This window comes from Kordiimonas pumila, from assembly GCF_015240255.1.
Classification (GTDB): domain Bacteria; phylum Pseudomonadota; class Alphaproteobacteria; order Sphingomonadales; family Kordiimonadaceae; genus Kordiimonas; species Kordiimonas pumila.
In genome coordinates this window covers 230,687-346,029 of sequence record NZ_CP061205.1, presented here as the reverse complement: position 1 = coordinate 346,029, position 115,343 = coordinate 230,687, and the positions used below count along the sequence as shown (strand labels likewise).

98 protein-coding genes, 2 tRNA genes and 2 pseudogenes (2 of these 102 running past the window's edge) are annotated in these 115,343 nt (G+C 48.8%); 70 read left to right on the top strand and 32 right to left on the bottom strand.

The genetic code is table 11. The features are described 5' to 3' along the window. The 3 genes from ICL80_RS01405 to ICL80_RS01395 all read left to right on the top strand — a co-directional run. A protein-coding gene (locus ICL80_RS01405; protein ID WP_194214356.1) for a glutathione S-transferase family protein crosses the window boundary here: on the top strand, nucleotides 1-12 show its 3' end. Its footprint begins 657 nt before the window's first position; 12 of the gene's 669 nt are visible here — the last part of the coding sequence; the start codon falls outside the window, past its left edge; its stop codon occupies nucleotides 10-12. Between the two features lies 1 nt (nucleotide 13). Continuing rightward, on the top strand, nucleotides 14-1,051 hold the full coding sequence (gene queG, locus ICL80_RS01400) for a tRNA epoxyqueuosine(34) reductase QueG (protein ID WP_194214355.1): 1,038 nt from the start codon (nucleotides 14-16) through the stop codon (nucleotides 1,049-1,051). An 85-nt stretch (nucleotides 1,052-1,136) separates the two neighbouring features. After that, nucleotides 1,137-1,853: a TorF family putative porin gene (locus ICL80_RS01395; protein WP_194214354.1), complete on the top strand. Its 717-nt coding sequence runs from the start codon at nucleotides 1,137-1,139 to the stop codon at nucleotides 1,851-1,853. A 60-nt stretch (nucleotides 1,854-1,913) separates the two neighbouring features. On the opposite strand, the gene ICL80_RS01390 is transcribed toward ICL80_RS01395, so the two are convergent. From ICL80_RS01390 to acnA, 3 genes are all read right to left on the bottom strand, one after another. Beyond that, nucleotides 1,914-3,797 (bottom strand): DEAD/DEAH box helicase, encoded by a 1,884-nt coding sequence (locus ICL80_RS01390; protein WP_194214353.1) that lies wholly within the window; start codon nucleotides 3,795-3,797, stop codon nucleotides 1,914-1,916. Nucleotides 3,798-4,014: 217 nt separating this feature from the next. Continuing rightward, nucleotides 4,015-4,749, bottom strand: coding sequence for a DUF1223 domain-containing protein (locus ICL80_RS01385; protein WP_194214352.1), 735 nt, complete (start codon nucleotides 4,747-4,749; stop codon nucleotides 4,015-4,017). 148 nt (nucleotides 4,750-4,897) lie between these two features. Beyond that, on the bottom strand, nucleotides 4,898-7,579 hold the full coding sequence (gene acnA, locus ICL80_RS01380) for an aconitate hydratase AcnA (RefSeq protein ID WP_194214351.1): 2,682 nt from the start codon (nucleotides 7,577-7,579) through the stop codon (nucleotides 4,898-4,900). Between the two features lie 239 nt (nucleotides 7,580-7,818). On the opposite strand from acnA, the gene ICL80_RS01375 reads away from it, so the two are divergent. From ICL80_RS01375 to ICL80_RS01365, 3 genes are all read left to right on the top strand, one after another. Further along, nucleotides 7,819-10,602 carry a bifunctional aconitate hydratase 2/2-methylisocitrate dehydratase gene (locus tag ICL80_RS01375; RefSeq protein ID WP_194214350.1) on the top strand — a complete coding sequence of 928 codons (2,784 nt, stop codon included), beginning with the start codon at nucleotides 7,819-7,821 and terminating at the stop codon, nucleotides 10,600-10,602. Nucleotides 10,603-10,790: 188 nt separating this feature from the next. Then, nucleotides 10,791-12,482 carry a hypothetical protein gene (locus tag ICL80_RS01370; RefSeq protein ID WP_194214349.1) on the top strand — a complete coding sequence of 564 codons (1,692 nt, stop codon included), beginning with the start codon at nucleotides 10,791-10,793 and terminating at the stop codon, nucleotides 12,480-12,482. A gap of 341 nt (nucleotides 12,483-12,823) precedes the next feature. After that, nucleotides 12,824-14,740 carry an ATP-binding response regulator gene (locus ICL80_RS01365; protein ID WP_194214348.1) on the top strand — a complete coding sequence of 639 codons (1,917 nt, stop codon included), beginning with the start codon at nucleotides 12,824-12,826 and terminating at the stop codon, nucleotides 14,738-14,740. 7 nt (nucleotides 14,741-14,747) lie between these two features. On the opposite strand, the gene ICL80_RS01360 is transcribed toward ICL80_RS01365, so the two are convergent. Beyond that, nucleotides 14,748-15,014 (bottom strand): BolA family protein, encoded by a 267-nt coding sequence (locus ICL80_RS01360; protein ID WP_194214347.1) that lies wholly within the window; start codon nucleotides 15,012-15,014, stop codon nucleotides 14,748-14,750. A gap of 151 nt (nucleotides 15,015-15,165) precedes the next feature. On the opposite strand from ICL80_RS01360, the gene cobS reads away from it, so the two are divergent. From cobS to ICL80_RS01345, 3 genes are read left to right on the top strand one after another with little or no spacing between them, the layout of a single operon-like run. Next, complete coding sequence (gene cobS / locus ICL80_RS01355; protein WP_194214346.1) at nucleotides 15,166-16,164, top strand: cobaltochelatase subunit CobS; 999 nt, start codon at nucleotides 15,166-15,168, stop codon at nucleotides 16,162-16,164. A gap of 25 nt (nucleotides 16,165-16,189) precedes the next feature. Further along, a complete protein-coding gene (cobT, locus tag ICL80_RS01350; RefSeq protein ID WP_194214345.1) occupies nucleotides 16,190-18,055 on the top strand; it encodes a cobaltochelatase subunit CobT in 1,866 nt (621 codons plus the stop codon). Nucleotides 18,056-18,061: 6 nt separating this feature from the next. Then, nucleotides 18,062-19,087, top strand: a complete 1,026-nt coding sequence (locus ICL80_RS01345; protein WP_194214344.1) for an esterase-like activity of phytase family protein — start codon at nucleotides 18,062-18,064, stop codon at nucleotides 19,085-19,087. A 57-nt stretch (nucleotides 19,088-19,144) separates the two neighbouring features. On the opposite strand, the gene rpmB is transcribed toward ICL80_RS01345, so the two are convergent. Next, nucleotides 19,145-19,438, bottom strand: a complete 294-nt coding sequence (gene rpmB / locus ICL80_RS01340) for a 50S ribosomal protein L28 (RefSeq protein WP_194214343.1) — start codon at nucleotides 19,436-19,438, stop codon at nucleotides 19,145-19,147. 126 nt (nucleotides 19,439-19,564) lie between these two features. After that, a complete protein-coding gene (locus ICL80_RS01335; protein ID WP_228073736.1) occupies nucleotides 19,565-21,319 on the bottom strand; it encodes an amidase in 1,755 nt (584 codons plus the stop codon). 121 nt (nucleotides 21,320-21,440) lie between these two features. On the opposite strand from ICL80_RS01335, the gene ICL80_RS01330 reads away from it, so the two are divergent. The 5 genes from ICL80_RS01330 (at nucleotide 21,441) to ICL80_RS01310 (ending at nucleotide 27,260) form a co-directional block, all read left to right on the top strand. Next, on the top strand, nucleotides 21,441-24,392 hold the full coding sequence (locus ICL80_RS01330; RefSeq protein WP_194214342.1) for a helicase-related protein: 2,952 nt from the start codon (nucleotides 21,441-21,443) through the stop codon (nucleotides 24,390-24,392). Nucleotides 24,393-24,407: 15 nt separating this feature from the next. After that, nucleotides 24,408-24,803 carry an RNA-binding S4 domain-containing protein gene (locus tag ICL80_RS01325; protein WP_228073734.1) on the top strand — a complete coding sequence of 132 codons (396 nt, stop codon included), beginning with the start codon at nucleotides 24,408-24,410 and terminating at the stop codon, nucleotides 24,801-24,803. Nucleotides 24,804-24,905: 102 nt separating this feature from the next. Next, nucleotides 24,906-25,241 (top strand): ferredoxin FdxA, encoded by a 336-nt coding sequence (gene fdxA / locus ICL80_RS01320; RefSeq protein ID WP_194214341.1) that lies wholly within the window; start codon nucleotides 24,906-24,908, stop codon nucleotides 25,239-25,241. 365 nt (nucleotides 25,242-25,606) lie between these two features. Next, nucleotides 25,607-26,107, top strand: coding sequence for a CarD family transcriptional regulator (locus ICL80_RS01315; protein WP_194214340.1), 501 nt, complete (start codon nucleotides 25,607-25,609; stop codon nucleotides 26,105-26,107). Between the two features lie 271 nt (nucleotides 26,108-26,378). Continuing rightward, nucleotides 26,379-27,260 carry an RNA polymerase factor sigma-32 gene (locus ICL80_RS01310; RefSeq protein WP_228073732.1) on the top strand — a complete coding sequence of 294 codons (882 nt, stop codon included), beginning with the start codon at nucleotides 26,379-26,381 and terminating at the stop codon, nucleotides 27,258-27,260. Nucleotides 27,261-27,275: 15 nt separating this feature from the next. Here the strand turns inward: ICL80_RS01310 and ICL80_RS01305 are convergent, their stop codons facing one another. After that, on the bottom strand, nucleotides 27,276-28,109 hold the full coding sequence (locus ICL80_RS01305; RefSeq protein ID WP_194214339.1) for a thermonuclease family protein: 834 nt from the start codon (nucleotides 28,107-28,109) through the stop codon (nucleotides 27,276-27,278). Beyond that, nucleotides 28,084-29,625, bottom strand: coding sequence for a sensor histidine kinase (locus ICL80_RS01300; protein WP_194214338.1), 1,542 nt, complete (start codon nucleotides 29,623-29,625; stop codon nucleotides 28,084-28,086). The genes ICL80_RS01305 and ICL80_RS01300 overlap by 26 nt, the downstream gene beginning before the upstream one ends. Nucleotides 29,626-29,785: 160 nt before the next feature. On the opposite strand from ICL80_RS01300, the gene ICL80_RS01295 reads away from it, so the two are divergent. Next, nucleotides 29,786-29,862: transfer RNA gene (locus ICL80_RS01295), tRNA-Arg, on the top strand. Nucleotides 29,863-29,875: 13 nt separating this feature from the next. Here ICL80_RS01295 and mdoH read toward each other — a convergent pair. Together mdoH and ICL80_RS01285 are read right to left on the bottom strand one after the other, a co-directional pair. Then, nucleotides 29,876-31,993: a glucans biosynthesis glucosyltransferase MdoH gene (gene mdoH / locus ICL80_RS01290; protein WP_194214337.1), complete on the bottom strand. Its 2,118-nt coding sequence runs from the start codon at nucleotides 31,991-31,993 to the stop codon at nucleotides 29,876-29,878. Between the two features lie 4 nt (nucleotides 31,994-31,997). Continuing rightward, entirely contained in the window at nucleotides 31,998-33,521 is a 1,524-nt protein-coding gene (locus ICL80_RS01285; RefSeq protein WP_194214336.1) for a glucan biosynthesis protein G, read from the bottom strand. Between the two features lie 435 nt (nucleotides 33,522-33,956). On the opposite strand from ICL80_RS01285, the gene ICL80_RS18080 reads away from it, so the two are divergent. The 8 genes from ICL80_RS18080 (at nucleotide 33,957) to ICL80_RS01245 (ending at nucleotide 39,864) form a co-directional block, all read left to right on the top strand. Then, nucleotides 33,957-34,868, top strand: coding sequence for a Dps family protein (locus ICL80_RS18080; protein ID WP_228073730.1), 912 nt, complete (start codon nucleotides 33,957-33,959; stop codon nucleotides 34,866-34,868). Nucleotides 34,869-34,909: 41 nt separating this feature from the next. Beyond that, complete coding sequence (locus tag ICL80_RS01275) at nucleotides 34,910-35,056, top strand: hypothetical protein (RefSeq protein WP_194214335.1); 147 nt, start codon at nucleotides 34,910-34,912, stop codon at nucleotides 35,054-35,056. Between the two features lie 127 nt (nucleotides 35,057-35,183). Further along, entirely contained in the window at nucleotides 35,184-37,193 is a 2,010-nt protein-coding gene (locus ICL80_RS01270; RefSeq protein WP_194214334.1) for an ATP-binding protein, read from the top strand. Next, entirely contained in the window at nucleotides 37,193-37,567 is a 375-nt protein-coding gene (locus ICL80_RS01265; protein WP_194214333.1) for a response regulator, read from the top strand. Before ICL80_RS01270 ends, ICL80_RS01265 begins: the two co-directional genes overlap by 1 nt. Nucleotides 37,568-37,741: 174 nt before the next feature. Then, nucleotides 37,742-38,053, top strand: a complete 312-nt coding sequence (locus ICL80_RS01260) for a hypothetical protein (protein ID WP_194214332.1) — start codon at nucleotides 37,742-37,744, stop codon at nucleotides 38,051-38,053. A gap of 22 nt (nucleotides 38,054-38,075) precedes the next feature. Continuing rightward, nucleotides 38,076-38,612 (top strand): hypothetical protein, encoded by a 537-nt coding sequence (locus tag ICL80_RS01255; protein WP_228073729.1) that lies wholly within the window; start codon nucleotides 38,076-38,078, stop codon nucleotides 38,610-38,612. Nucleotides 38,613-38,819: 207 nt separating this feature from the next. Then, complete coding sequence (locus ICL80_RS01250) at nucleotides 38,820-38,951, top strand: entericidin A/B family lipoprotein (protein WP_194214330.1); 132 nt, start codon at nucleotides 38,820-38,822, stop codon at nucleotides 38,949-38,951. A gap of 49 nt (nucleotides 38,952-39,000) precedes the next feature. After that, on the top strand, nucleotides 39,001-39,864 hold the full coding sequence (locus ICL80_RS01245) for a hypothetical protein (protein WP_194214329.1): 864 nt from the start codon (nucleotides 39,001-39,003) through the stop codon (nucleotides 39,862-39,864). Nucleotides 39,865-39,972: 108 nt separating this feature from the next. Here the strand turns inward: ICL80_RS01245 and ICL80_RS01240 are convergent, their stop codons facing one another. Next, nucleotides 39,973-40,671 (bottom strand): TVP38/TMEM64 family protein, encoded by a 699-nt coding sequence (locus ICL80_RS01240; protein ID WP_194214328.1) that lies wholly within the window; start codon nucleotides 40,669-40,671, stop codon nucleotides 39,973-39,975. A gap of 250 nt (nucleotides 40,672-40,921) precedes the next feature. On the opposite strand from ICL80_RS01240, the gene ICL80_RS01235 reads away from it, so the two are divergent. The 3 genes from ICL80_RS01235 (at nucleotide 40,922) to ICL80_RS01225 (ending at nucleotide 43,509) form a co-directional block, all read left to right on the top strand. Further along, entirely contained in the window at nucleotides 40,922-41,938 is a 1,017-nt protein-coding gene (locus ICL80_RS01235) for an amidoligase family protein (protein WP_194214327.1), read from the top strand. Further along, on the top strand, nucleotides 41,931-42,710 hold the full coding sequence (locus ICL80_RS01230) for a gamma-glutamyl-gamma-aminobutyrate hydrolase family protein (protein WP_194214326.1): 780 nt from the start codon (nucleotides 41,931-41,933) through the stop codon (nucleotides 42,708-42,710). Before ICL80_RS01235 ends, ICL80_RS01230 begins: the two co-directional genes overlap by 8 nt. A gap of 97 nt (nucleotides 42,711-42,807) precedes the next feature. Continuing rightward, entirely contained in the window at nucleotides 42,808-43,509 is a 702-nt protein-coding gene (locus tag ICL80_RS01225; protein ID WP_194214325.1) for a response regulator transcription factor, read from the top strand. A gap of 42 nt (nucleotides 43,510-43,551) precedes the next feature. Here ICL80_RS01225 and ICL80_RS01220 read toward each other — a convergent pair whose 3' ends face one another. Beyond that, nucleotides 43,552-44,943, bottom strand: coding sequence for a mechanosensitive ion channel family protein (locus ICL80_RS01220; RefSeq protein WP_228073728.1), 1,392 nt, complete (start codon nucleotides 44,941-44,943; stop codon nucleotides 43,552-43,554). A 279-nt stretch (nucleotides 44,944-45,222) separates the two neighbouring features. Here ICL80_RS01220 and ICL80_RS01215 point away from each other — a divergent pair, with 279 nt between their 5' ends. Beyond that, nucleotides 45,223-45,753 carry a CC0125/CC1285 family lipoprotein gene (locus tag ICL80_RS01215; protein ID WP_194214324.1) on the top strand — a complete coding sequence of 177 codons (531 nt, stop codon included), beginning with the start codon at nucleotides 45,223-45,225 and terminating at the stop codon, nucleotides 45,751-45,753. A gap of 89 nt (nucleotides 45,754-45,842) precedes the next feature. Here ICL80_RS01215 and ICL80_RS01210 read toward each other — a convergent pair whose 3' ends face one another. The 3 genes from ICL80_RS01210 to ICL80_RS01200 form a co-directional block, all read right to left on the bottom strand. Beyond that, nucleotides 45,843-46,544, bottom strand: coding sequence for a DUF502 domain-containing protein (locus ICL80_RS01210; RefSeq protein ID WP_194214323.1), 702 nt, complete (start codon nucleotides 46,542-46,544; stop codon nucleotides 45,843-45,845). Nucleotides 46,545-46,625: 81 nt separating this feature from the next. After that, the gene (locus ICL80_RS01205; protein ID WP_194214322.1) at nucleotides 46,626-47,489 is read right to left on the bottom strand and encodes a crotonase/enoyl-CoA hydratase family protein; all 864 of its coding nucleotides are present in this window, start codon (nucleotides 47,487-47,489) and stop codon (nucleotides 46,626-46,628) included. A gap of 82 nt (nucleotides 47,490-47,571) precedes the next feature. Then, complete coding sequence (locus ICL80_RS01200; RefSeq protein ID WP_194214321.1) at nucleotides 47,572-49,029, bottom strand: phospholipase D-like domain-containing protein; 1,458 nt, start codon at nucleotides 49,027-49,029, stop codon at nucleotides 47,572-47,574. Between the two features lie 133 nt (nucleotides 49,030-49,162). Here ICL80_RS01200 and ccmA point away from each other — a divergent pair, with 133 nt between their 5' ends. The 12 genes from ccmA to ICL80_RS01140 all read left to right on the top strand — a co-directional run bounded on the left by ccmA (nucleotide 49,163) and on the right by ICL80_RS01140 (nucleotide 57,953). Further along, entirely contained in the window at nucleotides 49,163-49,846 is a 684-nt protein-coding gene (gene ccmA, locus ICL80_RS01195; RefSeq protein WP_194214320.1) for a heme ABC exporter ATP-binding protein CcmA, read from the top strand. Then, on the top strand, nucleotides 49,843-50,538 hold the full coding sequence (ccmB, locus tag ICL80_RS01190) for a heme exporter protein CcmB (RefSeq protein WP_228073727.1): 696 nt from the start codon (nucleotides 49,843-49,845) through the stop codon (nucleotides 50,536-50,538). The genes ccmA and ccmB overlap by 4 nt, the downstream gene beginning before the upstream one ends. Before the next feature lie 64 nt (nucleotides 50,539-50,602). After that, nucleotides 50,603-51,328, top strand: a complete 726-nt coding sequence (locus ICL80_RS01185; protein WP_194214319.1) for a heme ABC transporter permease — start codon at nucleotides 50,603-50,605, stop codon at nucleotides 51,326-51,328. A 1-nt stretch (nucleotide 51,329) separates the two neighbouring features. After that, entirely contained in the window at nucleotides 51,330-51,485 is a 156-nt protein-coding gene (locus ICL80_RS01180) for a hypothetical protein (RefSeq protein ID WP_194214318.1), read from the top strand. After that, nucleotides 51,485-51,964, top strand: coding sequence for a cytochrome c maturation protein CcmE (gene ccmE / locus ICL80_RS01175; RefSeq protein WP_228073726.1), 480 nt, complete (start codon nucleotides 51,485-51,487; stop codon nucleotides 51,962-51,964). Before ICL80_RS01180 ends, ccmE begins: the two co-directional genes overlap by 1 nt. Further along, the gene (locus ICL80_RS01170) at nucleotides 51,961-53,928 is read left to right on the top strand and encodes a heme lyase CcmF/NrfE family subunit (RefSeq protein ID WP_194214317.1); all 1,968 of its coding nucleotides are present in this window, start codon (nucleotides 51,961-51,963) and stop codon (nucleotides 53,926-53,928) included. The genes ccmE and ICL80_RS01170 overlap by 4 nt, the downstream gene beginning before the upstream one ends. Continuing rightward, the gene (locus tag ICL80_RS01165; RefSeq protein ID WP_194214316.1) at nucleotides 53,925-54,461 is read left to right on the top strand and encodes a DsbE family thiol:disulfide interchange protein; all 537 of its coding nucleotides are present in this window, start codon (nucleotides 53,925-53,927) and stop codon (nucleotides 54,459-54,461) included. The genes ICL80_RS01170 and ICL80_RS01165 overlap by 4 nt, the downstream gene beginning before the upstream one ends. Further along, entirely contained in the window at nucleotides 54,458-54,925 is a 468-nt protein-coding gene (locus tag ICL80_RS01160; RefSeq protein ID WP_194214315.1) for a cytochrome c-type biogenesis protein, read from the top strand. The genes ICL80_RS01165 and ICL80_RS01160 overlap by 4 nt, the downstream gene beginning before the upstream one ends. Continuing rightward, nucleotides 54,922-56,037 carry a c-type cytochrome biogenesis protein CcmI gene (gene ccmI / locus ICL80_RS01155; protein WP_194214314.1) on the top strand — a complete coding sequence of 372 codons (1,116 nt, stop codon included), beginning with the start codon at nucleotides 54,922-54,924 and terminating at the stop codon, nucleotides 56,035-56,037. Before ICL80_RS01160 ends, ccmI begins: the two co-directional genes overlap by 4 nt. Before the next feature lie 127 nt (nucleotides 56,038-56,164). Continuing rightward, the gene (locus ICL80_RS01150) at nucleotides 56,165-56,527 is read left to right on the top strand and encodes a hypothetical protein (RefSeq protein ID WP_194214313.1); all 363 of its coding nucleotides are present in this window, start codon (nucleotides 56,165-56,167) and stop codon (nucleotides 56,525-56,527) included. Between the two features lie 44 nt (nucleotides 56,528-56,571). After that, a complete protein-coding gene (locus ICL80_RS01145; RefSeq protein WP_194214312.1) occupies nucleotides 56,572-57,105 on the top strand; it encodes an NUDIX hydrolase in 534 nt (177 codons plus the stop codon). A gap of 65 nt (nucleotides 57,106-57,170) precedes the next feature. After that, nucleotides 57,171-57,953, top strand: coding sequence for a class I SAM-dependent methyltransferase (locus ICL80_RS01140; protein ID WP_194214311.1), 783 nt, complete (start codon nucleotides 57,171-57,173; stop codon nucleotides 57,951-57,953). Here the strand turns inward: ICL80_RS01140 and ispZ are convergent. Beyond that, nucleotides 57,950-58,528 carry a septation protein IspZ gene (gene ispZ, locus ICL80_RS01135; RefSeq protein WP_194214310.1) on the bottom strand — a complete coding sequence of 193 codons (579 nt, stop codon included), beginning with the start codon at nucleotides 58,526-58,528 and terminating at the stop codon, nucleotides 57,950-57,952. The two genes, ICL80_RS01140 and ispZ, sit on opposite strands and share 4 nt — an antisense overlap. Before the next feature lie 102 nt (nucleotides 58,529-58,630). Between ispZ and ICL80_RS01130 the strand changes: the two genes are divergently transcribed. Genes ICL80_RS01130 through ICL80_RS01120 form a run of 3 tightly spaced genes read left to right on the top strand, consistent with a single transcriptional unit; the run spans nucleotide 58,631 to nucleotide 61,136 of the window. Further along, a complete protein-coding gene (locus tag ICL80_RS01130) occupies nucleotides 58,631-59,959 on the top strand; it encodes an MFS transporter (protein WP_194214309.1) in 1,329 nt (442 codons plus the stop codon). Nucleotide 59,960: 1 nt separating this feature from the next. Further along, entirely contained in the window at nucleotides 59,961-60,551 is a 591-nt protein-coding gene (locus ICL80_RS01125; RefSeq protein ID WP_194214308.1) for an RNA methyltransferase, read from the top strand. Between the two features lie 51 nt (nucleotides 60,552-60,602). Beyond that, nucleotides 60,603-61,136, top strand: coding sequence for an invasion associated locus B family protein (locus ICL80_RS01120; protein WP_194214307.1), 534 nt, complete (start codon nucleotides 60,603-60,605; stop codon nucleotides 61,134-61,136). On the opposite strand, the gene ICL80_RS01115 is transcribed toward ICL80_RS01120, so the two are convergent. Then, a complete protein-coding gene (locus ICL80_RS01115; protein ID WP_194214306.1) occupies nucleotides 61,137-61,703 on the bottom strand; it encodes a cytochrome b in 567 nt (188 codons plus the stop codon). Between the two features lie 245 nt (nucleotides 61,704-61,948). On the opposite strand from ICL80_RS01115, the gene rlmN reads away from it, so the two are divergent. The 5 genes from rlmN to ICL80_RS01090 all read left to right on the top strand — a co-directional run bounded on the left by rlmN (nucleotide 61,949) and on the right by ICL80_RS01090 (nucleotide 66,631). Continuing rightward, nucleotides 61,949-63,175, top strand: a complete 1,227-nt coding sequence (gene rlmN, locus ICL80_RS01110; protein ID WP_194214305.1) for a 23S rRNA (adenine(2503)-C(2))-methyltransferase RlmN — start codon at nucleotides 61,949-61,951, stop codon at nucleotides 63,173-63,175. Beyond that, entirely contained in the window at nucleotides 63,175-63,600 is a 426-nt protein-coding gene (locus ICL80_RS01105; protein ID WP_194214304.1) for a hypothetical protein, read from the top strand. Before rlmN ends, ICL80_RS01105 begins: the two co-directional genes overlap by 1 nt. A gap of 181 nt (nucleotides 63,601-63,781) precedes the next feature. Next, nucleotides 63,782-64,996 carry an argininosuccinate synthase gene (locus ICL80_RS01100; RefSeq protein ID WP_194214303.1) on the top strand — a complete coding sequence of 405 codons (1,215 nt, stop codon included), beginning with the start codon at nucleotides 63,782-63,784 and terminating at the stop codon, nucleotides 64,994-64,996. Nucleotides 64,997-65,068: 72 nt separating this feature from the next. Then, a complete protein-coding gene (locus tag ICL80_RS01095; protein WP_194214302.1) occupies nucleotides 65,069-66,022 on the top strand; it encodes an AEC family transporter in 954 nt (317 codons plus the stop codon). 12 nt (nucleotides 66,023-66,034) lie between these two features. Continuing rightward, nucleotides 66,035-66,631: a glutathione S-transferase N-terminal domain-containing protein gene (locus ICL80_RS01090; protein ID WP_194214301.1), complete on the top strand. Its 597-nt coding sequence runs from the start codon at nucleotides 66,035-66,037 to the stop codon at nucleotides 66,629-66,631. Nucleotides 66,632-66,644: 13 nt separating this feature from the next. Here the strand turns inward: ICL80_RS01090 and ICL80_RS01085 are convergent, their stop codons facing one another. The 5 genes from ICL80_RS01085 to ICL80_RS01065 all read right to left on the bottom strand — a co-directional run bounded on the left by ICL80_RS01085 (nucleotide 66,645) and on the right by ICL80_RS01065 (nucleotide 69,424). Continuing rightward, nucleotides 66,645-67,271, bottom strand: coding sequence for a MarC family protein (locus ICL80_RS01085; protein WP_194214300.1), 627 nt, complete (start codon nucleotides 67,269-67,271; stop codon nucleotides 66,645-66,647). Nucleotides 67,272-67,322: 51 nt separating this feature from the next. Beyond that, nucleotides 67,323-68,210: a bifunctional methylenetetrahydrofolate dehydrogenase/methenyltetrahydrofolate cyclohydrolase FolD gene (gene folD / locus ICL80_RS01080; protein ID WP_194214299.1), complete on the bottom strand. Its 888-nt coding sequence runs from the start codon at nucleotides 68,208-68,210 to the stop codon at nucleotides 67,323-67,325. A gap of 100 nt (nucleotides 68,211-68,310) precedes the next feature. After that, complete coding sequence (locus ICL80_RS01075) at nucleotides 68,311-68,727, bottom strand: MAPEG family protein (protein ID WP_194214298.1); 417 nt, start codon at nucleotides 68,725-68,727, stop codon at nucleotides 68,311-68,313. Between the two features lie 65 nt (nucleotides 68,728-68,792). Next, a complete protein-coding gene (locus ICL80_RS01070; RefSeq protein WP_194214297.1) occupies nucleotides 68,793-69,116 on the bottom strand; it encodes a DUF167 domain-containing protein in 324 nt (107 codons plus the stop codon). 17 nt (nucleotides 69,117-69,133) lie between these two features. Next, nucleotides 69,134-69,424 carry a YggT family protein gene (locus ICL80_RS01065; protein WP_194214296.1) on the bottom strand — a complete coding sequence of 97 codons (291 nt, stop codon included), beginning with the start codon at nucleotides 69,422-69,424 and terminating at the stop codon, nucleotides 69,134-69,136. Between the two features lie 205 nt (nucleotides 69,425-69,629). On the opposite strand from ICL80_RS01065, the gene ICL80_RS01060 reads away from it, so the two are divergent. From ICL80_RS01060 to arsB, 7 genes are all read left to right on the top strand, one after another. After that, the gene (locus tag ICL80_RS01060; protein WP_194214295.1) at nucleotides 69,630-72,632 is read left to right on the top strand and encodes an NHL repeat-containing protein; all 3,003 of its coding nucleotides are present in this window, start codon (nucleotides 69,630-69,632) and stop codon (nucleotides 72,630-72,632) included. Nucleotides 72,633-73,115: 483 nt separating this feature from the next. Next, nucleotides 73,116-73,532, top strand: a complete 417-nt coding sequence (locus tag ICL80_RS01055; protein WP_194214294.1) for a hypothetical protein — start codon at nucleotides 73,116-73,118, stop codon at nucleotides 73,530-73,532. A gap of 207 nt (nucleotides 73,533-73,739) precedes the next feature. Continuing rightward, nucleotides 73,740-75,908, top strand: a complete 2,169-nt coding sequence (locus ICL80_RS01050; RefSeq protein ID WP_228073719.1) for a TonB-dependent receptor — start codon at nucleotides 73,740-73,742, stop codon at nucleotides 75,906-75,908. A gap of 270 nt (nucleotides 75,909-76,178) precedes the next feature. Then, a complete protein-coding gene (locus tag ICL80_RS01045) occupies nucleotides 76,179-78,722 on the top strand; it encodes a TonB-dependent receptor (RefSeq protein ID WP_194214293.1) in 2,544 nt (847 codons plus the stop codon). Nucleotides 78,723-78,893: 171 nt separating this feature from the next. After that, nucleotides 78,894-80,354, top strand: a complete 1,461-nt coding sequence (locus tag ICL80_RS01040; protein ID WP_194214292.1) for an inorganic phosphate transporter — start codon at nucleotides 78,894-78,896, stop codon at nucleotides 80,352-80,354. 127 nt (nucleotides 80,355-80,481) lie between these two features. Then, nucleotides 80,482-80,862: an ArsR/SmtB family transcription factor gene (locus tag ICL80_RS01035; RefSeq protein ID WP_194214291.1), complete on the top strand. Its 381-nt coding sequence runs from the start codon at nucleotides 80,482-80,484 to the stop codon at nucleotides 80,860-80,862. Between the two features lie 172 nt (nucleotides 80,863-81,034). Next, nucleotides 81,035-82,081 (top strand): ACR3 family arsenite efflux transporter, encoded by a 1,047-nt coding sequence (gene arsB, locus ICL80_RS01030; protein WP_194214290.1) that lies wholly within the window; start codon nucleotides 81,035-81,037, stop codon nucleotides 82,079-82,081. A gap of 59 nt (nucleotides 82,082-82,140) precedes the next feature. On the opposite strand, the gene polA is transcribed toward arsB, so the two are convergent. Beyond that, the gene (gene polA, locus ICL80_RS01025; RefSeq protein WP_194214289.1) at nucleotides 82,141-84,924 is read right to left on the bottom strand and encodes a DNA polymerase I; all 2,784 of its coding nucleotides are present in this window, start codon (nucleotides 84,922-84,924) and stop codon (nucleotides 82,141-82,143) included. A 56-nt stretch (nucleotides 84,925-84,980) separates the two neighbouring features. After that, nucleotides 84,981-85,160, bottom strand: a complete 180-nt coding sequence (locus ICL80_RS01020; protein WP_194214288.1) for a zinc-finger domain-containing protein — start codon at nucleotides 85,158-85,160, stop codon at nucleotides 84,981-84,983. A 138-nt stretch (nucleotides 85,161-85,298) separates the two neighbouring features. Between ICL80_RS01020 and ICL80_RS01015 the strand changes: the two genes are divergently transcribed. Both ICL80_RS01015 and nadB read left to right on the top strand, forming a co-directional pair. Further along, entirely contained in the window at nucleotides 85,299-86,237 is a 939-nt protein-coding gene (locus tag ICL80_RS01015) for an ABC transporter ATP-binding protein (protein WP_228073717.1), read from the top strand. Beyond that, a complete protein-coding gene (gene nadB, locus ICL80_RS01010) occupies nucleotides 86,234-87,862 on the top strand; it encodes an L-aspartate oxidase (RefSeq protein ID WP_194214287.1) in 1,629 nt (542 codons plus the stop codon). Before ICL80_RS01015 ends, nadB begins: the two co-directional genes overlap by 4 nt. 81 nt (nucleotides 87,863-87,943) lie before the next feature. On the opposite strand, the gene ICL80_RS01005 is transcribed toward nadB, so the two are convergent. The 3 genes from ICL80_RS01005 to ICL80_RS00995 form a co-directional block, all read right to left on the bottom strand. Beyond that, nucleotides 87,944-88,309: an energy transducer TonB gene (locus ICL80_RS01005; RefSeq protein ID WP_194214286.1), complete on the bottom strand. Its 366-nt coding sequence runs from the start codon at nucleotides 88,307-88,309 to the stop codon at nucleotides 87,944-87,946. 340 nt (nucleotides 88,310-88,649) lie between these two features. Then, nucleotides 88,650-89,714: an efflux RND transporter periplasmic adaptor subunit gene (locus tag ICL80_RS01000; RefSeq protein WP_194214285.1), complete on the bottom strand. Its 1,065-nt coding sequence runs from the start codon at nucleotides 89,712-89,714 to the stop codon at nucleotides 88,650-88,652. 19 nt (nucleotides 89,715-89,733) lie between these two features. After that, nucleotides 89,734-92,862 carry an efflux RND transporter permease subunit gene (locus ICL80_RS00995; protein ID WP_194214284.1) on the bottom strand — a complete coding sequence of 1,043 codons (3,129 nt, stop codon included), beginning with the start codon at nucleotides 92,860-92,862 and terminating at the stop codon, nucleotides 89,734-89,736. 438 nt (nucleotides 92,863-93,300) lie between these two features. On the opposite strand from ICL80_RS00995, the gene ICL80_RS00990 reads away from it, so the two are divergent. Beyond that, nucleotides 93,301-93,377 (top strand) — tRNA-Arg (locus tag ICL80_RS00990). Nucleotides 93,378-93,503: 126 nt separating this feature from the next. Here ICL80_RS00990 and ICL80_RS18255 read toward each other — a convergent pair. Next, nucleotides 93,504-93,707 (bottom strand): helix-turn-helix domain-containing protein, encoded by a 204-nt coding sequence (locus ICL80_RS18255; protein ID WP_194214283.1) that lies wholly within the window; start codon nucleotides 93,705-93,707, stop codon nucleotides 93,504-93,506. Between the two features lie 168 nt (nucleotides 93,708-93,875). Between ICL80_RS18255 and ICL80_RS00980 the strand changes: the two genes are divergently transcribed. Together ICL80_RS00980 and ICL80_RS00975 are read left to right on the top strand one after the other, a co-directional pair. Further along, nucleotides 93,876-95,087 carry a tyrosine-type recombinase/integrase gene (locus ICL80_RS00980; RefSeq protein ID WP_194214282.1) on the top strand — a complete coding sequence of 404 codons (1,212 nt, stop codon included), beginning with the start codon at nucleotides 93,876-93,878 and terminating at the stop codon, nucleotides 95,085-95,087. Beyond that, nucleotides 95,080-95,691, top strand: a complete 612-nt coding sequence (locus ICL80_RS00975) for a hypothetical protein (RefSeq protein WP_194214281.1) — start codon at nucleotides 95,080-95,082, stop codon at nucleotides 95,689-95,691. The genes ICL80_RS00980 and ICL80_RS00975 overlap by 8 nt, the downstream gene beginning before the upstream one ends. Nucleotides 95,692-95,868: 177 nt before the next feature. Here the strand turns inward: ICL80_RS00975 and ICL80_RS00970 are convergent. Beyond that, nucleotides 95,869-96,147 (bottom strand): annotated as a pseudogene (locus tag ICL80_RS00970) (transposase); the annotation flags it as partial. A gap of 78 nt (nucleotides 96,148-96,225) precedes the next feature. After that, a pseudogene (locus tag ICL80_RS00965) lies at nucleotides 96,226-96,681 on the bottom strand (helix-turn-helix domain-containing protein); the annotation flags it as partial. A gap of 514 nt (nucleotides 96,682-97,195) precedes the next feature. Between ICL80_RS00965 and ICL80_RS00960 the strand changes: the two are divergent. The 9 genes from ICL80_RS00960 to ICL80_RS00920 all read left to right on the top strand — a co-directional run bounded on the left by ICL80_RS00960 (nucleotide 97,196) and on the right by ICL80_RS00920 (nucleotide 109,254). Continuing rightward, nucleotides 97,196-97,420, top strand: a complete 225-nt coding sequence (locus ICL80_RS00960) for a hypothetical protein (protein ID WP_194214278.1) — start codon at nucleotides 97,196-97,198, stop codon at nucleotides 97,418-97,420. 462 nt (nucleotides 97,421-97,882) lie between these two features. Further along, the gene (locus tag ICL80_RS00955; protein WP_194214277.1) at nucleotides 97,883-98,377 is read left to right on the top strand and encodes an Lrp/AsnC family transcriptional regulator; all 495 of its coding nucleotides are present in this window, start codon (nucleotides 97,883-97,885) and stop codon (nucleotides 98,375-98,377) included. A gap of 207 nt (nucleotides 98,378-98,584) precedes the next feature. Further along, on the top strand, nucleotides 98,585-99,541 hold the full coding sequence (locus ICL80_RS00950; RefSeq protein WP_194214276.1) for an ornithine cyclodeaminase family protein: 957 nt from the start codon (nucleotides 98,585-98,587) through the stop codon (nucleotides 99,539-99,541). A 12-nt stretch (nucleotides 99,542-99,553) separates the two neighbouring features. Next, nucleotides 99,554-101,599 (top strand): amidohydrolase family protein, encoded by a 2,046-nt coding sequence (locus tag ICL80_RS00945; RefSeq protein WP_228073713.1) that lies wholly within the window; start codon nucleotides 99,554-99,556, stop codon nucleotides 101,597-101,599. Then, nucleotides 101,596-102,933: an APC family permease gene (locus ICL80_RS00940; protein ID WP_194214275.1), complete on the top strand. Its 1,338-nt coding sequence runs from the start codon at nucleotides 101,596-101,598 to the stop codon at nucleotides 102,931-102,933. Before ICL80_RS00945 ends, ICL80_RS00940 begins: the two co-directional genes overlap by 4 nt. Before the next feature lie 41 nt (nucleotides 102,934-102,974). Beyond that, nucleotides 102,975-104,153, top strand: a complete 1,179-nt coding sequence (locus tag ICL80_RS00935; protein ID WP_194214274.1) for a pyridoxal phosphate-dependent aminotransferase — start codon at nucleotides 102,975-102,977, stop codon at nucleotides 104,151-104,153. Between the two features lie 251 nt (nucleotides 104,154-104,404). Then, complete coding sequence (locus ICL80_RS00930; RefSeq protein WP_194214273.1) at nucleotides 104,405-106,075, top strand: S41 family peptidase; 1,671 nt, start codon at nucleotides 104,405-104,407, stop codon at nucleotides 106,073-106,075. Nucleotides 106,076-106,079: 4 nt separating this feature from the next. Continuing rightward, nucleotides 106,080-107,627 carry a S10 family serine carboxypeptidase-like protein gene (locus ICL80_RS00925; RefSeq protein WP_194214272.1) on the top strand — a complete coding sequence of 516 codons (1,548 nt, stop codon included), beginning with the start codon at nucleotides 106,080-106,082 and terminating at the stop codon, nucleotides 107,625-107,627. 34 nt (nucleotides 107,628-107,661) lie between these two features. Then, the gene (locus tag ICL80_RS00920; RefSeq protein ID WP_194214271.1) at nucleotides 107,662-109,254 is read left to right on the top strand and encodes a S10 family serine carboxypeptidase-like protein; all 1,593 of its coding nucleotides are present in this window, start codon (nucleotides 107,662-107,664) and stop codon (nucleotides 109,252-109,254) included. A gap of 471 nt (nucleotides 109,255-109,725) precedes the next feature. Here ICL80_RS00920 and ICL80_RS00915 read toward each other — a convergent pair whose 3' ends face one another. Further along, nucleotides 109,726-111,975 carry a TonB-dependent receptor gene (locus ICL80_RS00915; protein ID WP_194214270.1) on the bottom strand — a complete coding sequence of 750 codons (2,250 nt, stop codon included), beginning with the start codon at nucleotides 111,973-111,975 and terminating at the stop codon, nucleotides 109,726-109,728. 332 nt (nucleotides 111,976-112,307) lie between these two features. Here ICL80_RS00915 and ICL80_RS00910 point away from each other — a divergent pair, with 332 nt between their 5' ends. After that, nucleotides 112,308-113,588, top strand: coding sequence for an APC family permease (locus ICL80_RS00910; protein WP_194214269.1), 1,281 nt, complete (start codon nucleotides 112,308-112,310; stop codon nucleotides 113,586-113,588). A 17-nt stretch (nucleotides 113,589-113,605) separates the two neighbouring features. On the opposite strand, the gene ICL80_RS00905 is transcribed toward ICL80_RS00910, so the two are convergent. Beyond that, complete coding sequence (locus tag ICL80_RS00905; protein WP_194214268.1) at nucleotides 113,606-114,112, bottom strand: Lrp/AsnC family transcriptional regulator; 507 nt, start codon at nucleotides 114,110-114,112, stop codon at nucleotides 113,606-113,608. A 338-nt stretch (nucleotides 114,113-114,450) separates the two neighbouring features. Here ICL80_RS00905 and ICL80_RS00900 point away from each other — a divergent pair, with 338 nt between their 5' ends. Next, nucleotides 114,451-115,343, top strand: partial view of an aminotransferase class V-fold PLP-dependent enzyme gene (locus ICL80_RS00900; RefSeq protein ID WP_194214267.1) — the 5' portion only. It continues 310 nt past the right edge of the window; the window shows 893 of its 1,203 coding nt (coding positions 1-893); it begins with the start codon at nucleotides 114,451-114,453; the stop codon falls past the right edge of the window.

Sequence of the window (115,343 nt, the reverse complement as noted above, 5' to 3'; positions counted from 1 at the left end):
CTGGATTTCTGATATGACGGCGGATACCTCCATCCGCGCGCAGATCGAAGCCACAGCCCGCAGCCTTGGTTTCGATGATTTTGGCATTACTCAGGCAACCACAAGCGACGCTGTTATGGAGGGTTTTCGCCAGTTTATTGCCCTAAAACGTCATGCCACAATGGACTGGCTAGCAGACAGGCTGCACTACCGGGAAAACCCGCAAAACCTGTGGCCAGAGGCACGTTCTGTCATTATGCTGGGGGTCAATTACGGCCCAAAAGATGATCCGCGTTTGTTATTGAACACACCGTCTGTCGGCAACATTTCTGTTTATGCACGCGGTAAAGATTATCACGATATTATTAAAAAGCGCCTGAAAGCACTAGCACGCTGGATGGTGGATGAATTCGGCTGCCAGTTGAAGGTTTTTGTAGATACAGCGCCGGTGCCAGAAAAACCGCTGGCGGTATCTGCGGGCCTTGGTTGGCAGGGTAAGCACACAAATATGGTATCCACATCTTATGGTAGCTGGCTTTTTTTGGGGGCTATTTATACCGATATGGAGCTGGCGGCCGATACCCCGCACCGTGACCAGTGCGGCAGTTGCAGCGCTTGTCTTGATGCCTGCCCAACAAATGCTTTTCCTGCAGCGTATGAAATTGATGCCGGGCGCTGTATTTCTTATCTGACGATTGAACATAAGGGCCCGATCCCGCATGAATTCAGAAAGGCTATGGGTAATCGAATTTATGGCTGCGATGATTGCCTTGCCGCCTGCCCGTGGAACAAGTTTGCCCAAGTTGCGTCAGAGGCTGCGTTTCATGCCCGTGCAGAACTGGGCGCGCCTGCGCTTGCAGATCTTGCCGCTCTTGATGATGCTTCGTTCAGGCAAGTGTTTTCAGGTAGCCCTATCAAGCGCATTGGCCGCGATAGGTTTGTGCGCAATGTTTTGATTGCAATAGGGAATTCTGGTGATAAATCCCTGTTACCGATTGTTAAAACCCTGTGTGCGGACGCATCTGACGTTGTGCAAGAAGCAGCAGAATGGGCAGCGCATGAGCTTCTATAGACCATGTTGTATGGTCGTGCATTCAATGTGTGAAGAAAATACGCATGGTTAGCCGTACAAGTATGGCTTTGGCTAGGAGATGCGGATGAAACATATAATAGTGGCGGTTGCGGCCATTGTTTGTGCAGCACAAACGGCGTTTGCCGCCGATGATACAGGCGGCACATGGGCGTTTAGCGGGGCCGTAGCAACTGACCGTATCTGGCGCGGTGTGTCACAGACCCGTGGCAATGCGGCTTTTATGGCAGAGGCGAAATACATTCATTCAAAGGGCCCGTTTGCGGGCGTATGGGTTTCTAACCTTGATTACGGTGTTGGCACTGATACCTCTCTACAGGCTGATATTTTTGCGGGAATTGATACGCCTGTTTGGGGCCGTGTAAATCTTGAGGCAGCTGTGTTACACCAGATAAGGCCGTCAGAACAAAGCCTTGATGTAACAGAGTTTAAAACATCGCTTACCTATGGTTTTAAACAGGGTGGTTGGGCAGCAGCAGGGGTTTTTTATTCCCCCAATTATCATTTAGGGGGTGAAAGTTTTTATAAATACCTAAGTGCTAGCGTGCCTCTTGCACAGTTTAGGGGGGTTACGGTTTCTGCCTCGCCTCATATCGGGTTTTATGGTTTCTCAGGCTCTGATCTTGAAGGGTACAGGGACTGGAAGCTGGGTATAACGGCGGCTAAAAATGGCTGGTATGGATCGGTAAATTATACCGAAACCAACTTGAATGCACAGTCAGTCCATACAAATAGTGGCTTTGCGGGTGCGCGCTTTGCCGCGACACTTACGAAAGTATTTTAACAAAAACGGCGAGCTTTTGGCCCGCCGTATTGTGTACCTGTTAAGGCCTTGTTTTTGTAACTAGCGTGCTTTGCGCTTTAGCGGCTGGCCACCACCGACAGCGGGTTTACCAGAAAAAGCTTTGCCGCTTTTGCGGGCAGCAACCGCTGGGCGCTTGCCTTTTACTTTTGCTTTACGCGCAGAAGGTGCTGCTGGTTTGCCGCCCGGTTTTTCACTGCGACGTGCGCCAGCTGCTGGTTTAGCGTCTGTTTTTTCCCACCGACGTGCACCAGCTGCAGCATCTTTTGAATGTTCGCTGCGGCGCGGTGTTGCGTCAAACTGTTCTTTGCGGCGCGTACCTGTTGCTGGTTTCGCATCTGTTTTTTCCCACCGGCGAGCGCCGCCTGGTGCTTCGCTTGAGCGTTCTCTGCGGCGCGGCGCTGCTGCATCAGCCTCATTACGGCGACGTGCACCTGCTGCTGGGGCCTGCTCTGACCTCTCGAAACGACGACCACCGGCTGCGGGCGCTTGTTCTGACCGTTCAAAGCGGCGCGGCCCTGCGGAATGTGCTTTCTCGAAACGACGGCCCGATGGAGCATCACTATCGCGGTCCTGACGGCGTGGTTTTGCGTCAAAATCTCTGTCACGGCGTGGCCCTGTGCTTTGTGCTGTTGGGTCCCACTCGCGGCGACGGTTATTATCGCGCTCACCGCCAAAGGCTGGTTTCTCGCGCCGACGCGCTGCGCCTGCCGGGGTGCGGTCTTTGCGGGTTTTCCGGTGCTTTTCCGGCCCTGCGGCTCTGAAGCCAGCGCTTTTTTGCTTTTGGAAGCTCAGCGGGAACGGGTGGTCTTCTGTTACCGGAATGGACATACCGATAAGCGATTCGATTGCCCGCAGAAGCCGCATGTCGCTTTTACCGCAGAATGTAAAGGCTTTACCGTGGGCAGAGCCACGCGCCGTGCGGCCAATACGGTGCACATAGCTTTCTGATTCAACAGGCACGTCCATGTTAAACACGTGGCTAATATCTTTTACGTCAATACCGCGTGCGGCAACATCAGTTGCGACCAGAAAATCAAACTGGCCTGCAGTGAAGGCACGAATGGTGCGCTGGCGCGCTTTTTGTTGCTTGTCGCCGTGAATGGCATCTGTTTTGAAGCCAAGGCCGTCCAAGTAAGCTGAAAGATCATCAGCATCGCGGCGTGTGCGCACAAATATCAGGCCTTTGCCGGGCTTTTCTTCTTCAATCATGTGCAAGAGCAGGTCGCGCTTCTGGTGACCGGGCACAAACATCACGCTGTGTGCAAGGTTATCCGTAATGGTTGACTGACGCGCCATTTCAATGCTGACAGGCTCATGCAGAAGCGTTTCAGCCAGTGTTCTGATCTGGTTGTTCATGGTCGCAGAGAACATAACCGACTGGTGCCCTTTAGGCAGTTTGCGGGCAAGGTCGCGCACTTCATCAATAAAACCCAGATCAAGCATACGGTCTGCTTCGTCGAGTACAAAATACTCAACTTCATCAAGGTAAATGTTACCCTGTTTCATATGGTCTTGCAGGCGGCCCGGGGTGGCGACCAGAATGTCAACACCGCGGCGCAGGATATGTGTTTGTGTGCGGTAGGGTGCGCCGCCATATATGGTGCAGCAGCTTGTGCGCATGAAACGGCCAAGTTCCTTGATTTTATCGGTAATCTGAATGGCCAGTTCGCGGGTTGGTGCAAGAATAAGGGCACGCGGCATGCCGGGCTTGGCATGTTCGGTATATTCTGCCATGCTTTCAAGCGCCGGGATAACAAAAGCAGCTGTTTTACCACTCCCTGTTTGCGCCACACCGATCACATCCTGGTGGTCGCGAATAGCAGGGATAGTTGCAGCTTGAATATCAGTTGGTGTTGTGAAATCCATTTCGGCAAGCGCACGCAGGATAGGCGCGCTAATAGCGAGCTCTTCAAAAGTAGTCATTTCTGTTCCAGTCTTTGGGTCAAGGGCCAGCCATTAGTGTCTGGCGCATTACATCTAGCGGGAACGCCTTTTCCTCAACCCTTAATCAGAACAGTACTTCTGTTGGTCTGCGTGACATCACGCGGAAACGTCGTTCAACCATGCCTCTATTTGAAGCAGGTAGCTTTTCGCCGCGGCCTCTTTGCCTGTAATGAAGTAGAAAGTCAAGCAGTAAGGTTTAGGTGGCAGGTGTTAATTTTAGCGATGCAGCCCCTATAATGGGTCCGTGCCCATAGCCCCTTTGCAGTAAAATGGCGATATGGTCTGCGCCAGATGCCAGAGCATCAGTGCTGTCAATATCAAGGGTTTGGGCGCTGCCATCCCAGTCTTCAAGAATATCTGTGCCGCGCACAATGTTGGTATAGTGCAGGGTGCGACCATTGTTTTCGCCGCTCATAATTTCAACAGTGGCATCGCCCAAATACCAGACAACCCGGACGGCTACAGTGTCATCAAGCGCGGTGCCGGGCAGGGCAAGGTGCAGGCCAGCATTATCAGATGTTAAAGCGGGGGATACGGCCATACGGTCAAGCATGCGAGCTTTTTCAAGGGCGTTCTTCACTTGCTCTGGCTTTGAGCCAACACAGGAAACCTGCCCGTCAAGAATGATTTGCGGTGTAAAAACGCCGCCTCGGCCAAGGCGTTTGTTATAGGCGGTTTGGCGCATGCTGTTGTAGGGCGCGCCGAACGTGTCGCGCCAGCCAAGCCTGTCCCAGTAATCAACCGCCCAAGAGAGTGTTAGCACACCCGGCCTGTCGCGCATGGTTTTGAGAAGCGCATCAGCAGGGGGGCAACTCGAGCAGCCTTGGCTTGTAAACAGTTCAATAACAGTAAGGCGTGGCTCTTCTTCGGCGCGGAGGGGAAGCACACTACACAAGGCTAACAAAATCAGAACAAAGAGGCTTTTCATCATGAAGTCACTATACGCATCTTTTCCATCACCCGCCAATCACCAGTGTGTGATTTTGATGTTTTCTGCCGGATATACCGATGAAATGCAAGGTTTTGTATTAAAAAGGGCGGCCAATTGACCGCCCTTCTGTATCTCTATAATCGCTTTTTTATGCAGCGAGGCGGCGCAGCACATAGTGCAGGATGCCGCCGTTTTTATAGTATTCAACTTCGTTTTCAGTATCGATCCGGCACAGAACCGTGATGTCTTTTTTGGTGCCATCAGCATGGTGAATTGTAACACTTACATCCTGAAGCGGCTTGATGTTACCCGCTACACCCGTGATGTCGAATGTTTCTGTCCCCACAAGGCTAAGGCTTTCGCGTGTATCACCGTCTTTGAACTGAAGCGGTAGAACACCCATGCCAACGAGGTTAGACCGGTGAATACGCTCAAAGCTTTCAACCAGCACAGCTTTTACGCCGAGAAGGTTGGTGCCTTTGGCTGCCCAGTCGCGGCTTGAACCTGTACCGTATTCTTTGCCGCCGACAACAACAAGCGGTATGCCCGCTTCCTGATACTTCATGGAAGCATGATAGATGCTCATCACTTCGCCCGATGGTTGGTGTGTTGTCCAGCCGCCCTCAGTGCCCGGTGCCATAAGGTTCCTGAGGCGCACATTCGCGAACGTGCCGCGCATCATCACTTCATGGTTGCCGCGGCGTGAGCCGTAGGAGTTGAAGTCAGCTTTAGTAACCCCTTTGGATTGCAGGTATTCGCCAGCCGGGCTATCAGCCTTAATGGAACCAGCAGGAGAGATATGATCAGTTGTGATACTGTCACCGAGCAGCGCCAGTGGGCGTGCGCCAATAACATCCGTTGTTGGCGCAATCTCTGGACCCATGCCTTTAAAGTATGGTGGGTGCTGGATATAGGTAGATTTATCGTTCCATTTGTATGTTTCGCCCTCAGACACAGGAACGGCTTGCCATTCTGGTGTGCCATCAAACACGTTTGCGTATCGTTCGATAAACATGTCACGTGTCAGGCTGGCTGTCATCGCTTCGTGAATTTCTTGGTTTGACGGCCAAAGATCTTTCAGGAACACGTCATTGCCATTTTTGTCTTGGCCAAGCGGCTCTGTCGTGATGTCAATTTTCATGGAGCCAGCAATTGCATAGGCCACAACAAGGGGGGGTGATGCAAGATAAGACGCTTTGAGGTCTGGGCTTACGCGGCCCTCAAAGTTGCGGTTGCCGGAAAGTACGCTTGCGCACACAAGGCCGTTGTCGTTGATTGTTTTGGAAATAGGCGTCGCCAGCGGGCCAGAATTACCAATACAGGTGGTGCAACCATAACCAACAAGGTTAAAGCCAAGCGCGTTAAGGTGCTCGGTGAGACCAGCTTTATCAAGATAGTCTGTTACCACTTGCGAACCGGGCGCGAGCGAGGTTTTTACCCACGGCTGGCTTTTCAGACCCAGTTCATTTGCTTTTTTGGCAACCAGACCAGCCGCAATAAGAACGCCCGGGTTAGAGGTATTGGTGCAGCTTGTGATCGCTGCAATGCCCACATCGCCGTGTGTAAGCGTAAATTTTTCACCTTCAACGCTGTATTCAGCCAGATCATCTTTTTTACCGGCTTTCGCGAGCACTTCATTGATGAAGGTATTTTTGGCGTTGTCGAGGTCAACCCGGTCCTGCGGGCGGCTTGGGCCAGCAAGCGAAGGTTTCACAGTGGAAATATCAAGCTCAAGTGTTTTTGTATAAACCGGCTCTGGCGAATTAGCGTCGCGCCACATGCCTTGCTCTTGTGCATAGGCTTTTACAAGGGCAACAGTTTCTGTGTCCCGCCCTGTGAAGGTTAGGTAATCAAGTGTTTGCTGTGACACAGGGAAGAAACCACATGTGGCGCCGTATTCCGGGCCCATGTTTGCAATTGTTGCCTGATCAGCAATGGTAAGCTCATCAAGGCCGTTGCCGTAAAATTCAACAAATTTGCCAACAACGCCGAGCTGGCGCAGCATTTCCACAACACGCAGGACAAGGTCAGTTGCTGTGATGCCTTCTTTCAGTTTGCCGGTAAGCTTGAAACCAACAACTTCAGGGATAAGCATGGAAACAGGCTGGCCGAGCATCGCTGCCTCGGCTTCAATACCGCCCACACCCCAGCCGAGAACCGCAAGGCCGTTGATCATGGTTGTGTGGCTGTCTGTACCAACGCAGGTATCAGGGAAGGCAATTGTTTTACCGTCGATTTCTGATGTCCATACGGTTTTGGCGATATACTCAAGGTTTACTTGGTGACAAATGCCTGTTCCAGGGGGAACGGCGTTAAAATCATCAAGGCTTGACTGGCCCCATTTGAGGAACTCATAACGCTCGGCATTGCGTTCCATCTCAAGGTCAACGTTTTGCTTGAAGCTTTGTGCGGTACCGAACTTGTCCACCATTACGGAGTGGTCGATTACAAGATCGCACTGGGCAAGAGGGTTGATCAGCGTTGGGTTGCCGCCCATAGCAGACATGGCATCGCGCATGGCGGCCAAATCAACTACCGCGGGCACGCCTGTAAAGTCCTGCATCAAAACACGGGCTGGACGGTATTGAATCTCATGATCGGAACGTTGGGTTTTCTGCCAGTCAGCAAGCGCTTTGATATCTTCTGTTTTTACAGTGACACCATCTTCATGGCGCAGAAGGTTTTCGAGCAGAACTTTCAGAGTGTAAGGCAGGCGGGAAACATCGCCAATTTGGCTTTCAGCCGCTTTCAGGCTGTAAAAGTCGTAGCTTTTACCATCAACGCTAAGGGTGCGACGGGTTTTCAGTGTGTCTTGTCCAACAGGTGCCATAAGACCGGGACCTCCATATCAAGGGTTTTAAAAATTCAAGCATATGCTAGCGCCTGCAAAGGCGCAAAAAATGACCATAAACTAATGTTATCCGAACCAAACTATCTTGCAAGCAAGAGTTTGTTGCAATAATATGCCCACCAGCCCGCTTTTCCCTTGCCTGCAAGATTATTCTCTAGCCAGACTATTCTGCAGCCTGGGTTTCAAGCTTCATCTAACATTCTTTCGTCAGGACAGTCATGAGTTTGTATACAGAATATTTAAATGAGATCGAAACCCGAAAACAGCAGGGATTGAATCCAAAGCCCATTGAAGATGGCGCGCTTGTAAAAGAGATCGTCTCACAGATCAAAGATACTAACAGCGACCATAGAAAATCTTCACTTGAATTTTTTATCTATAATACCTTGCCAGGTACAACGAGTGCTGCTGGTGAAAAAGCTAAATTCTTAAAAGACATTATCCTTGGCGGCACTGTTGTGGACGAAATCTCGGCAGATTTTGCCCTTGAGCTGCTCTCTCACATGAAGGGTGGCCCGTCTGTCGAGGTTCTTCTTGATTTGGCCCTTGGTGATGATGTGTCAGTTGCGGAGAAAGCTTCTGCCGTTCTTAAAACGCAAGTTTTCCTCTACGAGATGGATACGGACCGCCTTGCCGCTGCTTATGCCGCCGGGAACGCGGTTGCTAAAGGTGTGCTGGAAAGTTATGCACAGGCTGAGTTTTTTACAAAACTTCCGGATATCGAGGAAGAAATAAAGATTGTAACCTATATTACTGCTGAAGGTGATGTGTCTACTGACCTGCTTTCGCCCGGCAACCAAGCCCATTCCAGATCCGACCGTGAACTGCACGGCAAGTGTATGATTTCTGAAGAAGCGCAAGCTGAAATACAAGAACTGCAAAAACAGCATCCTGATAAACGCGTTATGTTGATCGCTGAAAAAGGTACAATGGGCGTAGGCTCATCGAGAATGTCTGGCGTAAATAATGTTGCCCTGTGGACGGGCAAGCAAGCTAGCCCTTATGTACCCTTTGTGAACATCGCCCCTGTTGTTGGTGGGACAAATGGTATCTCCCCTATCTTTTTGACAACTGTAGGTGTGACTGGCGGGATTGGCCTTGATCTGAAAAACTGGGTTAAAAAGCTAGATTCAGAAGGGCAGCCCATTTTGGACGAAAACGGCGACCCGGCCCTTGAGCAAGCTTACTCTGTTGAGACAGGGACCGTGCTTACAATCAACACAAAGAAGAAGAAGTTATATAACGCGGACGGAGATAAAGAGCTGGTTGATATTTCTTCGGCATTCACGCCGCAGAAGGTGGAATTCATTAAAGCTGGCGGTTCTTACGCGATTGTATTTGGCAAAAAGCTTCAAACCTTTGCGGCCGCAACACTCGGCATTGAGGTGCCATCTGTCTTTGCTGCTTCTAAGGAAATCTCACACGCGGGGCAAGGCCTGACGGCTGTAGAGAAAATCTTCAATAAAAATGCTGTTGGTGTGACACCTGGTAAAGTTTTGCATGCAGGTTCAGATGTGCGCGTGAAGGTGAATATTGTGGGGTCGCAGGATACCACAGGTTTGATGACAGCTCAGGAACTGGAAGCGATGGCAGCTACAGTTATCTCTCCAACGGTGGACGGCGCTTACCAATCAGGCTGTCACACAGCGTCTGTATGGGACAAGAAGGCGCAGGCAAACATTCCAAAGCTGATGAGCTTTATGAATAAGTTTGGCCTTATCACTGCGCGGGACCCAAAGGGTGTTTACCATGCCATGACAGATGTTATTCACAAGGTATTGAATGATATTACTGTTGATGACTGGGCGGTTATCATTGGCGGCGATAGCCATACCCGCATGTCTAAGGGCGTGGCTTTTGGTGCTGATTCTGGTACTGTTGCGCTTGCCTTGGCAACAGGGGAAGCCACCATGCCAATCCCTGAATCTGTAAAGGTTACCTTCAAGGGCAAGCTTCAAGATTATATGGATTTCCGCGATGTGGTGCACGCAACGCAAGCGCAGATGCTAAAAGAATTTGGGGATAATGTTTTCCAAGGCCGCGTGATTGAAGTGCACATTGGCACGCTTATCGCTGACCAAGCCTTTACCTTCACTGACTGGACAGCGGAAATGAAGGCAAAAGCGTCGATCTGTATTTCACAAGATGAAACACTGATTGAATCGCTTGAAATCGCCAAAAGCAGAATTCAGATCATGATTGATAAAGGCATGGAAAACGGCGCGGGAACGCTGCAAGGCCTTATTGCTATAGCGAACAACAGGATTGAAGAAATCAAGTCAGGTAAAAATCCGGCACTCGCGCCTGATGACAATGCCAAGTATTTTGCTGAGTTTGTTGTAGATTTGGACCAAATTATTGAGCCGATGATCGCGGATCCAGATGTAAACAATGCAGATGTGTCCAAGCGCTATACCCACGATACAATCAGACCAGTTTCATTCTACAAGGGTGAAAAACAAGTAGATTTGGGCTTTGTTGGTTCCTGTATGGTTCACAAAGGCGATTTGAAAATTGTTGCTCAAATGTTGAAGAATATGGAAAAGAACGGCGATGCTATCAAGTTTCATGCGCCGCTCGTGATTGCGCCGCCAACTTACAACATTGTTGACGAACTAAAAGCAGAAGGTGATTGGGCAGTTTTGCAAAAGTATGCAGGCTTCGAATTTGATGATGATGCGCCGAAAAATTCTGCCCGCGTTGCCTATGAAAATATCCTGTATTTGGAGCGGCCCGGCTGTAACCTTTGCATGGGTAACCAGGAAAAAGCTGCCAAAGGTGACACTGTTTTAGCGACCTCTACCCGGCTGTTTAAGGGCAGGGTTGTTGAAGACACTGACGAGAAAAAAGGCGAATCGTTGTTGGCCTCAACGCCGGTTGTTGTGCTTTCAACCATTCTTGGCCGCACGCCGAGTATAGAGGAATATAAATCCGCAGTCGCTGGCATTAACTTGACTGCATTTGCGCCGCCACTTGGAAAGCCGCCGGTTACCCATCACTAACTTCGTTAGGATGGAGGACGCATTGGCTTTCCTCGGATTGCTGTATTCGTAAACTTTTTAGCAGGGCGTTTAATGCGCGCTGCTTGAATGTTTCTGCCTTTACATAATACACGTTATAGGGGTTCTTGACCCCAGCGGACCAGTTATGCAAATCTTTGCATAACTGGTCTTTTGCCGTTGGGGGTATTATGAAGGTGCTTTTTGTTGCGCTCGTTGCAGCCTTTACCGTGTGTTTTCAGGTTCAGGCTGTCAGTGCATCTGCCATTCCCGTTCAGGTTGCCTTAGAGGCGCAGTCAGACGGTGTTGTGGCGACATATCGATTCCAAAAGCCGGTTACGGAATTTCAATTTGAAAATACGGAAGCCTACGATGGCTTTGAAGATGCAGTGCCGCTTCGGCGTGCGACATGGCATGTGACCGATGAAGGCTTTGTTTTTGATGGTCTTTTGGTCCAGAGGGCGGACGGTCAGCCTTTCAGCAGTTTTTCGCTGCTCGCAGAGCCGGACATACAAAGCTATGACCGGGTTTACCCGGCTATTTACCGGATGGGGGCAAGTGCTTACACTTTTTTTACCCGCTACTTTTATGGGAACCAGGACCAGTTCGAAACGTATGCCTGCCTTCAAACACACACAGGCTGTGTAAACTGGGAACATGAAGCAGAGAGCAGCTTTATAGAAGAGGGCATGTATCTTTCGCTTGGTGACATAGTTGTCCGGCAAATCGATGGCTTTAGTTTTTATGCCGCTGATAGTGTTCCCGTGTTTTTGGCCGACCATGTGGCTGCTTTTTTGGCGGAAAGCGCCATAAATTATACCGCCATTTTCGGATTTGATGCCCCAAAAGCAAGCAGCGTGTATGTAACATACGCTGCAAACGATGATATGGAGACTAACTTCACGGGCAGTGTGGCAGAAGGCCCGACAATGGTTTTGTTCATTGCCCGTAAAATTGACCCTTCCATAAAGCGCGCGGACCTTGGCTGGTTAAGGGCTTTTATTGCGCATGAAGTTGTTCATTACTGGAATGGCGGCCTGTTTGTAACCGATGATGAGGAACAACAGCCTTGGTTGCATGAAGGGTCAGCAACATATTTTGCTGAAGTGCAGGCACCCGACACCCGCGTCCCCGTTGAAACGGCACAGGCATGGATGAATGGCTGTGCAGCTACCGTTAGTGAAAAGTCTTTGGATGGCCGCGTGGGTCCTCTTGTTGGTAAGGCACCCTATGACTGCGGCGCCCTCATTCACTGGTTGCTTGATGCCGGTTTAAGGCAGGCCTCAGAGAATAAGATAACGGCGGCGACTGTCTGGCGGCAGATGTTTGCAGGAGTGGCAGGTTCTGACAGGCGTCAGTATTCAGCCGCACTTTTCAAAACGCTTGTACTTCAACAACCCGGCGGTGCGAAGCTTTGGCCTGCTATCGATACGATTCTAGGCAGTGTGGGCGACAGGCGCTGGGACAGGCTGGTGGCACAAGCGGCTGATTTTGGCATTGAACTGCGCCCCAGTGCGCTGGAGGAATATGATCCTGCTGATATGTTTATGCCGATTCTGTTTACGTTTCTAGACGAAGAATGCAGCGCCGGTAATCGTGGTTTTTACTATTTTGATGATTATGTAAAACTTGATACCGGTGATAGGTGTGGCCCTATGTCTGGGGATCCGGCTATCAGAACAATAGACGGTTTCTCGCTCTACCATGACACCGCGGCGCTTTACCGCCACCTTGTAAGCGCGTGCAAGGCACATGCGTTGGTAACTTTTAGCAGTAGGGAAAAGGGTTCGCCAGATTTCAGCGTTGAATGCAAGGCAATGCCTGAGGTGCTGCCACAGGCATATCAGATTACCCGATTGCCAGAGATGGAAATGGCCCATTAAGGTGAATTGTGTCCATCAAACCCTAATTTTATCATGGTTTTGCCTTAAACCGCGCAGAATATAGCCAAATCAGACCCACGTCAGACAAGGAAATTGGTCGATGGCAAATTTATCAGGCGCAGAAATTATGATTTTATCAATTTTAACAGGAATAGTGGTTGCTGGTTTTTGGCATTGCTGGCATGCGTCAAGAAAACAGCACTATTAGGCTGGTAAAACTGATGAAATATCAAGTACTCAGTATGTAATACTTTAATATTAATCGATACCATTATTAAAGGCTTGGTAACTATTTCGACTCTATTCTGGTCGATGAAACTGAAATTTACACCGGAATAGTTATGAGCAAAAAGCTTGCTGCATCAAAAATGGCCATGCTGCTGGTCACGCTAATGATCGCCAGCATTGATGCGTTATATGCAGGGCCTTTTCCGGTTGCGCTTCTGCATGTTTTTACAGCTATTTATTTTAGGTATACATTTCAAAGGCTTAAAGCTCTTTATTATTGGGTCTTTTTTGGCTTTTTTGTGTTTTTGCCGTGGGCTGCAGGCCTTTCTTCTTCTTTCTCTTCCCTGAAAATCGTGGATGTTTTTGAGGTTGGTTTTTTTGCTCGTTTAATAATATTGCTGCTTTTAGGGGTTTTGCACTTTACCGCGAATCGCCTTGCAACCCCTGATGTACGCAGCCATGCACAGCTCAATGCTTTATGGGATTCGATTGTTGATGGCCTTATTGTGATAACGGACAAGGGCATTATCCAATCGGTAAACCCGGCGGTGACCAATATCTTTGGCTATTTGCCTGATGAACTTGTTCGTAAAAATGTAAAAACGCTTATGCCGGGGGAGTATGCTGATAATCATGATCAATATGTATCAAACTATAACCGCACCGGTGAGGCCAAAATCATTGGCATAGGCCGTGAAGTATCGGGTAAGCGTAAAAATGGTGAGATATTCCCGCTTTATCTTGCGGTTAACAGGTTTGAAGTAAATGGCAGGGTTTATTACGGCGGTATTGTCCGCGATCAAACGGCTGAAAAGAAAGCAGAGGCTGACCTTGTCGCTGCAAAAGAGGATGCGGAAGCTGCAAGCAGTGCTAAAAGTGCCTTCCTGAACAGTATGAGCCATGAGGTTAGAACCCCCTTGAATGCCATACTGGGTTTTGCACAGTTAATAGACCTGGATGTAGACGAAAAGGCCCAGCCAGAAATCCATGCCAACTTGGCTCATATCAAAAAAAGCGGTGAGCATCTGCTTTCTCTTCTGAATGATATTTTGGATCTGGCAACCATTGAAACGGGTCAGCTAAAACTGGATATGGTTGATGCAGACCTGAAGCAGATAATTCAGAATTGCATCGATATGGTAATGCCGATGGCGCTAAAGCACAAAGTGCGGATCATTCTGCGCGAGCCGCAGGCATCTTTTTATGTGGTTGCTGACAAAATACGATTATCACAGGCCGTGATGAACCTTCTCACAAATGCGATAAAATACAACAAAGTAGATGGAACAGTTGTTGTGAGTTTAACAAGCCAGCCCACTGGCCGTATTCGGGTTGCAGTCAAGGATGACGGTGTAGGTATTCCAGAAGCACACTGGCCTAAAATGTTTGAGCCGTTTAACCGGCTGGGCCGTGAAGCCATGAGCATTGAAGGTTCAGGTATTGGCTTGTCGGTCACAAAATCCATTATGGATACAATGAACGGAGAAATTGGTTTTACCAGCAAGATTGGTAAAGGCAGCGAGTTCTGGCTTGATTTACCGCTGGCAGGTGCTGGCCATAAGGTCGCGGTGGCTGCGAGCTTAGAAAAAAAAGAAGCCTTTTGCAATGCTGTACCAGCACCATCTGAAACTGTGAATGGCACTTCTGTAAAACCGCAATACGGCAAGGTTTGGGTGCTATATATAGAAGATAATAAATCGAATATTGAGCTTATGGAAAGTCTGATTAGACATATTGATAACGTGGAACTTGTTACCCGGTCAAAAGCGGAAGAAGGCGTTGCTTATGCCATTGTTAACACCCCAGACCTGATTTTACTCGACCTCAATATGCCAGAGATGGATGGCTTTGAAGCCTTTAATCTGCTTAAAGAGGATGAAAATACCCACCAGATACCGGTTTACGCGGTTAGTGCCGATGTACGCGGCTCCGTGGTGCAGCGTACAGAGGAATTGGGCTTCAGTGGTTTTGTTTCAAAGCCGTTTGATGTTCAGGAAATCAAGAAAATTATCAACCTGTCCCGAACCTGATGCCCAGTTAGGCAGGTACACTTGCCTTAATAGCGAGTGCGTGCACAGGGCCTGCTAATTCTTCTTTTAAGGCCGTCATCACCATGCGCTGCATGGCAACACGGCTTTGGCCCTCGAAGGATCGGGACTGAATAATCACTGTGAAATGGCTTTCCCCGCCTTCTCTGTGGCCACTGTGCCCCCTATGGCTTTCACTGTCGTCAATCACCTCAAGCCGGGTGGGGTTTAGGGCTTCGGTGAGTTTTTTTTCAATTTGTTTGGTGACTTCACCCATAATTGTCTTACTTTCTACTAGCTGGCTCTTAATTTCTTGGGTTCGCAGTTGCCCCTGTCTCTGGTAAACAGGCATTTCATTCTTTAGAATGGGTATTTGTTGCGCTAAGACAAGAGCCAATTTCTGGTGTGTAAGATAAAAAGGATATTCCATGACCGCAGTAGCGGCCGAAAAATTGCCCGGTTTAAACCTGCCAGACACTAGCGTGTCGGTTAGGGATGTTTTTGGTATTGATGTTGATATGCAGGTGCCTGCTTTTTCTGAGCGCACAGAGCATGTTCCAGACATCGATAGTACCTATGTGTTCGATAAAAACACAACGCTTGCCATTCTTGCGGGCTTTGCCCACAACCGGCGTGTGATGATACAGGGCTATCACGGCACGGGTAAGTCTACACACATTGAACAGGTGGCGGCGCGGCTGAACTGGCCCACCATTAGGGTAAACCTTGATAGCCATATCAGCCGTATAGATCTGGTGGGTAAAGATGCGATTGTCCTAAAAGATGGTAAACAGATAACTGAATTTCAGGAAGGTATATTGCCGTGGGCACTGCAAAGCCCAACAGCGATTGTGTTTGACGAGTATGATGCTGGCCGCCCTGATGTTATGTTTGTGATCCAGCGTGTGCTTGAGGTTGAGGGCAAGCTTACGCTGCTTGACCAGAACAGGGTGATTCGCCCTCATCCGGCCTTTCGAATTTTTGCGACAGCCAACACTGTTGGCCTCGGCGATACAACCGGCCTTTATCACGGTACACAGCAGATAAACCAAGGCCAGATGGACCGCTGGAATATTGTGGCAACCCTGAACTATTTGCCGCACGATACGGAAACCGAAATTATTCTCGCCAAGGTGCCGGAGTTCCAAACCGAGGACGGTAAGAAAACTGTGTCTAGCATGGTTCATGTGGCCGATATGTCGCGTGTTGGTTTTATGGCGGGTGATATTTCAACGGTTATGAGCCCGCGCACGGTGCTAACATGGGCGCAGAACACCCAGATTTTTGGTGATGTCGGCTTTGCCTTTCAGGTGAGCTTTCTCAATAAATGTGATGAAGCAGAAAGGCCGGTTGTAGCTGAATATTATCAGCGCGCTTTTGGCACAGACTTGCAGGAAAGCGCTGCCAACCTGATGACAGGGGCCTGATTCTTTCTGGTGAAAAGTAAAACCTATGGCCGACGGTAGTAGAAAAAACAGGGATATTTTTGAGCAGGCCCTTACCGCAACAACACGCGCTGTTGCGGCAGATAAGGATCTGGAAGTCCGCTTTTCTGCTGATCAGCCGGGCATAGTGGCAGACGGTATCCGTGTGCAGCATATGCCGGTTCATGTCAGGCAAAAAGATATTGCGGAAGCACGCGGGCAAGCGGATGCGTTGGCCCTTAGGCGGCGGTATCACGATGATAGGCTTCATCGCTCACTCGCGCCGTCTGGTACTGTTTCACGTGAAATTTTTGATGCTGTTGAAACCGCCCGGATTGAAGCAATTGGTGCGCGGCAAATGGCCGGCATGAAAGAAAATCTTGCGGCTAACGAATCGAAGCGTGCTCTTGAAAGCGGCCTTGCGCGGCCAAGCGATGATGAATTTGGCAAGCTTGCACAGGTAATGGGGCTTTTGGTGCGCGAGCGCTTAACCGGCAGCCCGCCGCCAGAGGAAGCGGTTTTAGCGGTTGAAGGCCAGCGTAAATGGCTCGAAGAATCGGTGGGGCACTTACTGGACCAGTTAGAAGGCAAATATCAGGACCAGCGAGCGCTGTCTGTTCTCAGCCGGTCTATGATCGCGGAGCTGGTGGGTGACGGTGAGGGGGATCAGGCTGACAAAGACAACAGCGATCAAGAGCCAGACGATACCGCAGGGGATGACCCAGAAGGCACAGAAGATACATCAAGCGAAGAAGAAGGCGCTGATGCTGACGGGGCCGATGGCTCAGAAGAAGGTGAAGGCGAGCCAGGTGACGATGAAGCATCGTCTGAGGCGGGCCTCGATGATATGGACGATTCGGACGCAGACTCTGGTGATGGCCAGCAAGAAGGCGCGGTGCCGTGGCGGCCAAACAGGCCGCTAGACCAAGTGTCGGATGCCCCGTTTTACAAGGTATTCACAGACGAATTTGACGAAACGATCAAGGCAGAAGATCTATGCGAGGCGGAAGAGCTTGACCGCCTGAGAAAGTATCTGGACCAGCAAATGCTGCATTTGTCGGGTGTCGTGTCAAAGCTTGCCAACCGTTTGCAGCGTAGGCTTTTGGCCCAGCAGCGCCGCCACTGGAACTTTGATCTGGAAGAAGGTGTGCTTGATGCAGGCAGGCTGGCGCGGATCATTCTCGACCCAATGAAGCCTTTGTCTTACAAGCTGGAATCAGAAACTGAATTTAAGGATACGGTGGTTACGCTATTGCTTGATAATTCAGGCTCCATGCGGGGTAGGCCTATCTCTATTGCGGCGATCTCGGCCGATATTTTAGCCCGTACTTTGGAACGCTGTGGCGTTAAGGTAGAAATTCTGGGCTTTACCACAAAAGCCTGGAAAGGGGGGCTATCGCGCGAGAAGTGGCTAAAGGCCGAGCGCCCACAAAAACCCGGCAGGCTTAATGACCTGCGCCATATTATTTATAAAACAGCAGATAGCCCGTGGCGCCGCGCCCGCCGGAATTTGGGCCTCATGATGCGCGAAGGCCTATTGAAGGAAAATATAGACGGTGAAGCGTTGCTGTGGGCGCATAACCGCCTGATGGCACGGCCTGAAGAACGCCGCATTTTGATGGTTATCTCTGACGGTGCGCCGGTTGATGACAGTACACTTTCGGTCAATTCCGGCACGTATCTGGAAAACCATCTTCGGCAAGTGATCAAATGGATTGAAGGTAAATCACCGGTTGAACTGATCGCTATTGGTATTGGTCATGATGTCACAAGATATTATCAAAAGGCGGTTACCATTCTCGATGCCGAGCAGCTTGGCGGTGCCATGACAGAGCAGCTCGCCAGTTTGTTTGCAGAGGTTGCCCCTACCCCGCGGGGCTATAAATCAAGGTAGTTACGAATGCGTAACAAGTTGTTTTTTCTAATACCCATGTGTGTTGCAGCGCTGGCTTTTGCCCCGTTTGGGGATGGCACAGAAATGGCACAAACTACGGCACATGTGCCTGACCCAGATGCCGCAGAAATGACGGTGAAACTATCTGCGGATGCCATGCCGCTTTATACTAAAAGGCCAGACACTAAAGCAGCCGGGGATCTTAGCTATATCGCAGGCTGGGAGCTAACCGGTAATAATTGGAATTTTGGCGGTTTTTCTGGGCTTTTGGTGTCAAACGATGAAAAAAAACTAATCGCCCTTAGCGATAAAGGCTACTGGCTTACGGCTTCGCTGAATATAACCAGTTATGTTCAGCCGCTTTATGCGGGGGTTATTCGGCATGCGGGGACCGCGAACAAGGAAAACAAAGAAACATTTTATGATGCTGAAAGCCTGACCGAATATAACGGCGGCTTTTTGATTGGCGCTGAGAACAATAACAGGCTGTTATTCACACCGTCAGTGAGCGAGCCACTTGTTTTGTCGCCGCTTAATGATCTGGTTGATTTATCAGGGCTTTCCAACAATAACGGCATTGAAGCAATGACAACAACGCCGCAGGGTGAAATTTGGATGTTTGCGGAAAACAGCCGTAATGCCCAAGGTAATCAGCCTGCATGGAAAATAGTAAACGGCAAAGCGGATAAACTACTATTCCATGCACCTAAAAACTTTTCGCCCACTGATGCGGCCGCCCTTGCTGATGGTAGCCTTTTAATTCTGATGCGGAAATACTCTGCCCTTGAAGGGGTGGCGATGAAACTGCTGCATATACCGCGCGCTAACCTTGAAAAGCCTATACTTGAAGGCATCGAGCTGGCGCATTTAACTGGCAGCGAAGCAAATATTGATAATATGGAAGGGCTGGATATCGTTTTGCGGCCTGATGGCAGCTATCATATTTACATGATGTCAGATGATAACTTTAATATTTTTCAGCGTACTATTTTATTGCTGTTTAGTTGGCAGCCACCACAGCTTAGCCAATAAAAATGCCGCGGCTTGTGAGCCGCAGCATTTGAAATTCGTATCAGTCTTTAAAAAAGCTTAAGCTGTTGCTTCTGCTTTAATTTTCTTGATTTGTTTCTTAATTTTCTGTGCGTTCGCGGACAGGTTTTCATCGCGAGATTTCAGCAGGAAATTATCAAGACCATCGTTATGCTCAACAGACCGAAGCGCATGCGTTGAGATACGCAGGCTAACAGAGCGGCCAAGAGCTTCAGAGATCAGAGTTGCTTTAGTCAGGTTTGGCAGAAAGCGACGACGCGTTTTATTGTGTGCGTGCGATACGTTGTTGCCAGACATTACTTTTTTACCAGTTAGTTCACATACGCGAGCCATGATCGTTATCCTTGTTTTTCTACGGGGGCATATTCCCACCGGAATCTTTATTGATCGGTTCAATTTAAGGCCACAAAACAGTGTGGACTGGCGGCATATATGCGATTCGGCCCTGCTGGTCAAGGGTTAAGGTGTGGTTTCTGTGTTCAGCACTGGCCGGTTTTGCTCAAAAAACCGGTATTTTTCCTCCAACAGGCGGCCAACGGCGATCAGTTGATCTTCTCTGAACATAGTACCCCATAAGGTAATGGCCTGCGGGTACGGTTTTTTGCGGCGGTCCGGGTCGGGTGCTGGCTGGTTCAGAAGCGGCGTGCTTTGCCGCATTTCCATGCCGATAGGCAGGGTAAGGCTCGGTGTGCCAGTAAAATTGGTGATAACCACCATATCGGCGGCAAAGCTTGGGCATACAATCAGGTCTACATGCCTGTAAACGTCGGCCATTGCCTCCATCACTTTGCGCCGGAAACGGTCAACCTGCAGGGCCTCAACCGCCGAGATAAAATAGGCACTGCGGAAAGTATTGGGCCACGCTTGCGGCTCTTGCCATTTTAGGGTGTCGTCCCTGTTTGTCAGAACCAGCTCTTCAAAAGCTGCGGCTGATTCCACATCAAGGGTTGTGAGAAGCGCATCGTAGGGCATATCAGGCAGGTCAATTTTTTGCAGGGTAAAGCCCATGTCGCGGAGATCAGTTAACACTTTAACTTCGCTCACGGTCGCGTCTTCAAACCATACGGGGTTATAGCCAATGACCATGTCTTCAGCGGCTGCTGTTTTTCCGTCATAGGCAAAACCCCAGTCAAAAGAGCTAGGGTCGCCTGTGCCCGCGCCGTTAAGGGCAGAGAGAACAAGGGCGGTATCTTCTGCATAGCGGCAAATTGGCCCTAACTTGTCGAGTGACCAGCAGAGCGCCATGGCACCGGTGCGCGGTACACGCCCAAAAGTGGGCCTAAGGCCGGTTGCGCCGCAGCGCCCCGAGGGTGAAATAATGGAACCAAGCGTTTCAGAACCAATGGCAAAACTGCATAAGCCAGCAGCAGTTGATGCGGCAGATCCTGCGCTTGACCCTGAAGACCCTTCGCCCAAGTCCCACGGGTTGCGGGTCAGGCCGCCAAACCACAAGTCGCCGTATGCAAGGGCGCCGAGCGTTGTCTTGCCCAGCAAAACCGCGCCAGCTGCTCGCAAGCGCTCAACAATAACGGCATCTGTTGTAGGGACCCTGTCTTTATAGGGTGTTGCTCCCCAGCTTGTAGTAACGCCTGCTGTATCGGCCAGATCTTTCAGGCCGTAGGGAATGCCGTGCAAAGGGCCTCGGTCTTTGCCATTTTGTAGTTCGATATCAGCTTGATATGCTTCTTTGCGCGCTGATTCTTTCATTACGGTTACGAAACATTCTAGGTTTGCAGCGTATTTCTGAATGCGCTGCAGGTAAATGTCAGTGAGCCGAATAGCTGTTATTTTGCCGGCGCGCAGCCATGCGGCCTGTTTCCAGACGGGTGCATAGGCAATGTTTTCATCGTTTGGCAAGGGGCCTGCATCTGCACTATATACACGGACACGGTTTTCCTGCTGGTAATAGACTTCCCCCGGCAGGCGTGGGTCGAATGTTTGTGCTGGTGTGTCTGCATTACTGAGCGGCGCTTTTTCACGCCGTGTTCGCATGCGGTTAACCAGCGCTTCCACGTTATCATAGACGAGCGCCCGCTCTGTATCGGTATAATTAAGGCCGAAAATTTGCTCTGTAAAGCGCAGGTCATTTGGCTGGCTAAGAGCTTTTGAACGCCCTAAGCCTTCCTCTGCATAGAGAGTGGCCGTTACAGCAATACCACTGATTGCACCACCAGATGAGCGTAGAAAACTGCGCCTGCTGAACATGGGTTTCATTTCATTCTCTGCCTATTGGTCGTCGGAAGTATCTTTTTAAACCATATAGAAAAGCGGGGACAGGCCAAATTTTAAAAAGCATTAGGCGTTTTGCTATTTGAATGTAGGCACTAATGCTTATATGAACGATCAAGAGCCAAAAAGTTTCGAGGGGTTTGTGGCAGGTATTATCAAAGCAGTTTTAGGCCCAACCAACACCGGCAAAACTCACTATGCTGTTGAACGTATGCTGGCGTATGCGTCCGGTATGATGGGCTTTCCGCTTAGGTTGCTTGCACGGGAAGTATATGACCGGGTGGTTGCCGTAAAAGGCAAGAACCAAGTTGCCTTGTTGACAGGGGAAGAGCGTATTGTGCCAAAAGGGGCGCGCTATTTTCTCTGTACAGCCGAGGCAATGCCGCGCATAAAAACGGTCGATTTTGTGGCGATTGACGAAATCCAGATGGCGGCTGACCCGCAGCGCGGCCACGTTTTTACCGAACATCTGCTCCATAGCAGAGGCACGTTTGAAACCCTGTTTCTGGGGGCCTCAACGATGCGCCCCTTGATTAGCAGGCTTATTCCGGGGGTCGAGATTGTCAGCCGCGAGCGGTTTTCAACCTTAAAACATATTAAGCCTGCAAAGCTTTCGCGCCTACCAAGACGTAGCGCGATTGTTGCTTTCTCTGCCAGCGATGTGTACGGGATGGCAGAATTGATGCGGCGGCAAAAAGGCGGTGCTGCCCTTGTTATGGGTGCGCTTAGCCCCAGAACACGCAACGCCCAGGTGGAAATGTACCAATCTGGCGAGGTAGATCATTTGATCGCGACAGATGCCATAGGTATGGGGCTTAACCTTGATGTTACCCATGTTTCGTTCGCGTCACTTAGAAAATTTGATGGCCGCACTTTCCGTGACCTGACGGCGGCAGAAGCAGCGCAGATTGCAGGCCGGGCTGGCCGGTACCAAACCGATGGTACCTTTTCAACACTGGGCGGCGGTGACGGCGATGCAATGGACCCCTTGATGATTTCCCAGATTGAAGAGCATCAATTTGACCCGGTTAAAACAATTTTCTGGCGGAATCACCGGCTCGATTTTTCGTCAATTGGAGCACTTATTCGGTCTTTAGAGCTACCAGCGCAGCAAAATGGACTGCACCGGGTGCGAGATAGTCTTGATCAGCTTGTTTTAGGCACTTTCGCAAGTGACACCCAGATAAGAGACATGGCGACTACAAAAGAAGATGTACTAAGGCTTTGGGATATATGCCAAATTCCTGATTTTAGGAAATTATCCTACGAAGATCATGTTGGGCTTTTAAAAAGAATTTATCATGATTTAAGTGGCCCATCCGGCACAATTTCGCATGACTTTATCGTTAGACAGGTTAAGCACCTTGACAATGTCCACGGCGATATAGATACCTTGGCCGGTCGAATTGCCAGTATTCGCATGTGGACGTATGTTTCACATAGGAAAGGCTGGCTATCTGACGGGGCTCATTGGGCCCATGTGACTCGCAGTGTTGAAGACAGACTTTCTGACGCACTGCATGAAAGATTAATCCAGCGATTTGTGGACAGGCGTACAGCCGTCCTCATGCGCTCGCTCAGGCAAAGGGACGCACTCAGCGTGAGCATAGACAGTGATACAAACCAGGTTTCAGTCGAAGGACATGAAATCGGTGAGCTTAATGGTTTTTCCTTTCGTGTAGATGCCTCTGGGGCACCTGACGAACAAAAGACGCTTCAGGCAGCAGCTGAATCAGCTCTGCAAATTGAGCTTACACGCCGCGCCAAGCTTTTTGCCAATGTTGGCTATAAAACGCTGGAATTCAGTTTCTCCGAAGGTCTCGCACATCCTAAACTGATGTGGGAAGGGGCTGCGATTGCCACCGTGCATGATAGTGGCGCTTTGTTTGCGCCTCGTATCAAGCTGGTGCAAAACAGCCTGCTACAAGGCGAGAGCGCAGATCTGGTACGCGAAAAAGCACAGGAATGGCTTGATAGCCGGATCGCTGAGAAGCTTGAGCCGCTTATTAAGTTGGCACAGGAACTGAACGGCGAAATTGAAGTGCCAGAGGGTACTGCAGCGCTTTCAGGGCTGGTACGGGGTGTGGCCTACAGGCTTTTGGAACATTACGGTGTAATGCCGCGTAGCCTTGTTGATAGTGATCTACGGCAGATTGATCAGGATTCCAGAAAAGGCTTGCGCCGGTTTGGAATTCGGATTGGTGCATCCAGCCTTTATATCCCTATTGTTATGAAGCCGCACGCGACTGAACTGCGCTTAATGATGTGGGCTATGGCAGGCAAGAAAACGGCGCTGCCTGCAATCCCGACACCAGGGATGGTATGGGTAGAAACAGATACGAGCGCCCCTCAGGAATTTTACGAGCTGGCTGGTTTTCAGGTTACAGGCAAAAAAGCTGTTCGCATGGATATGCTGGAGCGTTTGTCCGATGCTGTTCGTCCCTTGGGGCAGGCCGGTGGCTGGTTTGAAGTGACACCGGAAATAATGGGCCTTGTAGGCTTGTCGGGTGAAGACTTTGCCGAAGTAATGACGTCTGCAGGCTATAAGCATGAAATTCGCAAAGTTTCAGCGACGCCGGTTGTGGTAGTAGCTGAACCTGTTGCTGAAGCTGCAGAAGATGCGGCCCAAGATGACACGTCTTCGAACGAGGCTCCTGCGGAAGAGGCTGTAGCACCTACGGCTGAAATTACAGCGGATACTGTGCCAGATGCTGTTGTAGAGATTGCGGCAGTCACGGAAACGGAAGAAGCTGAAGCGCCTGCAGAGATGGAAGCGTCTGCACCAACAGAAGAAACGTCTTCAGACGAAGAGCTTGTTGAACGCTATTTCTTTACGTGGGCACCAAAACGCAAGCAACCTAATCGCCCTCAACCGGCTAATCGGGGCGCCAAGCGGCCTGAGAAGGCCAACAGGCGTCCAGCTAAAAAAGTCGGGGCACGGCCAAACGCAGAACGTGTGCATTCAGCGCGGCCACCTAAAAAAGAAAAACCAGTGGATCCTGATTCTCCTTTTGCGGCACTTGCGGGCTTGAAGGACGCTTTGTCTAAAAAGAAGTAAGCGGGTAACGGCGCAGTGATAGATGAGCACGGCGTAAAAATTCGGCTTGATAAATGGCTTTGGCAGGCGCGGTTTTTTAAAACCAGATCGCTTGCTTCTACTGTGTGCCGGTCAGGCAAGATACGTCTGAACGGCCAGCACACTTCAAAAGCCAGTGTTATGGTGCAGCCGGGAGATGTGTTAACCTTCCCGAAAGAGGCGGTTATTCTGGTTGTAAAAATACTGGCGTGCGGCGCGCGGCGCGGGCCAGCGATTGAAGCCCAAACCCTGTATGAAGATTTAACGCCGCCAGAAAATAAGCCGGGTGGAAACAAGCTGGCGCACGATGTTCTACTGCGCGATAAGGGTGCAGGAAGGCCAACAAAAGCCGAGAGGCGGGCGCTTGATAAGCTGATGGGACGGGATAATTAATATTTCTCGCGGAAAAGGCATTGCTCGATGGGCTGCTTTTGGGCATAAAGCGGTAAAACCGCTGTAACCCTTGAATGGTTTTAGGAATTAAAGGAGACGTCGATGACGTATATTGTCACCGAGGCCTGCATTAAATGCAAATATATGGACTGTGTAGAAGTGTGCCCTGTAGATTGTTTCTACGAGGGTGAAAACATGCTGGTGATCAATCCCAACGAATGTATTGATTGCGGCGTATGTGAGCCTGAATGCCCGGCAGAAGCTATTTTACCAGATACAGAAGACGGTCTTGAGGAACTTCTTGAACTGAATACAAAATATTCAGAAGAATGGCCAAATATAACGATTAAACGCGATGCGCCAGCAGACGCTGACGACTGGAAAGATAAAGACGGCAAGATGGAGCATTTTTCACCTAATCCGGGTCAGGGTGATTAAGGTAAACGGCTTCCTCTGCGTTTGTTGATTAGCTAAGCTATTGACGTATGCATACTGCTCATGGCTGTTTGTGTGCTTTCGCACTACTATTTATGTTAAAAATGTGTTATATAGGGCTCTGCGCAATAAGTGCAGGGCCTTTTTGTCCTGTAGTTGTTGAGGTGAATTTCACCTTTGAAAATTGTTGTGCTGTTTACAGCCTGTGACGTTGTCTGATTTTTCAGGCCAGCATAGGCTGTTTTAGCCTTAGGGCAAAGAGCACTGGATTTTAATTTTTGATTTTGCACATGTGCCTGCACACTGTGCCAAATCTTTCAGCTAGTTAGCTGACTTGGTTGGCATACTAGGAAGGACTATTGATTGGTATGGCTAAGACATCCACAAATAAATATGCTGTTGGCGACTATATTGTATATCCTAAACATGGTGTTGGACGCATCATCGAGCTGGAAAGTCAGGAAATTTCTGGTTTGAAGCTTGAGCTTTATGTTATCCGCTTTGAAAAAGAGCGTATGACACTGCGTGTACCAACAAACAAAGCTGCGGGAAGTGGTATGCGTCGTCTGTCTTCTGATGCAACCCTCAAAGAAGCTTTCACCACCCTTAAAGGTAAAGCGCGTATCAAACGCACCATGTGGAGCCGTCGTGCTCAGGAATATGAAGCAAAGATCAACAGCGGTGATCTTGTTTCTATTGCTGAAGTTGTGCGCGATCTGCACCGCGGTGCTGATCAGCCTGAGCAATCATACAGTGAACGCCAAATTTACGAATCAGCGCTTGGGCGTTTGGCACGTGAACTGGCAGCGGTTGAAGAAATTGACGAAGCAACTGCTATGGTAAAGCTTGAAAAGGAATTGGCTGCATAAGCCCCTTCTTTTGGTGAACAGTTAAAAAGCCGTCCGAATTTCGGGCGGCTTTTTATTTAAAAACAACCATTTATAAAATATTTCATCAGGGGATAACTCTGCTTTTTTTTGCAGGCGCTACCCGTTTTTTCCTACTCGGTTCACGTGTAATGTGCGCTCTTATAAAAATAATAGCTGCATTTTCTTTTTAAATACGCATAATACGCAATAATTAATTGATTGCATTAATTTCTGCACATTATGCTGACACCTAGAATCCGGGGAGAGAATCTTGGCGCGCGGTAATTGGGCTACGCTTGAAGACAGGCGACTCATCAGGTTTGCAATGAAAGCACGAATGCTTGATCGTGCGGAAGAGCTGGAACTTGCCATTTCATGGCAACAGGAGCGCGACGAGCATGCCTTAAAAGTTTTAACAGAATCACACCTGCGCCTTGCTGTGGCGACGGCGAGCAAATACCGGCATTATGGCTTGCTGGTTAGCGACCTGATACAGGAGGGTACTGTTGGCCTTATGGAGGCGGCTTACAGGTTTGAAATTTCCAAAGAAGTGCGCTTTTCCACCTATGCTAGCTGGTGGGTAAGAGCGGCTGTGCAAGATTATGTGCTCAGAAACTGGTCTATTGTGCGAACTGGTACAACCTCGGCGCACAAAGCCTTGTTTTTTAATCTCAAACGCTTGAAAGCCCGGATGGGCGTAGACCCTGACAGGCCGCTTTCTTTTGTTGCCCGCAGCCAGATTGCAGATGAAATGGGTGTTAAAATCCGGGATGTCGAGGCTATGGAAGGCCGCCTTACGGCATCTGACCGGTCCTTGAATGCACCGCTTGCAGACGAATCTGCCCAAGAATGGCAGGATTTACTCGTGTCAGAGAGCATGCAGCCAGATGAGGCGTATATAGAGACTCATGACGGTAATACAAAAACAGCCCTTATCGAAGATGCAATGACCCACCTGACCGAGCGGGAAACCTATATTATCAGGGAACGGCAACTGAAGGAAAACGGGGTTACGCTTGCTGTTCTTGGCCAACAGTTGGGCATCTCCAAGGAGCGTGTCCGGCAGCTGGAGGCACAGGCGCTTGATAAGCTGAAGCAGGCTTTGGTGCGCCGTGTGGGCGACCCTGTTATTGCAGGCCTTGCAGAAGGTTAAGCGCGGTTAATAGCCTTAGCAGTTTTCTGTATCGCAGGAAGCGAGCTGTATCTGGTTGTAACCGCTCAGGATAATCTGGGGGCCGCCCGCCCATTCAACCCAGCCACGCGCTTCAATATGCTGTCCGGTTAATGCCATAACAGGAATGCCGCGCTGCTGGTACCCATCCAGCAAGCTTACTGGCATTTGCACTGTATAATCTGTGCGCCAGTCTTTACCAAAATTGATGAATATTTTTTTGCCGCGTTTAGTAACGGATAGAACGGTTGCCCTAATGATCTGAAATTGGCCAGGCGTTGCGGTTTCTGCGCTTGCCAGCAGTGATAAGCGTGCGTTCTGTGCCCAAATGCCTGCCTCGTTACGTCGGGCCTTTTGCTCTGCCTGATACAGGAGCGCAAAAACATCAGGGTCAGCAATGCGGGCATAATGCCAAGCGTGACCACCCAGAAGCAAAGCATGTTGGAGCCATATAGTGTTGTCTATAACAACATGGGCAATCTTTTGGCCCAAGTGGTTTGGTGATGGTTTCTCGCAGTAAAGATCAATTTTTTTACCCGCTATGAAGGCTGCGGTCGCTTTCTGTGCAGTTTCAGCCATGGGCCATTTTTTGTAGGCTGTGCTTTTATCGGCCATTTCCGGCGTTTTTATGCCAGCGAGTACAACGATCTCCCCAGCATCAAGCTGGAGTTTATCCCCGCTTAAGGCGGCTGCGTTTTGATACGTGCCGCATTCTTGTAGTTTGGTAAAATCAGGCAGCACAATGTGGACGGCCTGTGCCGAATGTAGGGTGCCCATAAAAAAATAAAGGGTAATGACGACCGTGCTAAAGATCTTTACGCTTGCCGTCATAAGGGAACCTGAGCGTTACTGTTGTTCCTACATTGGGGGTGGATTTAATGAACATTTTACCCTCAAGTAGCGCCATAAAGCGGTCTACCAGCGGCAGGCCCAATCCTGTGCCGGTGTGACTGCGTTCATAGTGGCCTTCAATCTGGCCAAAGGGTGACATCGCAACCTGCACCTGCTCATCGGTCATGCCGATGCCCGTATCTTCAATGGTGACACGATAAAATTTATCCTCCCGAACACCGACAATTTTAATAGTACCGCCAGAACCGGTAAATTTGAGCGCGTTTGATAGGATATTCAGTAAAACCTGACGAATAATACGTTCATCGCTGTTTACTGTGGCAGCATCGCAGATACAGTTGATCGTGATATTTTTTTCAATGGCGCCGGGCTCATTTAGCTGAACACAGTTGTTAATGGTGCTATGCAGATCTATTTTTTCAGCATACACAACAAATTTGCCAGCCTCCAGTTTTGAAAGGTCTAGGATATCATTGATAATAGCGAGCAGATGGTGGCCGCTGCTCTTGATCAGTTCCAGATATTCCTTGTTTTTCTCCCCCTCTACTTTGCCAAAAATTTCCATGCCCACAAGCTCGCTAAAGCCTAAGATTGAGTTGAGAGGTGTACGTATTTCATGGCTCATGGAGGCAAGAAAAGATGTTTTTGCCTTATTTGCGGCATCCATTTGGCTAATGGTTCTAATGGCTTGGCGCATAAAATATGCTAGAGAAACACCAACAATTAACAGTAATAAAATCGAAGGCAATATAACATTTTTTATCAGCCGTTTACCTGGCTGGTCTGGGTGCCAGTTAAAGCTGGTGGCTATATTGCCTTCATAATCATAGAGCGTATCAACGGCGTGGGGATGCTTGCCTACAATCTTGTCTATGGTTAAGCTATCAATACCGCTTTCATCGCCGATGGCGGTAATGCGATCCTGTGTTACAAGGCCAAAAAAGATATAGGTAGGTAATCTGTCAGGCAAGGCTTGATTAAAAACCATCCGGCCATTGGGGCGCACCATGCTGGCACCGTACGCAACGATCTGTCCGTCTACATTGATGTAACCAGATTTATCTGCCTCTGCTGCATCGTTTGTCAGGTTCATGGCATTTGTAAGGTTTGCCAGTTTGCTGGTAATTGCTTCTATGGATATATCGCCTTCTGTCAGGCAGCTATACATAACAGAACCATCAGGTCGAATAATAATAACCCCGTCTATAAAGCTAAAGCTGGTTGTGCTGTCACAAAGCGCTGTGGCGGCCCACGCTAAATCTTCTTGAAGGTGAACTTTTTCAACCGAAAAGTCCCAAAAGGCATTATCATTGGTAATAGACAGAATGTTTTGGCTGATCGAGTTAAACTCGTTTTGAAGGATGCTTTTTTCACTGTTAAGAGTAGTTTTGTCTTGTTCGTGAACGGCAAAGATCACAATAGCAATAAAAGCTAAAATACAGGCGATTGTCGATATGAATACCGGCATCACAAGGGCTTTAAACTTCAATGTCACTCTCCCGCATATCCTCTAGAAGTCTATACCGTATTTCTTATCAAATGCCTAACTTGTTGTTGTGCTTATTCTCTAACCTTGGGTTAATTAGTCTCCATTCTCTCCGGAATGTTGACGCGGCGTTTTAATAAGGCTACAGAAACTTGCTGTCATTAGAATGGGTCCCGTAGCTCAGCAGGATAGAGCACCAGATTCCTAATCTGGGGGCCACTGGTTCGAATCCAGTCGGGATCACCACTTGTTTTGCTTGTTAGCCGGTATGTGCCTTTGCCCATTTTGGAAGCTTGGCAACAAGGGTATAATCATTCAGCAGGGCCATGGCCTCGCGGTTACTAAGCCACCGTTCCAGTTCTGGGATAGTTTTTGCCCGGGCCATTTTCGCCTCTGCTAGCACAAGGTCTGTATTAAAATCGGCAAGGCTGTTTTTGGGGTTCAACTGTGCTAAATGCCACGCATGAAAATCGCTGCTTTCAGCAAGGGTTAAAAGCGGTGACGTAAAGGGTTTGAGCGTACCTGTTTCAAGTTTATCTTGAACAGCCTTTAGAATAGCAGGTGGATTTTTTTCTTCCGGTGTGCGTAGCAGGCCCAGCATGCGCAGCAAACGACCAATGTCGCGCCGCCCGCTTAGCCATGAAAGCAGAGGGGCCAGCATTAAGCCGCCTGTTACCGGCAGCATCCATAGAAACAGATCTTTATGTAAGAATAGGGTAATGGTGGCAGCACCAAGCCCGATCAGCATATGCCAGCGGTGGGCGTGCAGCGCCGCCATGAAACCTATAGAACCATCGCCCCGGCGCTGTGGTTGCCAGCCACTGTCGCCGCCAGTCATGATTTCCCAGACAATTCTACTTTGCGCAATCATCATGATGGGTGCGTATAGGGCTGATAGTATAATTTCAGTTAGGACACCAAGGGTTACAAACACAGGCCCGCCGTAGCGAAAGCATCTGAACGGGTTAATTATGGCAACGGTCCATGACAGAATTTTGGGGGCAAGAACAATGCCCATCGACAAGATAAAAAGTTTAACAGCACGGACAGAATCAAACACGGGCCATGTGGGGAAAAGCGATGGCCGCGCAAAATATTCAGGTCGGGTAAAGCTGGCCTGAATGGCAAGGGTTAGCCCAACGACCAGCAGCAAACACCAGAACAGGGCACTCATATAGGCCATAATGCCGGATAGAATGTGCAGGCGGCTTGTAAAGGCCAGGCCGTCAGCAAACAGGAACCGAATATGTTGTAGGTTGCCCTGACACCAACGGCGATCGCGGGTAATAACATCGCTTACAGAAGGGGGTGCTTCTTCGTATGTTTCTTGCAAGTCGGTGTCGAAACGCACACTCCACCCTGCACGGCGCAGCAGCGCGGCTTCTATAAAGTCATGGCTGATAACATGGCCACCAAAAGGCGGGTTGCCTTTTAGAATGGGCAGGCGTGCTGATTCCGCAAAGGCTTTGGTGCGGATAATGGCATTATGGCCCCAAAAATTGCTGCTGTTACCATGCCATGCCGATAAACCATTACCAAAAATAAGGCCGTAGCGGCGATTGGCAAACTGTTGCAGGCGGGCATAAAGGCTGTCAGCCAGAACAATAGATGGCAGGGATTGCAACAGCCCAAGGCCGTCATCATCTTCCATGCGGCGCGCCATTTCAACCATTGTCTCCGGGCTCATGATGCTATCTGCATCAAGAATGAGCATGGCTTCATAGGCGCCGCCCCAGCGGGTTACCCAATCTGAAATATTGCCTGCCTTGCGCTCAGCGTTATCTGTGCGGTGCCTATAATATATGGGGCAGTTAGCGTCCGCACTTTCCATAAGCTGGTGGAAAACATGTTCTTCCCGCAGCCATGCTTTAGGCTGGTTGCTGTCGCTCAGGATAAAAAAGCAAAAACGACCGGGTGCATTTTTAACCAGTCCATCTGCCATGGCGCTTATTGCGGCCCCTACTCTGACAGGGTCTTCATTATAGACCGGCACCAGAACAGCAGTTTGAAGGCCCGGTATGCGGTCGTGGATGAAATGGCGGCCAAAAAGATCGCGTTTAAGAATTAGAAAAAACCCTAAAACAGCCTGACAGCCAGCGAAGCTGACCCACGCGAAGTTGACCGAGAAAAGAACAAGGAAAAGCCACTGGAGGGGTGTAATCTTTCCCGTTGTCATAACCGCATACATTTCGCTAACGCCGTATGCGGTTAAAGCACCTGTGCCCCCAATAAGGGCTGTACGCGCAAAAATGGTGCCGAGCCAGCGCAAGGTTTTCAGGCGACCCCGTACGGGGCGTCTGTCGGCGTGCACTGTTTGCCGTGGCATGCTCAGATGGGCCTCAGGTGGCAATGCCGGTTTAGCTATAGTATCCGTCATTTTTTCAACCAATCCAGCGGTAAAGCCATGTTTCGCCAATGGGAGCCCCTTGATACTTGGGCTGAATACGAATCTCGATAGGATCGGTATTTTTAGGTTCAAAGGCCATAAAAATCCGCATCTTTCCATCTGGTTGTGGGTGCGCAATAAGTTCGATCAACTTCCCGCTGCTTAGGCTTGCCTCCACTTTAATGTCCTCTTCAGTAAGACCTGTTGGCAAGCCCACGTAATCAATAACCATTTGAGGGTAGCTGGTGTCGAGCTTCAGGCCGTAGGCACTGCGTCGCACATAGCCAAACTTTGCTGGCAACGGGTTATTATCTGGCCATGAAAGCCGATAAGAGAACTGAAATGGTTTACCGGGTTGCAGCGGTGCTTTGGGGCGCCAGTATGCAACAATATTGTCGTTCGTTTCAGATGAGGTTGGAATTTCAACCAGTTGAACATGGCCTTTGCCCCAGTCGCCCAAGGGGGTTATCCATGCGGAAGGGCGGGTATGATAGCCCGCTTCCTGATCCTCAAACGCGGCGGGTGTGCGATCGCGCAAAACAAGGCCAAAGCCTTTGGGGTTGGTGTCTATAAAAGCGCTGACCTGTAAATCAACAGGGTTGTTAAGCGGGCGCCATAACCGCTCGCCGTTCCCTGTTTGCATGGCAAGGCCGGTGGAATCATAAACAGCTTCGCGGTAGTCTGGAACGTCAGCGCGGTCAATACTGCCAAAGAAATACATGGATGTAAGCGGGCCAAGACCAACATGGTTAAGCGGTACGCGCGGGAAAAGGGTGGCGTCAACATCAAGCCTTGTGGGTGCATTTGGGTAAATACCAAAACGGTAAGCCCCTGTAACACGGGGGCTATCCAGAAGGGCATGCACAACAATGCTATCTGCTTTTGATGACGGGCGTTCTATCCAGAATTTTCTGAAAATGGGAAACTCTTCCCCGGTTGGTTCTGCAACATCAATGGCAAGGCCGCGCGCGGAAAGCCCGTATGTTTGCCCGCGCGACACTGCCCGAAAGTAACTCGCGCCCTGAAAAACGATAAATTCGTCCTGATAATCCTCGCGGTTCAAGGGGTAGTGAAGCCGGAAGCCTGCGAGCTGGCCAACTTTTGCCAGGAGTTCGGCGATCTGCTTGGTGGGTGCATCAAAGGAGTTTTCAGTCACCGGTGCTGGTAAGGATGTGCCATTTTCCACAACAGAAATATCAACGCCGTTTGCATAAAGGTTGCCGGGCGCAAACATTTCAATAGAAAATCGGGTTGGTGTACCGCCCCAAATTGCGGCTTTCTTGCGGTAGGCAATCTGGCGGTATTTATCATAGCTTAGCTGGCCAAGCGCATCAGGTACCTTCGCCGGTTCTTTAAAAGGAGTTTTAGCCAAGGCGGCAGCGGCATCCAGAACAATTTGGTGTGAAAAGGCCGGCGCTGTTTCTGTTTCAGCAAAAGCCGGGGCCGTTACCGTTAATGCTGTAGCACATATATTAATCACGCAGGCCCGAAAACCGGCAAGCGACAAGATTTTACTCATAGTAGTTCATTAGCCCCAACACATTGTACTAAAAAGGTTTTTAGATAAATGCCGTTAAAAAATGGCAAAAAGTGGGCGAGACCATAAAGACATGACAGGCAGAGCACATATAAACAGAGCTTAAGCCACAGGATATGTGTTGTTAGGCCCTGCGATTATTTTTCTGGTCATGGTCTGATGACTGACGCTTCACTCCCTTAACACAACCACCGTATGATTTTTTTAAAAGCTTATCAACTGGGCAAAGCATGACGCTGCATTTTGATGTGGTTAAATCGCAAGTGTATACAAGAACAGCGACCTGTAGCTTGTAAAGCTAGCTAGGCCATCCTCTTTATTGGGCCATTTTTACGGGTTTTTTATATTGCGGGCTTCTGTCCGTATCGAAAATTCACGTTCGATCAAGCACATTGGCTGTGTTGAAGGAGATTGAACATGACAACTTTGGGGATGGATACACAGTACGGTAAAAGTTCAGATTTTGATGCTTTTGCAGTGAGCTTAAACAGATGTTTAAAGCGCCATGCGCACGCTTTTGAAGATGAAGGCATCGCCTGTGACTTTAAAGCAATCGTCAAATGGACTGATGCTGTTTATGCCGGGTCCGTTGGTGCTTTAGAGGCTCTTGAAGAGTATGGCCCGGAGAACCTGTCGAATCTGAAAGATCGGATCTTTCTGGCTTTTGAAGAGCAACAGCGCGCTTCTGCCGAGTTCCCTGGCGCTAATAAAAGCGAGGATCGCCAGCAAGATAGATATGCCGTCGCTTACCGCGATGTATCAAATGCGCTTGATCAGTTGATCAAGGCAGTTATCCCTCTAACGCAAGCCCCCACTATAGGAGAAGTTCAAATGAAACTTGTAGCCCCAAAAGACGACGGCCAGAAAATTGACGTTGGCATTAAAAAAGAAAGCCGCAGCAATGTAGCACAGGCGCTTGGTGCCATGCTGGCATCAACCTATACCCTGTATGTAAAGTCGCTATTTTATCACTGGAATGTGACCGGACCACAGTTTCACGGCCTGCATGTGCTTTTTGAAGATCATTATCAGAACCTGCACGAAGCAGGGGACGAGCTAGCAGAACGTATCCGTGCCCTTGGCCATTTTACACCAGGTACACTAGAATCTTTCGCGGCTCTGTCTGTAGTCAAAGATGATGAAAAGCTGCCAAAAGACGCCAAAGGTATGCTTCTGAATTTGAAAGAAGCCCATGAGCTGTGTGCCGGTGAAGCCCGCCGTGTTCTTGAGGTGGCTGAAGAAGCTGGTGACGAAGTGACGGCCGATATGATGGTGGACCGTATGCGATTCCATGACGAGTCGATCTGGATGCTGAGTGCATCTCTTTAAGATAACCTGAATCTGATACAAAGCATGAAGTGGATAAGCAGATGAATAACTATTTAAAAATATTTCTGGTCGCAATCGTAGCAGCCCTGATTGTTGTGATGGTGGTAGACCGCGGTGATGATCTGGGTAGTCAGGTAGAAGAAGCGGCAAATGATGCTGGCCGTGAAATTGAAGACGCTACTGATTAAAATACGATATGTATAAAGTGGTGAAGAGGCGGGCGAAAGCCCGCTTTTTGCTATTTTTGCCTAATCATAATGGAAAATTTATATCAGGCCTCGTAAGGTGGGTGTGGGCTAATGTAACGAGGCGTGTATGTCGGTTGATGTTCTGGTTTGTATTGATGGCCACCCACGGAGTTATCATATTGTTGAAGCGGCGCTTCGGGAAGTGCCAAAGGTGGGTGGTAAATGGCGTGTGCTGTATTTAGCAACGCCTGACGACACGCTAGGTGTTAGTGTTCGGCGCGAACAAACAATGCGCCTTTTGAAACGCGCTGAAGAGATGGGCGCAGATATTGTGCGGCTCGAGCATGAGCGCAGTTCGCGCGAAATTGAACATTATATCCAGTCTTGTTTTGAAGAAGGTAAACAAATTGGCTATATTTTCATTGGCCAAAAAGCCGAAAAAGGCTTTTTATCTTCCTTTAAGGCCAGCCTTGCCGAAAGGGTGGCCAAGCGTTTTGGGAAATATTCTGAAATACGGGTAATTCCACTAGAAGGCCATTTTGCCAAACCAACTCTTTGGGACAGGTTTCAAGGTACCACGCTCAGCTGGGTTCAGCTTATAGCCCCTCTCACGGCTGTAACATGTGCTTTTTTGGTATCAGAAGCTCTTCTTGCTGTCCTGCCCAATATTATGCACCGTATTAATACACATAATATTGCGCTTATTTTTCTTTTGGCCTCCACAATTGTTGCGCTACGGTACGGCCTGATTTCTGCGCTTATTGCTTCAATTGGCAGTTTTCTGGTTATTAACTATTTTTATGTTATTCCCATTGGGCAGTTTCATATGGGAACGCTAACGGATGTTATTAATGTCTGTATATATCTAGCCGCCTCTTTTATTGTTGCGCTTCTGGGCAGCCATACCAGAGCCAGTATTGAACGCACAGTGCAACGAGAGCAACGCCACAAGGCGCTTTATGAAATTCATGAGCTAACAGCCGATGCCGAAAGCTCGCATCAGGTGCTTGAAATTCTTGACCGCGAATTACACCGGCTCTTTAAAATGGAAGTGGCTTTTTTTAACCCTTCCAGCAATGTGCTTGAGAATACGCGCCTCAAACGCAAGCTTGATAAAGCAAACTTTAAACCGTATCCGCAGGAGACAGAGTTGGCCGATAAAGATTGGGCCGCTCTCCATAAGTGCTGGAACGAAGAACGCTCGGCAGGTTTTGGTACTATGCTGGGTATAGGGTCATCCTGGCGGTTTGAAATTATATGCACGCAAAGTGGCAAGTACGGTGTATTTGCGGTGAAAATTCCGTTCAAAATGCGGATTGATGCGTCCTTTAGCCAGCTTCTATCAGCGCTTGCTGACCAAATTGCAACAACCCTTGAGCGCATCGAGCTGACAAGAGATATGACGGAAAGCCGGTTTAGAGAAGAAAGAGAAAAGCTTAGGTCGCTGCTGCTTTCCAGTGTTTCGCATGATCTTAAAACCCCGCTGGCTTCTATTATCGGCAGCATGAGCGTGCTGCGTAGCTTGAAGGCAAGCGGCAGGGTAACAGAGGAGCATGTTGATACGCTCACAGAAACGGCGCTCGATGAAGCCCAGCGTTTGGATAGCTTTATTACGAACATATTGTCGATGACTAAAATTGAAAGTGGCGACATTGAGTTTGATACGGCATTTCATGACCCGATGGAGCCGCTTGGCCGGGTCTTGAAAACCCTTAAACCCAAACTCAAAGAACGCTCTCTTAATATTGAAAATACGGTGCAAGGTATGGAAATTATGATGGATGCCATGATGACCGTGCAGGTTTTACAAAATATTATAGATAATGCGATAAAATATTCTCCAGATGGCACAGATATAGATGTGCTTTTGGAATGCACTGACGATTACTTTCATTACAAAATCCGGGACCGTGGTCCTGGCATTCCTGAACACATGCTAGAGCGTGTTTTTGACAAGTATGAAAGGCTTAACAAATCGGACAGTCAAATTGCAGGGACAGGCCTTGGGCTGGCTATTACCAAGGCTGTTATGTCTGCTCAGGGCGGTACAGTTGCGGTTTCAAATCACGCCGAAGGTGGAGCCCAGTTTATCCTGAGTTATCCCATTGTTGAATCAAAGGAGACGGGAGTAGTATAGTGAGTATTCTGGAGAACAAAAAGATACTGGCGATTGATGATACCAAGGCAATTCGTACCTTTCTGCGCATTTCATTAATGGACAAGGGTGTTGACTTTTACGAGGCAGCAACGGCGGCGGAAGGTGCAGCTTTGTGCCAGCAAAAGAATCCCCATGTTGTAATGCTGGACTTAGGGTTGCCTGACAGAGATGGCCTTGATCTTTTGCCTGAACTAAAAGCAGGCATAAGCAAGACATCGCCAGTCATTATTGTTTTGACAGTGCGTAATGATCGCAGAGTACGGGATCTGGCATTTGCCAGAGGCGCTGATGCCTATGTCACCAAGCCGTTTGTAATGGAAGATCTGGTTGATACTATAGAGCAGGCTTTATAATATCGCATAATCCCACCCTTACAGGATAACTTCAGGCTCATCTTTATCGCTTTTTTATGTTTCCCATAGCGAGCTCACATTGTTCCTTAAGTTGGAAACGTCCATCTTTAGTTCATCAGCGCACAACAAAACCAAATGGGTGCGCGTTAACAGATGAAGTAAAGGAGATATATTATGACGACCGCTCAGCAGGAAATTAAAAGCCTTAAAAAAGATCTGGCACAGATTAAAGATATCTTGGCTGACCATGCCGAAAATGTTGTGTCAAATGGCGCCAGCAAATCGAAATTTTTTGATGTTGATGAAGTAAAAGATCAGGCGCGACGTGCAGGTGTTGCAGCCCGCAAGTATCTTCACGACAAACAGGACCAGGTTATTGTTGCCCGCGATAAAGCTGAGGCAACGATCCAGAAGCGCCCGTTTACAACAACGGTTGCGGCCTTTGCAGGTGGTGCCCTTATTGCAGCGCTTTTAAGTCGCAAATAACAGAGTATTTTTGATGTTGGAAATGATCATAAAAATGCTTACAGAGCAGGTCTTTAATCAGAGACCTGCTCTCGAGCGGCCCATTGCCCACATGAAATATGGGCTCCTTGGCGCTTTGGCAGCGGGATTGATAACTGCTGTTGCTATGGTCGTTTTGGGTGGGGCTTTATATTTCTGGTTGCTATCGGTCGGCACCGGTAATGCGGGCGCGCTTTTAACCGTTGGTGCGGCCCTTATTTTGGTCGCAGCAGGTGTTTGGGTTTTTTGCAATATGTTACTGCAAAAAGAAATTCTCGCACAGGAACGTGCGGCCCTTGAGCAGGAAAGACGTTCACAAGTACCACAAGGCGACTTGACGGGGTTACTCATGCAGATGGCTCAAGGTGCGGCGGCTGGCTTTTTTGATGGTTTAACGGAAAAGCTGGACCATAGTGAAAGGCCACAAGCCGCTGATACCAAACGCAAGACCAGCCATGTGAACGGTGAGGAGCAAGATGCTCTTGATCCCTATCCTTCTGTGGAAGAATATGAAGGACCTGGTCGCTATAAACCACACTAAATAAAGAATATAGATATGCAGATATGGTCGTTTGGCGTTCTCTCCTTAAAGGGTGAGGGCGCCAAACTGTATTGGTATGTTTCTATAAATATACGCTGTCTTTATCATCCCTTTATTTTCCTGTCCCACACCCCTAATCGACCCCTGACACAGAGAAGCCTACTGTATTTTTATTGTATGGATATAACAGTGTTTATGGAGGTAATTATGCCTAAACTAACCAAGATTTCTATTTTGCTTACCGCGCTTTTAATGCTCGGTGCTTGTAATACTATCCACGGTATTGGCCGAGATGTTGAATCTGTCGGTGATACAGTAGCGGATGAGGCTAAAGACTAAATAGTCGCCGCCTCTGGGCGGCAACTATATTTCCCTTAAGGAGTATAAGATGAGACCATCAACTTTTGCCTTAATCGCAGCACTTTCAGCTTCGATTGCAGTGCCCCCAGTTGCGATAGCAGCAGTGGGTGAAAAGCCTGTCGCTAATACGCCAGTGTATAGTGAAGATACCTTCCTAGAAGAAAAGCAGGATTTACTGAATCTTTTATTTCAGGCGCAAATGAGTGTTCAGCGCGGCGCTAAGGAAGAGACGGAACGGCATATTAATAAAGCATTCGAGAAGCTCGAAATGGCTGTTAAAGCGGGCGCATCTTCAGAAGACTTTACCAAAACGCAGGTTTCGAGGGTTGTAGAATTGAAATTTGGTAGCTCTCTCATGCCGAAAGTTGTTTATGTGCCGATTGGCGATGATGATCTGGATATGTCGACTTTATCAAAAGCCCTGACCCTTAAAGGGATTGATAGGGGTGATGTTGAAGGCGCTGAGATACATTATGTACGCCTTAGGGTTATTGAATCTAAATTAATTCATGATCTGAATGAGGCGCGTGAAGAGCTTACAGATGATGATTTTGGCGGTACACGAGATCAAATTATTGATGCCCAAAAATCTATGATTTACGAAGCATCGTCGGCACAAAAGCCTGAAGAGGTGGCAAAGGATCATGTAACCCTCACGCGCTACATGCTGAAAGTCGCAGAGTATGAAGGTGCCCGTAAAGCCCTTGATGTGGCAGAGACAGCGCTGGTGGCAATTCGCCTTAACGCAGACGCTGCTGGTCATAACACAGCGGAAGTTGATAAAATTCGAGTTCAAGCTGACGAGCTTGATGAAATGATCTCCCGACGTGACCCAACGCTTTTTGAGCAGATTGACCATAAGCTGGAAAGCTGGTGGGAAAAGCTCGGTTAAAAGTGGGTCACATCCTTCAACTAGGAGCCGGTTTCGGCTCCTTTTTTTTGGTTGGTGCTAAGTTTGTTGTGTAAAGCGCTTAGGTGGTGGATGCCGGTATCTGCCTATTTAAAGGCAAGTACGCTGCTTTTGCATGGTACGGCGTGCAACATATTTTCTTGTAAGCATTTGGCCACCCGCTAAAAACACAATCAGGCATAGTGCCAGCATGGTAGTTTCGGTGCTTATTATATCATCTACAGACTTAATAGAGGCTATCTCTACACCGGCTATCACATAAAAGGCTGTCCAGGGGATTGTGCCAAGCAGTGTTGCAAAACCAAAAGTGATAAGGTGAATACTGGTTACGCCTAAGAGAATATTTGTAAGGCCAATAGGCAAGCCCGGCACCAACCTTAGTAAAAAAACATAATAACCGCCCATATCGCGAAACGCCTGATCGACACTGTCTGCCTGTTTGGGGAAGCGCGCGAAAGCCCATTCTTGAAAAACGTAGCGCGATAATAGAAAGGCTACAATGGATCCGGCGGTTGCAGCCAGAACGGCAGTGGACGTACCGATAAAAGGCCCAAAAATTGCCCCTGCAACCAGATTCATAATAAATAGGCCAGGTAAAAAAAACGCGACCATCACTGTATAAACAAAAGCATACATCAAAATGAAGGCCGTAGGGGACTGGTCAAACCGTGCCGTCAGGTTTTCCAAATTCGATTGCAAAAAAGAAATTTCCAGCCAGCCCTTTTGTCCAAACCAAATGGCTATCGCTGTAAGGGCCAAGGCAAACGTGAGGAGTATGCTTTTTTTCATGATGAGTAAGCCTCTGTTGGTCAGTGTTTCTGCGAACTATTGTAGTTTTATCATTTCACAGGGGGTGTCAGGCTTTAATCGGGAAGAGCAGCGTGCTTATAAAGTTTGTATAAAAATACCGTATTTGGGTTGGATTGGATATTCTGCAGTAAACTGCCTTTATGCCACCTTTATATTATCTGTTGGAAGTCGGTATCTCAATTTTAGATACATTTTCTTATTGTTACGTCAGGTAATGAAGGATTGTGTAATGTTAACGGCTCAAACAAAAACCAGAGGTGGAAAGTCACGCTATGTCGGTTTTGAAATCGAATATGCGGGTGTGCCTCTGTGGCGTACGGCTAAAATAATTCAGGCGCTCTACGGCGGTGATATTATTGAGCATACAAAGGCTGAATGGTCTGTGGAAGAAACGCTTCTAGGCACCTTCAGATTGGAAATAGACGCAGCTCCTATCAAGAGAATTATAGCGGGTATTCATGAAAACGACACGCTTGATGACGGTGTATTAAATCAATTATTTCATAAAACAGCGAACAGCGCAGAAGATGCTGTTACGTTTCTTGGCTCTAAAATTGCCCCGATGGAAATAATAGCGCCGCCCGTGTTAATTGATGAAATTCCCGAGCTGGATAAGCTGCGTGCGGCCCTGTTTTATGAAAACGCGGAAGATACACAATCTTCTCTTCACCATGCTTTTGGTTTGCATATCAACCCTGATGCGATTGCTTTTGATGCGGCTAGCATCTTGCGCCATATACAGGCGTTTGCCTTGCTTTATCCGTGGCTGAAAGAAGCCCATAATGTAGATATAACGCGTCGTTTAACACCGTTTATTGCACCCTATTCGCAAGAATATATGAAGTGTATTTTGGCAGAAGAGTATCAGCCTGACCTAGAAGAGCTTATTCGCGATTATCACCACTATAATACATCACGAAACAAAGCGCTGGATCTACTGCCTTTGTTTGCTTTCCTGAAAGAAAAGCTGGTGCGCAGCCTTTATGGTTCCGAGGAAAAAATACATGCGCGCCCAACCTACCATTACCGGTTGCCAAATTCTGAAATATCACGCGGTGACTGGTCTTTAATGGTTGAATGGGGGCGCTGGCTGGCTGTTGAACAATTGGCGTCCAATGAAGACCAGCTTAATAAGCTACAGCAGGCCTGGAGAGAGACAGACCCAAACTGGTTTACTGAACTGATGGAGGAAGATGCATCTTGGAGCCAGTTGATCAATAAAATTATGAGGAGGAAATATGCCTAGGCTAACACCAAGGACAAAACGGCCTCTTATCGGTATTACCACCGGCAACGTCTTAAACAGCGTGGCGCTTTGGTCCCTGCGGTGGAGTATTACAATGGCTGGTGGTCGGCCTATTAGAATAAGCCCTTCTCATAATGTAGATATGGTGCGCGAGCTAAACGGCCTTGTGGTTTCTGGCGGTAACGATATTAACCCGGCGCTTTACGGCCATCCGAATACGGCGAGCCATGACATTGACCCACACCGTGACAGGTTGGAGCGAGAATGTGTTGAAATGGCCTATCTGGAACAGTTGCCCATTCTTGGTGTTTGTCGAGGTGCGCAAATGATTAACATTGTTTTAGGAGGCACTCTGCATCAGGATGCGCCTTCAATTTTTGACGGTTTTTTACCAACGCAGAGCACCTTTGCAAAAATATTTGCCCGCCGTAAAGTTTTCATCGATAAAAACAGCAGGCTAATCAACATTTTGGAAAATAACCCGGAACTATGGGTGAATAGCTTGCATCATCAGGCTATGGATACGCTGGGTAAGGGCTTAAGAAAAGTGGCGGCTGATGATCAGGGTATTGTTCAGGCGATTGAAGACGTCACCCCGGATCATTTTGTCCTTGGCGTACAGTGGCATCCTGAATTTATGCTATACTCTTCCCCGCAGCGCAAAATTTTTAAAACATTTGTCCGCGCGAGTTCGACAGGATGCCGTGTACCGGATACGCAAGGCGCCCCTGTAATGAAAGGTGTGCTGACAAATGCGCATCGAGGTGCATAACGTTTGCTCCCCGACTTCTTGACGTGTTATCTGATAGTAGCCATGTAGTAAGCACCTGTCCCTTGGGGGCGGGTTATTAGTAGGGGGACCCTGTTCCATGAAGCAGAAAAAAAGCACCATCCTTATTGTTGATGATGAACCGCAAATTCGCAAGTTGCTTAAAATTTCGCTAGAGGCAAATGGCTTAAAGCCTGAAACCGCAGAAAAAGGCCGCGAAGCCTTGCGGTTGGTAGCTTCCTTAAAGCCGGATTTGGTTCTTCTGGATTTGGGCCTGCCTGATATGGACGGCAAGGATGTAATATCCGAAATTCGGGAATGGTCGCAGGTGCCGATCATTATATGCTCCGTACGTGATGCAGATCAGGAAATGCTGAAAGCCTTTGCTTTGGGTGCGGATGATTATGTTACCAAGCCGTTTAACCCGGATGTTTTGTTGGCGCGTATCACGGCAAACCTTCGTAAAGCAGCAACGGCGGAAGCCGGTGAGCCAGAGCTGGTGAACGGCCGCGTGAAAATGGACCTTGTTCGCCATGAAGTGAAGGTGGACGGTGTGAAGGTTGATTTCACGCCCAAAGAATATGATTTACTGCGCTATTTTCTGGTGCACCGCGGCAAAATGTTAACCCACAGGCAGATTTTGCATGAAGTGTGGGGGCCAGCACACGGCGATGACATGCAATACCTACGGGTTTATGTTAGCCAAGTGCGTGAGAAAATGGAGCCAGACCCGAATAAGCCCGATTACATTATCACGGAACCGGGTATTGGCTACCGCATGGAAGTGGTTGAGCCAGTATAGGTGTTTCGGGGGAGACGATACCCCCGAAATATACAGTAACCATCAAGCGGCCTCGGTTTCGGGGTCGCTTTTGTTTTCTGTTTTACGCGCAGGCTTTTCTTCCTTGTGCTCTGTAAGCTCCGGTACCCCGCTTTTTATGTGCAAATCGCGCTGCGGGAACGGAATTTCAATGCCGCCGTCGCGGAGATTGCTCCATACAGTGAGCATAACGTCACTTTGCGCTTTCCAACGGCCTTCGCGTACATCATCTATCCAGAAAACCAGCAGGAAATCTATGGAGCTATCATTAAAGCAACGCAGGAAGCAATCGGGCTTGTAATTTTCATTTTTTGAGGTGCGGGTATAGGTTTCTGCGGCACGTAAAATCAGCTTTTGGGCCGCCTCGAGATCAGATCCGTAAGCAACACCGACCGGGACTTCAATACGCCCGACATTTGATGAATGGGTAAGGTTTGCAACGCGTGATGTGATGAAATCTTCGTTGGGGACCATTACTTCCTTGCCATCAAAAGTTTCAATAACACTGGCGCGGGCGCCTAATTTGCGCATATAGCCAAACGTGCCATTATCCATTTCCACAAGGTTGCCAATGGTAACAGATTTTTCTGTTAGCAAAATAATGCCACTGATAAAGTTGGAGGCAATTTTTTGTAGGCCAAAACCAAGCCCAACACCCAAGGCACCGCTAAAAACAGTGAGGGCTGTGAGGTCAATCCCAATAAGGTCTAGCGCCACAATAAACAGCAGTATGTATAGGCCAATATCAAACAGCTTGATCAGCAGCTCTTTTGTGGAAATGGTCAGGGATCTTGTGCGTCTAATATAGTCTGTGCCCAGATTGCTCATTAACTGGCCTGCCCACATAACAATACTGAAGAACACCACCGCTTTTACAATTGTGTAAGCGGTGATTTCTACTTTACCGAGGTTAAAGCTAACCGTTTCCAAAATGGCTATGGCTGTATCAAGCTCGTTAAAAATATGCAGGAATGTTGCAGGTAATAAAACCCATATACTGAGTATTTTAAGAAGGGCGCTATCCACAAGGGCCCATAGTGCCGCCCATATAAGCCAGATCGTAGCGAGCCGTGCAGCGGCGGCCATTACCTCCGTACTGCCATAAAGTGCTGCTGATAAAGCAGTGGCGGGTATGAGGAGCACCAGCGTGGCAACGGGGGCGGTTAAACTCACAATTTTGGGCATAAGCTGCCGGAAAGATTTTAGTATTTTTCTGTTAGATTTAAGGCGTTTCACAAAACGGTTGTGGATAAAGATTTGCGCGATAAGGCTGCAGGTAATGATTATGACCAGCACTGCCAGATAAAAATAGGTATCCGTGTGCGTTAGGCGGTCAAGCATATGAACTGCCATAGCTTCCGCCTGGTCTTTAGCAGTGTTTATATAGTCTGCTGCAGTGATGGGTTGGTCTGTCATTGTGTGTTTCCGAACATGTTGCTGGCATCTGTTTGCAGCCTAAGCAATTTGTGTTCAGAAGTTCAGATGAAGTCTGGGCTGGTTTTATAAAGAAGGCATAAATATTGGCGTAGGCGTGAACTAGGACATTTTCGAAATGCTGTGTTATTTGCAGCAAAGAATGCCGCTGTTTTTATAAGGTCTTTATATCCTTCTGGTCAAAGACGTATCGAGAATTCACATCAGCCCTCATACGGTGAGAACGTGAAAACAGCGATACAGATCCTGTAGGAGGAACAAATGAATAAATTAATTCTCACACTTCCCGTGGCCCTTATGATGACAGCGTGTGCCTCGTCTGGCCCTAAATATATGGCAGCCGATGATGCTGGTGATTACGGTTATTATGAAAGCGTGCTTGAGAAAAACAGGTACCGGGTAGCTTATAAGGCCCGGGGGCAGAACCTTGAAACCTCCAGAGATTACGCGCTACTGCGTTCAGCAGAGCTGACACTGGAGAAAGGCTATGACTGGTTCCAGATTGTTGACCGGAACACGAATACAGAAGAGAGAGATAGTCATAGCTATGCTGTGGCGAATATGCGGGTTGCTGCGGCCACATACCGTGAATGTGGGGTTCTGACCTGTCGTACAGTAACACGCCCGGTTTATGTTGATGAAGCGTATGTAGATTCAATGCGTCGCCCTGATCCCCAGTCAACGGTTACCTTTATGGAAATCATTATGGGTGAAGGCGCAAGGCCAAGTGGTGGTGATTTTTATGATGCTGCCACCCTTGCCAAAACCATTCGGGCACGTATCAACACTTAATATATTTCCTTCCCCCTGCCTCCCCGGCATAAATAACCATCCTCATTTTTGAGGGTGGTTATTTTGTTATGGAGTAAGGTTTATGAAGTCTAAAGGGTTTCAGGTGGTTCAGGCTTTTTGATAGGCGGCCTGTCATAGACAAAATTTGGCGGAATATCGGTGCCACCGGAAATAATGAAAGACATGGCTTCATCCATTTTCCAATTGGTGGGAACAAGTTTATCAACCGGTACAATTTCAAGATAGCCAGAGGTTGGGTTTGGCGTTGTTGGTACATAAACGGCGGCGAGTTCGCGGCCTGTATTACTATCTTTAAACGTGCGGGTTACAAGGCCGATTGTTTTCATGTCGGGTGATGGAAACTCAATCATCACGACACGTTCTGCCTCGCTTGGCTTGGTTTGTACGGCATCTGTCAGGCCCTTAATGGCTTTGTAAATAGATTTTACAAAAGGGATACGGTTCATAACCTTGTCAACATAGCCCAGTACTTTGCGGCCAAGATATACAGAGGCGAGCCAGCCAACACCGTATAGCACTAAAAATACCAAAATGAGCGCCATAGCAGTTTGTAGCCATGTGTTTTTCACAATCGGATACCAAAGCGAATCTGCTGGGTGGATGCCCGCTGTTATCCACACCAGAAAAGGCTGTGCAAGGCCCAAAATGAAGGACAGCAAAAGATCAATCAGGGCAAATGTAAGCCAGAGCGGAATAAGGGTGAAAATGCCAAGCAGAATATATTTCTGCGTTGTCTGCATTGTTGTAGGCTTATTGTCCGTACCGTTCATACCAATTGCTCCAAAGGGTGGCTGAATTGTCGCCACAATGCCCTAGTGTTGGTGGGCAAGCAAGCATCGATAGCGTGGTTTTTATTCAAAAGGTGGTTCTGCATCCCAATTCAGGCAGTCTGGTGTGCCAGCGCTAATTTTATCTGCAAACGCTGGCGGGCGCTTTTCCAGAAAGCTCAGGACACCTTCCTTGCCGTCACGGGTGCTGGTATGCAGCATGGTGCGACTTTCCAGTTTGTGCGCGTCCATGGGATGGCTTGCCCCCATCATGCGCCACAATAGTTGTCTATTAAGGGCTATCGACATGGGGCTTGTTGTTTCCGTAAAGCCTTTTGCAATCTCAAGTGCTCTGTCCAGCAAGCTGTCTGGTTCAACGATTTCGCTGATCAGGCCCGCTTGCAGTGCTTCCTCCGCGCCAAAGACATTTCCTTTAAAAGACCATTCAAGCGCTTTTGGTACGCCCACAAGGCGCGGCAAGAACCAGCTTGCACAGCTTTCAAGTGTTATCCCGCGCTGGGAAAAAACAAACCCAAATTTTGCGAAGGGCGATGCGATACGCACATCCATAGGCAGCTGCATGGTTGAGCCGACACCCACAGAGGCACCGTTAACAGCTGCTATCAAGGGCTTTTTCATGCGGAACATGCGCAGCATAACTTTCCCGCCGGTATCGCGGTTTCTTTCCATATCAGGCGAATCGACAGAAATGGATTCGTCGAGTCCAAAAACATTTCCTTCTGTCGACAGGTCCATCCCGGCACAGAATGCACGACCGTTTCCAGTAAAAATTACTGCCCGAACATCATCATTGTCATCAGCATCATCGAGAACACCTAGAAGCTCTTCAGACATGGCTACCGTAAAAGCATTCATGGCCTCTGGGCGGTTGAGGCGCACAATCATTGTCTGGTCTTTTTGGTCTATTTGAAGTGTTGAATAGGTCATTTTTTATCTTTCTGGCGGGAGCACTGAACCATGATTTAGCGTATTTTGGGGGAAGACAAGGCCCGGCAGAAACAAGTATATTTTACAGATAGGGGCTGGCTAGCCATAAGATCCTGCCTACTATGCGTTTGTAAAGCGGTATCGCTTTAAGGTCATCGAGCATTATTTGCCTGCTATCTTCCAGTTTTTTATCGGCCCATTTTTCCATCTTTTTCGCAAATGCAACATCATAGGCTTCAATGTTGAATTCAAAGTTCAGCTTCAGCGAGCGGGCATCCCAATTTGATGATCCAAAAAGTGCCCAACAACCATCCACTGTCATTAGCTTGGTATGGTCAAAGGGCGGGTTGGAAAGATATAGATTACACCCAGCTTTAACGAGTGGATAAATATTGGTAAGAATGACAATATTAAACAGCCGTATATTGCTGGTTCCCGGTATTAATATATCTATTTTCACCCCCCGCAGGGCGGCCATTTTTAAGGCTGCAAGAAGCGATTCACCGGGTAAAAAATAGGGCGATACAATACGCACATGGCTGCGGGCAGAAGCCAATGCACTTTCCATCATGGTCGATATTTTTCTGTTTGGTTCATCAGGTCCGTCAGCGACCGCACGAGCAGTAATACCTGTTTCAGCGGGCGGCACTTTAGGCAGCCATAGTTTTTCGGGTAATTCTTCGCCCATAGCAAAAAGCCAGTCATCAGCAAACGCTTCTGCCATGCGGGTTACAATTGGCCCTTTTAGGCCAAAGTGTGTGTCGCGCACACTGGGCTTGCCGTCTGTTCCTTCTAGGTGTTGTCGTCTGATATTCATGCCACCGGTAAAGCCGGTTTTTCCGTCAACAATCAGTATTTTTCTATGCGTGCGAAGGTTGAAAAAGGCCAGCCGCCATGAAAAGCGTGCAGGGTTAAAAAGCGCAAACGGAATGCCAAGTCGGCGCAGCAAGTGCGACACCGGCTTCATATCATAGAGGTTGCCTACTGCATCAACCAGTACCCGTATTTCCACCCCGCGCTCATGGGCACGGGTCAGGGCGGCTACAAATCTGCGTCCGGCTTGATCGGCCTGAAAGATATATGATGTCAGGGCAATGGTTTTGGTGGCGGCGTCAATGGCAGCGATCATTGCGTCATATGCATCGCGTCCGCCTTGCATGGGACTTATGCTATTGCCTTCGGTAAGCGGAGACCCGCTAACCTTGCCCGCAAGCCGTGCATGTGCCCGAAGGCCTTCGCTGGAATCAGGCACACTGTGTGCCAAGGTGGGGCCTTTTGGTTCCTGTGCCGTACCTGTACGGGGCGCTAGTCCGCGTTTTTGTCGGGATAGCCTTGCTCGGCGCTGAATACGGCTGATACCAAAAAGCAGATACGCTAAAAGCCCAAAGATCGGGGCCAGCCAAACAAGGCCAATCCACGAAATAGCAGACCTGACATCATCTTTGCTGCGCAGGATATGGGTGCTTGCTGCGATCTGGATCAGGAAAATAAACCCGGCAAGTAAAATGCTGCCATGCCATGACCATGAAACCGTATTCATACGTACCTATATGTTTTTCTTGTTACTTAATAAGACTGGAATATTGGCATTTGTAATGCTGTTTGTCACGGTTCTCGTATACGTGGATATTTCTTATCTTGTTTGAATCTTTCCCTTTCGCTAGCGTGCAGGCATGAAAACACAGAAGACAGCAAGAACGGCGGCTATATATTTAGCTGTAAACGGCCTGCAATGCAGGCGCGGTGGCCGTACGGTTTTTTCTGGCGTCTCGTGTGAGGCACGGGCCGGTGATTTGGTGCATCTTGTGGGCCCAAACGGTAGCGGCAAAACCACATTGCTGCGCGTTCTTGCCGGGCTGTTACCTTTTCAGGCAGGCTCAATAGCGGTTGATGCCGTGCCGCTTCGTGCACAGGATATTCCCATGACAGCGGCTTTTTTGCACGCAGGCCACCAGAATGGGTTAAAAAAAATCCTCACCCTTAGGGATAACTGTGCCCTATTTTATAAGCTGATGACAGGTGAAACGCTCGATGAAGAGCGCCTTTATAAGGCCGCTGACCATTTTAACCTGAGCCTGTTAATAGACCAGCCGGTAAAGTTTTTCTCAAGCGGACAGGCACACCGTGCCAGCCTTATGCGGTTTATGCTGGTTGACCGCCCTATCTGGTTAATGGACGAGCCAACAGTTGGGCTTGATAAGGCTAACCGCGACCAATTGAAATCCATGATGCAGCAGCATCTGGCCGGTGGTGGCTGTATCATCGCGGCTTCTCATGATCCCCTTGGGCTGCCCTCAATCGAGCTTGATATGACGCGTTTTGAGCCGGCCCACCCTGCCGAAGGATACTGGTCATGAACCAACCAGTTCTAACACCCAGCATGTTCAAGGTGCTCACAACAGTGATGGCACGCGATATCAGACTTGCATGGTCGCAAGGCGGCACAGGCACCATGGTGCTGTCCTTCTTCCTGATTGCCGTGTGCCTTTTCCCTTTTGGTGTTGGGCCGGAGCCGCAAATTCTTGCCCGTATCGCCCCCGGTATTTTGTGGGTTATGGCTTTGCTGGCCTGCCTGCTTAGCCTCGACCGGTTGTTTCAGGCGGATTATGAAGATGGTAGCCTTGATGATCTGGTAACGGCACCAACATCGTTTGGTACAATTGTTATGGCAAAAACAGTGGCACACTGGGTTTCGGCAGTTTTACCGCTTGTCATTGCATCGCCCGTTTTGGGGCTTGTGCTGCACCTGCCACCCGAAGGTTATGGCGTTATGATTATATCGCTGCTGCTGGGTACGCCGGCGCTAAGCTTTTTGGGAAGTGTTGGTGCGGCCCTTACCGTTTCTGTTCGTCGCGGCGGTGTTTTAATGGGCTTGCTGGTTTTGCCGCTTTACATTCCGACCCTTATTTTTGGTGTGGGCGCGGTTGATGCAGCTATTTTTAGCGGTGACCCGTTGCCGCACTTGGCGCTTCTGCTTGCGGTTAGCCTTATTGCTGTGGTGATAGCACCAATTGCCGCCGCCGCAGCCCTCAGGCTTTCACTGGAATAAGGAACATGGGCATGAGACACCAAGTCGCACTTGCTGATAGCCATTTAAACCGGTAGGAAAAGGCATGCATAGATTCGCTAACCCAGTCGCGTTTAACCGCCTCGCAGACAGGATTCTTCCCTGGGCAATTCTGCTTGGAATTTTTACATTTGCGACAGGGCTTTATTATGCTTTTTTCGATAGCCCTGTTGACTACCAGCAGGGCGAAAGTGTGCGCATCATGTATGTCCATGTGCCCGCGGCCTGGATGTCTATGGCGGTTTATGCTTTCATTGCAGTTGCCAGCTTTACCGCCCTTGTGTGGCGTCACCCGCTTGCTTTAATTGCGGGCCGTGCGGCGGCCCCCATAGGCGCAACCTTTACAGCGCTAGCGCTTATTACCGGGTCTCTGTGGGGCAAGCCAATGTGGGGCACATACTGGTCATGGGATGGCCGGATGACATCCGTGCTTATTCTATTTTTCCTGTATCTGGGTTATATGGCCTTGTGGGAAGCGCTTGATGACGACGAAAAAGCCGGGCGGGCAGCTTCTATTTTGGCGCTTGTGGGTGTTGTTAACTTGCCGATTATTAAATTTTCGGTCGAATGGTGGAATACCCTGCACCAGCCCGCCAGTGTTATACGCATGGGGGGGCCAACAATCCACATAGATATGCTGATACCCCTGCTTATTATGGGGGCGGCTTATAAACTCTATTTCATTGTTGTTGTGTTATGGCGCATGAAGCTGGAAATGAACCGCCGTAAAATTGATATTATGCGCCGTAATGTGGCCGGGCAGGAAAGCTGATATGGCATCTGATTACAGCTTGTTCATTGGTATTTCATATGGGCTTTCTGCTCTTGGCCTTGTGTGGCTTGGGGCTAAAAGCTTTATGGACATGAAAAAAACTGACCTTGAAGCACAAACCCTGAAGCGCGCTCGGCGCAGCAAAGGGGAAAGCTAATGGCCCGGGGTATGCGGTCTCGCAAAAAGCAGCGGTTTATTATTCTGACAACAGCGCTTGTTGTTTTAACAGCAGCGGTGCTTTTGATCTTAAAGGCGTTTGGCGGCGATAGCCTTAGCCATTATATGCAGCCAACAGAGGCGGTTGCTAAAAACTTGCCAGAGGGCAAACGTTTCAGGCTGGGTGGCTTGGTGCAGACCGGTAGTTTTAAGCGCCTTGAAGATGGGCTTACATACAGCTTTGTGGTTACGGACTGTGTAACAGATTTGCACGTTGAATATCACGGTATCCTGCCCGACCTGTTTCGTGAGGGCCAAGGTGTTGTAACGGAGGGCGCGCTTGCTGCCGAAGGCCTTTTTAAAGCAGATACGGTTCTTGCAAAGCATGATGAAAACTATATGCCGCCAGGCAGTGCGCCTAAAAACGAAGCGGCGTGTGAACACCCTGATGGCGGGTACGATAAGGCAGGTTACCAGTGATCCCAGAACTTGGCCATTTTGCGCTTATTCTGGCGCTTATGCTAGCGCTTGTGGCCGCTACGGTGCCGCATATTGGCAACCATAAAAACAGCGCGCCCCTTATGGCGCTGGCCGACAGGCTTGCGTACGGCCAATTCTTTTTAGTGGTTCTGGCGTTTTTAGCGCTTGGTTATGCCTATATCACATCTGATTTTTCTGTGGTGAATGTGGCCACAAATTCACACACCCAAAAGCCGCTTTTGTATAAAATTTCAGGTGTTTGGGGTAACCATGAGGGTAGTTTGCTGCTGTGGGTGCTTATGCTCACGCTTTTTGCGGCGGCTGTGGCGCGGCGCGGCAGGGCATTACCGCTTCGATTCCGGTCGCGGGTACTAGCGGTTCAAAGCGCCCTTGTGGTTGGGTTTTTGTTGTTCATTCTTTTAACAAGTAACCCGTTCTTGCGGCTTGACCCAGCGCCGCTTGAAGGCAACGGCCTTAATCCCTTGCTGCAGGACCCTGGCCTCGCCTTTCACCCCCCTATGTTATATTTGGGCTATGTAGGGCTGAGTGTGGCGTTTTCATTTGCGGTGGCAGCGCTTATTGAAGGGGAAGTAACACCGCTTTGGGCACGCTGGGTCCGCCCGTGGACACTAACGGCATGGATGTTCCTAACAGGGGGCATCGCGCTTGGCTCATGGTGGGCATACTACGAGCTTGGCTGGGGGGGCTGGTGGTTTTGGGACCCGGTCGAGAATGCCAGCTTTATGCCGTGGCTTGCGGCGGCGGCGCTTCTGCATTCGTCGATTGTGGTTGAAAAACGCGATGCCTTGAAAAGCTGGACAATTCTGCTTGCAATTGTGGCCTTTTCTTTCAGTTTGCTCGGTACCTTTCTGGTGCGGTCGGGTGTGTTAACATCGGTGCATGCTTTTGCAGTTGATCCAGCACGGGGTGTATTTATTCTTGCCTTTCTGGCGCTTGTAATAGGCGGCTCGCTTACGCTTTATGCGTGGCGTGCGCCAAAGCTTGCGCCGAGCGGCCTGTTTGGTATGGTCAGCCGGGAAAGTGGCCTTATCCTCAATAATATTTTGTTATCTACCTTTGCGGCTGTGGTGCTGGTGGGCACACTTTACCCGCTTGTTGTGGAAGCAATGGGTAGTACGCAAATTAGTGTTGGGCCGCCGTTCTTTGAATATGCGGCAACTGTGCTGATGAGCCCGCTTGTGGTTGCACTTGGTTTTGGCCCGCTGCTTGCCTGGAAACGGGGCCGTATTGGCCGGACAGCCCAGCTTTTGCTTCCAGCGTTTATTGTGGCCCTATTTGTGGGGTGTTTTGTACTATGGCAGCAGGCTGGCGGGTATGTGATGTCTGCGTTTGGGCTTGGGCTTGCTGCATGGCTGATGACATCTGTTTTACTTGAGATAGCAGAGCGGACCCAGCTTTTTAAGGCACCTAAAACGGCGTTTCGGCGCATGCGGGCGCTGCCGCGCGCCCAGTGGGGCATGAGCGCTGCGCATATGGGCCTTGCTCTCATTATAATGGGCGTGACAGTAAGCGAAACATGGACCGAGGAAAAACTGGTACTGATGCAGCCGGGTGACACGGAAACTGTTGCAGGCTATACGTTTGAGATGCAGGATGTACGCCCTGTTATGGGGCCAAACTTCACGGCGGTGCGCGCGCTGTTCCGTGTAACAAAAACAGGCCGGGAGATTACGGTGCTGGACCCTGAGGACAGGGTTTATACCAGCCCGAAAATGAACACCACTGAGGCTGCCATATATCCACTGCCACTTGGTGATCTTTATGCTGTTATTGGCGAATCAGCAGGCGGGAAAAAATGGTCAGTTCGGCTGTATTTTAAACCGATGATTTCGTTTTTATGGCTTGGTGCTGGCATGATGATGCTGGGGGGGCTGATCTCGCTTTCAGACCGGCGCCAGCGTATTGGTGTTCCGCAGGTAAAACAGCAGGAGGCTTTACCGTGACCGGGATAAGCCGTTTTATTCCTGTGGCTGTTGTTATTGCCATGATCGTGCTGTTTTTCACCATGATGGGCGGCGATAGAAACCCGCAGGAAATCAAAAGTGTTCTGATCGACAAGCCGGTGCCGTCATTTAGTTTGCCCATGCTTGGTATGGATAAAACCATAACTGAGGCAGTGCTTATTACGGGTAAACCCGTACTGGTGAATTTTTTTGCCAGTTGGTGCGCACCGTGCCGCGCAGAGCATGAAAATTTAATGAAAATAGGGGCTTCTTACGGCGTTTCGATTGTGGGCATTGCCTATAAGGATACACCAGAAAAGGCACAGGTATTTTTGAATGAGCTGGGAAACCCTTACAGCCTTGTATTGATGGACCAAGATGGCCGTGCCGCAATTGATTGGGGCGTAACGGGCGTGCCGGAAACCTTCCTGATTGATAGTAAGGGGATTATTCATTACCGGCACTGGGGCCCTATTATTGGTGATAGTCTGGAGAAGCGTTTACTGCCAAGATTGCAGGAGATCAGCGGATGAGACGGCTTTTCTCTGCACTGATACTGGTTGTAAGTGTTGCCTTGCCGCTGTTGGCTGTGGCTGTTGATGAAAAACCGCTTGCAGACCCACGTCAAGAAGCTGTTGCCAGAAGCTTGATGAAAGAAATCCGTTGTCTGGTGTGCCAAAACCAGTCGATTGAAGATTCAAATGCTGATTTAGCAAAAGATTTGCGGCAAGTGGTACGGGAACGGGTAGCAATAGGCGATAGCCCTAAGAATGTACGGGCCTATCTGGTTGACCGGTACGGTGACTGGGTTTTGCTGGAGCCGCCTTTTAAAAAATCCACCTATTTTCTCTGGTTGTCGCCGTTTCTGTTTTTGCTGGCTATTGGTATAGGCATTCTTTTGGCACGGCGCAGGCACACTGTGCCACCTGCACCCCTTAGCACAGACGAACAGGTAAAACTTAATGCCTTGCTCGATAGTAAGGAGAGCCGCAAATGAACCCGATTGTATTATGGTGCTTAATAGCACTGCTCGCGGTCTTTGCTTTCTGGCTGATTAGTTTCAGGGCGCATAATCGTACGGCTCAAAATATAGCGGCTGATCCAATCGAACATTTCAAAAAACAGCTACAGGACCTGGAGCAAGACGAATCGCGGGGAATCATTACGCCTGAGTCTGCACGGTCGGCGCGATTGGAAATTGAAAGGCGTATTTTGCGGGTTGCGGCCAAGGAGCATGACCCGGCTTTGGTGGCTGAAAATAGCAAAACCGTATTTTTGGGTATTGCATGCGGGGTGGTTGCGGCAGCGTTTGGTATATACGCCTATCTTGGTAGCCCTGGTGTGGAGGCAGCGCCAGGTGAACGTATCAGCTTGCGTGAAGCTGAAATTCAGGAAGGTGGTCCAACCTTTGGTGAAGCGATTGAAAAAATACAGCAGCGCCTGCAAATAGAACCGGATAGTATTGAAGGGCTGGGTTTTCTAGTTACGCTATCGCGCTCAGTAGGTGACTTTAAGGAAACTGTGGATGCCCTTCATGCCCTTACGGGTTTGCAGCCCGAGGAAACACGCTGGCGTATTGAAACACTGGAAACATATTTGGCAGCGGGCGGCGGCAGTTTTATGCCTGCCACCAAACTGGTATTAGACGACCTGCTGCACCACGCGCCTGACCATCCGGCAGGGCAGTATTATTTAGGTTTAGTGCGCCTTGAAGACGGCGACAAAGAAGGTGCAAAGGCTATATGGACAGCACTTGCAGACCGCTCTAGCCCGGATGCGCCGTGGATGCCCACTTTGAATAGCCGTCTTGCTGAACTCGGGATTAACCCGCCAAAGCTGAGCGGTGACCAAGTGGCGGCTGTGAATGATATGAGCCCTGAAGAAAGGGCGGCTTTTATCGAATCGATGATGGACCGCTTAAAAGCCCGGCTTGAGGAAACCCCAAATGACCCGGCAGGCTGGTTAATGCTTGCGCGGTCGCAAGCGGCAACAGGTGATAAGGCGGCCGCCACGGCAACCCTGCAGCAAGCTTTGCGGATTTTGCCCGCAGAACGCACAGCAGATATTAAGGCATTTCTTGACAATCTTGCTGAAAACGGGAATCCTTAACCATCTGGTCATGGTTTTTTGATACTTTGACCGTGTGGCCTTAGGGCCAAAACCGGGCACGAAGAAATCGCCCCGCCCATTTAGTAGCACGAAACAGGCTTGTTTATTTGATTAGGGTCATGGGGCCATGGTCGATTTTAACCCAAATGCGCCGGGTCTGCAGTCGCAGATACAGGCACAGCTTGAGGCAAATCGTAGCAGGAACAGAGTTGCCGCGCAAAATGCAGGCGATGTAACTGCACGCGTTCAGCCATCTGCCGAAGAACGCACTAAAGCTCGGGGAGATGAAGAGAGCGCCAATAAAAGGCTACCAGCATTACGTTCAAGCCGGGGCAGCAGCCTTTCTACACATCAGGAGATTGAAGCAGCGGGTGAGCGGGTGAGTGAGCTTGCCAGTAATCTACGGGAAGCACCTGCTGGTCGTACCTCTACCCGGCAGAATGAACTGCGAAACCAGCCGCTTGGTCAGATTATTGATATCCTTGTCTAACTTTCTACTGGACGAATTTTGATATCGGCCCCAGATTACAGGGCATGACAACAGTTTACACCGATAATTTTATACACCAGATCCCTGAAGGGGATGATCACAAGCGCATGGTTTGCGCTGACTGTGGTTTTATTGCTTATGAAAATCCAAAGATAATTGCTGGGTCTGTTGTCATGTGCGGCGATAAAGTGCTGTTGTGCCGGCGCGCTATCCACCCGCAAAAAGGCAAATGGACTATCCCTGCGGGCTTCTTGGAAATGGGCGAGACCCCAGCGGAAGGGGCCGCACGTGAAGCATGGGAAGAGGCCCGTGCCAAAATTACAATTCGGGATCTGTTGGCAATTTATACTGTGAAGCGCATAAGTCAGGTGCAGATGATGTACCGTGCTTACCTTCCTGAGCCTGTATTTGAACCCGGCCCCGAAAGCCTTGAGGTAGTGCTCTTTGACTGGGCTGACATCCCGTGGGCTGACCTTGCTTTTCCCAGTGTGCACTGGGCACTTCATCATTTTCAGGCAGTTGAAGGCAAACAGGGTTTTGCCCCGTTCAGCAACCCTGAAGGGTGGGAACAGGCTTAGCTTTTCATATTGCGTGAACCTTGGGCAATCTATACAGTTCCCTCACATATTGGGGGAGTTTGAGTATGGCTGTGCATGATGCACTTAAGGCACCTGTTGCTTCAAAATTAATGCTGTCAGAAAAGGGCAGAGAAGCCCATTATGCAGGGCGTTTGTCGGTTGATGTGTTGGCAAGAATTGAAGCCTTGATGCCACCTAACGCGACCAAAACCGCCGAAACAGGCTGTGGGTGTTCGACAATTTTTTTCTCGAATATTGCAAAAAGTCATACTGTCTTTTGCCTTGATGATCGCAATCAGGGAGACCGTTCCAGCGTTGTATATTTTGAGAAGTCACCGCTTTTTCAGGCCGAGAATGTTGAGCGGGTGTACGGCCCGACACAAATAACCATGCCCACATTCGAGCATCAGGGTTTATATGATTGTGTCTTGATAGATGGCCCCCACGGCTACCCTTTTCCGGATCTGGAATATTATTATTTTTACCCACATGTAAAAGAAGGTGGTTTGCTGGTTATTGATGATGTGCAAATTGCCTCTATTGGCCGCATGGCTGATATCATTCAGGAAGACGCCATGTGGGAATTTGTCGAGATGGCGCGTCTGACAGCTATCTTTCGCCGTACGTCGGCCCCAAAGGTGCCGGTGGACGGTGATAATTGGTGGAAACAAGCTTATAATCAACGCAGAAAAATGCCTGACCAGCCCCAATACCTAGGTGATGGTAAAGTCTTTATGCCTTTTGAAGAGAGAGTAAGACTTTACCGGGAAAGCCTTACTAAAAAGCCGACAGGAAAAAAGAAGGTGCCTAAAAAGAAAAGCCTCTTTAAAAGGCTTTTGGGGCGTTAGCTTTTTTTGTCGTCATCAGGCATGTATTTCATCAGCATAGGCATTTGGGTGGCCATAAAAGCGATGGTGGCGATTGTATAGCCGAAGGTTTTAAAGTTTACCCAAAAGTCTGTTGTTTGGGTACGCCATATCACTTCGTTCACCACAGCCATCACAATCAGGAAAATCACATAATTTCGGGTCAGGATGCGCCACGCTGCATCATCCATCTCAAAAGCCAGTTCCATAACCATTTTGATATAAAGCTTGCCGCGTAGCAGGCCAAATAACAAAACTGCGGCAAACAGGCTGTTAATGATGGTTAGTTTCATTTTAACGAAGGTTTCATCCTGCAGGTATAGGGTTAGGCCTCCCATAACCATTACAATGACGAAAGTAATTTTCAAAAGCGGCGAAATGGTTTTGAAAAGAATTTTTGAAGCTATCATTGCAGCAACAGAGGCGGCCATGAAAGTCGCTGTTGCCAGCCAGATATCGCCCAATTTAAAGCTCGCGAAAAAAACCACAAGGGGCCCGAAATCAATAAGGAGTTTAGGCCAGCCAGCTGGTTTTGGGGTGGATTCTGTATCAGTCATGGTGCTGTCGACTTTCTATTTTATACACTTTACGCACAGATGGTCTTGCCTGTCTTGTTATATCAGGGCTAGATAAGGCCTTAACGCGCAGGATTTCCTTTTATGATGCAGCTTTTCAAAGATCGCAACTTTCTTAATTACTGGATCGGACAATTTGTGTCTGTTATCGGCGATCATATTAGCATTATAGCGTTTCCATTGCTGGTTTTGCAAATGACAGAAAGTGTTAGCATGACTGGTTTGGTATTTGCAGTACAGGGTATTCCTCGTGCAATCCTTATGCTTGTCGGCGGCGCGGTGGTTGACCGGGTCGGTGCGCGGGCTGTTATGATGGTTACCAGTGTTTTGCGCTTTGGGCTTGTTATGGTCGTGGCGTGGCTCATCAATGTGGATCAGGCTTCCTTGCAGATTGTGTTTGGGTTGGCTTTTGCTTTCGGTGTGGCGGATGCGTTTTTCTATCCGGCCAGCACGGCAATTGTACCTTCTTTGTTAAGCAAAGATAAATTACAGGCGGGTAATGCCTTGGTGCAGGGGTCTATGTGGGTGGGTGTTATCGTGGGGCCTGCTCTGGCGGGGTTGATTATTGCCGGTGAAATTACCACTATGGGCCATGATGCCAACCTTGAAGCCGCAACCTATGCCAGTAACAGGTCAGGCTTTGCGCGTGCCTTTTTTGTTGATGGTCTAACATTCGCCGCGTCATTTATAACCCTTATTTTTGTTCGAACGCGAAAAGGTGAATCAAACGTTAACGATTCGGTGCCTGATTCTTCTCTCAAGGCTTCTATAGGCGGTGAGGTGATGGAGGTGGTGCGCTGGGTATGGTCACAGCCAAGCATGCGGCTTGGCTTTATCGGTATTGCCGCGCTCGAGTTTTTCTTTCAGACACCTATATTTGTGGGGCTGCCGGCGCTTGCTAAAGCCCGGTTTCTAGAGCCGGTTTATGTGTACGGCCTTATTATAACAGCTTACGGCTCTGGTGCTCTTATTGGGTCATTTGTGGGGGGCAGCGTGCGGGCTATCCCTGATAAATACCTCATTCGTGTCATGTTTTTGGTATTTATGGGGTCTGGTGCATCCTTTGGGTTAATGGTGCTTTACGAACCCTACTGGTGGGCGATGTTGGTGTTTTTTGTATGCGGTACGGGTGATAGTTTTGTATGGGTTAATTTCACTACATGGGTGCAAAAACAGGTCCCGGAAAAAAAGATTGGCCGCGTTATGAGTATTCTCACCTTTATGTCGGTGGGGCTAATCCCTATTGCCAGCGTTATTTTGGGTGTTGCGTTTGAATGGAACCTTGAGGCATCACTCCTTATTGTATCAGGCATATTGGTTGTGTTCTGTATGGTAGCAGCGTGCCATAAGGATGCTATTTTTGTGCGAGCAGAAGACGGAAACATAACAGCTATGACAGAGGGTAAAGTGTAGGATGCGGGGGTATTTTGGTATAGGGATCGACGGGGCGTCAAAAACCGGCAATATGGGTAACCTTATTAGAACAGCGCACGCCTTTGGTGCCAGTTTTGCCTTTGCCGTTAAACCAAAAATTTATGTGCACAGCGGCGAAACGGTGACCAAAAAATTCACTGACACCAGCAAAACCCAGCAAAATATCCCGTTTTTCAATTATGATAGTGTGGATGATATTGACATGCCGCAGGGCTGTCATCTGGTGGGAATTGAGATATCAGACGATGCGATTGACCTGCCCAGTTTCAAGCACCCGCTGCGTGCAGTTTATGTGCTCGGGGGGGAAAGAACATCGCTTTCACCAGAAATGTATGCCCGGTGTGACCATGTGATCAAAATCCCGACAAAATTCAGTCTTAATGTAGCAACGGCTGGCGCAATTGTCATGTATGACAGACACAGGATTTTAGGTGGGTATCCAGAGCGCCCGCTTATGACAGGGGAACCGCCTGTTGAAAAGGCACCGCATGTGCACGGTGCCAGTAAAAGCCGCCGGGAAAAACGGTTGCTGCGGGAAGCAAAGCTCGCGGCAACTGGCGCAGACAAATAAGATCGGCCATCAGGCCATCAGGCAACAGGATAGAAAGCGGAGAATGAGGGCATGATAAAGTTTGGGAAAAAGGCACTGGGTGCGGCATTGCTGGCTGGCAGCCTGATTATGGGTCTTGCGAGCGGCGCATCGGCTGAAACGCGCCGCCATTTGGGCTCGTATAATGATTGGGACGCTTTTGTGTATGGCACAGGTGCCACCCGAACATGCCATATGGTGAGCGTGCCTAAAACATGGTCTGCCAGCAAAGAAGGGGTTAGCCGGGGCGAAATATACCTGATGGTATCACACCGTCCTGAGTATAAAGTAACAGGCGAGGTAAGCATTGTTATGGGCTATCCGGTCAGGCCGGGCAGTGAAGCCACCTTGCAGGTTGATGGCCGCAAGCGGTTTGATTTCTTCACCGAGGGCGACGGTGCGTGGGCTTACGACCCCAAGGATGATGTGGCAGTAGTGGCCGCGATGAAGGCAGGCTCTGGTCTTGTGGTAACGGCGGCCAGCCAGCGTGGTACCAGAACGACAGATAAATATAGCTTGTCTGGTTTCACCGCCGCCTTTAACGCCATTACGAAAGCATGCAAATAATTATACGTCGATCGTTTTACCCAGCATGCGCTTAAGGGTCTCGTCTTTGTCGATAAGATGGTGTTTTAGCGCGCCAGCAATATGAAGCGCGATGGCGGCCATCATAACAAAGCCCAGAATTTCGTGCATTTCATGGCCAATGCCCGCCGTAAAGGCATTCAGCGGCAGGGCTTCGCCAGGGTTGGCAGGGTCAGGGTTTGGGGCCATAATCTCAAACCCAAAAATGCCAAAGCCGTGCCCGCCTGCACCCGACATAAGCATGCCTGAAACCGGCATTAAAACGGTGCCAATGATCAGCACCCAGTGTACAATTTTTGCCAGAATTTGCTCATGGCGCTTATAATCACTTGCAGGCACAGGCCAGCCATTTTTGATGCGCCACAACACCCGTACGGCAACAAAAGCAAACACTATAACCCCAACAGATTTATGCAGGGTGTATAAGGAATATACCTCGTTTTCCGCCATATAAAGGCCAACAGCCAACAGCGTTATAATGGTTAACCCCACAATCCAGTGCAGGCTGATCGTGATGTGGCTAAACTTTGCTTTGGTATCTTGTGCCATAGGGTCCTCATAGCGCTTCATTTCATTGAAATTATTTCGAAATTATAGCATTCGCCGCAAGGCGTAAATCATTTCCTTATCACGCTTTTGTGGGTTGCGCTTTACAGCCGCAGGCAACGGGCGTATAAGCCGCGCATATTAAGTGGCATATACCATAGACATTAAAGTAACCGCTTGGGGGTGGAACGCCCGTAAGCCCGAAAGGACCTGGCGTAGGCACCCCTACAAAAGGCAGGATGAAAAAGATGCAAATTACCCCAAGCGGCCACGAGCCGATTATAAGCCCGCGTGCAAACCCTGATCTAGTGGACGGCAAGGTAAACCTGCTGGGCCTGAGCCGCGACGAGCTGAAGGAAGCGCTTGCAGATTACGGTATCCCCGAAAAGCAGCTCAGGATGCGCACCACGCAGTTATGGCACTGGATATACCATAAAGGCGCTGCCGACTTCGACGTGATGACCACGATCAGCAAAGACCTGCGCGCCAAGCTGGTGGACCATTTCACCATCACCCGGCCAGAGGTGGTAGAAGCCCAGTATAGCGAAGATGGCACCCGTAAATATCTTATTCGCTTTGCAGACGGCAACGAGGCTGAAACCGTTTATATTCCTGAGGATGACCGCGGCACTCTTTGTGTGTCATCGCAGGTGGGTTGCACGCTTAACTGCAAGTTTTGCCACACCGGCACCATGAAACTGGTACGTAACCTAACAGCGGCAGAGATCGTGGCGCAGATGATGATCGCCCGCGATGATCTGGACGAATGGCAAAGCCCCGTAAAGGGCCGGCAAGTGACCAACATTGTCATGATGGGCATGGGCGAACCCCTTTATAATTTTGATAACGTTAAAAAGGCGCTTGAGATTATTATGGACGAGGAAGGCATTCAGCTTTCCCGCAGGCGTATCACGCTGTCCACCTCTGGCGTGGTGCCGCATATGGAACGCGCTGGCCGCGAGATCGGTGTGAACCTCGCCGTATCGCTGCATGCTGTGCGCGATGATGTACGCACAGACATTATGCCAATTAATAAAAAATATAACCTTGATTCTGTGTTGCAGGCCTGCCGCGATTATCCGGGGTCTAATAACGCGCGGCGCATTACCTTTGAATATGCCATGCTCAAGGGCGTGAACGACAGCGACGCTGACGCGCGCGAACTGGTGCGCCTGATCCGTAAATACAAGCTGCCGGCAAAGGTAAACCTTATTCCGTTTAACCCGTGGCCGGGTGTGGAATATGAATGCAGCGACCCCGACCGTATTGCACGTTTTTCAGATATCATTTTTAAAGAGGGCATTTCTGCCCCAGTGCGCACGCCGCGTGGCCGCGATATTATGGCCGCGTGCGGGCAGTTAAAATCCGCCTCTGAGAAAAAATCAAAAGCGGATATCCTACGCGAACAGGCAGCAGAGGCTAATGTGGCCGCTGCACAGAATATAGTGCATCATAGCTCTACAGGGCTAACCTAATGGTCCGATTGCGGCAGTGTATTTTTATACTGTTGCTACCGTTGGTGCTGGTTGCCTGTGGCACCAAGCAATCTTCTTTTACCATTATTAGCAGCGCTGATCTTGATACTTCAATAGCTTTAGACTTGGTCGTCGTGACAGGCAACCCTGAGATTGTAGACGAAATTATTGCCGCAGGCAGTGCTGCATGGTTTGCTAAAAAAGCTGTGTTTCAGGTTACTTACCCAGATAGCCTGAAACTTGCGTCCTTTCAAATACCACCAGCCTATATAGTTTCCAAGGCCGAATGGCCGGAAGGTGTAGGCAAAAACCAACGCTTTTTTATCGTGGCTCAGTCCCCTAATATTCAGAAAATTATAGCGGTTGAGGGCGGCAAACTATCAAGCCTGACATTGGATAAAACAGGTATAACGGTAACGCCCTAAAGTCAGGGTGGGCGTTACGCCCTTTGTTTGAAGTAGACAGCATTATGGTAGTTTATGCTCTTTTAAGAACATCTATCCAGCAAAAGACGTAAATTTATCCTCTTATTCTGCACCCACTATTTGACGTGGGCGCAAACTTCCGCTACTTCCGCACACAGGAATTTTTGTGCTGGAGCAAGTGATGTCAGATAAAATCAAAAAAGTAGTGCTGGCCTATTCGGGCGGGCTTGATACATCCATTATCCTCAAGTGGTTGCAGGTTACGTATAACTGTGAGGTGGTAACCTTCACGGCAGACCTTGGCCAAGGCGAGGAACTTGAACCAGCGCGTAAAAAAGCCGAGATGCTGGGCATCAAGGATATCTTCATTGAAGACCTACGCGAAGAATTTGTGAAAGACTATGTGTTCCCTATGTTCCGGGCCAACACCGTCTATGAAGGCCAGTATCTTTTAGGCACTTCTATCGCGCGGCCATTGATCGCCAAACGCCAGATCGAAATTGCGGCGGAAACTGGCGCTGATGCTGTGTGCCACGGCGCGACCGGCAAGGGCAACGATCAGGTACGGTTCGAGCTTGGCTATTATGCACTGAACCCCGGCATTAAGGTTATTGCCCCGTGGCGCGAATGGGACCTGCATTCCAGAACAGACCTGATTAACTTTGCCGAGCAGCACCAGATACCAGTACCAAAAGACAAGCGCGGCGAATCGCCGTTTTCTGTGGATGCAAACCTGCTGCACACATCAAGCGAAGGTAAAGCGCTTGAGGACCCATGGGTGGCGGCGGAAGAATATGTTTACGCCCGCACAGACGACCCGGTAACACAGGCACCAAACGAGCCTGAGTATATTGAGGTTGAATTTGAAAAGGGTGATGCTGTTGCGATTAACGGCGTTAGCCTGTCGCCTGCCATGCTGCTTACCAAACTGAACGAGCTTGGCAAAAAACACGGTATTGGTCGGCTTGACCTTCTGGAAAACCGTTTTGTTGGCATGAAATCGCGCGGGATATATGAAACGCCGGGCGGCACCATTTTGCTAGCAGCCCACCGGGGTATTGAGCAGATCACGCTTGATAAGGGCGCGATGCATCTCAAGGACGAGATTATGCCGAAGTATGCCGAAGTGCTGTATAATGGCTTTTGGTTCTCGCCAGAGCGTGAAATGATGCAGGCGCTGATTGACAAGAGCCAGGAATTTGTCGCGGGTACTGTGCGCCTGATGCTTTACAAGGGCAGCGCCAATGTTGTGGGCCGCAAAAGCCCCTATAGCCTTTATTCGATGGAACATGTAACCTTCGAGGAAGACAGCGTTTACGACCAGAAAGATGCAGCAGGCTTTATTAAGCTGAATGCGCTGCGCTTGAAGCTTCTGAAACGCCGCGGCCAGCACTAGGAAACGCAGGGCGCATGCATAAAATGGTAAGCAACCGGGGCTAGGATCCCCAAAAGGCCTTCGGGAGACAGCGTGGCAGAGATATTCACAATCATAGCCCCTGTTTTCCTGATCATGCTTTTGGGGTTTGGCCTTGGTAAAACCAAGCTGTTTCCTGAAAATGCGTCAGACACGCTTGTTGCCTTTGTGTGGAATGTGGCTATTCCGGCGCTTATGTTCCGGGCTATGGCCTCCAAAGAACTGCCACATGCGAGCGAAATGCTGTTTGTGGCAGGCTATTATTTCAGCCTTTATATTGTCTATGCGATTGCCTATTTCTCTGGCCGGTGGCTGTTTGGTTTTACGGTTGCGGAAGGTGCTGTGTTCTCTATTGCCACCTGTTTTGCGAACGGTGCCTTTCTTGGTATCCCGCTTGTTGAAGGGGCGTATGGTCATGAAGGTGTGCGCTTGCTGCTGATGCTGCTTGGCTTTCACAGCCTAACCCTTATTCCCATTACCACCATGATTGTTGAAGGGGCCTCAAAAACCGAGGACGGCCCCGGCATGTGGAGCCGTACTTTTGCCAGTATTCGGCAAAACCCTATATTGCTGGCGCTTTTCACAGCGCTTCTCTGGTCGGCGCTTGCGCTGCCATTCCCCGATTGGCTCGACAAGGTTTTGGCACTGCCTGCCATGGCGGCATCACCTGTTGGGCTGTTTGCTGTGGGCCTGACGCTCGCAAATGTTGAGATTGCGGGCAACCATACCCATTCAATGGTGGCGGTTACCCTCAAGCTGGTGTTTTTGCCGTTTATTGTGTTTGTATTCACCCGCTATGCTATGCACTTGCCCGACTTGTGGGTGGCGGTTGCTACGCTGTTTGCGTGTTTGCCAACCGGGATGATCGCCTATAGTTTTGCTAACCGTTACGGGGTGGGCGCCCGCCGCGCTGCCACAACTGTGCTGGTTTCCACCTGCTTTTCGGTGCTGACAATTGCGCTAGTTCTTTTGGCATTGCACGCGCTTTTGCCAAATGCCGGTGCTTAATAAACGAGAGATATGATGAAGCTTTATTATTCCATTACATCGCCTTATTCCCGCAAAGTGCTGTTAACCGCAAAAAGCCTTGGTTACGGCGACCAGATTACGCTGGTGCTTGGTAGCTCTCTCGAGGCGGGCAGCACGCTCCATACCATTAACCCGCTTGCTAAAGTGCCAGCGCTGCAACTGGATAACGGGCAAGTTATTTTTGATAGCCCGGTGATTGTGGAATATTTTCTGGGGCTTGCGGGTGCAGAGCAGTCTGGCCCCGCTTATTTCCGCCAGCGCCAGATTGAGGCTGTGGCAGACGGCCTTATGGATGCGGCTGTTGCTAAAACAATGGAAACACGCCGCCCGGACGGGGCACCATCAGACTTCTGGATGGGGCGCTGGGAAACTGCAATATTGCGCAGCGCGGCCTATACAGAGGCAACCTTTATGGAGGACCTTGATAGCTGGCAGTTTGGCACCATTGGCCTTGCCTGCGCGCTTGATTATGTATGCTTCCGCCAACCAGATATTAACTGGCAGCAAGCTGCGCCAAAACTTGCTACATGGTATGAAACAGTATGCCAAAAGCCAGCGATGGTAGAAACTGACCCCAGAAAAGGCTAATACTGAGAGTATGTTAAACGTGGCCTAGAAACGCTACTTTCAGCCCGTCTAGCACATACTGTGCGGCAAGTGCCGCCAGAATGACACCAAGAACGCGGGTGATAACGGCATTCACCGTGGGGCCAACAATACGCATAATGCCGCCCGCCAGAAAAAACACGACCAGTGTAATAATCATCACGGTTAGCAGTGCGGCGAGGATCGCGCCCTGCATTTCGATATGGCCTGTTTGGCGGCTCATCAGCAGCATGGTGGTGGCAATAGCACCCGGCCCTGCAAGCATGGGCATAGCCAGTGGGAAGACAGAAATATCATCAAAAATTTCGTCAAGCTTGTGGGCGGCTTCTTCCTTGCGCGGGGTGCGTTTGTCGAACACCATTTCAAGGGCAATCACAAACAGCATAAGGCCGCCTGCAACCCGAAGGGCGCTCATGGAAATGCCCAATGTTTCAAGAAAGCCCTTACCTACAAGGGCAAAGAACGCCAGAATGATGGTGGCAACAATGGTGCCCTTAATCGCCATTTTACGTTGATAGGAAACAGGTGCGCCTTGTGTAAGCCCGGCAAAAATAGGGGCCATCCCCACGGGATCAATGATTACAAAAAGCGCAATAAAGGCGGTTACGTAAGCTTCATACATAAAAAGGCTATCCTGTTACATGTCGATTGGGGGCAGCCTAACACAAGAATTTTAAAGGTCTATACGGTTTTGCCGGCATGTTGCGGTTACTGTGTTTCTTAGAAGGCAGGCAATTGTCATGGGGCCAACGCCGCCGGGCACTGGTGTGATGGCGCCTGCAACCTCTGCCGCGCTTGCAAAATCAACATCCCCGACCAGCCGGTTTTTACCCTCGCCCAGTTCAGGGGCCGGGATGCGGTTAATGCCCACATCAATCACAGTTGCGCCTTTTTTTAGCCAGCTACCGGGGACCATCTCTGGCCTGCCAACGGCGGCAACCACAATATCAGCAGCCATAACTTCTGCCTTGAGGTCTGCTGTGCGGCTGTGGGCGATGGTCACTGTGCAATTCGCATTAAGCAGAAGTTGCGCCATGGGCTTGCCAACAATGTTTGACCGGCCAACAACCACGGCCTTTTTGCCGGAAAGATCGCCGAGTGTTTCCTGTAGCATCATCAGGCAACCAAGCGGCGTGCAGGGCACCATGGCTTTTTTGTCACCAATTGCCAGCAGCCCTGTGTTGATGACATGAAAGCCATCCACATCTTTTTCAGGCACAATGGTTTCAATGACGGTCGCTTCGTTCATGTGTTTTGGTAATGGTAACTGTACGAGGATACCGTTCACGCGGGGGTCAGCGTTTAGTTCCTGTACCTTCGCGATAAGAGCAGCCTCAGGGGTGTCAGAGGGCATTTCAAAGTGAAAACTGTTCATGCCAGCTTCGGCTGTTTGCTTCACTTTACTGCGGACATATACTTGGCTTGCAGGGTCTTCCCCTACAATGACAACGGCAAGACCGGGTGTTATGCCGTATTTTGATTTAACGGCTAGCACATCTTCAGCGACATGGGCGCGAACCTTTTCTGCAAAGGCTTTTCCATCAATAATGCGTGCGGTCATGGGATATCCTGTTTCATGCTCAATCCTAGCCCCCGCTATAGGATGAAAAACTACTGGCGGCAACCCGGTTTCTGGTCGGTATCAGGTAAAATAAGGCCGTTTATAAGACTATGGCCTTTAAGGTTAAAACCACAAGGACCATAACCATTAAAGTGCCATAAATAAAAACTTTGCGCCGGAGTGGCACATAGTTTGTGCCAGTGTGCACATATGCATGCACAAACCGGCTTGTTACAAAAAGCCATGCTGTAATGTGGGCGAAAATATCAATTGCATTCAAAAGCCATAACACTAGTACCAGCAGATAAAACAAAACCGGTAGTTCAAACTGGTTTCTAAGGTTGTTATTAAGCTGGATAACATTCTCAGGCCAGGCATCATCATAAAGAGCGCGTCGGCTAGGGTTGACCAGCCCGGCTTTGTACGCGGCTGTTTTGGCTATACTGATCCTGATGTAAATATAAAGCGTGAGCATAACCTGCACGAGAACAGGTATAAAAATCAGTTTATCTGGCATGGTATCACCCCCTTATCAAAGTTATGACAAAAATGTAGCGCAATGTGGGGCGCTATCAAGCGGGGTTATTTTTCTGGCAACTGAAGCGCGGTAATAGAGGCCCGCAGCGATGCTGTAAGGGCGTCGCTTTCACCCAAGATGAGCACTGTTTTACGCCGTGATAGTTCGCCGCTTATAAGCTGGAAAGCTGATTTGGGTTGCCCCAGCTCTTTTGACAGCAGCTTTATGAGGGCTGTATTTGCTTTGCCTTTTTCAGGCACAGCAGTAACGGATGCATAGAGCACCTTGTGATTGTCTTGATCAAGGCCAATTCTAACAAGGGCGTTTTTAGAGGCCTTTGGGGTTAACTTAATAGAAAGAATAACCCCATTTTCATGCGATTTCAGCACGGCGGCCTTAGCCCTGCCTAGAAAAACAGAGGCGCGATTGATGTGTTAATTAAAATCTGCACAAACGCGATGAGCAAAAACAATGCTAGAACAGACAAATCAACACCGTTTATAGGGGGAATAATGCGCCTGATGGGCCGCACCGCAGGCTCTACAAGGCTGCTGAGAAAATTCATGATAGATCTTACAAATTGCTGATGTGTATTCAGGATATTAAAGGCCACCAGCCAGCTTAATATCACATAGGCAATCAGCACGAATTTAAATAGATCAAGTACCGTATTTATAAGCCAAAAAACAGCAACCATCGCTTTCTTTCTCCCTGAAGCTAAGTATCCTTTACTTAGCATGCTACTTGCATTTGATGTAGGAAATAGTGTGGCTAAATTCAAGGAAACGGCAAATGTTGCCTATGTACGCGAGTCGTTTGGCCTAGGATTGGCTATAAAACTGGTAAATATTGCCGAGTAGGCATAATTTGCCGCTTAAACGCGAAAGCAATGAAAACAGGTTATGGCTTTTTTTGGGACATCAGTCAGTTTTTCTAGCCTTTTTGGGGTTGCGGGCCAGCAGTCTTCCCGGACCCAAATTATTGGCTTTGACAGTTCCCTGATTTCAGCTTCTGTAAGTGCAAAACTAACCCAGTCATCCCTGCGGAGTTTGTCGGCAGAAGACCGGGCAGCCTATAGCATTGATCTGAACGCCAATACAGTTGTGCCGCCGTGGCAGCAGGCGGAAGAAACATCGTCACTTGAAGCGCGTGTGCGTTCAGTGCGAGAACTTACAAAATTCATAGACCTGAATGATGATATCTTGAACTCTGTTAAAGGAAATTCAGATAAAACCGCTACATTTGCATTGTACCGCGCGCTTGAAAACCTGCGCGTCCTTGCTGAGTATGCTTCTGCTGATACAACGTCCAAATCTTCCCTCGACCGACTGAATGCCAAGTTTCAAGAGGGGTTTGATCAGGTTAGGGATTATATTTCTACGGCTGAGCTGGATAAGCTATCGCTGTTTTTGGGGGAAAAGAAATATACCACCGAAGCCGCAGTTAGAACTGGTAAAAACGGTACCGGGTTTGATGGTTCGCTGGTGGTTGATAACCCTAATGAGGCTATAGCAGGGCTAACGGGCACTGAGGTGTTCACTATTACGCTTGAAAAAGGCGGCGAGTCTGACGAGGTGACGGTTGACCTCAGTACACTTTCAGGCGCGCTTTCCTTGAATAATATTGTGGCCCATATCAACGAGCAGATTGAATCTGTCACTGCACTTGACGACGAAGGCGAAGAATATGTCAAGTATCAGACCCGGTTTGATATTCACCGGGATGGTACATCTGGCAGATACGGTTTGCAGGTAGACGGCACTATCACGGAAGAGGTTTCTTTTGCAGCGGCCGTTAGTGAACCCACGCTTTATGTGACATCATCTGTGAGCCAGCTTGACGATGATTATGCCATTACCAGCCGCATTTCAGAATTTAATAACCTGAGCGGTACGCTCACACTTGACGATACAACATCTTTTGCAGCGATTGACCTTGAGGGAACTGATATCAAGGAACGCACAAAAGATATTGAAGAAGACGATGTTGACCCGGCGATTGCTGCCCTGCGTGACAAATTTAGGGCCGAGGCACTGGAATCTGTAACTGATGACGACGACGATGATGACGAAGAGGATACCGACAATACATCCTCGATCACCAATATAGACAGTGACTATAAGGTGAACGCTGATACGTCTGCCTCGCGTATTGCCGTGACCAGCGACGGCGGTATTTATGTGGTTGGTACGTCTGATGGTACTTTTGGCCACCAAATTAACACCGCAAGCGAGCAGGATGTTTTTCTGACCAAGTTTGATAGCGAGGGCAATCTTGTTTTCTCTCGGCTGTTAGGCGTGTCGGAGAGTGCGGAAGCTTATGGCATTACGGTGGACAGTGAAGACAATGTCATCATTGTTGGAAAAACGGAAAGTGCGCTTTCAACGGCAGACGCAGTGAGTAGTGAAAACGGAGATGCGTTTATCACAAAAATAAGCAAGCGCGGTGACGAGGTCTTTCGCTACCAGTTGGACACTTTTGCTGAATCGGGTGCTTATTCGGTTGCGGTCGATTCAAACGATGACATTTATGTTGGTGGCTATACAAAATCAGCTATCAGTTCTTCCTCCGGTTTTTCCGGTGGCAGCGATGCCTTGATCCTTAAACTGAATGGCAGCACAGGCAAGCTGACTGATTCCAATGTTTTTGGTACCAGCGGGAATGACGTGATCCGCGGTATTGCAGTTGATGCAAATAACAATCTGGTCGTAGCGGTTGAAGAAGGCGACAATGCGGTTGTTTACCGCGTTGATGGTTCTGACCTGACAAACCATACCAGCAGTGTGAACCTTGGTAACCTTGGGACAAGCGGGTCGATCCAGAGTATTACAATCGATAATGCGAACGGCGCGGTTTATATTGCCGGTGTAACAACAAACGCTAGTCTGAATGCAGGCGGTGCTGCAACGCTAAATGAAACTGCACTTGGCGGGCAGGAAGGCTTTGTAAGTGGCTTGACACTTTCTGGCACAACGGACATTGCGGCAAACTTCACGACGTATTTGTCAACCAGCGGCACAGATAAAATTGCTGATGTGGTGGTACAGGACGGTGTTGTTTATGTTGCCGGTTCAACCACACAAACATTGGCGGGTGAAACTGCTCGTGGTGCCACCGATGGCTTTGTAGCGCGTGTTGATGGCAGTAGCGGTGCACTGGGTGATGTGCAGCAGTTTGGTGAAAGCCTGTCGCGCTCTAATGTTACTGGTATTGCCTTTACCAATAAAGGCAATTCGGTTCTTGAAACACTGGGGCTACCAACGGGCGCTATCAATGCTGATCAGACACTGGATATTGAAAGCCAGACCTCAGCCCGTGAAGGTGATTTCTTTTATATTTCCATTGATGGTGGCACCAAGAAAAAGATTACCCTTGAAGACGGCGATACCTTTGATGACATAGCAAGAAAGCTGAAAATTACCGGCATTGGCAAAATAAAAGTTGAAGTCACGTCAACCTCTGAAGGCGACAAGCTGAAAATTAGCACGGTTGATAATGGTGTTGCTATTGATCTGCTGCCCGGCACCGGAGGCAGAGACCTGCTTGAGCGGTTGGGGCTGGAAGCAGGGAAGTTGCTGCCGAAAAATGAAGTTTTCGATTTAAACAGTGATGACGATGATGAAGCTGATAGTTTAGGCGGTGTCTACGGCCTTAAACTTGACGGTGAACTGCATATTAAAGACAAAACTACGGCTAAGTATGTGCTGGGCTTGCTGGATGATGCGATCTCTACAATTCAGCGTGCTTTTCGGTCATTGGAATATAATCCATTTCGTGATTTGTCTAATAACTCCTCAAAGCAGGGTACAGTGCCTCAGTATCTACAAAACCAGATTGCCAATTTCCAATCGGGCTTGGCAAGGCTACAGTCGGGTAGCTCTTCCAGCGTTAACTTTTTCGTATAATTCAATAAAATAGAGTGCTGAATTTAGGGCGTGGGTTTGCGTACTTGTTCTGGGCCGCGCATAAAAAAACCGCCAGCTGGCGGTTTTATCTCTCGAGCAGGTGCGCGGGAACAGGTGCACGATTGGGGGTCGAGTAAATAAATTACCCATTCCCGCAACCCCTGCTCGAGAGGTACTTGTATATATACAAAGAGCGTGCCAGAAAAATGTAATAATAAAATTATTATATAACAGTATCTTAGGGTTTACTGTGTTGGGCATGGAGAAAATACTCTGCAACATTGTCTTTATTTACAACAAAATAATTGCAAATAAAGACAATGTTGCAAATAGCAATTTAGGGTCGTCAGCTTTACAGGGACGACTGCCTAAAAGAGCACATGTGTTAATATTATCTAGCATATCTTATGGTACTATCTAGCGCTATGATGTCTGGTAATATGACACCTAGAGATTACACTACTAAACAGACAGGAAATGATTGTGCGGACAGGACTATTAATTTTTGCTTTTTTACTGAGTAGCATTTTCATGCCTTTTGCTGCTGCGTCTGAAGAGGAGAACAGTGGAGAGGTTCCGACGGAGGGTAAATACAAAATCACACTTGAGCCGTTCAATTTTGCTGTCATTAAACGTGGTCGTGTTGAGGGGCAGGCGAACTTGCAACTTGTTCTAGAGCTTGATGATGGTAAAGACTATGAAGACATTAATAACCAAATTCCTAGAATCCGCTCTGATATCTCCATTGCTTTAACAGATTTGGCGCGCCAGCAATTCAGTGTTGACCGCCCCGTGGACCCGGATTTGGTCAGCGCGTACCTAACCCCTTTTCTGGACTACCGTTTAGGTAAGGGAAAGGTGGAAGTGTTTGTTATAAAAGCAATCATTGAACCTAAATAATGGATACCATTACTGTTGTAAAATAGATACAACTGTTTTTTTCCTTACACTAACTCCCCCACAATTCCTTGACGGAATCTTAATTCATCCTATCCAATATATATCGGGAAGGAACCGCTGTGCTTTTTAAACAGTGGTTGGAATTGCAACTGGGGATAGGCTGACTGGGGAAAGTCGCGCCTGTTCTCCACCATGGGGAGACTTGAAGTGACATCTTATTCTTTTAAGAAATCATGCAGCATGCTCGCGCTCTATTCAGCGGCTGCAACAGCGTTTGCCGTACCGGTAGTGGCACAAGACGCTGATACAGATAAACAAGGTAACGCTTTACTCGAAGAAATACTGGTAACAGCAACCAAAAAATCGGCACTACAAAATGCGCAGGATGTACCTGTTGCGGTAACCGCTTTTGGGGAACGCCAACTCGATGCCGTACAGTTCCGCGATCTTGAAAGCCTGTCTTTCAAAATGCCAAACGTATCTCTTGATGATATTGGCACCTCACGCGGTGTGGCGAACTTCACCATTCGCGGTATTGGTGTAAACAGCTCCATTCCTTCAATCGACCCAACAGTGGGTGTGTTTGTGGATGGTGTTTATCTGGGCCTTATTTCTGGCGTTGTGTTTGATCAGTTTGATCTGGCAAGCGTTGAGGTTCTACGCGGTCCGCAAGGTCTTCTGTTTGGTCGTAACGTAACGGGTGGCGCGGTTTTGATGAATACCATCAAGCCAAGCTTTGAAACAAAGGTGCGCGCACGTGCGGCGTATGAAAGTGGTGATAATTTTATTTTGAACGGTACGCTTACTGGCCCGGTCATTGAAGACAAGCTCGCACTAAAGCTTGCTGTTCATTACAATAACGACGGTGGTTACTTTGATAACCTTGTAACAGGCACGAAAGTGGGTAAAGCGGAAACATTGATCTTCCGCCCTGCCTTTACACTGCGCGCGTCTGATGATGTTGAGGTCACAGTACGCTACGAACACGGCGATGCTGAAGGTGATGGCCCTGTAACACAGAACCGCGGTCTATATGATCGCACCACCTTTGATCTTGGCTATGACAATATTGGTTACTATGACAACACATGGGACCAGTTGATCGGCGAAATAAATATAGATGTAGGTACTGGGGCTATTACCAACATTACGGGCTGGCGTAAAAGTAAGGGCTTAAGTGGTGGCGATATTGATGGCACACCGCTTGCTCTCTTTCACTCAGATGCGCTTACAGAAGCAGAGCAGTTCAGTAATGAATTACGCTATAATGGTACATTCGAAAACTTTGACCTGACTGCAGGCCTGTTCTATTTTGATCAGGACTTGGTGTACCGTGAACACCGGTTTCTGCTGTTTGGCGCTGCGGATTATACTGGCGGTGGTGATCAATCGCAGTCAACAAAGGCAGCCTTTGCAAGTGTAGACTATAACCTGTCAGACACACTGACACTGAACGTTGGCTTGCGGTATACAAAAGAGAAAAAAGCGGCTGATATTGCAACCTTGCCACTCAATGGCTGTGCTATTGATACAACCCCTTGTAGCTATGATTTCGCAGATGAAGAAAGCTGGGATAGCTGGTCGCCAAAAATTGGCCTGCAATGGACACCAAAAGACGATATGCAAGTTTATGGTTTCTTTACGCAGGGCTACAGGTCTGGTGGCTATAATATGCGGAACACCTCACCCACAGCCTCTCCCGGTCCGTTTGGGCAGGAAAAACAGAACTCGTTTGAACTGGGTTTGAAACTTGATAATGCTGATAAAACCATTCGTTTGAACGCAGCGGCTTTCTATAACAAGCTCTATGATCTGCAGCGGGAGGTTAACCTACCTGACCCTACGGCTGGTGTAGTTCAGATTATTAGGAATACTGCGGATGCCCGCGTGATGGGCTTTGAAGCCGAACTTATTGCTCAGCTTCATGAAAACCTCACATTCACGGGGTCTATTGGTGTGCTGGATGATAAATATACCTCTGCCATCTATGACATTAGCGGTGACGGGGTTGTTGATGACGGCGATACCGCCTTGCAGTTGCCGCGTCTTGCACCTGTCACATGGGGCGCTGGTTTGCGCTATTCTGCACCCGTTGCTGATTGGGGCTCTCTGTCTGCGGGCGTAAACTTCAATCATAGAGACCAGTCTTATTATAACGATGCCAATACGGCTATTTTGGATGCGGTTGATATGCTGGATGCCAGCATCACGCTGGGTGTGATGGACGATAGTGTTAAGTTTACCGTGTTTGGTAAAAACCTGCTGAATGAAGTGTATGCAGGCGGCGAAACGCTGTTGCCATTTGGTCCTGGCCATACTCTTTCACCGCTTAAAAAGGGTCGAGTGTTTGGTGTAGAAGCGAAATACAGCTTCTAGGATATATGAGGTTTATCCTTAAACAATCAAAAGGCGGCTTTGGTCGCCTTTTGTCATTGGGGCACAGTGTAAAACTATATTTTAAAAATCCTGACTATTTGAGCAAGAATGACTTGACGTATGCAAAAGCAGAGCACATCATTTTTTCATAAAGGCCAGACAGAGCGACTGGGCACAAAAAAGCGGGAAGGCTTTTTTTACGCTGTAAAGTTGTAACGGTGGTGCGCTATTTTCTGTTCTGGATGGGGAATTCATAATGGGGAGTAATCTATGAAAAAGATTAGCTATGGTCACGTGTCTTCAAAGTTTATGGCATCAGTGGCAGTATGTGCCGCTGCCTTGGGTGCGGCATTACCCGCCCATGCGCAAGCAGATACAGGTAAACATTTTGCCCTTGAAGAAATTGTTGTAACGGCGCAGAAGCGTGAAGCAACACTGAAAGATACCCCTATCGCTGTATCTGCGGTGGGTGGTTCAACCATGGAACTGGCACAGCTGCGCGATATTCGTGACCTGCAAGTGTTGGTACCTTCCCTGCAGATTGCGCAGCGGGCGTCTGCGTCGAACACGTCCTATTCCATTCGTGGGATCAGCTCCTCAACCTTCAACTTTGGCCTAGAGCCTGCTGTTGGGGTGTTTGTTGACGGTGTGTATAGGTCACGCAACGGTGCCTCAGTGAATGACTTTCTCGGTATTGAGCGGATAGAGGTTCTGCGCGGTCCGCAGTCAACCTTGTTTGGTAAAAACACTACAGCAGGGGTTGTGAACATCATTACAAAAGCCCCTACATATGACACCGGGGTTGAGGGTGAGCTGACATACGGCAACTATGATGCTTTTGTGGCAAAAGGTGCCATTAACCTGCCGATCACAGAGGACAAGCTGGCCGTCCGGCTCGATATGAACTGGAACCAGCGTGACGGCGTGATTGACAACTATGATGGTCGCGAACTGAATGAACGAGACCGTTATGGTATGCGCGGGCAGGTTCTGTATGAGCCATCAGAAAACACACGGGTGCGGCTCATTGCTGATTATAATAATCTGAATGAAGAATGCTGCGCGGCACCATTTTTTGAAATAACACCGCAAACACAGCCTATTTTATCGTTGCTGGGCAGCCAGATTACGGCTGTTGACCTAAAAAGCCGCACCACTTTCATTAACGGTGAGGCACGGGCAAAACTAACTACATATGGCTTTTCTGGCCAGATTGATCATGATTTTGATAGCTTTACCCTTACGTCCATTACCGCATACCGCGACTATGACGAATATCAGAATATTGATGCCGACTTTTCTGACCTGAACCTCAATAGCCACCGTATATTGAACCAGTCCTATAACACCTTTACGCAGGAAATAAGGTTAGCCTCGACAACAGACAAGCCTGTACAGTGGATGGTGGGTGCCTATTATTTCAAGCAGGATTTGCAGGCCACAAATTCAACCGTTCAAGGCGCGGCCCTCCGGCCGTTTGCAGATTTGCTGACATTTGATGCTGACGTTGGGCTTAGCGCTATTTCTCAGCTTGAAATTGGTCTAGGTGTTCCCTCTGGTACTTTCCTTGCTAATGGCTCTGGTCAGCTTGCGGGTATTTTTGACCAAACCAACGAAACGTATGCGGCTTTTGGCCAAGTTGACTGGCATGTATCGGATGACCTGACAGTCACCGCTGGTGTGCGCTACACACATGATAAAAAGTCAATGGTATCTGATATCACGATTGATGACCCATTTGCTGCACTTGATTTTGTTGAAATTTTTGTGGGGCAGGCTGTGCAGGCAGCTGCGGCACAAGCAGCTGCTAATGGTGTACCGCAGGATGTTATTATAAGTACGGTAATACCGCAGGCCACAGCGCAGGCATCTGCAGTTGCAACAAACCCTGATATTAATCCTCTGTTGGCGCTTGGTGCGCTGCAGTTCTTCCCGCCAGCGCCTGATGTGGACGGTGACATCAGTGACAGTGCTATTACTGGCAACCTGATTGTTAGCTATGATGTAAGCGAGAAACTGAATCTTTATGCAAGCTATGCCCGTGGTTATAAGGGCGGTGGTTTTGCGCTCGATTCTGCGGCAGCGCGTGTGGGCAGCTTCAGTTTTGATAACGAAACGGTGAATGCCTTTGAACTAGGTGTAAAGGCTCGGCTTATGGATAACCGTATGAGCCTTGATTTTGCGCTTTATGATCAGACAATCAATGATTTTCAGGAAAACCTGTTTGTGGGCAGTTCCTTCATTCCAGGGAACGCGGGTAAAATCAAAGTTCGTGGGCTTGAGTTTGACGGCAAGTTTCAGGCAACGCCAGAACTGTTACTTACCGCCGGGTTCCTGTGGAACTTTAAGGCGGAATACGCTGAATACCTAAACGGCCCATGCCCTGTGGTTGCACAGGAGAATTGTACGCCTGTGCAAGCGGAAGGCGGCACAGCGATTGTTCTGGTGCAGGACCTAAGTGGCACGCGTCTTTCTGAAGCGCCAAAATTCTCAGGCAACTTTACCGCAACCTATATGAAGCCTATCGGTCATGATCTTGAAATGTTCCTGCGCGGACAGCTTTATTATCAGGGCTATGCTTCTTTGGCGTCAGATGCAGACCCAAGGCAGTTTCAGGATGCTTATGCGCTTGTAGATGCCTCCATCGGTGTTGGGGCAGAAGATGGCAGTTGGCAGCTACAGTTCTGGGGCCGTAACCTGTTTGATAAGTTCTATGTTATCGACACATTTAACTCCACCTTTCCAGGTGGTAGCCTAGATGCCTATGTTGGTGATCCGCGCACCTACGGCCTGACCCTCAGGTTCAAATACTAGGGTTTGTATAATGATCAGGAAAAGGGCGGCGTTAGCTGCCCTTTTTTTTACTCTCTTGTTTGCAGAAGTTATTAATCTATTCGTGTCATTACTGTTTCAGTTTTATGACACATGCGGTATAGGACCATAAGTTTCAGTGCGCGTAAATGTTACATAAACAAGGGGCTAGGGATGGATACGCATAAGGTCGACGTTGATCTTAAAAAAGTACAGAGTTTCATGGCGGGGGCCAGAAAGCAGCGTAAATCAATGTCAAACATTGGTTTTGCCCTCCTGTTTATGGTGGCTGTCCTCCTGTATACAACGGCTATGCATGGTATATCTGGAACCGGTGTTCTGGTTGTAGGGGCGGCCATGATTGGCGCTTATATGGCCATGAATATTGGTGCTAATGATGTGGCAAATAATATCGGCCCCGCTGTTGGCTCGAAAGCCCTTACAATGGTCGGTGCCCTTATTATTGCTGCCACATTTGAGGCAGCGGGTGCCCTGATCGCAGGCGGCGATGTAGTATCTACTATCCGAAAAGGCATTATTGACCCTGCGGCAATAGCGGATCAAATGGTATTTATCTGGGTTATGATGGCGGCACTTTTGTCGGCGGCACTTTGGCTTAACCTTGCCACATGGTTCGGCGCACCGGTTTCTACGACACACTCGATTGTGGGCGGTGTTGTTGGGTCTGGCATAGCGGCAGCAGGAGCCTCCAGTGTTGATTGGTCGCAAATGTCAGCCATTGCAGCGAGTTGGGTTATTTCGCCGCTTCTGGGTGGTATTATTGCCGCCTTGTTCCTCTATTTCATTAAACGATCTATCCTTTGGAAAGAGGATATGCTGGAAGCATCCCGGACATGGGTACCTGTTTTTATTGGTATTATGGCTGGGGCTTTTTCTATGTATCTGGTTATGAAAGGCCTCAAGAATATTTGGAAGCCAGATACCGCCATGTTGTGGCTGGTTGCGTTTGGCGGCTTTGCGCTTACGTGGGTTATTACCCGCCCGCTGGTTGCAAAAGCCTCTCTCGGACTTGAAAACAGGCGGCGTTCTGTCGCGAAACTGTTTACCATGCCTCTTATTTGTTCAGCAGCGCTGTTATCCTTTGCGCACGGTGCCAACGATGTGGCGAATGCAGTCGGGCCGCTTGCCGCGATTGTGGGCGCTATTGATGCTACCACACTTGACGGTGGTAAAGTGGGTATTCCCATCTGGGTAATGGTGATTGGGGCTATTGGTATTTCAATTGGCCTTATACTTTTTGGCCCCAAGCTTATCCGTACAGTGGGTGAAAAAATAACGAAGCTAAACCAGATGCGGGCTTTTTGTGTGGCGCTATCTGCCGCGATTACTGTGATTGCGGCAAGCTGGCTTGGTTTGCCTGTTTCTTCAACCCATATTGCAATTGGCGGTGTGTTTGGTGTTGGTTTTCTGCGCGAATATCTGGGCAGTATCCGCGATAGCAAAGGCAAGAAAAAAGCATTAACGCTTAAAGAAGCGCGAATCATTAAAAAGCGTAAATTGGTACGCCGCCGTGAAATGTTTACGATTGCGGCTGCATGGATTGTAACAGTACCAATCGCAGGGCTTTTGTCGGCGAGCCTCTTTTATATCCTGTATCACACGTTTGAAGGATAAGGCTGTAAGAGTAGGGACTACATAAAGGGTACTTTACCTATAAGTGGCACCCCACGCGTAATGCGTTCGGGATCTCTTGCAAATTGCTATATTGACGAGCGTCTTTAATTTCCATATATCTAGACATATGGAAATTAAAGACGCTACCATTATATTCTCTACGCTCTCTCAAGAAACCCGGCTGAGAGCCTTTCGGCTACTTGTGAAAGCGGGAAAGGCGGGGCTAGCTGCTGGCAAGATCAGTGAGCTTCTTAGTACACCGCATAATACCATGTCGTTTCATCTGAACCATCTCGCGCATGCTGGTATCATATCTTCTCGCAAGGATGGGCGATCGGTCATCTATTCTGCCAACTTTGAAATTATTCAAAGCCTGATAGGTTTTATCGTGAAGGATTGTTGCAGTGCTGAATTTGCTAACATTCGGGAAGATTCAGAAAAGGGATGTTCTGTCATTGAACTGGCTGTCTGTTGTACGCCGGATATCAAGGTTCTATCTACCCCATGAGTAACGGGCAAAAACTAGGACATTAACGACCAGCCAAACGACGATGTTTCTTACGAAAATTACGAGATGATGTAGCTAATGAACCATATTTTTGTTTTATGTCTAGGTCTCTTCACTCTTGTGAGTACTGGGGGCAAACCAGCGGGATATTCTATGCAAAAAGGGAACTGTTATGACTGATCAAGCCCCCGCGCCACTAGGTATATTTGAGCGTTACCTTTCTCTTTGGGTGGGTTTATGTATTATCACGGGTGTCGGTTTTGGCCTAATGGCCCCCGGCATATTTCAGACTATCGCCTCCCTTGAATACGCAAGCGTTAATCTGGTTGTTGCTCTTTTCATCTGGGTTATGATTTACCCCATGATGGTGAATGTTGATTTTGCCTCGCTTAAAGATGTGGGGAAAAAGCCAAAAGGGCTTTGCATTACGCTCGTTATAAACTGGTTCATCAAGCCCTTTTCGATGGCAGCGCTCGGTATCTTATTCTTTGAGTATTTTTTTGCAGGGCTTGTTAGCGCACAAGATGCCAAAGAATATATTGCAGGAATGATCCTGTTGGGTGTTGCACCGTGCACCGCCATGGTGTTTGTATGGTCGCAGCTGGTGAAGGGTGATGCCAATTACACACTCGTGCAGGTCACTGTAAATGATATCATTATGGTGTTTGCCTTTGCGCCTCTTACGGCGCTTCTGCTTGGTGTGACTGATATTATAGTCCCTTGGGAAACGTTGCTTCTATCCGTTATTCTTTATGTACTAATTCCCCTCGGGGCAGGGTATTTCACCCGTAAAAAGCTGGATGGAGCCGGTAATCATCAACAGATTGCCCGCTTCACTGCCCGAATAAAGCCATTTTCTATCATAGGGCTGCTTGCTACTGTAGTGTTGCTTTTTGGGTTTCAGGCTGAGACAATTGTCGATAAACCGGTGGTCATAGCCCTCATTGCTGTGCCTCTTCTTATCCAAAGTTATGGGATTTTTATAGCAGCATATGGCTGGGCTTATCTGTGGCGCGTTCCGTTTAGTACCGCCGCGCCCGCCGCTTTGATTGGCACATCAAACTTCTTCGAGCTGGCGGTGGCGGTTGCTATCAGTCTCTTTGGGTTGAACTCCGGTGCGGCACTGGCGACAGTAGTGGGTGTCCTTGTAGAAGTACCCGTAATGCTGTCGCTGGTTGCCTTTGCCAACAAGACCAAGCGGCATTTTTCAAAAACTTAAAGCAAAGTTAAAGCCGTACATCATAAAAGCCTAAAGGCCTTGGATACTCTGGTCCCTCTCTAGTGGGCCTCTTGCCAGTTATGGCCGGTGCCACAGTCTACCACAAGGGGCACACTAAGGTTAAGGGCTGGGGCGCAGGCATTTTCCATAACCGTTTTGATCAAAGGAATAGCATCCGCATCGCGGCCTTCTGGTAGTTCAAAAACCAGTTCATCGTGCACTTGCAAGAGCATGCGTACATCGGTCAGGCCAGCATCCTTCAGGGCGCCGGGAATACGAACCATTGCCCGGCGGATAATATCAGCCGCTGTGCCTTGAATAGGGGCATTAATGGCGGCACGTTCGCCGAACCCGCGTTTCATGGGGTTTTTCTCTGATAGGGCAGTGACATGGCATTTGCGACCAAACAGAGTTTCAACATAACCGTGCTCTTTGCCAAACTCCACCGTTTTATCCATGTAGGCACGGATGCCGGGGAAGCGCTCAAAGTATGCTTCAATATAATGAGCGGCTTTTTTGCGTTCAATGCCTAACTGGCGGGCCAGCCCAAAGGCTGAAATGCCGTAAATAATGCCAAAGTTAATGGCCTTGGCTTGGCGGCGGATCATGGGGTCCATGCCTTCAATCGGCACACCAAACACTTCGGATGCTGTCATGGCATGAATATCTGTGCCTGCAGCAAAAGCTTTTTTCAAGGCCGCGATATCAGCAATGTGCGCAAGGATGCGCAGCTCGATCTGGCTATAGTCAGCAGCAAGTAAGATATTACCTGTTTCAGCCACAAAAGCCCGCCTGATTTTGCGACCTTCTTCTGTACGAATCGGAATATTCTGCAGATTCGGGTCGTTTGATGACAGCCGGCCTGTGGTGGTGGCTGCCATGTGGTAGCTTGTGTGCACGCGGCCTGTTTTAGTGTTCACCTGTGTGACAAGCGCATCTGTATAGGTGCTTTTCAGCTTCGAGAACTGACGGAACTCCATAACCTTTGCTGGAAGTTCGTGGCCATCAGCTGCAAGTTTTTCAAGTACATCTACATTGGTGGTCCATGCGCCTGTTTTGGCTGATTTTTTGCCGCCTTCAAGCCCCATGTCTTCAAACAGGATTTCGCCTAACTGCTTGGGCGAGGCCACATTGAACGGCCTGCCGGCCATGGTTTGTATTTCTTTATCAAGGCGTTCAATGCCCACGGCAAACTCGTTCGAAAGGCGCTGCAGGGTGGGTACATCAACCTTAATGCCTTCTCGCTCCATAGCAGAAAGAACCGGTGCCAAGGGCCGCTCTAATGTTTCATATACTGTTGTTACCCGTTCTGTAGCGAGTCGTGGTTTGAGCACCTTGAATAGGCGCAGGGTAATGTCAGCATCTTCTGCTGCATAATTGGTTGCTTTATCAAGGGCAACTTCGCTGAAATTGATTTGGTTTTTGCCGGTGCCCGCCACTTCCTTGAAGGAAATAGGAGTAATATCCAGATGAATGCCAGAAAGCTCGTCCATGCCGTGACCGTGAAGACCAGCATCTAGCGCATAGGACATCAGCATAGTGTCATCAATAGGTGCCAGATTGATGCCTTCGCGCGCAAAAATTGACATATCATACTTCAGGTTTTGCCCAATTTTGAGAACGGATTTGTCTTCCAACATGGGCTTGAGTGCCGCAATAACATCTGCTTTTGCCAGCTGGTTTGGCTTTTCAGATAACAGATCACCGCCGTTTGCCCCGTGACCAACCGGAATATAACAGGCTTTGCCGGGTGTAACGGAAAGGGAAATGCCCACAAGATCAGCCGCGCTTGGATCAAGGCCGGTTGTTTCTGTATCAACCGCTATTTCGCCGCTATGATAGGCAAGGTCAATCCAGACTTTTAATTCTGCCATGTCTGTTACACAGCTATACTCTTTTGCAAGGGTTTCAACCGCTTCGCTAAGGGGGTCTTTTGGTAGGTCTTGCCCCCATTTTTGCAGCACCTTAACCTTGAGTGACCTGAATTGCTGGGATTCAAAAAAGGCTATCAGCGGCTCTGGTTCTGGTGGTGTTAAAGCAAAGTCGTCAATGGGGTGCTCAACAGCAACATTTCTGTCTAGGGTTACAAGCTGGCGGCTGATCCGCGCCTGTTCTGCAAATTCGATCAGGCTTTCGCGGCGTTTATTTTGTTTTATCTCGTGCGCGCGCTCTAACAGGGTATCAAGGTCACCATATTCATTAATAAGCTGTGCGGCCGTTTTAATGCCAATGCCCGGTACACCCGGCACGTTATCAACACTATCTCCAGCGAGGGACTGAACATCAACCACATGCTCTGGCCCAACGCCGAATTTTTCAATAACACCATCACTGTAAGTACGTTTGTTTTTCATGGTATCAAACAAGTCAATACCATCTTCCAGAATTTGCATGAGGTCTTTGTCGGAACTGACAATCGTAACCTGCCAGCCTTTCTCGCGTGCACGGCAAGCATAGGTGGCGATCAGGTCGTCGGCCTCAAAGCCCTGCATTTCAATGGATGGCAGTCCAAAGGCCTTTACAGCCTCCCGGATAAGTGGGAATTGGGGGATTAGGTCTTCTGGCGCTGGTGGCCGGTTGGCTTTATAGGCCGGGTATATATCAGAGCGAAAAGTTTTGCGCGCAGTATCAAAAATAACGGCAAGGTGTGTTGGCTTGTCGTTATCGTCCAGATCCTGCAAGAGTTTCATCAGCATGTTTGAAAAGCCGAAAACCGCACCCACAGGGGTGCCGTCGGCGCGTGTCATGGGCTTGCCGCTGTACGCCATGGCATGATAGGCCCTGAAAATATAGCCTGAACCATCAATCAGGTATAGGTGATTAGTGCCGTTTTCTGCTGACATGGTGCCTCATTTCTCGCGCTATATTTTCGTGGTTAAAGGGCTATTGCTCCTGCATATCAGCTTTTGTCTGATATGCCGCCCTTCAGAATGAAGCGCTTGTCACAGTAAGGGCATTCTATCTGATCATGGTCATCCATGGTTAGATATACACGTGGGTGACCAAGCGGGCCTTCATCGCCGTCGCAGGCAATCTTACGTGTATCAACAAATATAGTTTCTGGTGCATCAGGCGTCATGGGATTATTATCTCCAGAAAGTGATCTCGGACTATTGGGAAATAACTCTATAATACAAACGCTATACACCCTACAAGCCGCAGTGTTATGTGGTAGGTAATTAAAGTAAGCGGGTTCGTTAGTAAAAAGGACAGATGCGTGACTGCTATTGAGATAAAAGGCCTGACAAAAATCTATAAAGGCAAGGGCGGCGCCCCTGATAAACATGCCATTAAAGGGATTGATCTTGAAATTCCACGTGGGTCCATGTTTGGCCTCCTTGGACCGAATGGTGCTGGAAAATCAACGACCATCAATATTTTGGCGGGGCTGGTTAACAAAACATCAGGCAGTGCAAAAATCTGGGGCTTCGATGTTGATGAAAACCCGCGCAATGCAAGGGTAAATATCGGCGTTGTACCGCAGGAACTTTTGTTTGATGCCTTTTTCACGCCGCGTGAAATGCTTGAGGTTCAGGCCGGTATGTATGGTGTGCCAAAGGCTGAACGTAGAACAGAAGAGCTTCTAAAAGCGGTGCACCTGTTTGATAAAGCCGATGCATATTCGCGTTCCCTCTCGGGTGGCATGAAGCGGCGTTTGCTGCTGGCAAAGGCACTTGTGCATAATCCGCCAGTGCTGGTGCTGGATGAGCCTACGGCTGGTGTTGATATTGAACTAAGACAGCAACTTTGGGATTATGTGCGCGAATTGCATGCACGAGGTACAACGGTTGTGCTTACCACCCATTATCTTGAAGAAGCACAAGAGCTGTGCGACACCATAGCGATTATCAACCACGGTGAAGTGGTGTGCTGCGAACCAACAGCACAGCTCTTGAAACGGATCGATGAAAAAGAAGTGATTATTCAGTTTACTGAAACGCTTTCTGCTGTACCAGCGCCGCTCATGCATTTTAATGCTGTGCTAAAAGGTGAACACCAGATCGCGGTGCAAATTAACCAAAAAGATGCCAATGTTGGGGCAGTTTTGGCAGCGGTGCAGCAAACCGGGCTAACGATTAATGACATTTCCACCAATGAAACCGACCTTGAGGATATTTTCCTTCAGCTAACCAGCAATAAAGGCAAAGCTGCATGAAACGAATATATGATGTAGTGATTGTGGGCAGTGGCGCTGCCGGGTTAACCGCTGCACTCAAGCTTGCGCCGCATATGCGTGTGGCTGTCCTTTCAAAAGGGGAGATGTCAGGCGGGTCTACCCGCTGGGCACAGGGCGGTATTGCCGCTGTTCTAGAGGCAACAGACAGCATTCAGTCTCATATTGATGACACGTTGGTTGCAGGCGCTGGTTTATGCGGTGAGGAAGCTGTCCGGTTTGTGGTTGAGCGTGGCCGTGATGCTATTAGTAGCCTTATTAATCTTGGTGTTGAGTTTGATAAAGCTTCTGGCCTTACTCATGAGGATGGCTATGATTATCACCTGACACGTGAAGGCGGCCACAGCCACAGGCGGATTATCCATGCGGCAGATGCAACGGGGCAAGCAGTACAGAAAACACTGAATGAGCGCGTCCTTAACGAGCCGCATATTGATGTGTATGAAAACCATGTAGCGATTGATGTTATCACGAACCGGCATCTTGAGAAGCCCGGTACCTATAATGATCAGGCGCATGGTGTTTATGTGCTGAATATGGATAAAAACCGGGTAGAGACTTTTTCTGCACGGGCAACCATTTTGGCTACGGGCGGTGCAGCGCGGGTCTATCTTTACAGCAGTAACCCTGATGCGAGTACGGGTGACGGTATAGCGATGGCGTGGCGCGCTGGGTGCCGTGTAACCAATATGGAGTTTAACCAGTTTCACCCCACGTGTCTTTATCACCCAGACGCAAAAACTTTCCTGATTACCGAGGCCATGCGCGGCGAGGGTGCTGTGCTGCGCGGGAAAGATGGTAACAGGTTTATGCTCGATTATGATGAGCGGGCTGAACTTGCCCCGCGCGATATTGTTGCCCGTGCGATCGATAGTGAAATGAAGCGCACTGGTGCTGAAAATATGTGGCTGGATATAACCCACAAGGATGCGGATTTTGTTATTTCGCACTTTCCAAATATATACAGGCACTGTTTGTCGCTCGGCATTGATATTACCAAAGATCAAATTCCGGTTGTGCCTGCTGCACACTATACCTGCGGTGGTGTGCACATTGGTTTGAATGCAAGAACTGATCTAGACAGGCTTTATGCCATTGGGGAATGTGCACACACTGGCCTGCACGGTGCGAACCGCATGGCGTCTAACAGCTTGCTTGAATGCCTGGTTATGGGAAATGCGGCAGCTGATGATATTATTAATCGCGATGATATGCCGTCCCCTGCAACCGTGCGTCACTGGGACGAAAGCATGGTAACCGATTCTGATGAAGAAGTGGTCGTGAGCCACAACTGGAAAGAGCTTCGGCGGTTTATGTGGGATTATGTGGGTATTGTGCGCACTGATAAAAGGTTGGCGCGGGCAAAGCGACGGGTTGATTTGCTTGCCAATGAAATTCATGAATATTACGGCAACTTCAGGGTGACGGCTGATCTACTTGAACTTCGTAACCTTGTAACTGTAGCAGACTTGATCGTGCGGTCTGCCCAGATGCGCAAAGAATCGCGCGGGCTCCATTATACAGCGGACTACCCTGACCTGCTGGATAAGCCGGTGGAAACGACGCTTATTCCATTCGGCCGGGCTATTTCAGACCAGATAGCTTAGCTTTTTAGAAATAGTTTGGTCCAAATAAAAAGGCCCTTACAGATGTAAGGGCCTTAAGGAATTCGTATGGGTCGAAAAGTCTTAGTTCAGTGACCAGTTTAGTGGCAGAACAAAAGACAGTTCAGTTTGCCCGTCTGGCAGAGATGGCAGAGGGTTCAGGCGCTCAACCAGTTTTGGGATTTCGCGATCAAGAATGTCTTCGCCAGTTTGTTCTACAACTTCATGGCTTGTGATCGAGCCGTTTGCAGCAACAGTAAGGCGGACCTTCGCTTTACCTTCAATTTCACGAGCGAGAGCAGAACGCGGGTAAGTTTGGTTTTCAACAACCTTTTTAACTACAGCCTGTTTCCAGCCATTCATGTCCATTGCATTTGCCGGTGCAGAAATAAGACCGAAAGCAACCAAGGTAGATACAGCAAGTATTAATGTGTTAATTTTCTTCAACATAATTTTCAATCCATCATTTTGATGAGGCAATAATAATAATCTGCCCGGCCTGACTAAAAACACAAGCTCCCTTGGCTGGGCTGTCGCGCACTATATATTCCAACTCATGTTAACCATTGGTAATCAATTATATAAAATTTTATATAATCTGGGTTTATTAAATTAAGCTACTGATTCTAATCAAGAAAAAATTATAATAATTTTTATATATCAGCAGAAAAGCCTTCGGAAAAAGGCTATTCCAAATGAAATCTTAACTGATGTAGCGAAGCACCACTTAGAATCATACATGCGCTAGCTTTTAATGCGATCAAGAAAATTTTTCGTGCAAAAATCACTGTTAATTTATGGCTACAGACTGCCCGGGCATAAGCCGTTCGCCGCCGCGGATAATGATTTTATCCCCTGCTACAATCCCGGATTCTAAAGATACCCAGTTGCCAACAACCGCCTGAATGGTTGCATTTACGCGGGTGGCTGTCATGGCATCGGACACTTTATATATGTAGCGCTGGCCATCTTTCAGAATAACGGCATCACGGGGGATTGCCACTGCTTCAACTGGTGTATTTTTAGGCAGGCTCACTTTTACAGGAGCACCTATGACCCATGCTTCAGGCTCGGCGGTTAGGCGTACTTCAACCATACGAGATACCATATCGCTTACAGGGACCACTGTGCGTATTGGCAACATGCGAATGGTTTGCCCGTCATCAACGGCTACCATATCGCCCGTTTTCAAATAAGGTGTTACAGAAATAGGCACTGGCATGGTTACCTCCACCTCGCTGGTATCAACCAGCCGCACAAGTTCGCTGCCCACAGTTTGATATTCACCTTTATTGGCGATACGCGCTACAACATGACCAGGGAATGGGGCTTTGATTTGTGCACGCTCTAAATCACCCACTGCTTTGTCATACATGGCTGCGGCGTTAGCGATATCTTCTTTTAAAAGATCGCGGGAAGCGGTGGCCTCTTCGAGGCGTGCTTTGGAGGCATTATCCTGTGCGGCTAGCCTCTCATAACGATTTACATCTTGTTCGCGGTATACAAGTGTGGCCTTCAAGCCATTTAAGGTTGCTTTTGCTTGCCGCTCTGCGATTAAAAGCAGGCGATCATCAATTTTGGCAATCACCTCACCGCTTTTAACGGTTGTTCCAACGGGGGCGATCCACGCAAGAGGGCCTTCTACTTCGGTCGCTATCCGGCTGTCGTTTAGGCTGATAACGGTGCCTGTGGCAACCATTGTTGCCGCCATCATACGTTTTTCTGCCACTGCGACTTCGACCTGCGCAGGGGGCTGCTGCATAGCTTGCATGGCAGATAAGGGCATGTGCCAGATGGCCAGCAAAAAGCTGGTGGCAACAACAGAGGCGGCTTTGGTTTTGCGGTATGCTATCATGGTTGATACTCTTTCAGGCTTATTCAGCAGCATTTTGGGGTATATCACGGTGCATATTTGACGAGGGCGTTATGGCGCTGTTTGGTTTTGCAGGTTTACTGCTCCCGCATAGCTGCAACAGGCTTGGCAGCATAATTAGGGTGAATATGGTAGACACACTCATGCCGCCGACAATTGCAGCAGCCATACCACGGTATATCTCACTACCTGCGCCGGGAAAAATAAGCAGCGGCAACATACCAAACAGGCTTGTAAGTGTGCTCATGAAAATGGGGCGTAGTCGCAAGCGTAGTGATTGCCTGACTGCATCCTCAAGGTTCATGCCGCGGCTTTCGGCTTTGCGTGTTTGTGCCACCAGCAGGATGGCATTATTCACCACAAGGCCAAGCAAAATGATAAAGCCAATCATGCCTAAGAGATCCAGAGGCTGAAACTTGATCATATTAACAATAGTGATTGCAAGCACGCCCCCCACGGACGCCAGCGGGATTGAAATAACGACAAGAAGCGAGTCTTTCAATGACTTGAACAGGCCAGCCATAATGAGCACAAGTAAAAGAAATGCCATCAGGAAGTTCATGCCCAGTGTGCTAATTGCCCGCGCCAAATCCTCTGCGCTGCCGGCATAATGAATCAGGCTACCTTCTGGCAGCATGGCACGCAGGTCAGGCTCTATGGTTTCCTTAAGGGTGCTCACCAGCTCTTCCAGTGACATATCTGTCGGTGGGTTAACAGAAATGCTATAGCCACGCACACGGTTGATCCGTGCAATTATGTTAGGCGTTAGGGTTGTTGATATTGTGGCCAGTTCACCGAGAGGCACACGCCCGCCGTATGGCGTTTGCAGCGGAATGTCTGCCATTTGTTCTGGCGTTTCAAAACGCTCAGATTTCAGGTAAATATCAAGCCGTTTCTGGCCGTCAAAATATTCGCCAAGCCACGCCCCTTGGCCTAGCTCCATAACCACAGCAGCAAGGTCTTGCCGGGTCCAGCCTACTTCTGCCAAGCGTACATCATTTGGTTCAAACCTCAGTTCGCTTGCTTCTGTAAAGGGGTCAGGCTGCGGGTTAGCGCTTGAGCCTGGAATTTTGCTCATGATTAAGCCCATCGCAGCTTTTGCTGCCTGTTTTACAGCGCTCAGGTCTGTCGATGTAATCTGCATTTCAACACTGTTGGTGTCGTCAAACCCGCCAAACAGACTGCGACGGAAAGTAAACCCAAACATATCTGGAATGCCGGAGATAATCTCTGTTTGCGTAATGCTTTGCAATTGGTCGAGGTCTGCTTCATTTGCACTATTGATAGCAAGCCAGCCGCCAACCGCACCGGGGAAGGAAAAGAAAAAATAGTCACTTATTTTTGGTTCTTTTTCACCCTTCAGATAAGGCTGCAGACGACTATCAATAACCTTGGCAATTTCTGTGTCAGCGGTTTCTATATTATTTCCGGGTGGGAAAAACAAAAAGCTGTCAATTGTGTCGCGTTTTACCGGCGGCAAATAGTTACTTTGCGGCCATAAAAGCCATGTAACAAAAAGCGAAACGGTAATTAGCCCCCCAACCCATGTAAGGCGCTTTACGGTTGTATTGGTGAGCAGCATAAGAAAATCAGCAAGTTTTTCCCATATAGTAATGCCTTGCGGTGCTGCAGGCAGGTTACGCATCCAATATAAAGCCGTGGTTGGCAAAATGGTAACGGCAACAACAAGAGAAACACAAACGCCTATGGCAATGGTGAGCGCCAGATCGGCAAACATCTGGCCTTCGGCATCTTTTAAAAACATAATGGGGATAAAGATGGCAACTGTTGTGGCGGTGGAAGCAAGAAGCGCCCCCCAAACCTGAGATGCACCATTATCGCTCGATTCCATAGGGTCGTCACCGCGTTCCCTGAGGCGGACAATATTTTCCAGCACAACAATAGCCGCATCGAGCACCATACCACTTGCAAAAGCAAGGCCGGCAAGGGAAATAACATTCAATGACCGGCCTGTAAGTGACAGGATAACAAAGGTGGCAAGTAGCGAAACGGGGATAGCAAGTGCGATAAGCATGGTGGCGCGCCATTGCCGCAGGAATAACCACAGCACACCGATCGCCAGCAGCATACCGATAACCATGTTGCTGCCAAGCAGGTTAATCGAGCGGTTAATATAAACGGCGGGATCAAATGAATATTGTGCTTTTAGGCCGCGTTGAGCAAAAGGCCCGGCATTCAGGGCTTCCATTTTGGCTTTCACGCCGTCTAGCGCCTCAAGAACGTTGGCATCGTTGGATTTGGCAATACTCATGCGAAAGCTGGGGTTGCCGTTTTGGTATATAAAGCCGTCGGCCCGGCCCGGCCCCACCTCTACACGGGCAACATCACCCAGTTTAATCGGGGTGCCGTCTCGCCATTCAAGGATTAGCCCTTCCAGTTCATCAGCATCATACCGGCCTTCAAGGCGAACGGTGTATTGGCGGCGCCCCACATCAACAAAGCCGCTTGATATATCAGCCGAGTTACCAACCCGCGCTGGAACTTTGGCAATATCTATACCCAGTTCTGCAGCTCGGTATGGGTCAAAAATTATCTGTAGCTGGTCACCGCCATTCCCATTTTTACTGTCAAACTCAATGCGGGCTACGCCGTAAAGCGACTGCAGTTCAGGCAAGATAATATCTTCAAGATAGCGCTGGTTTTCACCGTAACTCTCTTCATGCCCCGGGAGCAGTTGAATATAATAATCAATCAGTGTATCGTTTGCATCGCCCCATTCACCCATAACAATTTGCGGTTTATCAGCGCTTGAGGGCAATGGCCGCAGGCGGTTAAGCCTACTGATCACCTCAATAAGCGCGGTTGTCATGTTGGTTTCAATAGAAAACTCAAGCGGCATGTAGCTGACATTCGCCATATTGAAAGACATCATGTCTGTCATGCCGGGGGTGCCTTGCAGCACTTCCTCCACCCGTACGGTGATTTCTGATTCCATTTCTGCGGGTGATGCACCGGGCCATGAGTTTATAATTGTGATGACCGGCTTTTGAATGGGCGGTAAAAGCTGGGCTGGCATGTTGATCATGGAAATGATGCCAAGCAACAGGACAAGAGCCGTTATAATGATAACGGCGGCAGGATTATTGAGGCTTTGTCGTGTCAGGCGCATGGGTGTCTCTTTTAAACCAGCTATTAGTAAGTGTTCGGTACAATGGGGGTTGTAGCAGGAATGTTGAAGAAAAATATAATTGTTAACAAATTAAATGAACCACAACTCCACAGAATAGTAGCGTGATGTCTTTTTACGGAAACAGCCCGTTTTTTCAAACCCTTTATTGAGGCTCTACACTAAATATACGATGGGAAGTGTTTTACATAGCCTTGTGGAGGGGGTAAAATACATAGGTCTCGCTTCAGGTATGAGTGTTGTTTATAATACGAAGGTTCTGTAAGCATAGCTTTTACATGTGGAAGCTATCGGCATTGAACAATAATGATTAATCTTGCGCACTTACTTTATCGTTGCGCGGGAAATGGTTTGTGGGTATGGTCGCGCCCGCTAAAGAAAGTGAACCAGTCTTTATATCACTTTCACATATTTTGGTACGCACCCGTAGCTCAGCTGGATAGAGCGCTGCCCTCCGAAGGCAGAGGCCACAGGTTCGAATCCTGTCGGGTGCACCATTTTTGTCCATTAAAATCAATGAGTAGCTGGCGAACTGCGCCGCATTTGTGCTCTAAATTGTGAGTGTGTGTCCAAAACGTGCCCACTTTGTGCCCATAAGGCTCCAAGGAAATCAAGTAAAAGCCTTAGTCATCAATGACTTCTAGTAGATCTGATAAGGTGCACTCAAGGTATCGGCATAGTGTTTCGATGACCTCTAGCTCAATTCGTTCAGCGGTTTCATGATAGAGACGCGTGATAGTGCCTCTATTAATCCCTGTATCACGAGCTACATCAGATATCTTTAATTTTCGTTCTCCCATTAAGCGGGACAGGTTAATTTTAATCATAATAGACTAAATTAATCTCTAGAAGATCATTTTGTACTTGATTTTGAACAAAATATGTCAATAATGACCTTCTGAAGATCACTTTGCTCCGTGCATGGTTACTTTTCCAGCGTAGAACATGCCATCAAGTGAAGATGATTGATACAAAAACTTGAAGGAGTTTTATTGATGGGAAGCATCACAGAAAGAAATGGCATATTGCAGTATAATTTTCGCTACCTGGGGCAGCGATTCCGTGAATCTGCTCATATGACTGCGACAGACAAGAATCGTAGTCTGTGTGCAAAAAGAGTTCAGAAAATTGAAAAGGATATTTTAGCTGGTTTATTTGATTATGAAACTTGCTTTCCAGGTGGCTCTCAAATGGCGCGTTTTAACAGCACGAATAATATCGCTTTTTCCCCTCAGTCTTTGCAAATGTGTTTTAGCGACTTTACCGAGATTTGGTTTATGGAGAAGCAGGTTGAGTGGCGTGTGAGTTACCGTGACACGGTGCGGATCAGTCTTGATAAATATATTTTGCCCCATTTCGGGGGTAAGGCTCTGACAGACGTTGCTAAGCCGGATATTCTCGAATTTCGCCTGTATCTTAGTAAGCAGCCTGGCAAAGGGGGTAATGTGACTATGTCACCGTCTCGTATCAATCATATTATGACGCCGCTCAGGATGATTTTAAATGAGGCGGCTGACCGCTATGGCTTTATGAGCCCATGGCAACATATCAAATCCTTGAAGGAAGGGCGCACTCAGGTTCAACCGTTTTCCCTTGGTGAAGTGAAAAAGCTTATTCGGTCTGTGAGGGCAGATTATAAACCCTACCTGACTACTCGATTTTTCACGGGCATGCGCACCAGCGAGATTGATGGCCTTAAATGGAAATATGTGGATTTTGATCGCCGCCAGATACTGGTGCGGGAAGCCTGGGTTCAGGGGCGGCAGGTGCCTACTAAAACAGACGGTTCCGTGCGGGATATTGAAATGGCTTCTCTGGTCTATGAGGCTTTAAAGGCCCAGAAAACACGAACCGGTGGTCGGGGTGATTATGTTTTCTGTTCGCCAAGTTCTAACAAGCCTATTGCCAACCGTAATTTTGTAAGAAGAATTTGGTACCCTCTTCTAGAGCGCCAAAAGCTAGAACCAAGACGCCCTTACCAAACCCGCCATACTGCCGCCACCTTATGGTTGGCGTCAGGGGAAAGCCCCGAGTGGATCGCCCGGCAAATGGGTCATACAACAACCGAGATGTTGTTCAGGGTATACTCACGCTATGTGCCGAACCTGACACGTCAGGATGGGTCTGCTTTTGAGCGTCTGTTGTCTTCCCGGTTTAAAACGCCACTTCAGGCAGATAGTCAGATAACAGAAGGCTGTTATGTATAAACCTATGCGGATACGCAGTGACGCCAACCCACCAACCAATATGCCGCTGCCTGATATGGGAAGTGTGCCAAAAACAAACATTGAGATAAGGTTGAGTGCGGAAAAGAAAGATGCCGATTACGCAGTGATGTTTGTTGCTGGGACGCAAGGCAGAATAGTGGAATCAAGTGAGGAACTAACAGACAATATTGGTGGGTACGAGCTATTCTTGAAGGCATTGATTTCTGATGCACATGAAGCGTATTTGGAGGTGGATCGCCTAGGAGTCTATGACTGTATATGGGTGAGAAAACTGAACACTACAGAGGTATTGCTTCAGATATATGAGTTGGGTTACGGCGAATCTGGCAGAGAAGACGATGAGTTCCCGTCTCTTATGTATGTGGAGGCTGTTGTGGGTTATAGGAAGTTGGTATGGGAACTTTATACATCCTTCATTACCTTACCGAAGGTTGCTAAGTCTTTTGTGCAAAATATCCTGCCATCCCCGATCTGTTTCCCAGAGGTGGAGAAATGGTTGGGCATGGAACATGAGGCCGACTGGCACCGGTATCCGGATGATATATACGGCGATGAGCCGATGGGCACACCTTGGGCACGCTGACTGGAGGCTAGGTGTCTTGCAAAGCGCAGTCAGGGAGAATTGGATATATTGGTAGTGTATCGGGTATAATCGGGTAGACCTTTAAGGCTCGAATGACCTGCCCCCATTAGGTAGTCCAATCGTTAAGTTAGATTTTGACTCCATTTGCCGTCCTGCTGTGGCGGCTGGAGCGTAGCGTAAAGGCCCCTCTGCGGCTTCTTTGAGAATGAGCTTGTCCAGCGTTAGTTCCGCGACAGCCTTCTTAAGCCGGACATTTTCTTTCTCCAGATCTTTAAGGCGGCGGGCCTGATCCATCTTCATACCACCATATTCACTACGCCAGCGATAGTAGGTTTGTTCTGCAACACCAAGCTGGCGTGCTGCTTCGCCTATGGTCTTGCCCTGACTGATCAGAACCTCGGCTTCACGCAGCTTGTTGATGATCTGTTCCGCTGTATAGCGTCGTTGTTTACCCATTCGATTTCTCCTTATTCGTGGGTGGAATAAGTCAAAATCCAAACTCAAACAATGGACCACTTTAACGGGGCTGGGTCACCCTTTGAATACCAGAAACTTAACATCCATCTGAATGTGGTGGCCCGACACCCGTTTCTGATATCGTTTGGTATGGACCTTCCTGTGCCCCACATTGTTCGGTAATCGATTGACACCGTGTCGCTTTAGCACACGAGATATGGTTGCATCCGAGACTTTTAGCTGATGATAGCGCGCCATATACCACATGATCCTCATGGGGCCGAGATGATACTTTTTGTGGAGATAAAGGATTTTCTCAACGATTTCATCGGGTGTCTTGTTGGGGTGAGAGTTCGGAAGTGGCTTCCGGTTGATCAGCGCCTTTTCCCCTTGTTCCAGATACCGCTTTCTCCAGCGATAATATGTTGATTTTGGTATCCCAAAATAGCGATATGCCTTTGCGGCGATACCTAAATCTTGAGCCCGTTCTATGACACGGAGCTTGCGGCGTATTTCTTTTTCCTCTGCATTCATGATCCATCCTCCATGCAAATCAATTTACACGAAGTGTCCCACGAGCTCCTACATTCCTACAGTCTCGGTATTATAAGGCCTCTGGGCCGGCTATGTCGATGTGTATGAATGCGGCATCATGGATACAAATTGACCTTGGTGAAAGACGCGCCATAGATGTACTGGCCCTCCACCTGTCACAAGATAAGGGGGTACTGAAGAACAGTAACTTAGCTAAGGTTTGTATTGAGTGTTGCGATAAGCCAGATTTTTATAATGCAAAAACACTTACAGATAGGCAGATCTCAGATTACATGGATAAGGAGAAGTTTGTCGCAAAGTTTTCAGAAGTGCAGGGAAGATACTTACGACTAGCAATTTCGCATCCTGAGGGCCAATCTTTCCTGCATACTCCAATATTGACCGGGGTTGCTGTTGTCATGAACGGTTTATCTTCTCCGCTCAGCATGTCAAGAAACGTCATACGGTAGACGTCGCAAGTTTTGATGCTGATAAACAAGGAGTCCTGGGGTATTTGGACGAGGGAGTTCCTGCTTTGAATGGTAATGCCCGCCCGGGAATACATATAGCGCTCAATAAGGACAAGCTTCCCCATGTTCCCATTGTCCCTATTCATGCCGGAGCTGGCGGAGACCTGATCTGGATTGAGTTTCTCAGGGGCGCGCGCGGGATTATTGTTTCTGCATTGGGGCGGGTAATGTCGGCATTGAAATGTATCGCGCGATCAGGCATGTCATAGATAATGATGTAATCGTTATCGTATGCAGTAGGGTCAGCCAGGGCCCGACGGTGCTTCTTTATAGTTATGAAGGGGTGGCAGGAGGCTAATGGAATTGGGAATGGTTTTTGCCGGGGAATTGCCGCCGTACAAGGCTAGAATTCTTCTGATCCTCGCACTGCAAGCGGAGATACATCTGGATGAGGTTGCCGGGATTTTTGAGGGGTTACATACGATACTCTGAAGTATGCGCAAACGTCAGCTACTGAAGCAAAATTGAAATAAGTATTGCGCTGCCGTAGCCCAGCCCCTGTGAACAGACTCCGGACCGGAATTAAGGCCCGGTTCAGGCCGGGGGGACTGACATACAGAACAGCTCGAGACAGGTGCAGGGCTTATGACGTTCTGCAGTAAATAGGCCGCTATTATTCAGGATGAAACTATTATGTTGAAAATGATAAAACTCTGCATATAGTATTCCTTATGAAGGAAGAGTTTTCAAAATTTGACCTAAAGATACTCGGCGAGATGCAAAAAGATTGCTCTCTCTCGAGTATTGAGCTTTCGGAAAAAGTGGGTCTCTCGCAGTCCCCTTGTTGGCGGCGGCTGCAACGGCTCAAGGAAGAGGGGTACATCAAGAAGCAGGTCGCTCTTCTTGATAAAAGCAAGTTTTCTTCCACTGTTATTATTTATGCCTATCTGAAAATGACTTCACTCACAGATGAAGAGCGCTCCTTTTTTCTTCTGCGGATTGAGGCTATCTCTGAAATTCTGGAGTGTCACACCGTCTTTGGTGAGATGGATATTATGGTCAAAGTCATGGCTTATTCCATGGACTGGTATCAGAATTTCATCTTCTCAACGCTTTTGAAATTACCGGGCGTGAAAGACGTGCAGTCCACCGTGACTCTTGCTGAACTTAAAAATACGACGGAAATACCCCTGAAAGGGTTACAGCCAGTCCCGCTGCATAAATAATCGCTAAATTCGACCAATCGGGAATGATTATGTTCTCGTGGGGCAAACGGTCACATAGATCACATAGTATATTTTCCTGATTCCTTTATTTTTGGGGTGTGGTAACCGCCTGCAAACTGACTGTAAAGGACCTCATATGCCGTTCCAAAGATCTGGAAGCAATGTCATTGCTGTGTACGATGAAGCGAGATACATGGGAGAGAATGAATGAGCAACTTTGCAGTTTATTACCTCGATGATGTTGAAAAATGGCTGGATTACCCCGGCTGTATCGGGGCGATGCGTTTGGCTATGGCCGAGTTCACAGGAGGTGGGCGTGAACAGCCCCTTCGCGAAGTGCAGCAGGTCAGGACCGAACTTGAAATGTTTGCCCAGATGCCGGGCATTGCGGGGGAGAAAATCGGCTTCGGCGCCAAGGTGATCAGTGTCTATTACCTGACGGACAATCTCAGGCGCTCAGCGCATCGTGGTGTTGTGGTGCTCTTTGATACCAATAGCGGTGAGGTTCTTGCTGTGGCAGATGCCCATGAGGTTACCAAAGTCCGGACGGCTTGCGCGTCTGCAATGGCGACAGATATGCTGGCGCGGAAAGACAGTGAGGTCCTGTCAATTTTCGGCACCGGTACTCAGGCGGAATCGCATATTAAAGCCCTTCTGGAGGTGCGCCCTTTCAGAAAAGTCATCATTTGGGGCCGGCCTCCTGGGGCTGGTGCAACCTTTGCGGAGCGGATGAGTGCCGAAGGCGTGCGCGTAGACTATGTAGCAAGCGCTGAAGAAGCTGCCGGCCAGTCCGATGTTATCTGTACAGTTACGGGTTCCAGAACCCCGGTTGTTGTCAGGGATTGGGTAAAGCCCGGCACCCACATCAATGCTGTCGGCTCCAGTGTTAAAGGTCCTGTTGAGGTGGATAATGCCCTGATGCGGGACAGTGTGTATGTCGCGGATAGTTGTCGCTCTGTGCGGGCCGCTGGGGCTGAGTTTATTGCGGCAATTGAGGCAGGTGTCATTGACGATTCTCACATGGTGGGCGAGATCGGTGATGTTCTTCTCGGCCGTATTCCGGGCCGCGAAAATGATGAGCAAATCACTTTCTATAAATCGCTTGGGCATGTGTTTCAGGATCTTGCATCGGTTGCTTACATCTACAAACGCGCGACAGCATAAAGAGGTAGTATAGTGTCTTTGAAAAAAAAACTCCTTCTTCCGGTTTTTCTTTGGGCTTTCGGTTTTGGTGCGCTGCAAGCTGCTACACCTGAAACGCTGGTGATTATCAGCAACGGCGAAAAAATAGGGATTCTCACGGGGGTGACAGATGGCCAGAGAGTTGAGGTCGACTATTATGTGGATGACAACGGCCGTGGTCCCAAACATCATGAAAGCATCTTGCTGGGTGAAGGAGATATTCCGGTAAGCTGGTCCGTTGCGGGAACGTCCCTCATGGGCGCGAATGTATCGGAAAGCTACAACTGGCAGGGTGGTGTGGCCACATGGTCCAGCCAGGCTGACGAAGGTCGGTTAAAGCTGGAGGCCCCAAAACTGTATGTGGTGAATGATGGCAGTTCGTGGGCGCTGGGTGTCTATGCGCGCGCGCTGTTGAAGACCAAAGAGCGCCGGCTGGCGGTACTCCCGGGCGGTGAACTTAGCCTCACCAGGATCCGAGATATGGAACTGGGTGAAGGTAAAGCCGAAACCAGGGTCACCGTATACCGGCTGGCAGGCATTGACCTGACAGCTGCTTATATCATGCTCGATGAAAAGGAGCGGCTCTTTGCTAGCTTCTCGCCTGATTCCGTGCTTATCCGTGAAGGCTATGAAGCCGAGGCAGACAAGCTTCTCTTGCTTGGCAGTGAGCTGAGCGCGGAGCTGGCCGAAGAGCGCCAAAAAGCGCTCGCCTATAATTTCGATGTCCCTGTCCGTATTCGCAATGTGCATGTTTTTGACCCTGAAAGCGGCAAACTTGGTCCTTTGTCAACCGTAGTCGTTATGCGTCATCGCATTACTGCTGTAATCCCGGTTGGTGAAGATGCGCCCGGGCCAGAGGATCAGGTGATCATTGACGGCGAAGGTGGGACCCTTGTCCCGGGGCTGCACGACATGCATTCCCATACCAGCCGTTCCTCTGGCTTATACTATCTGGCGGCGGGGGTAACCTCTGTCCGTGATCAAGGTAATAACAACGCATTCCTGCTTGACCTGCTGCGGCGCCTTGAGGCGGGCGAAAGTGCCGGGCCGCGTATTACCTATAATGGTTTCCTTGAAGGTCGCAGTCCTTATTCGGCAAGTCATGGCATTATAGCAGAGACAATTGAAGAGGCCATTGAGGCCGTTAGTTGGTATGCGGATCGAGGTTACTGGCAAATTAAAATTTACAATTCCATGAACCCGGACTGGGTCGCGACAATTGCACGGGCGGCCAAAAAGCGGGGAATGGGTCTCACGGGGCATGTGCCTGCCTTCGGCACACCGGACCGGACGATTATTGATGGTTATGAAGACATCGCACATATCAACCAGCTGATGCTGGGGTGGCTTCTGGAGCCGGGAGAAGACACCCGCACGCCGCTCCGTCTGAGGGCGATGGCCCGCGGCGCCTACCTTGATCTGGATACGCCGAAGGTACATAAGACGATTGATTTGATGAAAGAGCGTAATATTGCTCTTGATACGACGGCGGTAATTCTGGAGCGCCTGATGCTGAGCCGTGCGGGCACAGTGGCGGATGGTGACAAACCGTATCTTGATCATATGCCGATTGGTTATCAGCGCTATCGCAAACGTACATTTGTACCGCTCAAGTCTGCGCAAGATGATGAAGAATATCAAAAAGGCTTCCAGAAAATACTCGAAACCATCAAGCTGTTGCATGACAATAACATTCGCCTCTTGCCCGGCACGGATGACGGCACCGGCTTTACTGTACTCCGCGAACTTGAGCTATACACAATGGCAGGTCTGTCGCCGGCTGAATCCCTGCGTTCAGCGACAATAGGCTGCGCGGAATATCTGGGCACGGATGCTGATCTAGGTACCATTGAACGCGGCAAACTGGCAGACTTTTTTCTTATACCCGGCGACCCGACCAAAGATATCAGTGAAATCCGGAAAGCCCGTATGGTAATGCGGGGCGGCACCATATATTTTCCAAGTGAAATTTATGATGCCCTCAGTATCACACCGTTTTCCACAAAACCGGCTATCACTGTGCCGGGGCTGGCTGAATGAGCGCGCCGGGAACAAGGGACCAATTAAGGACCGGTGTCGGCCTTCTGGGGGTTGTGACCTTCGGGGCAGGTACGGCGATTGGTGTGTCAATTTTTACGGTGCTCGCGCCGGCGGCCCAGGTCGCGGGGTCGGGGCTGTTGATTTCAGCCGTTCTTGCCGCGACGCCGATGGTGTTCTTTGCAGTTGCTTATGCCTTTCTGGCCTCGGCACTCCCAAAATCCGGCGCGTCTTATGAATGGCCCAGAACCTTTATTCATCCGCAGGTTGGTTTCCTAGTTTCCTGGCTTCGCATTCTCAGCAACATTGGTGCCCTCACGGTACTGACAACGGTGCTTTTGAGTTATCTCAATATGGCGATCAGCTTGCCGGTCAAGCCGACAATTTTTATTATTCTAGTGGCGGTGTTCGGCCTGAATTATGTCGGCGTGCATCTGGCTGCCAAAGTTCAGACTGTTTTGATGCTGACCCTCCTTGCGGTGCTTGGCTTTTTCGTAATCACGGGTTTGCCGGTTACGTCTCATGACCTGGTAGGGCCTCTCCTTGCCAAGGGGTGGCCTGCTATATTTGCGGCGGTTCCCCTGATGATCAGCCTATTTCTCGGCATTGAGGCTGCTGTTGAAATCGGCGAAGAAGTGCGGGATCCCAAGAAAACAATCCCGCGCGGTATCACGCTTGCCATCATTCTGACAGCAGCAGTTTATCTGCTGGTTGCGGGCACAGCCCTTGCGCTTCTCGGGCCAGAGAAGCTGGCTGCGAGTGCGGCACCGCTTCTTGAGGCCGCTGAGATACCACTTGGGAAATGGGCGACCTTCCTTATTCTGGGGGCCGCCTCGGTCTCCATCTTCAAGTCTCTGAATGTTCTTGCGCTGACTTTTTCACGGGCGCTGTTTGCCATGGGCAGAAGCGGTGCGCTTCCGAGATTTCTTGGCCGGATTCATCCTCGTTACGGTACGCCGCATGTGGCGGTTGTCGCCGGTTTTGTTAGTGCCGCGCCGGGATTGTTCATGCCGGACAGCCTTGTCTTCCTGCTGCTCGCTGTGAACATCCCGACAATGCTCAAATATATGGCCTGCTCTTTCTGTGCGGTGAAGGTCGTGCAGAACCATCCTGACATTACGGCGCAAGCAGGTTTAAAACTTGGCAAAAAGACTGTGACCTTTGTGGGCTATGGCGGTGTTTTGCTCGCGGCTGGCATTATTATTGCCGGCCTGGGCGCGGACTGGAGGCCCTATGCCCTGGTCCTCTGCTGGCTGCTGGCCGGAATTTTATATTGGATAATTTGGGGCGCCAAATCATCCGGACAGCTTTCAGATGAGACTGAAGACCTGGTGTAATAAGCGCCGTGACAGGTCTGTGAATTTTAAAAGGAAACAATATGGGTTTGAAAAGTCCAATGCCAGCCGCAGGGGCCAGCCGGGAGTGTTATTCTCAGTGGTTGCGCGCCATGATGAAGCGCAGCGAGGAAAAAGGCGGCGATGTGAAATACCTGTTCAGCAGTTCTGTTGAAGAGCCTGCGGAACTGCTTTACAAGATCATTGCGGAAGCATTTTCCGGTGAAGTCACAGACCGTTATGTCAGCACTTTTGTGCAGCATGGTAACCCTTATTTTCTTGAACAAATTGCTGAGCGCTATGGCGTCAAGACTGACAATGTTCTCAGTACCACTGGCGCAATATCGGCTCTTTCCCTGCTTTGTCGCACGTTTTTATTGGCTGGAGATCATGTGCTTGTGGAAAATCCCGGCTTTGATCTTTTTTGCGACATTGCAACGGACCAGAAAGCTGTCGTTGATTTCTTTGACCGTGAAGGGGGGCCGTTCACAATTGACCCTGGGAAGCTGGAAAGCAAAATCCGCAGCGATACGAAGTTTGTGATCCTCTCGAACCTTCATAATCCTTCAGGGATGATGCTGGACAAGGCGGTGCTGGAGCAATTGGCGGGCATTGCGGAAAAGCATAAACTCATGTTCATTTTTGACGAGGTTTATGCCGGCTATGCCGGTGCGGACAAGTGGCCAGGGCCTGCATGCTGGTTCTCGCCATATTTTATCAGTGTTGGCAGCCTGACAAAAATATACGGCCTCAGCGGTTTGAAGTGTGGCTGGATTGTTGCAAACGAAGAGATTGTCGGCGCTGTTCGCGCTTATAGCTTGCAGTTTGAATTTGGTGTCTCAAAGCTTACTCATGCGGTTGGGGCCTTGCTTCTGGAGCAGCAGGATACATTCGATGATTTCTGGCAAAGCGCTCTTGCCAGATCGCGTCCGGTTCTTGAGCGGCACTATGCCGCCCTTCTGGAAGAGGGCCTGGTTAGCGGCGAACTGCCGGAGTTTGGCTGTATTCTTTTCCCGAAACTTACGGGTATTTCAGGCACGCTGGCTTTCGGTGAATGGTTATTTGAAAAACATCATATAGTAGTTGTTCCGGGTGAGCTATTCGGTTTAGCCGGACATGTGAGAATCGGATGGGCGTTGCCCCCCGAAGAGCTTGACAGTGTCTTTATCCGACTGAGAATGGCATTGAGAGAATATCGCAGAGAAGAGTTGGGCGCCCGTTAAATTATAATTTTCAGGACGATAAAATTTGTACTCTGTCTCTCTCATATTCAAAGACAATAGCTTCAGGAAACTGCCCTTAACGAAATACTATGCCTGTCTTGACGATTAAATGGGCATAAATATGTCTAGTTTTCTCACCTATTGCCCAAATTAGGAAAATATATCCGGAGTTGTTGTCGTAATATTCATGAGGTGCAGCGTTGGCCTGTCTGATGCTTCGCTGCAGTTTTAATCGCATTCCGGAGAAAAGAATGACATCACGTACCATGAAAACAATTTGTTCTGTTCCGGCTAACCGGAAAGACAAACAGTATAAGCAATCGAGGCCTTTGACATGGCTTTTCAAATTTGCAGGCATGGCACTTGTGGTATCGGGAGTGTTGGGCGGAGTATTTGCCCGGGATCATTCTGTTTCAGCAGAAAATGAAGCTGCAGAGTTAATGTCAGATGTAAGGGATGCCAAATCTTACTGGCAAGAACTGTACAAACTGGATGTGTCCCATTTTTCTGAAATAGTGAAGGAAAATTATATATATGCTGTTTATACGGCTGACGAAAACTGGAACAGTCTCTATAGGTCTGCGGTCGACCAGGCATATCTTGATGCCTCACTGGTTAAAGATTTAAACTCTTATCAGGCAGTGATGCGACGCTTGATCGCACAATTCGAAGACGCACACCTCAGTGTTACATTTCTGGCCCATTCCAATAGTGCGCGCTGGCCTGGTTTTTTGGTTCGTTATCAAGGCGGGCGCTACATTGTTGTTAAGTCTTCCCGGACAGATATCCCGGAAGGCTCTGAAATCGTATCCTGTGATAATCGAAGCATTAATGACTGGGTTGATCAATTGGCCCGCTTCTGGGGTGGTCCGCAAGGATTGGATACCACAAGAGCGCATATTGGCCCTGAGGTGTTTATTGACAGGGACAGCCCTTTTTATGAGCGCCCGAAGGTCTGCAAAACGGGCGACAGTGTTGTCGAACTGCACTGGCGGGATGTTGTAGTTACCAAAAAAGGTAAGTTTCCCACTGACCTGGATGAGCTTGAGGCCCAGTATCCCCATTATTCCGATCATCATACTGGACTTTCCAGTTTCGGTGAAAATGGGGCTTGGGTACGAATGGCGCGGATGTATGTTGAGAATGAGGACCAGGCTGAGGCCTGGCATAAGATCATTGATGCTGCATCCGGGCTGCGTGATAAAGATTTTGTTGTAATTGATGTACGCGGAAACTCCGGGGGAACCTACAACTGGTTTATGGCGTTTCTGCGCTCTTTTTATGGCGATGATTATATCGATTATTATGCGCGGGCACGCCTCGTGATCGAGAATGTTCTGCTCGCCCCTGAAGGGGCCAAAGGGTCAGGTATGGAGGCTCCTCCTGAGACGAGCAATATCAAGATGCCGGTAGATCCTCCGATGGCCGATATCATGGAAAAGCCGACAGTGGAAACATTGGAAACCGGCGCCCGCTTGATCCGTTTGCGTAAGCCTATCGATAGCATGCCGCCGTTGCCGGATGAAAAACCCATAAGCCCTGTGAGCGCGAGAGTATACGTTCTCACCGACTACGGCTGTGCCAGTGCGTGCCTTTCATTCCTGGATGAAATTATGCGAATTCCCGGTGTTATCCAGATTGGGGGCGAGAGTCATATCGACAGGAGGTCAGCAGGCTGGCCAAGCAAGTATCACCTTGCCAGTGGGCTTGCCTATGTGAATATGGGCCGTCTGGTGCGTGTTGGGCGAGCAAGAGGAGAGAATGCAGTATGGCGGCCCCATTACCGTTTTTCCGGAAATCTGGGGGATACGGAGGCTGTAAAAAAATGGATTCTTACCGAAGTCATTCCTGATGACTTTCATAGAGAACGGCCTGAGGTTCATAACCAGCCAGTGACCTCCAAATTGAACAAAGGAGAATAGGTTCATGAAGTCACTGGTTAAGATTGTTTGTCTTCTTATCTCATCTGTTTATATGGCTGAGACTGGTCTGGCGGATGCCTTGTCTCCTCATGCTGATAAAGTCATTAGTTCCCGTCATGATGTTCGGATCCCTGAAATTGGAAGGGTAAAGTATCGTGCTGATGCGGGAACGCTTCCAATTCTGGATAATGATACTGGGCGCCGGGAAGGCACGATATTTTATGTTGCGTATATCAAAGAGCGCCCAAAGAATGGTGTTCCGAGGCCTGTTACGTTCTTATGGAATGGTGGTCCGGGCTCAAATTCCTCGCAATTACATTTTCTCGGGTTTGGCCCCAAGCGTCCGGATTTGCCCTCGACTTACCCTGAATATGGCGGGAACACGGAAGCCCCTGTGGTGGATAACCAGGAGACATGGCTTGCACATAGCGATTTAGTGTTTCTCGACCCCATAGGGACGGGTTTTAGCCGTGCTGTGACGGAAGATTTTCTCGAGAAGGTTTTAAATGTAAATGGTGATGCCGAAGTTATTTCCGAAGCCATCAGAGTGTTTCTGAACCGTTATAATCGCTGGAACTCCCCTCTTTTTATCGGGGGCGAAAGTTATGGGACAACCCGTGCGGAGTATGTGGCCAGGATGTTAGAGCAAAGACGTACGCATGTTGATGGGGTTTTATTGATTTCCGGGGGATATAATGGAGGCCAGCAAACGTCTGAAGGCCTCCGGGAGAGTTTGAAAATTACAGAATTTACGACCACTGCCTACTATCATGGCGTGTTGCCGGCTGAATTGCAGAATAAAAGTCTTGGAGATGTATTGGCAGAAGCAGAGGCATGGATACGTTCAGAGTATGCTTCCGCCATTGACGCTCCTGGTGCCCTTTCAGAAGACGGGCTTAATTCCATTAAAGAAAAAATAGCCTATTATACTGCAATTCCCGTTAAATATATTGGTGACAGCTTGAAAGTCTCCTCGGCAATGTTTGCTGATCATTTGCTTGAATCAAGGGGGCTGGAGCTTGGGCGATATGATGGCAGGATGACAACATCATCCAGGGCTGAAGGCACAATCTGGCTCCCCGGTATAGACCCAAGCCTTGCCATTCAAGCTGACCTCATGCATGGGACTTCCCGTGTTTTTAATGGATATATTCGCTATACACTGGGCTTTGAAAGTGACCTTTTGTATCAGGGGCCCTTCGGCGGGGCCTTCCATCCTGAAGTTATTCAAAAAGATCCCAAAACGACTTTGCCCGAAGACTGGATGGCGGTACGCTTTGACCTTGCCGGCATGCGTATTCCCTCAGGTGAGGAGCCTCCTCTGGTCACAGCAATGAGACTTAATAAATCTCTGAGAGTCTTGAACATGAAGGGTATGTATGACGGGTCATGCGCATTATTAGATGATGCTGTTGCGCGTACGCCTGAGGATTTGAAAAACAGGGTTTCCAATGTTTGTCTCCCTGCCGGTCATATGTTTTACACGGACACGGTTGCTCGTCAGCAATCCTTTGAGGCATTTGGACGGTTTGTAAGCAACAGGCCAGATTAAGTATTATGCAGTTATCATAAGAAAGGAGCTGTTTGTGGCAATTTCTAGGAGAATGTTTTTATATTCCGGAAGCATAGCGGGCAGCCTTTTGTCAGCCTTGGTGAGTACGAGTGGTGGCAGGGCATCAGAGGAGTGCTCAAAACAGGAAGGCAAATGGGAAAGCGTTACTAACAAGGAAGATGATCGAACCAGGTATGAATTTGCCCGGTCTTTCGTAAAAGACGGCCCCAGAAAGTGCCAGCGCGAGATAGAAATCTCCGGTCGGCGCCTTTCCTATGAAGTTAGCGTTGGAGCCATCGTCATAGCCGATTCATGTGGTAAAGAGCTCGGCATCTTTGTCTATACCTCCTACACTAAAAATGGGAATATATCGAACGATCGGCCTGTTACATTTGCATGGACGGGAGGGCCAAGTGGCCCGTCCACAAGTTTTCATTTTGGATCTCTCGGGCCGAAAATTCGAACTGACAAAACATCAAATCAATTGGAAGACAATGCCGGCAGTATCCTGGATCGTACGGACCTTGTTATGGTGGATCCTATTGGAACGGGCTGGTCAGTGCCGGCAATGGGGCGTGATCTTGGTGATTTTTACAGTGTAAGCAAGGATGCTGTTACCGTCGCGGAGTTCATCAAAGGGTATCTTAAGGAGACCAACCGGCCTGCCGCGCCAATTTATCTCATCGGCCGAAGTTACGGAAGCGTGCGTTTGGCAAGTGTGATACACTATCTACAAGCTTCAAGGCTCAATATCTCGGGACTGATCCCTGTAGCCGCCGCAATGGATGGCAACGCATTTTGGGAATCGTCCGGGAATATGGCCTCATATTATCTGATGTTGCCGAACTATGCCGTGATTGCCTGGTATCATAAGCGACAATCCAATCCGCGCAAGACAGCCAGAGAGACGCTCGAGTATGCGAGTCATTTTGCTTTGGGGGATTATTTGTCGGCCTTAATGCGCTGGCGAGAGTTATCTCGTGCAGAGCGTAAACCTGTATTGGACAAGTTATATGCTTTAACCGGTATTAAACAGCACGTATGGGAGAAACATAACCTCCGTATATCCGGCCGCCAGTTTGCCGTTGAGTTTCTTCGGGAAGAGAAAAAAGTACTCAGGTCCAGTGATGCTCGTGAAGCGTGGCTGATAAGTGATTTGAAAAAGAAATCTCCTCTCACATCGCCTTCTTTCCTGGATCTGGAATATGTCGATTTATATTATCGGGATGATTTGGGAATAGCAGGAGCCCCCCCTTATCGACCATTCGCCCCGGGTCTCGGTGTTGCGGAACAGGCGCCTTTCACACGTTCGTGGGAAGTGGATAGAAGAGGGGTTTATTCACTTGGCGCCTTTCAGGTAAGTGTGCTGCCTAATTTTCTTGATGATATTGCAGAAGCCATGATTGCTAATCCGAGTTTGCGTATACAGCAGCACAATGGCATGTATGATCTACAATCTACATCATTTCCCGCCAATTGGTCATTAAGCAACATGAATATCCCGGCGTCGCTTTTTAAGAATGTTGAGATGTTTGATTACGAGTCAGGCCATGCGATATACAGTTCCCCTGAGCTTCTAAATACTTTCCTGGAGAGAGTAAGCTCCTTTTACATCGAAGAAGGATGATATGCTCTGATTAATAATCAAGGTGTTCCTGGCGAAAGACAGAACACCACGGCGCCAGCCGTGGATGAATGATCTTTGAGACGATGTTCTGCAGGTACGGAGATTATCAAATCCGTATCCTGGCGGAACTGTCTTCAACGCCGGTTGACAGGGTCTGTAAAGATTTCCGAAAGATGCTGATCCACGGTGACTGTTTTCATATCGCAAAGCGTTGCCGCAGTTTCTTCGGGAAATGTTCGGGGCGCCAGAGAGACGCTTGGCGTTAACCAAGTGCTCGTGAATCTTCGTATATCACTTTCAGTATGGGAGGTGGTTGAATAGTCAAGTGGTGCGGAGAAAGGGAAAGCTTCTCCCAAGGCCTGTCCGACTAATGTGAGGTTCGGCCTGAGTCTAATATATAGGTTGAAGAGGGGTTATAAAAAAAGCCTGCCTTATTTGGATAAGGCAGGCTTTTAGTTTGTTTAAGTTATCTCAGTATGTAAGTTTGAGATTAACACCGATTACGCGAGGTTCTCCAACGACGTCATAAGTCTGGACAGCGCTGGTCTGCCGGTTGACGGCATAATATTTATTGAAGAGGTTGGTTGCGAAAATGGAAGCGGTCCAACTATCCTTCATTATTCCGAAGCGAAGGTTGGCAAGATAGTATGAGGGCAGTTGGGTAGCTGTAACCCCGTTGCCTTCAAACGTATTCCAGCGTTTACCAACGTAATTGACGTCAGTATATACAAATGCAGTGACAAGCGCGGTTAAGGGAAACTCGTATCGAGCATTTGCAGCCCAGGACCATTTGGCGACAAACGGCAAACGGTCTCCTACGTTTGGTTTGATCCCGGGCGCCGTTTCTGTGATTTTTGCATCTACATAGGAGAGCGCAACGCCCAGACTCAAGCCCTCGATAGGCTGTATCGAGGTGTCAAGGTCGATACCCTTAATTTCCGCCTCACCGGCATTGCCTGTGAAACTAAAGAGGCATGTTGGCAGCGAAACCAGGTTTTGAATATTTGACCATTTTGTGTAGTAAGCGGCTGCATTGAGGGTTGCCTTGCTATCCAGCAAAGTATTTTTCGACCCAATTTCATAGCTCCACAGGTCATCGGATCCATATTGCGACGGTGTGCTTGAATAACCAAGGTTGGCTAAATCCGCACCGCAAATGGATTGGGGTACAGGGCCATTGGCTCCACCTTGTCTGAAGCCCTGAGCGGCCTGCGCATAGAGCAGGCTGTCAGCGGTTGGCTTAAAGGCAATTCGATATTTTTGATTAACGGATGATGAGTTTGCTTCCAGATTAACCTGGGAGGAGCCGCCAGCTAATATTCCGGATCCAAATTGTTCTACATCCTGATCAATATCAAACACACGGAGGCCGGCCGTCAGAGCAAGTTTCTCAGTCGCGTTCCAGGTAATTTCACCAAAGGCGGCTAGCTGCCTGGTTTTGTCATTTTCCAATGAATCAAAAACCTGCTTGCCAGTTAACAGGCTGGACACACTTGGTGCGGAAGAAAGGTCGGCATATTGAGCAAAGCCATTTTTTACTTCTGAATAAAATCCGCCAATGAGCCATTCAATGGTGTCGCCACTATGTGAGGCAAGCCGTACCTCTTGGGAGAATACTCTATAATCCCCTTCCGTATTGATGCCAAAGCCCTCAGAGGTGGGGATCAGCACGCCGGTAATCATACCCATAATTCCGCGAAATGAGTTCGTGGCATCAATATTTGCGGCGGAAAACTTATCCAGATAGTTTGTTGACGACACGAGGGAACCAAAGGAAAACTCATGATTAAGGGTAAAGCTATAGAGCTCAGTCTCCGAGGGGCCTGTCTGCCGGTACTGGCGGCGCTGTGTATATATAGGATCGCCTGGCATTGCCTCTGAGAAATTGGGGGTCCCCAGATCCTCTTTTTGATACAAATATGCTGCATCAATGGTAGTGAGGTCAGATGGTTTCCACCTCAGGGCAACGCGGACATTCTTTTTCTCAATGCTATTGGCGTTTGTTTCATTCCTCAATGTGTCATCAATGAAACCGCTATCATTCCTATAACTGCCAACGACACGTAGGCCGAGTTTGTCAGTGACAATCGGGATGTTTAGAACGCTATCAAGCTTGTAGTTGATACCTCCGTGCGATACATCCCCGATGGTGCCTTCGGTTTGCCCTTCAAAGCCATCAAGTTGTGGTTTATTCAGAATCACACGAATGGTGCCGCCCATGGAGCCGGATCCATAGAGAGTTCCCTGAGGGCCCTTGAGGACTTCTACGCGCTCGACATCATAGATGCTGGGGTCAAACGTCGGCTGACGAGTTTCCGTTACGGGGACTTCATCAATGTAAATGCCGGCGAGTGAGGCTGTGGTGCCAAGGCCGTCTGAAACCCCGCGTATGACAACCCGGCTGCTTCTGTAACCTGTCTCGCCGAAGGAAACGCCGGGTACGACCTGGAGGTAATCGCGAAAATCTTTTGCACCCCTGTCATATAGCTTGGTAGCACCCAGTACACTAAGGGCTGCGGGGACATCCTGTAATCTTTGATCGCGCCTTAAAGCCGTAACGACTATTTCCTCAAATACCGGAGTATCATCAATTTCCGCCGCATTTGACTGAGCGGTCATAGTAAGCATTGTTAACATCTGGCCAGCAATGATGCTTACGGTGCTGACTGACGCTAACCACGATGCCTGTAAGCGTTTATTTCTCTTCATTTTTTCTCTCATGAGTTTCCTCCTCCATGGGTTGTCCTTGCCTCTGAGCAAACACCTTCCATACAAATATAATTTGTCCCTTATTATCGTCACTTTGTCGTGAGTATGTCAAATACGTTTGATCTTCATTTTGTGAATAAAAGAAACGATGTTTTATAAATATTCTAAATCTTAAAAAAATGTCCCATATATTGGAATAAAATAAAAATATGTTTCATTGTGGTATGTGAGTCATCGCAAAATAGGGAAGTGGTGCCTGTGGCGATAAGGATTTGAGCTTTGTGTGAAATGTAAACAGGTATAAGGAGCTGTCTGGTAAGGTAAACTGTCTGGAGGATTATGTGGTGGCTAAATTAAAACAAGGTATGAGCTTACAAGACGTTGTGGCACTTGGTATCAGCGCAGCCGTCGGGGTCTCCATTTTTTCGGTTATTGCACCAGCGACCGCTCTAGCCGGCCCCGGGATTTTGGTGGCTTTTGGCCTGGCTGCTATCCCTATGATTATATTTGCTGTTTTGTATGCTTTTCTCAGCTCAGCCGACCCCAGAACGGGGGCCTCTTATTATTGGCCAACAGAATATGTGCACCCTTATGTTGGTTTTCTGGTGTGTTGGCTCAGAATTTTAGGGTCAGCAGGCGCCTTGAATATTATGGCTACTGTATTTGCGGACTATTTGCAGAGCATTCTGTCCATTGACAGGATAACTGTGGTTTTCAGTTTGCTCACGTTATTCTTGATTATCAACGTAGCAGGAGTTTCCGTTGCCGGCGGGGCGGCCCGGTTGCTTACGGCCATAAAACTGGTTGTGCTTAGCGGCTTTATAGCTGTCGGCTTGACCTTTGTTGATACCCAGAATTTCTATCCTGTGCTTCCCCATGGCACATTGGGTGTAGTGGCGGCATTGCCGTTATTGGTGGGTTTGTTCAGTGGTATTGAAAGTGCCACAGAGGCAGGCGAGGAGGTCCGGGATAGTAAGCGGGTGATCGGGCAAGGCCTCGGGATCGCTACGGGTATAAGTATGTTTGTCTATCTTGGCGTTACCATTGTCTCAATTGGGGTTCTTGGAAGCATCGACGTCGGTAACAGCCGGGCGCCTTTGGCCGAAGCCGCAGCTGCTTTTGGGTATAGCTGGTCCGGCGCTTTATTCGTCATCACGGCTCTGGTGTCTATTGCGGCTGCCATTAATGCACAGTTTTTGATGTTCATGAGATTCCTGTTTGCTATGGGCCGCGATGGCGCTCTTCCCAAGGTATTGGGGAAGGTGCATTCCAGGTGGGGGACGCCCTGGGTATCTGCAATTGCCGTATATCTATCGGCGCTGGTTAGCCTAGCCTTGCCGACCAGCCTTGTCTTCCTCTTTTTGGCGGTCAATATACCTACCATCCTCAAATATGCTTTCAATTGCTTTTCGGCTATGGGGATGATGGAGCGCCGCCCGGATTTATATGAGCGTGCGGCCTTTAAAATGCGCCCCTCTGTTGTTAAGGCTTTGGCCTGGGCGGGCATAATCTGTGCCGGACTTCTGTTTTTTGCAGGTCTGGAAGCTGACTGGCGCGCATACGTGGTCTTACTGTTTTGGGCATTGATTGGAACAGTTTATTGGGTAATCAAAAAGAAACTGTAGTATTCTCCATGGAGCGGCTAAAATGAGGTATGGCTACGTCGTGGATCGTGCTCCAATGTCGCCAGGGGGAGCTTGGTTGTGTCGACGAAGCGTGATAAGGAAATTGAAGAGCGCAGATCAATAATTCCGGGTAAACGTGCTAAGCGTTTCCACATCATTTCCTCATAATATTCGATGGTCGGGACAATCAATTTCAGCATGACATCCACCTCGCCCATTAAAGCGTGGCACTCTATTACCTCAGGAATTGATTGAACGGTATTTACAAAATCTTCTAGCGAACTATCCACTCGGCCATCAAGCTTCACCATCGCAATAATCATAACGCCGAGACCAAGTTTCTTTGCATCCAGTACGGCTACCCGACTTTTGATGATCCCGGCATCTAGGAACGCCTGAACACGCCTCCAGCAGACCGACTTTGACGATGCTACTTTTTCAGCCAATTCACTGAGGGACAGTGTTACGTCTTCTTGTAGGATCTCAAGTATTTTTCGATCCAGTGCATCCAGTTGGTCTGTCATAATCATTACTCTTCAGTAGTTTGTTGGTGTGGAACAATATTTACATCCTTCGCACTTTTTTGAAACCCCCATTGATGTGCCGTCTAGAAATTAGTGACGCATGTAATACTTTCTTTTTCGGAAAATCAAAAAATATATCAATAATATTAGTAATTTAAAAAATTTTTCGCTCATGACCATTTGCAATTATTGCGAATCGCCTTCCAGGCATGATGTTTCTTCAATTCGGTTTAATAGAAACAATATGCCAATATAGACCCTTTTCTTTAGTGCATCAGGGAAGAGTTTATATGGGCACGCAGATAAACTGCCTAATGATTGTTTAGGGAGTTTATTGAATGGTGACTAATAATGACGGGTGGTATGACCGCGAGAGCGGGTCTTTATCAGTGGAGCAAGATGACTTCCCGCTGATTGCTTCAGTGTCTTATTTGAACTCTGCTGGCTTGGGATTGGTGCCCCTTAAGGTGCAAAAAAAGGTCCAGAAGTATATGCAGGCTTTAGGCACCCGGGGTACTTTTGGTTACTTTGAGTATTATGAAGAATTAATGAACGGTGCGATTGCCTCCGCCGCAGAGCTGTGGGGGGCGCCTGCAAGGAATGTTGCTGTTGCAACCAGTGTATCCGAGGCTGTGAGTCAGGTTGCGTGGTGGCGCAAACCAAGGCGTGGCGAGAATGTTGTATTGATTTGTGATGATTCTTCTGCAGCTACATATTCATGGCTAAGGGTGGCGGAGGACACGGGGGCTGAGGTGCGGTTTGCGAGTCCGCAAAACGGTTCGGATGTTGTTACGACACGTGATGTGATGGCGCTGATCGATAAAAACACGGCCGCCGTTTGTATTAGTCATGTGCATTGGATAACGGGGTATCGGTTGGATTTAACCCGGTTGGGCCAAATGGTCCGGGACCATGACGCATTGTTAATTGTTGATGCCACGCACTCGGCGGGAATTGTAAACTATACTCCTGAAGAATTGAAAGCGGTCGATATGCTGGTGACAGGCTCTTTTAAATGGTTGCTGGGGCTTGCGGGCGCCGCGCCTTTATATGTGGGGGATCGGCTTTTGGGTGATTTTAATCCCATATTGGTGGGATCCAGAACGTCGCAGCCTCTGCCGCCTTTCGACCAAACAGACCCTACGCGTATTAACTTGCCAAATGATGCCCGCCGTTTTGAGTATGGAAGCAGTATTGCTGTCCCTAGAATCGCTTTTACGGCATCGATCAA

Excerpts from the sequence above, each read along its gene's own strand:
- queG (WP_194214355.1), top strand. The coding sequence starts at position 14 with ATGACGGCGGATACCTCCATCCGCGCGCAGATCGAAGCCACAGCCCGC.
- ICL80_RS01395 (WP_194214354.1), top strand. The coding sequence starts at position 1,137 with ATGAAACATATAATAGTGGCGGTTGCGGCCATTGTTTGTGCAGCACAA.
- ICL80_RS01390 (WP_194214353.1), bottom strand. The coding sequence starts at position 3,797 with ATGACTACTTTTGAAGAGCTCGCTATTAGCGCGCCTATCCTGCGTGCG.
- ICL80_RS01385 (WP_194214352.1), bottom strand. The coding sequence starts at position 4,749 with ATGATGAAAAGCCTCTTTGTTCTGATTTTGTTAGCCTTGTGTAGTGTG.
- acnA (WP_194214351.1), bottom strand. The coding sequence starts at position 7,579 with ATGGCACCTGTTGGACAAGACACACTGAAAACCCGTCGCACCCTTAGC.
- ICL80_RS01375 (WP_194214350.1), top strand. The coding sequence starts at position 7,819 with ATGAGTTTGTATACAGAATATTTAAATGAGATCGAAACCCGAAAACAG.
- ICL80_RS01370 (WP_194214349.1), top strand. The coding sequence starts at position 10,791 with ATGAAGGTGCTTTTTGTTGCGCTCGTTGCAGCCTTTACCGTGTGTTTT.
- ICL80_RS01365 (WP_194214348.1), top strand. The coding sequence starts at position 12,824 with ATGAGCAAAAAGCTTGCTGCATCAAAAATGGCCATGCTGCTGGTCACG.
- ICL80_RS01360 (WP_194214347.1), bottom strand. The coding sequence starts at position 15,014 with ATGGGTGAAGTCACCAAACAAATTGAAAAAAAACTCACCGAAGCCCTA.
- cobS (WP_194214346.1), top strand. The coding sequence starts at position 15,166 with ATGACCGCAGTAGCGGCCGAAAAATTGCCCGGTTTAAACCTGCCAGAC.
- cobT (WP_194214345.1), top strand. The coding sequence starts at position 16,190 with ATGGCCGACGGTAGTAGAAAAAACAGGGATATTTTTGAGCAGGCCCTT.
- ICL80_RS01345 (WP_194214344.1), top strand. The coding sequence starts at position 18,062 with ATGCGTAACAAGTTGTTTTTTCTAATACCCATGTGTGTTGCAGCGCTG.
- rpmB (WP_194214343.1), bottom strand. The coding sequence starts at position 19,438 with ATGGCTCGCGTATGTGAACTAACTGGTAAAAAAGTAATGTCTGGCAAC.
- ICL80_RS01335 (WP_228073736.1), bottom strand. The coding sequence starts at position 21,319 with ATGAAACCCATGTTCAGCAGGCGCAGTTTTCTACGCTCATCTGGTGGT.
- ICL80_RS01330 (WP_194214342.1), top strand. The coding sequence starts at position 21,441 with ATGAACGATCAAGAGCCAAAAAGTTTCGAGGGGTTTGTGGCAGGTATT.
- fdxA (WP_194214341.1), top strand. The coding sequence starts at position 24,906 with ATGACGTATATTGTCACCGAGGCCTGCATTAAATGCAAATATATGGAC.
- ICL80_RS01315 (WP_194214340.1), top strand. The coding sequence starts at position 25,607 with ATGGCTAAGACATCCACAAATAAATATGCTGTTGGCGACTATATTGTA.
- ICL80_RS01305 (WP_194214339.1), bottom strand. The coding sequence starts at position 28,109 with ATGACGGCAAGCGTAAAGATCTTTAGCACGGTCGTCATTACCCTTTAT.
- mdoH (WP_194214337.1), bottom strand. The coding sequence starts at position 31,993 with ATGACGGATACTATAGCTAAACCGGCATTGCCACCTGAGGCCCATCTG.
- ICL80_RS01285 (WP_194214336.1), bottom strand. The coding sequence starts at position 33,521 with ATGAGTAAAATCTTGTCGCTTGCCGGTTTTCGGGCCTGCGTGATTAAT.
- ICL80_RS18080 (WP_228073730.1), top strand. The coding sequence starts at position 33,957 with ATGACAACTTTGGGGATGGATACACAGTACGGTAAAAGTTCAGATTTT.
- ICL80_RS01275 (WP_194214335.1), top strand. The coding sequence starts at position 34,910 with ATGAATAACTATTTAAAAATATTTCTGGTCGCAATCGTAGCAGCCCTG.
- ICL80_RS01270 (WP_194214334.1), top strand. The coding sequence starts at position 35,184 with ATGTCGGTTGATGTTCTGGTTTGTATTGATGGCCACCCACGGAGTTAT.
- ICL80_RS01260 (WP_194214332.1), top strand. The coding sequence starts at position 37,742 with ATGACGACCGCTCAGCAGGAAATTAAAAGCCTTAAAAAAGATCTGGCA.
- ICL80_RS01255 (WP_228073729.1), top strand. The coding sequence starts at position 38,076 with ATGATCATAAAAATGCTTACAGAGCAGGTCTTTAATCAGAGACCTGCT.
- ICL80_RS01250 (WP_194214330.1), top strand. The coding sequence starts at position 38,820 with ATGCCTAAACTAACCAAGATTTCTATTTTGCTTACCGCGCTTTTAATG.
- ICL80_RS01245 (WP_194214329.1), top strand. The coding sequence starts at position 39,001 with ATGAGACCATCAACTTTTGCCTTAATCGCAGCACTTTCAGCTTCGATT.
- ICL80_RS01240 (WP_194214328.1), bottom strand. The coding sequence starts at position 40,671 with ATGAAAAAAAGCATACTCCTCACGTTTGCCTTGGCCCTTACAGCGATA.
- ICL80_RS01235 (WP_194214327.1), top strand. The coding sequence starts at position 40,922 with ATGTTAACGGCTCAAACAAAAACCAGAGGTGGAAAGTCACGCTATGTC.
- ICL80_RS01230 (WP_194214326.1), top strand. The coding sequence starts at position 41,931 with ATGCCTAGGCTAACACCAAGGACAAAACGGCCTCTTATCGGTATTACC.
- ICL80_RS01225 (WP_194214325.1), top strand. The coding sequence starts at position 42,808 with ATGAAGCAGAAAAAAAGCACCATCCTTATTGTTGATGATGAACCGCAA.
- ICL80_RS01220 (WP_228073728.1), bottom strand. The coding sequence starts at position 44,943 with ATGACAGACCAACCCATCACTGCAGCAGACTATATAAACACTGCTAAA.
- ICL80_RS01215 (WP_194214324.1), top strand. The coding sequence starts at position 45,223 with ATGAATAAATTAATTCTCACACTTCCCGTGGCCCTTATGATGACAGCG.
- ICL80_RS01210 (WP_194214323.1), bottom strand. The coding sequence starts at position 46,544 with ATGAACGGTACGGACAATAAGCCTACAACAATGCAGACAACGCAGAAA.
- ICL80_RS01205 (WP_194214322.1), bottom strand. The coding sequence starts at position 47,489 with ATGACCTATTCAACACTTCAAATAGACCAAAAAGACCAGACAATGATT.
- ICL80_RS01200 (WP_194214321.1), bottom strand. The coding sequence starts at position 49,029 with ATGAATACGGTTTCATGGTCATGGCATGGCAGCATTTTACTTGCCGGG.
- ccmA (WP_194214320.1), top strand. The coding sequence starts at position 49,163 with ATGAAAACACAGAAGACAGCAAGAACGGCGGCTATATATTTAGCTGTA.
- ccmB (WP_228073727.1), top strand. The coding sequence starts at position 49,843 with ATGAACCAACCAGTTCTAACACCCAGCATGTTCAAGGTGCTCACAACA.
- ICL80_RS01185 (WP_194214319.1), top strand. The coding sequence starts at position 50,603 with ATGCATAGATTCGCTAACCCAGTCGCGTTTAACCGCCTCGCAGACAGG.
- ICL80_RS01180 (WP_194214318.1), top strand. The coding sequence starts at position 51,330 with ATGGCATCTGATTACAGCTTGTTCATTGGTATTTCATATGGGCTTTCT.
- ccmE (WP_228073726.1), top strand. The coding sequence starts at position 51,485 with ATGGCCCGGGGTATGCGGTCTCGCAAAAAGCAGCGGTTTATTATTCTG.
- ICL80_RS01160 (WP_194214315.1), top strand. The coding sequence starts at position 54,458 with ATGAGACGGCTTTTCTCTGCACTGATACTGGTTGTAAGTGTTGCCTTG.
- ccmI (WP_194214314.1), top strand. The coding sequence starts at position 54,922 with ATGAACCCGATTGTATTATGGTGCTTAATAGCACTGCTCGCGGTCTTT.
- ICL80_RS01150 (WP_194214313.1), top strand. The coding sequence starts at position 56,165 with ATGGTCGATTTTAACCCAAATGCGCCGGGTCTGCAGTCGCAGATACAG.
- ICL80_RS01145 (WP_194214312.1), top strand. The coding sequence starts at position 56,572 with ATGACAACAGTTTACACCGATAATTTTATACACCAGATCCCTGAAGGG.
- ICL80_RS01140 (WP_194214311.1), top strand. The coding sequence starts at position 57,171 with ATGGCTGTGCATGATGCACTTAAGGCACCTGTTGCTTCAAAATTAATG.
- ispZ (WP_194214310.1), bottom strand. The coding sequence starts at position 58,528 with ATGACTGATACAGAATCCACCCCAAAACCAGCTGGCTGGCCTAAACTC.
- ICL80_RS01130 (WP_194214309.1), top strand. The coding sequence starts at position 58,631 with ATGATGCAGCTTTTCAAAGATCGCAACTTTCTTAATTACTGGATCGGA.
- ICL80_RS01125 (WP_194214308.1), top strand. The coding sequence starts at position 59,961 with ATGCGGGGGTATTTTGGTATAGGGATCGACGGGGCGTCAAAAACCGGC.
- ICL80_RS01120 (WP_194214307.1), top strand. The coding sequence starts at position 60,603 with ATGATAAAGTTTGGGAAAAAGGCACTGGGTGCGGCATTGCTGGCTGGC.
- ICL80_RS01115 (WP_194214306.1), bottom strand. The coding sequence starts at position 61,703 with ATGGCACAAGATACCAAAGCAAAGTTTAGCCACATCACGATCAGCCTG.
- rlmN (WP_194214305.1), top strand. The coding sequence starts at position 61,949 with ATGCAAATTACCCCAAGCGGCCACGAGCCGATTATAAGCCCGCGTGCA.
- ICL80_RS01105 (WP_194214304.1), top strand. The coding sequence starts at position 63,175 with ATGGTCCGATTGCGGCAGTGTATTTTTATACTGTTGCTACCGTTGGTG.
- ICL80_RS01100 (WP_194214303.1), top strand. The coding sequence starts at position 63,782 with ATGTCAGATAAAATCAAAAAAGTAGTGCTGGCCTATTCGGGCGGGCTT.
- ICL80_RS01090 (WP_194214301.1), top strand. The coding sequence starts at position 66,035 with ATGATGAAGCTTTATTATTCCATTACATCGCCTTATTCCCGCAAAGTG.
- ICL80_RS01085 (WP_194214300.1), bottom strand. The coding sequence starts at position 67,271 with ATGTATGAAGCTTACGTAACCGCCTTTATTGCGCTTTTTGTAATCATT.
- folD (WP_194214299.1), bottom strand. The coding sequence starts at position 68,210 with ATGACCGCACGCATTATTGATGGAAAAGCCTTTGCAGAAAAGGTTCGC.
- ICL80_RS01075 (WP_194214298.1), bottom strand. The coding sequence starts at position 68,727 with ATGCCAGATAAACTGATTTTTATACCTGTTCTCGTGCAGGTTATGCTC.
- ICL80_RS01065 (WP_194214296.1), bottom strand. The coding sequence starts at position 69,424 with ATGGTTGCTGTTTTTTGGCTTATAAATACGGTACTTGATCTATTTAAA.
- ICL80_RS01060 (WP_194214295.1), top strand. The coding sequence starts at position 69,630 with ATGGCTTTTTTTGGGACATCAGTCAGTTTTTCTAGCCTTTTTGGGGTT.
- ICL80_RS01045 (WP_194214293.1), top strand. The coding sequence starts at position 76,179 with ATGAAAAAGATTAGCTATGGTCACGTGTCTTCAAAGTTTATGGCATCA.
- ICL80_RS01040 (WP_194214292.1), top strand. The coding sequence starts at position 78,894 with ATGGATACGCATAAGGTCGACGTTGATCTTAAAAAAGTACAGAGTTTC.
- ICL80_RS01035 (WP_194214291.1), top strand. The coding sequence starts at position 80,482 with ATGGAAATTAAAGACGCTACCATTATATTCTCTACGCTCTCTCAAGAA.
- arsB (WP_194214290.1), top strand. The coding sequence starts at position 81,035 with ATGACTGATCAAGCCCCCGCGCCACTAGGTATATTTGAGCGTTACCTT.
- polA (WP_194214289.1), bottom strand. The coding sequence starts at position 84,924 with ATGTCAGCAGAAAACGGCACTAATCACCTATACCTGATTGATGGTTCA.
- ICL80_RS01020 (WP_194214288.1), bottom strand. The coding sequence starts at position 85,160 with ATGACGCCTGATGCACCAGAAACTATATTTGTTGATACACGTAAGATT.
- nadB (WP_194214287.1), top strand. The coding sequence starts at position 86,234 with ATGAAACGAATATATGATGTAGTGATTGTGGGCAGTGGCGCTGCCGGG.
- ICL80_RS01005 (WP_194214286.1), bottom strand. The coding sequence starts at position 88,309 with ATGTTGAAGAAAATTAACACATTAATACTTGCTGTATCTACCTTGGTT.
- ICL80_RS01000 (WP_194214285.1), bottom strand. The coding sequence starts at position 89,714 with ATGATAGCATACCGCAAAACCAAAGCCGCCTCTGTTGTTGCCACCAGC.
- ICL80_RS00995 (WP_194214284.1), bottom strand. The coding sequence starts at position 92,862 with ATGCGCCTGACACGACAAAGCCTCAATAATCCTGCCGCCGTTATCATT.
- ICL80_RS18255 (WP_194214283.1), bottom strand. The coding sequence starts at position 93,707 with ATGATTAAAATTAACCTGTCCCGCTTAATGGGAGAACGAAAATTAAAG.
- ICL80_RS00980 (WP_194214282.1), top strand. The coding sequence starts at position 93,876 with ATGGGAAGCATCACAGAAAGAAATGGCATATTGCAGTATAATTTTCGC.
- ICL80_RS00975 (WP_194214281.1), top strand. The coding sequence starts at position 95,080 with ATGTATAAACCTATGCGGATACGCAGTGACGCCAACCCACCAACCAAT.
- ICL80_RS00955 (WP_194214277.1), top strand. The coding sequence starts at position 97,883 with ATGAAGGAAGAGTTTTCAAAATTTGACCTAAAGATACTCGGCGAGATG.
- ICL80_RS00950 (WP_194214276.1), top strand. The coding sequence starts at position 98,585 with ATGAGCAACTTTGCAGTTTATTACCTCGATGATGTTGAAAAATGGCTG.
- ICL80_RS00940 (WP_194214275.1), top strand. The coding sequence starts at position 101,596 with ATGAGCGCGCCGGGAACAAGGGACCAATTAAGGACCGGTGTCGGCCTT.
- ICL80_RS00935 (WP_194214274.1), top strand. The coding sequence starts at position 102,975 with ATGGGTTTGAAAAGTCCAATGCCAGCCGCAGGGGCCAGCCGGGAGTGT.
- ICL80_RS00930 (WP_194214273.1), top strand. The coding sequence starts at position 104,405 with ATGACATCACGTACCATGAAAACAATTTGTTCTGTTCCGGCTAACCGG.
- ICL80_RS00925 (WP_194214272.1), top strand. The coding sequence starts at position 106,080 with ATGAAGTCACTGGTTAAGATTGTTTGTCTTCTTATCTCATCTGTTTAT.
- ICL80_RS00915 (WP_194214270.1), bottom strand. The coding sequence starts at position 111,975 with ATGAGAGAAAAAATGAAGAGAAATAAACGCTTACAGGCATCGTGGTTA.
- ICL80_RS00905 (WP_194214268.1), bottom strand. The coding sequence starts at position 114,112 with ATGACAGACCAACTGGATGCACTGGATCGAAAAATACTTGAGATCCTA.